Source organism: Microlunatus ginsengisoli, assembly GCF_039537205.1.
In the GTDB taxonomy this organism is placed as follows: domain Bacteria; phylum Actinomycetota; class Actinomycetes; order Propionibacteriales; family Propionibacteriaceae; genus Microlunatus; species Microlunatus ginsengisoli.
Genome location: NZ_BAABAB010000006.1, coordinates 173,014 through 285,084, shown reverse-complemented (window position 1 = coordinate 285,084; position 112,071 = coordinate 173,014). Strand labels below are relative to the sequence as shown.

At 70.3% G+C, this 112,071-nt stretch carries 101 protein-coding genes and 1 tRNA gene (1 of these 102 only partly in view); 46 read left to right on the top strand and 56 right to left on the bottom strand.

The features are described from left to right. Positions 1 to 230 precede the first annotated feature (230 nt). Positions 231 to 1,280 carry a TetR/AcrR family transcriptional regulator gene (locus tag ABD747_RS05125; protein WP_344802027.1) on the bottom strand — a complete coding sequence of 350 codons (1,050 nt, stop codon included), beginning with the start codon at positions 1,278 to 1,280 and terminating at the stop codon, positions 231 to 233. A 119-nt stretch (positions 1,281 to 1,399) separates the two neighbouring features. On the opposite strand from ABD747_RS05125, the gene ABD747_RS05120 reads away from it, so the two are divergent. Then, complete coding sequence (locus ABD747_RS05120; RefSeq protein ID WP_344802025.1) at positions 1,400 to 2,365, top strand: aldo/keto reductase; 966 nt, start codon at positions 1,400 to 1,402, stop codon at positions 2,363 to 2,365. Positions 2,366 to 2,543: 178 nt separating this feature from the next. On the opposite strand, the gene ABD747_RS05115 is transcribed toward ABD747_RS05120, so the two are convergent. Continuing rightward, the gene (locus tag ABD747_RS05115; RefSeq protein WP_344802023.1) at positions 2,544 to 3,236 is read right to left on the bottom strand and encodes an arsenate reductase/protein-tyrosine-phosphatase family protein; all 693 of its coding nucleotides are present in this window, start codon (positions 3,234 to 3,236) and stop codon (positions 2,544 to 2,546) included. Positions 3,237 to 3,274: 38 nt separating this feature from the next. Here ABD747_RS05115 and ABD747_RS05110 point away from each other — a divergent pair, with 38 nt between their 5' ends. Continuing rightward, the gene (locus ABD747_RS05110) at positions 3,275 to 4,033 is read left to right on the top strand and encodes an MIP/aquaporin family protein (RefSeq protein ID WP_344802021.1); all 759 of its coding nucleotides are present in this window, start codon (positions 3,275 to 3,277) and stop codon (positions 4,031 to 4,033) included. 4 nt (positions 4,034 to 4,037) lie between these two features. Then, positions 4,038 to 4,439, top strand: a complete 402-nt coding sequence (locus ABD747_RS05105; RefSeq protein ID WP_344802019.1) for an arsenate reductase ArsC — start codon at positions 4,038 to 4,040, stop codon at positions 4,437 to 4,439. 10 nt (positions 4,440 to 4,449) lie between these two features. Here ABD747_RS05105 and ABD747_RS05100 read toward each other — a convergent pair whose 3' ends face one another. Then, positions 4,450 to 5,787: an NAD(P)-binding domain-containing protein gene (locus ABD747_RS05100; RefSeq protein ID WP_344802017.1), complete on the bottom strand. Its 1,338-nt coding sequence runs from the start codon at positions 5,785 to 5,787 to the stop codon at positions 4,450 to 4,452. An 89-nt stretch (positions 5,788 to 5,876) separates the two neighbouring features. On the opposite strand from ABD747_RS05100, the gene ABD747_RS05095 reads away from it, so the two are divergent. Continuing rightward, on the top strand, positions 5,877 to 6,227 hold the full coding sequence (locus tag ABD747_RS05095) for an ArsR/SmtB family transcription factor (protein ID WP_344802015.1): 351 nt from the start codon (positions 5,877 to 5,879) through the stop codon (positions 6,225 to 6,227). Between the two features lie 5 nt (positions 6,228 to 6,232). After that, on the top strand, positions 6,233 to 6,775 hold the full coding sequence (locus tag ABD747_RS05090) for a DinB family protein (RefSeq protein ID WP_344802013.1): 543 nt from the start codon (positions 6,233 to 6,235) through the stop codon (positions 6,773 to 6,775). 117 nt (positions 6,776 to 6,892) lie between these two features. Here the strand turns inward: ABD747_RS05090 and ABD747_RS05085 are convergent, their stop codons facing one another. Both ABD747_RS05085 and ABD747_RS05080 read right to left on the bottom strand, forming a co-directional pair. Beyond that, a complete protein-coding gene (locus tag ABD747_RS05085; protein ID WP_344802011.1) occupies positions 6,893 to 8,170 on the bottom strand; it encodes an alpha-hydroxy acid oxidase in 1,278 nt (425 codons plus the stop codon). Positions 8,171 to 8,232: 62 nt separating this feature from the next. Beyond that, positions 8,233 to 9,963, bottom strand: a complete 1,731-nt coding sequence (locus ABD747_RS05080; protein ID WP_344802010.1) for an L-lactate permease — start codon at positions 9,961 to 9,963, stop codon at positions 8,233 to 8,235. Between the two features lie 104 nt (positions 9,964 to 10,067). Here ABD747_RS05080 and ABD747_RS05075 point away from each other — a divergent pair, with 104 nt between their 5' ends. The 3 genes from ABD747_RS05075 to ABD747_RS05065 all read left to right on the top strand — a co-directional run bounded on the left by ABD747_RS05075 (position 10,068) and on the right by ABD747_RS05065 (position 13,709). After that, the gene (locus tag ABD747_RS05075) at positions 10,068 to 10,823 is read left to right on the top strand and encodes a FadR/GntR family transcriptional regulator (protein WP_344802008.1); all 756 of its coding nucleotides are present in this window, start codon (positions 10,068 to 10,070) and stop codon (positions 10,821 to 10,823) included. 722 nt (positions 10,824 to 11,545) lie between these two features. After that, a complete protein-coding gene (locus ABD747_RS05070; protein ID WP_344802006.1) occupies positions 11,546 to 12,727 on the top strand; it encodes an acyltransferase in 1,182 nt (393 codons plus the stop codon). A gap of 1 nt (position 12,728) precedes the next feature. Further along, positions 12,729 to 13,709 carry an alpha/beta hydrolase gene (locus ABD747_RS05065; protein ID WP_344802004.1) on the top strand — a complete coding sequence of 327 codons (981 nt, stop codon included), beginning with the start codon at positions 12,729 to 12,731 and terminating at the stop codon, positions 13,707 to 13,709. Between the two features lie 153 nt (positions 13,710 to 13,862). On the opposite strand, the gene ABD747_RS05060 is transcribed toward ABD747_RS05065, so the two are convergent. Further along, positions 13,863 to 14,675 carry a thiamine pyrophosphate-dependent enzyme gene (locus ABD747_RS05060; RefSeq protein WP_344802003.1) on the bottom strand — a complete coding sequence of 271 codons (813 nt, stop codon included), beginning with the start codon at positions 14,673 to 14,675 and terminating at the stop codon, positions 13,863 to 13,865. 691 nt (positions 14,676 to 15,366) lie between these two features. On the opposite strand from ABD747_RS05060, the gene ABD747_RS05055 reads away from it, so the two are divergent. Both ABD747_RS05055 and ABD747_RS05050 read left to right on the top strand, forming a co-directional pair. Then, the gene (locus tag ABD747_RS05055) at positions 15,367 to 17,448 is read left to right on the top strand and encodes an SH3 domain-containing protein (RefSeq protein ID WP_344802002.1); all 2,082 of its coding nucleotides are present in this window, start codon (positions 15,367 to 15,369) and stop codon (positions 17,446 to 17,448) included. 4 nt (positions 17,449 to 17,452) lie between these two features. Continuing rightward, positions 17,453 to 17,749 carry a hypothetical protein gene (locus tag ABD747_RS05050; RefSeq protein ID WP_344802001.1) on the top strand — a complete coding sequence of 99 codons (297 nt, stop codon included), beginning with the start codon at positions 17,453 to 17,455 and terminating at the stop codon, positions 17,747 to 17,749. An 808-nt stretch (positions 17,750 to 18,557) separates the two neighbouring features. Here the strand turns inward: ABD747_RS05050 and ABD747_RS05045 are convergent. The 7 genes from ABD747_RS05045 to ABD747_RS05015 all read right to left on the bottom strand — a co-directional run bounded on the left by ABD747_RS05045 (position 18,558) and on the right by ABD747_RS05015 (position 23,769). Further along, positions 18,558 to 19,223, bottom strand: coding sequence for a DUF6320 domain-containing protein (locus ABD747_RS05045; RefSeq protein ID WP_344802000.1), 666 nt, complete (start codon positions 19,221 to 19,223; stop codon positions 18,558 to 18,560). After that, positions 19,220 to 20,686 (bottom strand): alcohol acetyltransferase, encoded by a 1,467-nt coding sequence (locus tag ABD747_RS05040; RefSeq protein WP_344801999.1) that lies wholly within the window; start codon positions 20,684 to 20,686, stop codon positions 19,220 to 19,222. Before ABD747_RS05040 ends, ABD747_RS05045 begins: the two co-directional genes overlap by 4 nt. A 156-nt stretch (positions 20,687 to 20,842) precedes the next feature. Then, on the bottom strand, positions 20,843 to 21,016 hold the full coding sequence (locus ABD747_RS05035; protein ID WP_344801998.1) for a hypothetical protein: 174 nt from the start codon (positions 21,014 to 21,016) through the stop codon (positions 20,843 to 20,845). 468 nt (positions 21,017 to 21,484) lie between these two features. Beyond that, a tRNA-Arg gene (locus ABD747_RS05030) sits at positions 21,485 to 21,557 on the bottom strand. Positions 21,558 to 21,727: 170 nt separating this feature from the next. Further along, complete coding sequence (trxA, locus tag ABD747_RS05025; RefSeq protein WP_344801997.1) at positions 21,728 to 22,102, bottom strand: thioredoxin; 375 nt, start codon at positions 22,100 to 22,102, stop codon at positions 21,728 to 21,730. Between the two features lie 134 nt (positions 22,103 to 22,236). Continuing rightward, the gene (locus ABD747_RS05020; protein ID WP_344801996.1) at positions 22,237 to 23,010 is read right to left on the bottom strand and encodes a class I SAM-dependent methyltransferase; all 774 of its coding nucleotides are present in this window, start codon (positions 23,008 to 23,010) and stop codon (positions 22,237 to 22,239) included. 60 nt (positions 23,011 to 23,070) lie between these two features. Continuing rightward, positions 23,071 to 23,769: a metal-dependent transcriptional regulator gene (locus ABD747_RS05015; RefSeq protein WP_344801995.1), complete on the bottom strand. Its 699-nt coding sequence runs from the start codon at positions 23,767 to 23,769 to the stop codon at positions 23,071 to 23,073. A gap of 218 nt (positions 23,770 to 23,987) precedes the next feature. Here ABD747_RS05015 and ABD747_RS05010 point away from each other — a divergent pair, with 218 nt between their 5' ends. After that, entirely contained in the window at positions 23,988 to 25,385 is a 1,398-nt protein-coding gene (locus ABD747_RS05010) for a cryptochrome/photolyase family protein (protein ID WP_344801994.1), read from the top strand. Between the two features lie 61 nt (positions 25,386 to 25,446). On the opposite strand, the gene nagA is transcribed toward ABD747_RS05010, so the two are convergent. From nagA to ABD747_RS04995, 3 genes are read right to left on the bottom strand one after another with little or no spacing between them, the layout of a single operon-like run. Continuing rightward, positions 25,447 to 26,610 (bottom strand): N-acetylglucosamine-6-phosphate deacetylase, encoded by a 1,164-nt coding sequence (nagA, locus tag ABD747_RS05005; RefSeq protein WP_344801993.1) that lies wholly within the window; start codon positions 26,608 to 26,610, stop codon positions 25,447 to 25,449. Continuing rightward, the gene (locus ABD747_RS05000) at positions 26,607 to 27,545 is read right to left on the bottom strand and encodes an ROK family protein (RefSeq protein ID WP_344801992.1); all 939 of its coding nucleotides are present in this window, start codon (positions 27,543 to 27,545) and stop codon (positions 26,607 to 26,609) included. The genes nagA and ABD747_RS05000 overlap by 4 nt, the downstream gene beginning before the upstream one ends. Further along, positions 27,542 to 28,435, bottom strand: coding sequence for an SIS domain-containing protein (locus tag ABD747_RS04995; protein ID WP_344801991.1), 894 nt, complete (start codon positions 28,433 to 28,435; stop codon positions 27,542 to 27,544). The genes ABD747_RS05000 and ABD747_RS04995 overlap by 4 nt, the downstream gene beginning before the upstream one ends. Before the next feature lie 149 nt (positions 28,436 to 28,584). On the opposite strand from ABD747_RS04995, the gene ABD747_RS04990 reads away from it, so the two are divergent. Both ABD747_RS04990 and ABD747_RS04985 read left to right on the top strand, forming a co-directional pair. Further along, positions 28,585 to 29,355 carry a DeoR/GlpR family DNA-binding transcription regulator gene (locus ABD747_RS04990; protein WP_344801990.1) on the top strand — a complete coding sequence of 257 codons (771 nt, stop codon included), beginning with the start codon at positions 28,585 to 28,587 and terminating at the stop codon, positions 29,353 to 29,355. A gap of 467 nt (positions 29,356 to 29,822) precedes the next feature. Beyond that, entirely contained in the window at positions 29,823 to 30,443 is a 621-nt protein-coding gene (locus ABD747_RS04985; RefSeq protein WP_344801989.1) for an acVLRF1 family peptidyl-tRNA hydrolase, read from the top strand. A 27-nt stretch (positions 30,444 to 30,470) separates the two neighbouring features. Here ABD747_RS04985 and pdxH read toward each other — a convergent pair whose 3' ends face one another. Further along, the gene (pdxH, locus tag ABD747_RS04980; RefSeq protein WP_344801988.1) at positions 30,471 to 31,118 is read right to left on the bottom strand and encodes a pyridoxamine 5'-phosphate oxidase; all 648 of its coding nucleotides are present in this window, start codon (positions 31,116 to 31,118) and stop codon (positions 30,471 to 30,473) included. A gap of 54 nt (positions 31,119 to 31,172) precedes the next feature. Then, positions 31,173 to 32,171 carry a hypothetical protein gene (locus ABD747_RS04975; protein ID WP_344801987.1) on the bottom strand — a complete coding sequence of 333 codons (999 nt, stop codon included), beginning with the start codon at positions 32,169 to 32,171 and terminating at the stop codon, positions 31,173 to 31,175. A gap of 164 nt (positions 32,172 to 32,335) precedes the next feature. Here ABD747_RS04975 and ABD747_RS04970 point away from each other — a divergent pair, with 164 nt between their 5' ends. After that, the gene (locus ABD747_RS04970) at positions 32,336 to 32,791 is read left to right on the top strand and encodes a DUF2231 domain-containing protein (RefSeq protein ID WP_344801986.1); all 456 of its coding nucleotides are present in this window, start codon (positions 32,336 to 32,338) and stop codon (positions 32,789 to 32,791) included. Positions 32,792 to 32,935: 144 nt separating this feature from the next. Beyond that, positions 32,936 to 33,595 carry a DUF7691 family protein gene (locus tag ABD747_RS04965; protein ID WP_344801985.1) on the top strand — a complete coding sequence of 220 codons (660 nt, stop codon included), beginning with the start codon at positions 32,936 to 32,938 and terminating at the stop codon, positions 33,593 to 33,595. Positions 33,596 to 33,922: 327 nt separating this feature from the next. Here the strand turns inward: ABD747_RS04965 and ABD747_RS04960 are convergent, their stop codons facing one another. Beyond that, the gene (locus tag ABD747_RS04960; protein ID WP_344801984.1) at positions 33,923 to 37,324 is read right to left on the bottom strand and encodes a pyruvate carboxylase; all 3,402 of its coding nucleotides are present in this window, start codon (positions 37,322 to 37,324) and stop codon (positions 33,923 to 33,925) included. A gap of 44 nt (positions 37,325 to 37,368) precedes the next feature. Then, a complete protein-coding gene (locus ABD747_RS04955; RefSeq protein ID WP_344801983.1) occupies positions 37,369 to 38,019 on the bottom strand; it encodes an SIMPL domain-containing protein in 651 nt (216 codons plus the stop codon). A gap of 150 nt (positions 38,020 to 38,169) precedes the next feature. On the opposite strand from ABD747_RS04955, the gene ABD747_RS04950 reads away from it, so the two are divergent. After that, a complete protein-coding gene (locus ABD747_RS04950) occupies positions 38,170 to 39,474 on the top strand; it encodes an ion channel protein (protein WP_344801982.1) in 1,305 nt (434 codons plus the stop codon). A gap of 160 nt (positions 39,475 to 39,634) precedes the next feature. Then, complete coding sequence (locus tag ABD747_RS04945) at positions 39,635 to 40,126, top strand: DUF1269 domain-containing protein (protein ID WP_344801981.1); 492 nt, start codon at positions 39,635 to 39,637, stop codon at positions 40,124 to 40,126. Here the strand turns inward: ABD747_RS04945 and ABD747_RS04940 are convergent. The 4 genes from ABD747_RS04940 to ABD747_RS04925 form a co-directional block, all read right to left on the bottom strand. Continuing rightward, positions 40,066 to 41,313 (bottom strand): MFS transporter, encoded by a 1,248-nt coding sequence (locus tag ABD747_RS04940; protein WP_344801980.1) that lies wholly within the window; start codon positions 41,311 to 41,313, stop codon positions 40,066 to 40,068. The genes ABD747_RS04945 and ABD747_RS04940 overlap by 61 nt on opposite strands. Before the next feature lie 89 nt (positions 41,314 to 41,402). Then, the gene (locus tag ABD747_RS04935) at positions 41,403 to 41,843 is read right to left on the bottom strand and encodes a MarR family winged helix-turn-helix transcriptional regulator (RefSeq protein ID WP_344801979.1); all 441 of its coding nucleotides are present in this window, start codon (positions 41,841 to 41,843) and stop codon (positions 41,403 to 41,405) included. An 80-nt stretch (positions 41,844 to 41,923) separates the two neighbouring features. Beyond that, complete coding sequence (locus ABD747_RS04930) at positions 41,924 to 42,691, bottom strand: glucose 1-dehydrogenase (RefSeq protein WP_344801978.1); 768 nt, start codon at positions 42,689 to 42,691, stop codon at positions 41,924 to 41,926. Between the two features lie 100 nt (positions 42,692 to 42,791). Continuing rightward, complete coding sequence (locus ABD747_RS04925; protein WP_344801977.1) at positions 42,792 to 43,328, bottom strand: cyclophilin-like fold protein; 537 nt, start codon at positions 43,326 to 43,328, stop codon at positions 42,792 to 42,794. A 102-nt stretch (positions 43,329 to 43,430) separates the two neighbouring features. Between ABD747_RS04925 and ABD747_RS04920 the strand changes: the two genes are divergently transcribed. Further along, positions 43,431 to 44,306, top strand: a complete 876-nt coding sequence (locus ABD747_RS04920) for a helix-turn-helix transcriptional regulator (RefSeq protein ID WP_344801976.1) — start codon at positions 43,431 to 43,433, stop codon at positions 44,304 to 44,306. Positions 44,307 to 44,398: 92 nt separating this feature from the next. Here ABD747_RS04920 and ABD747_RS04915 read toward each other — a convergent pair whose 3' ends face one another. From ABD747_RS04915 to ABD747_RS04900, 4 genes are all read right to left on the bottom strand, one after another. Then, positions 44,399 to 46,513: a hypothetical protein gene (locus tag ABD747_RS04915; protein ID WP_344801975.1), complete on the bottom strand. Its 2,115-nt coding sequence runs from the start codon at positions 46,511 to 46,513 to the stop codon at positions 44,399 to 44,401. A gap of 238 nt (positions 46,514 to 46,751) precedes the next feature. Next, complete coding sequence (locus ABD747_RS04910; protein ID WP_344801974.1) at positions 46,752 to 47,396, bottom strand: TMEM175 family protein; 645 nt, start codon at positions 47,394 to 47,396, stop codon at positions 46,752 to 46,754. Continuing rightward, entirely contained in the window at positions 47,393 to 48,031 is a 639-nt protein-coding gene (locus ABD747_RS04905; protein WP_344801973.1) for a hypothetical protein, read from the bottom strand. The genes ABD747_RS04910 and ABD747_RS04905 overlap by 4 nt, the downstream gene beginning before the upstream one ends. Positions 48,032 to 48,067: 36 nt before the next feature. Next, entirely contained in the window at positions 48,068 to 49,321 is a 1,254-nt protein-coding gene (locus tag ABD747_RS04900) for an alpha/beta hydrolase family protein (RefSeq protein ID WP_344801972.1), read from the bottom strand. A 144-nt stretch (positions 49,322 to 49,465) separates the two neighbouring features. Here ABD747_RS04900 and ABD747_RS04895 point away from each other — a divergent pair, with 144 nt between their 5' ends. The 6 genes from ABD747_RS04895 to ABD747_RS04870 all read left to right on the top strand — a co-directional run bounded on the left by ABD747_RS04895 (position 49,466) and on the right by ABD747_RS04870 (position 61,436). Beyond that, entirely contained in the window at positions 49,466 to 52,102 is a 2,637-nt protein-coding gene (locus ABD747_RS04895) for a helix-turn-helix transcriptional regulator (protein ID WP_344801971.1), read from the top strand. A gap of 69 nt (positions 52,103 to 52,171) precedes the next feature. Continuing rightward, entirely contained in the window at positions 52,172 to 57,634 is a 5,463-nt protein-coding gene (locus tag ABD747_RS04890; RefSeq protein WP_344801970.1) for a hypothetical protein, read from the top strand. Positions 57,635 to 57,742: 108 nt separating this feature from the next. Beyond that, positions 57,743 to 58,708, top strand: coding sequence for a hypothetical protein (locus ABD747_RS04885; RefSeq protein WP_344801969.1), 966 nt, complete (start codon positions 57,743 to 57,745; stop codon positions 58,706 to 58,708). A gap of 55 nt (positions 58,709 to 58,763) precedes the next feature. Next, a complete protein-coding gene (locus ABD747_RS04880; RefSeq protein WP_344801968.1) occupies positions 58,764 to 60,461 on the top strand; it encodes a glycoside hydrolase family 13 protein in 1,698 nt (565 codons plus the stop codon). 4 nt (positions 60,462 to 60,465) lie between these two features. Beyond that, a complete protein-coding gene (locus ABD747_RS04875) occupies positions 60,466 to 60,975 on the top strand; it encodes an O-acetyl-ADP-ribose deacetylase (protein WP_344801967.1) in 510 nt (169 codons plus the stop codon). A 44-nt stretch (positions 60,976 to 61,019) separates the two neighbouring features. After that, positions 61,020 to 61,436: a YccF domain-containing protein gene (locus ABD747_RS04870; RefSeq protein WP_425562483.1), complete on the top strand. Its 417-nt coding sequence runs from the start codon at positions 61,020 to 61,022 to the stop codon at positions 61,434 to 61,436. Between the two features lie 23 nt (positions 61,437 to 61,459). Here the strand turns inward: ABD747_RS04870 and ABD747_RS04865 are convergent, their stop codons facing one another. Further along, on the bottom strand, positions 61,460 to 61,975 hold the full coding sequence (locus tag ABD747_RS04865) for a DinB family protein (RefSeq protein WP_344801966.1): 516 nt from the start codon (positions 61,973 to 61,975) through the stop codon (positions 61,460 to 61,462). Between the two features lie 352 nt (positions 61,976 to 62,327). Between ABD747_RS04865 and ABD747_RS04860 the strand changes: the two genes are divergently transcribed. From ABD747_RS04860 to ABD747_RS04845, 4 genes are all read left to right on the top strand, one after another. Next, complete coding sequence (locus ABD747_RS04860) at positions 62,328 to 63,374, top strand: sigma-70 family RNA polymerase sigma factor (RefSeq protein ID WP_344801965.1); 1,047 nt, start codon at positions 62,328 to 62,330, stop codon at positions 63,372 to 63,374. 71 nt (positions 63,375 to 63,445) lie between these two features. Further along, complete coding sequence (locus ABD747_RS04855; RefSeq protein WP_425562482.1) at positions 63,446 to 64,240, top strand: transglutaminase-like domain-containing protein; 795 nt, start codon at positions 63,446 to 63,448, stop codon at positions 64,238 to 64,240. A 290-nt stretch (positions 64,241 to 64,530) separates the two neighbouring features. Then, positions 64,531 to 65,628, top strand: a complete 1,098-nt coding sequence (locus ABD747_RS04850) for an ABC transporter ATP-binding protein (RefSeq protein ID WP_344801963.1) — start codon at positions 64,531 to 64,533, stop codon at positions 65,626 to 65,628. A 513-nt stretch (positions 65,629 to 66,141) separates the two neighbouring features. Then, a complete protein-coding gene (locus ABD747_RS04845; RefSeq protein WP_344801962.1) occupies positions 66,142 to 67,539 on the top strand; it encodes a DUF4032 domain-containing protein in 1,398 nt (465 codons plus the stop codon). A gap of 77 nt (positions 67,540 to 67,616) precedes the next feature. Here the strand turns inward: ABD747_RS04845 and ABD747_RS04840 are convergent, their stop codons facing one another. Both ABD747_RS04840 and ABD747_RS04835 read right to left on the bottom strand, forming a co-directional pair. Beyond that, positions 67,617 to 68,381, bottom strand: coding sequence for an SDR family NAD(P)-dependent oxidoreductase (locus ABD747_RS04840; RefSeq protein ID WP_344801961.1), 765 nt, complete (start codon positions 68,379 to 68,381; stop codon positions 67,617 to 67,619). A 39-nt stretch (positions 68,382 to 68,420) separates the two neighbouring features. Beyond that, positions 68,421 to 69,563, bottom strand: a complete 1,143-nt coding sequence (locus ABD747_RS04835) for an acyl-CoA dehydrogenase family protein (RefSeq protein WP_344801960.1) — start codon at positions 69,561 to 69,563, stop codon at positions 68,421 to 68,423. An 84-nt stretch (positions 69,564 to 69,647) separates the two neighbouring features. Between ABD747_RS04835 and ABD747_RS04830 the strand changes: the two genes are divergently transcribed. The 6 genes from ABD747_RS04830 to ABD747_RS04805 all read left to right on the top strand — a co-directional run bounded on the left by ABD747_RS04830 (position 69,648) and on the right by ABD747_RS04805 (position 75,462). Further along, entirely contained in the window at positions 69,648 to 70,232 is a 585-nt protein-coding gene (locus ABD747_RS04830) for a TetR/AcrR family transcriptional regulator (protein WP_344801959.1), read from the top strand. A gap of 125 nt (positions 70,233 to 70,357) precedes the next feature. Further along, a complete protein-coding gene (locus tag ABD747_RS04825) occupies positions 70,358 to 70,804 on the top strand; it encodes a MarR family winged helix-turn-helix transcriptional regulator (RefSeq protein ID WP_344801958.1) in 447 nt (148 codons plus the stop codon). Positions 70,805 to 70,843: 39 nt separating this feature from the next. Further along, positions 70,844 to 72,265: a cysteine--tRNA ligase gene (cysS, locus tag ABD747_RS04820; RefSeq protein ID WP_344801957.1), complete on the top strand. Its 1,422-nt coding sequence runs from the start codon at positions 70,844 to 70,846 to the stop codon at positions 72,263 to 72,265. Beyond that, positions 72,265 to 73,233, top strand: a complete 969-nt coding sequence (gene rlmB / locus ABD747_RS04815) for a 23S rRNA (guanosine(2251)-2'-O)-methyltransferase RlmB (protein WP_344801956.1) — start codon at positions 72,265 to 72,267, stop codon at positions 73,231 to 73,233. Before cysS ends, rlmB begins: the two co-directional genes overlap by 1 nt. A 139-nt stretch (positions 73,234 to 73,372) precedes the next feature. Then, positions 73,373 to 74,857, top strand: coding sequence for a glycine hydroxymethyltransferase (locus ABD747_RS04810; RefSeq protein ID WP_344801955.1), 1,485 nt, complete (start codon positions 73,373 to 73,375; stop codon positions 74,855 to 74,857). Between the two features lie 227 nt (positions 74,858 to 75,084). Then, on the top strand, positions 75,085 to 75,462 hold the full coding sequence (locus ABD747_RS04805; protein ID WP_344801954.1) for a hypothetical protein: 378 nt from the start codon (positions 75,085 to 75,087) through the stop codon (positions 75,460 to 75,462). A 56-nt stretch (positions 75,463 to 75,518) separates the two neighbouring features. On the opposite strand, the gene ABD747_RS04800 is transcribed toward ABD747_RS04805, so the two are convergent. Beyond that, on the bottom strand, positions 75,519 to 77,249 hold the full coding sequence (locus ABD747_RS04800) for a DUF2207 family protein (RefSeq protein WP_344801953.1): 1,731 nt from the start codon (positions 77,247 to 77,249) through the stop codon (positions 75,519 to 75,521). A gap of 58 nt (positions 77,250 to 77,307) precedes the next feature. Here ABD747_RS04800 and ABD747_RS04795 point away from each other — a divergent pair, with 58 nt between their 5' ends. Both ABD747_RS04795 and ABD747_RS04790 read left to right on the top strand, forming a co-directional pair. Continuing rightward, positions 77,308 to 78,408, top strand: a complete 1,101-nt coding sequence (locus ABD747_RS04795) for a neutral zinc metallopeptidase (RefSeq protein ID WP_344801952.1) — start codon at positions 77,308 to 77,310, stop codon at positions 78,406 to 78,408. Then, on the top strand, positions 78,405 to 79,607 hold the full coding sequence (locus ABD747_RS04790; protein WP_344801951.1) for an AAA family ATPase: 1,203 nt from the start codon (positions 78,405 to 78,407) through the stop codon (positions 79,605 to 79,607). Before ABD747_RS04795 ends, ABD747_RS04790 begins: the two co-directional genes overlap by 4 nt. Before the next feature lie 176 nt (positions 79,608 to 79,783). On the opposite strand, the gene ispF is transcribed toward ABD747_RS04790, so the two are convergent. Together ispF and ABD747_RS04780 are read right to left on the bottom strand one after the other, a co-directional pair. Beyond that, positions 79,784 to 80,251 (bottom strand): 2-C-methyl-D-erythritol 2,4-cyclodiphosphate synthase, encoded by a 468-nt coding sequence (gene ispF, locus ABD747_RS04785; protein ID WP_344801950.1) that lies wholly within the window; start codon positions 80,249 to 80,251, stop codon positions 79,784 to 79,786. Positions 80,252 to 80,291: 40 nt separating this feature from the next. Beyond that, complete coding sequence (locus ABD747_RS04780; RefSeq protein ID WP_344801949.1) at positions 80,292 to 80,777, bottom strand: CarD family transcriptional regulator; 486 nt, start codon at positions 80,775 to 80,777, stop codon at positions 80,292 to 80,294. Positions 80,778 to 81,058: 281 nt separating this feature from the next. Here ABD747_RS04780 and ABD747_RS04775 point away from each other — a divergent pair, with 281 nt between their 5' ends. Beyond that, the gene (locus ABD747_RS04775) at positions 81,059 to 81,601 is read left to right on the top strand and encodes a hypothetical protein (protein WP_344801948.1); all 543 of its coding nucleotides are present in this window, start codon (positions 81,059 to 81,061) and stop codon (positions 81,599 to 81,601) included. Between the two features lie 20 nt (positions 81,602 to 81,621). Here the strand turns inward: ABD747_RS04775 and ABD747_RS04770 are convergent, their stop codons facing one another. From ABD747_RS04770 to ABD747_RS04755, 4 genes are all read right to left on the bottom strand, one after another. Then, positions 81,622 to 82,581, bottom strand: a complete 960-nt coding sequence (locus tag ABD747_RS04770) for a ribose-phosphate diphosphokinase (protein ID WP_344801947.1) — start codon at positions 82,579 to 82,581, stop codon at positions 81,622 to 81,624. A gap of 16 nt (positions 82,582 to 82,597) precedes the next feature. Next, complete coding sequence (locus ABD747_RS04765; RefSeq protein ID WP_344801946.1) at positions 82,598 to 83,659, bottom strand: hypothetical protein; 1,062 nt, start codon at positions 83,657 to 83,659, stop codon at positions 82,598 to 82,600. 136 nt (positions 83,660 to 83,795) lie between these two features. Next, entirely contained in the window at positions 83,796 to 84,473 is a 678-nt protein-coding gene (locus tag ABD747_RS04760) for a response regulator transcription factor (RefSeq protein ID WP_344801945.1), read from the bottom strand. After that, positions 84,470 to 85,705 (bottom strand): sensor histidine kinase, encoded by a 1,236-nt coding sequence (locus tag ABD747_RS04755; protein WP_344801944.1) that lies wholly within the window; start codon positions 85,703 to 85,705, stop codon positions 84,470 to 84,472. The genes ABD747_RS04760 and ABD747_RS04755 overlap by 4 nt, the downstream gene beginning before the upstream one ends. Before the next feature lie 202 nt (positions 85,706 to 85,907). On the opposite strand from ABD747_RS04755, the gene phoU reads away from it, so the two are divergent. Then, positions 85,908 to 86,573, top strand: coding sequence for a phosphate signaling complex protein PhoU (gene phoU / locus ABD747_RS04750; protein WP_344801943.1), 666 nt, complete (start codon positions 85,908 to 85,910; stop codon positions 86,571 to 86,573). Positions 86,574 to 86,839: 266 nt separating this feature from the next. Here phoU and ABD747_RS04745 read toward each other — a convergent pair whose 3' ends face one another. Continuing rightward, complete coding sequence (locus ABD747_RS04745) at positions 86,840 to 87,583, bottom strand: phosphoglyceromutase (RefSeq protein ID WP_344801942.1); 744 nt, start codon at positions 87,581 to 87,583, stop codon at positions 86,840 to 86,842. A gap of 90 nt (positions 87,584 to 87,673) precedes the next feature. Next, positions 87,674 to 88,174: a type III secretion system chaperone family protein gene (locus ABD747_RS04740; RefSeq protein WP_344801941.1), complete on the bottom strand. Its 501-nt coding sequence runs from the start codon at positions 88,172 to 88,174 to the stop codon at positions 87,674 to 87,676. 75 nt (positions 88,175 to 88,249) lie between these two features. Between ABD747_RS04740 and ABD747_RS04735 the strand changes: the two genes are divergently transcribed. Beyond that, positions 88,250 to 88,468 (top strand): DUF6458 family protein, encoded by a 219-nt coding sequence (locus tag ABD747_RS04735; protein WP_344801940.1) that lies wholly within the window; start codon positions 88,250 to 88,252, stop codon positions 88,466 to 88,468. A gap of 67 nt (positions 88,469 to 88,535) precedes the next feature. After that, positions 88,536 to 89,450 (top strand): aminoglycoside phosphotransferase family protein, encoded by a 915-nt coding sequence (locus tag ABD747_RS04730; protein WP_344801939.1) that lies wholly within the window; start codon positions 88,536 to 88,538, stop codon positions 89,448 to 89,450. 65 nt (positions 89,451 to 89,515) lie between these two features. On the opposite strand, the gene ABD747_RS04725 is transcribed toward ABD747_RS04730, so the two are convergent. Beyond that, positions 89,516 to 91,417, bottom strand: a complete 1,902-nt coding sequence (locus ABD747_RS04725; protein ID WP_344801938.1) for an alpha-amylase family protein — start codon at positions 91,415 to 91,417, stop codon at positions 89,516 to 89,518. Between the two features lie 111 nt (positions 91,418 to 91,528). Further along, entirely contained in the window at positions 91,529 to 92,674 is a 1,146-nt protein-coding gene (locus ABD747_RS04720; protein ID WP_344801937.1) for a GTPase family protein, read from the bottom strand. A gap of 331 nt (positions 92,675 to 93,005) precedes the next feature. On the opposite strand from ABD747_RS04720, the gene typA reads away from it, so the two are divergent. Further along, entirely contained in the window at positions 93,006 to 94,868 is a 1,863-nt protein-coding gene (gene typA / locus ABD747_RS04715; RefSeq protein ID WP_344801936.1) for a translational GTPase TypA, read from the top strand. A 359-nt stretch (positions 94,869 to 95,227) separates the two neighbouring features. Beyond that, positions 95,228 to 95,773: a L,D-transpeptidase gene (locus ABD747_RS04710; RefSeq protein WP_344801935.1), complete on the top strand. Its 546-nt coding sequence runs from the start codon at positions 95,228 to 95,230 to the stop codon at positions 95,771 to 95,773. Positions 95,774 to 95,888: 115 nt separating this feature from the next. On the opposite strand, the gene ABD747_RS04705 is transcribed toward ABD747_RS04710, so the two are convergent. The 7 genes from ABD747_RS04705 to ABD747_RS04675 all read right to left on the bottom strand — a co-directional run bounded on the left by ABD747_RS04705 (position 95,889) and on the right by ABD747_RS04675 (position 103,502). After that, positions 95,889 to 96,584: a hypothetical protein gene (locus tag ABD747_RS04705; RefSeq protein WP_344801934.1), complete on the bottom strand. Its 696-nt coding sequence runs from the start codon at positions 96,582 to 96,584 to the stop codon at positions 95,889 to 95,891. A 2-nt stretch (positions 96,585 to 96,586) separates the two neighbouring features. Continuing rightward, on the bottom strand, positions 96,587 to 96,991 hold the full coding sequence (locus tag ABD747_RS04700) for a helix-turn-helix domain-containing protein (RefSeq protein WP_344801933.1): 405 nt from the start codon (positions 96,989 to 96,991) through the stop codon (positions 96,587 to 96,589). Between the two features lie 99 nt (positions 96,992 to 97,090). After that, positions 97,091 to 99,601 carry a glycoside hydrolase family 65 protein gene (locus ABD747_RS04695; protein WP_344801932.1) on the bottom strand — a complete coding sequence of 837 codons (2,511 nt, stop codon included), beginning with the start codon at positions 99,599 to 99,601 and terminating at the stop codon, positions 97,091 to 97,093. Continuing rightward, entirely contained in the window at positions 99,598 to 100,314 is a 717-nt protein-coding gene (locus tag ABD747_RS04690; protein WP_425562481.1) for an HAD family hydrolase, read from the bottom strand. The genes ABD747_RS04695 and ABD747_RS04690 overlap by 4 nt, the downstream gene beginning before the upstream one ends. A 444-nt stretch (positions 100,315 to 100,758) precedes the next feature. Continuing rightward, complete coding sequence (locus tag ABD747_RS04685) at positions 100,759 to 101,748, bottom strand: asparaginase (protein WP_344801930.1); 990 nt, start codon at positions 101,746 to 101,748, stop codon at positions 100,759 to 100,761. A 110-nt stretch (positions 101,749 to 101,858) separates the two neighbouring features. Continuing rightward, entirely contained in the window at positions 101,859 to 102,812 is a 954-nt protein-coding gene (ygfZ, locus tag ABD747_RS04680) for a CAF17-like 4Fe-4S cluster assembly/insertion protein YgfZ (RefSeq protein WP_344802044.1), read from the bottom strand. Between the two features lie 195 nt (positions 102,813 to 103,007). Then, complete coding sequence (locus ABD747_RS04675) at positions 103,008 to 103,502, bottom strand: heme-binding beta-barrel domain-containing protein (protein ID WP_344801929.1); 495 nt, start codon at positions 103,500 to 103,502, stop codon at positions 103,008 to 103,010. A gap of 157 nt (positions 103,503 to 103,659) precedes the next feature. Here ABD747_RS04675 and ABD747_RS04670 point away from each other — a divergent pair, with 157 nt between their 5' ends. Beyond that, entirely contained in the window at positions 103,660 to 104,667 is a 1,008-nt protein-coding gene (locus ABD747_RS04670; protein ID WP_344801928.1) for a ketopantoate reductase family protein, read from the top strand. Positions 104,668 to 104,818: 151 nt separating this feature from the next. Beyond that, entirely contained in the window at positions 104,819 to 106,588 is a 1,770-nt protein-coding gene (locus ABD747_RS04665; RefSeq protein ID WP_344801927.1) for a S8 family serine peptidase, read from the top strand. Positions 106,589 to 106,598: 10 nt separating this feature from the next. On the opposite strand, the gene ABD747_RS04660 is transcribed toward ABD747_RS04665, so the two are convergent. The 3 genes from ABD747_RS04660 to ABD747_RS04650 are packed head-to-tail and all read right to left on the bottom strand — an operon-like array spanning position 106,599 to position 108,273. Then, positions 106,599 to 107,399 carry an SDR family NAD(P)-dependent oxidoreductase gene (locus ABD747_RS04660; RefSeq protein ID WP_344801926.1) on the bottom strand — a complete coding sequence of 267 codons (801 nt, stop codon included), beginning with the start codon at positions 107,397 to 107,399 and terminating at the stop codon, positions 106,599 to 106,601. Between the two features lie 35 nt (positions 107,400 to 107,434). Beyond that, positions 107,435 to 107,914, bottom strand: coding sequence for a GNAT family N-acetyltransferase (locus tag ABD747_RS04655; RefSeq protein WP_344801925.1), 480 nt, complete (start codon positions 107,912 to 107,914; stop codon positions 107,435 to 107,437). Continuing rightward, complete coding sequence (locus ABD747_RS04650; protein WP_344801924.1) at positions 107,914 to 108,273, bottom strand: DsrE family protein; 360 nt, start codon at positions 108,271 to 108,273, stop codon at positions 107,914 to 107,916. The genes ABD747_RS04655 and ABD747_RS04650 overlap by 1 nt, the downstream gene beginning before the upstream one ends. A gap of 300 nt (positions 108,274 to 108,573) precedes the next feature. Here ABD747_RS04650 and ABD747_RS04645 point away from each other — a divergent pair, with 300 nt between their 5' ends. Continuing rightward, positions 108,574 to 108,981: a Rid family hydrolase gene (locus tag ABD747_RS04645; protein ID WP_344801923.1), complete on the top strand. Its 408-nt coding sequence runs from the start codon at positions 108,574 to 108,576 to the stop codon at positions 108,979 to 108,981. Next, entirely contained in the window at positions 108,981 to 109,418 is a 438-nt protein-coding gene (gene dtd, locus ABD747_RS04640; protein WP_344801922.1) for a D-aminoacyl-tRNA deacylase, read from the top strand. The genes ABD747_RS04645 and dtd overlap by 1 nt, the downstream gene beginning before the upstream one ends. Positions 109,419 to 109,450: 32 nt before the next feature. Here dtd and ABD747_RS04635 read toward each other — a convergent pair whose 3' ends face one another. The 4 genes from ABD747_RS04635 to ABD747_RS04620 all read right to left on the bottom strand — a co-directional run. Continuing rightward, positions 109,451 to 110,389 (bottom strand): NADase-type glycan-binding domain-containing protein, encoded by a 939-nt coding sequence (locus ABD747_RS04635; RefSeq protein ID WP_344801921.1) that lies wholly within the window; start codon positions 110,387 to 110,389, stop codon positions 109,451 to 109,453. A gap of 100 nt (positions 110,390 to 110,489) precedes the next feature. Next, on the bottom strand, positions 110,490 to 110,786 hold the full coding sequence (locus tag ABD747_RS04630; RefSeq protein ID WP_344801920.1) for a DUF1416 domain-containing protein: 297 nt from the start codon (positions 110,784 to 110,786) through the stop codon (positions 110,490 to 110,492). A 42-nt stretch (positions 110,787 to 110,828) separates the two neighbouring features. After that, complete coding sequence (locus ABD747_RS04625) at positions 110,829 to 111,677, bottom strand: sulfurtransferase (protein WP_344801919.1); 849 nt, start codon at positions 111,675 to 111,677, stop codon at positions 110,829 to 110,831. A gap of 386 nt (positions 111,678 to 112,063) precedes the next feature. After that, positions 112,064 to 112,071, bottom strand: the end of a protein-coding gene (locus ABD747_RS04620; protein WP_344801918.1) for a MoaD/ThiS family protein. The gene runs 247 nt beyond the window's last position; the window shows 8 of its 255 coding nt (coding positions 248–255); the start codon falls outside the window, past its right edge — the gene reads right to left on this strand; it ends in the stop codon at positions 112,064 to 112,066.

The following is a 112,071-nucleotide window of genomic DNA, read 5'->3' as shown; positions in this document are numbered from 1 at the left end:
CACCGCCTCCCCCGCCCTGGACGCCTCTGGCAGCGCCTCCAACCCGGGATCCCCTGCACTTGCGCCGATCCCCTCCGGCCGATCACCGGTACTCGGGTAACTCGTCACGGCAACATCTCCTTTCCTGAGACGGCTGTCGGATACCCCCATGTTTACGCCGTAAACAGATCGATTCAGGAAGATGTACCCAGCCGGCGCGCGGGGACCCGATCCATGCCCGGCGCGGCGGATCACTGGCTCAGGTCGAGCTCCAGCCGATCCAGCAGTGTCTCCAAGGCGACCTCGAACTCCTCGGCACTGCGGTCCTCGCTGAGCAGATCCCGGAACCTGAGGATGGTGGTCGTCTCGCTCAGATCGAGACGTCCGTCGTCGTTGGGGATCTGGGCATGCCCTTCGTCCAGTGGCTCCTCGATCGGGGAGCTCTCCGCGCCCCGTTGAGCGACCTCCAACAGCAGGGTGCCGAGCAGAAAGCTCGTGAAGCCCCGGTACGCCCCGACGACTTGGCCCTCGGTCAGGCCGTGCCGGAGCAACGTGTCGAGGAAGTCCTCGACGAGTTCGAGGCTGCGCAGCGGCGGACGCAGCCAAGGCGCCGCAGGATGCCTGGTGGCGATCAGCGGAAACGCCCCGGGGTGGTCGGTGGCGATTGCGCGAATGCGATGAGCGAGAGCCTGCAGGTAGCCTTGCCAACTCTCCGTGAGTCGATGGTCCAGACTCTGGCGCACCCCGCCGAGCAACTTCGCGATCACGGCCTCCAACAAGTCCTCGCGGCCGGTCACGTACCGATAGAGCGCCATGGCCTCGACACCGAGATCTTGTCCCAAGCCGCGCATCGTCAGACCTTGCGCACCGCGGCGGTCGATGGAGCTGATCGCTGCCTGCACGATCAGGTCGCGACTGAGCCGGTCGGCCGAACCGGGCGCGTCCGGGTGGTGTCGGCCCGTCACGTCTCGTCCGCGTTCCACCATGCCAACGACCCCCTGGCTGTTGTGGTTCGACTCGGCCACTCCGCGATGCGGGAAACTGGAATGCAGTGAACCTAGCCATCCGCCGCCACGACGAAACGTGCGCAGGAAGCCAAGAGCCTGGTCATCTGGTGCGATCTCGATACCTATGTCCCCGAAACGGCACCTGGCCCGATCCTTCGTCGGCCGGCGCGCACCCTCATCCGGCGGTTGATCTCCGCGGGACCGTCTCGCGATCGAGCGTGCATCGGTCACGGCACGGGGTATCGGCTTGGGTACAGCTCGGCCGGTGGCATCAGCGCGGCGAACAGGGCGCAATTCTGATCGTGCCTGTCGGGGTCGCCGCATCACCGACGCACCGGCCGAGCGCTGTGTCGAGCATGCCCTCGCGGACGGGTACCCCAGAACGCCTCGCAGAGCAGTGAAAGGATTCACAGATGGAATACACACAACTCGGCCGAACTGGACTCCGAGTGTCGCGGCTCTGCCTCGGCACGATGAACTTCGGACCACAGACGTCGGAACAGGATGCACACGCCATCATGGATGCCGCCCACGAGGCGGGCATCAACTTCTTCGACACCGCGAACCGCTACGGCACCCAGCCTGGGGAGACCGAGACCATCCTCGGCAACTGGTTCTCCACAGGCGGGGGGCGGCGCGAGCGTACGGTGCTGGCCACCAAGCTCTACGGCGACATGGACGACTGGCCGAACAACGGCAGGTTGTCGGCCCTGAACATCCGTCGCGCGCTGGATGCGAGCCTGCGCCGGCTGCAGACCGACTACATCGATCTCTACCAGTTCCACCACATCGATCGGAACACCCCGTGGGATGAAATCTGGCAAGCGATCGAGGTCGCCATCCAGGCGGGCAAGATCTTGTACGTAGGCAGCAGCAACTTCGCCGGTTGGCACATCGCCGACGCACAGGCGGCCGCGGCCCGACGAAGCCTCACGGGTCTGGTGTCCGAGCAATCTCTCTACAACCTGCTGGTCCGCGAGATCGAGCTCGAAGTCGCACCCGCCGCGGAGCATTACGGCCTCGGGATCATCCCGTGGTCGCCGCTGCAGGGCGGACTGCTCGGTGGAGTGATCAAGAAGACCGAGGCCGGTGTCCGACGGCTCGAGGGGCGTGCGGCGCAGAGCCTCGAAGCTCATCGCGACGCGATCCAGGGATACGAGCAGCTGGCCGACGAGATCGGGACCCAGCCCGCCACACTCGGGCTCAGCTGGCTGTTGAGCCGCCCGGTCGTCACGGCGCCGATCATCGGGCCGCGGACCCGCGCGCAGCTGGACAGCGCGCTTCCGGCCGTCGAGTTGACGCTGAGCGATGATCACCTGCAGCGCCTGGACAAGCTCTTTCCCGGGCGCAAGACGGCTCCGGAAGACTACGCCTGGTGAGTGCGGGGCTGTGATCGATCCAGCCGGGTCGCGCGGTTCCCTGACTCACTGAATCGCCGGCCACAGCACGCCACGCGGCCCGCTGCACGCCGCCTCGAGCCGGTCGGACGTTCGTCCAGGGCCGGCGGCTGCGGCCCGCCGCGCGGTCACCGCCCGGACGGCCGTGCCGGGTGTCTGGTCAGGATCTGGTCAGCGTGGCGAGCCGGTGCAGGCGGTGATCGATGTCGACGATGGTCGCGTCGAACGCGGCGTCGGTGTCGACCCTGACCGGGTCGGGGATCGACCAGTGCAGCCGCGGCAGGGCGGGATCGAGCTCTTCGTGGGCGCTGTCGCAGACCACGATCACCAACTCCTCCCCGCCGAGCAGCCCGGCCAGCCCGGTCGGGCTGGCGTCGTCGAGCCGCAGACCGTGCCGGTGAGCGGCGGAGACCGCTCGGGGATGCACCGCGGGCCCGGGGTGCGTGCCGGCAGACGCGGCGGGGATCGGGCTGAGTTGCCCCCAGCGGGCGGCGGCCAGCTGGGACCGCGCCGAGTTCGCGGTGCACACGAACACGACCCGGGACGCGGACAGATCGACGCCGGCAGGCAGCCGGCCGGACAAGGCGGCGACCCAGACCGCCGGATTGTCCTCGCGAAGGCGGAGATAGCTGCGGCGCCGGTCCCCCTCCGACCGGACCCGGTCGATCACGCCAGCCTGCTCCAGCACCTGCAGATGATGCGCAAGGAGGTTGCTGCCGATCCCCAGCTCGCCGGCAAGACCGCCCGGCGACAGGTCGCCGGCCACCAGCCGGTCCACGACCGCCAGCCGTACGGGCTCGCCGAGCGCGGCGAACACCGCCGCTCGGGCTGCCGTCTCACCCGCGAAACTCAATTTGCCTCCATTGATATTGACTCAAGTATCGTTGAGGCATGTTGGAAGTCAAGGTGCCGTTGCGGCGTCGCCTGATCGCGGAGTTCTGCGGCTCCGGGCTGTTGGTGACCGTGGTCGTCGGGTCGGGCATCGCGGCCGAAGCCTTGTCCGCCGACGACGTCGGACTGCAGCTGCTCGAAAACAGCACCGCGACCGTGTTCGGCCTCGCGGTGCTGATCCTGATCTTCGGACCGGTGTCGGGCGGTCACTTCAACCCGGTCGTGTCCGCGGCGGACTGGCTGCTCGGCCGGCGCGCTGGCACCGGACTGAGCGGGGCCGAGGTCGCCGCCTACAGCACGGTGCAGGTCGTCGGCGCAGTGCTGGGCGCGGTGCTGGCGAACGTGATGTTCGACCTGCCGGCGATGCAGATCTCCGCCACCGACCGGGCCAGCGTGAGCCACGGGATCGGTGAGGTCGTCGCCACCGCGGGCCTGGTGCTGCTGATCATCGCCCTCGCCCGCTCGGGCCGGGCGGGACTGTCCGCCGCTGCGGTCGGCGCCTACATCGGCGCCGCCTACTGGTTCACCAGCTCCACCTCGTTCGCCAACCCTGCGGTCACGATCGGGCGCATCTTCTCCGACACCTTCGCCGGGATCGCGCCGTCTTCGGCACCGTTGTTCATCGCGGCCCAACTCATCGGCGCCGCCGCCGGGCTCGGGCTGGTGCTGCTGCTGTATCCCGACGCACCGCAGGCGGCGGATCGGGTCGTCGTGCCGCACCCCGCGACCACCACCACATCCACATCGAAGGAGACCTGAGACCATGCCCAAGCCGAGTGTGCTGTTCGTCTGCGTCCACAACGCCGGCCGATCACAGATGGCGGCCGCCTTTCTGGCCTATCTCTCCGCCGGTGCGGTGGAGGTCCGCTCGGCGGGGTCCGCGCCGGCCGACCAGGTGAACCCGGCCGCGGTCGCGGCGATGGCCGAGGTCGGCATCGACATCGCCGCCGAGCAGCCGAAGGTCCTGACCGACGCCGCCGTCCGGGCGTCCGACGTGGTGATCACCATGGGCTGCGGTGACACCTGCCCGTTCTATCCGGGGAAACGCTACGAGGACTGGGTGCTGGACGACCCGGCCGGCAAGGGTGTGGAGGCGGTCCGGCCGATCCGCGACGAGATCCGCCGCCGGGTCGAACTCCTGCTGGGCGAGCTCGTCCCCGCCTGACAGCGCGGGATCACGCTGAACGCACTCTCGTCTTCTTGCGCGTTGCGGAGCCGCCTTGCGGCGCCACCGTCAGCTCCACCGTCGCCCGAGACGGCCCGCAGCATCCGGCAGCCGTCGCGTCCGGGTCGTCGAACACCCCGGATCCGCCGCAGACACCGGTCTCCGGCAGAACCAGATCGATCCTGGCCGCCGCCTCGTGGTCGCCGGCCAGCTCGGCGGCAACGCTGCGGACCTGCTCGTATCCGGTCAGCGCCAAGAATGTCGGCGCCCGCCCGTAGGACTTCATCCCCACCAGAAAGAACCCCTGCTCCGGCTGCGCCAGCTCGCGGGCGCCGTGCGGACGAACCGACCCGCAGGAGTGGACGTTCGGATCGATCTCGGGTGCCAACTCGCGAGGCGCCTGCAGCACCGGATCCAGATCCAGCCGCAGTTCCGACACGAACGACAGATCGGGCCGGAACCCGGTCAGCACCACCACCAGATCGGCCCGATCCAGCCGGCGCCCGTCCTGCCCGACCAGCACCGCGCCGGCACCGTCCATCGTGATCTGATCGGTCCGGAATCCGGTCACCGGCCGAACCCGGCCGTCTTCGACCGCCGCCTTCGCGCGCAGACCCAACGCTCCCCGCTGCGGCAGCGCGTCAGACGCGCCACCGCCGACTGCGTCACCGACCTGGCCGCGACGCAGCACCCAGGTCACCCGGGCCCAGCCGGCCAGCTCGATCACCGCGGTCATCGCGGAGTGCCCACTGCCGACCACCACCACGTGGCCGCCGGCCAGCCCCGCCATCTCGGCCGGAGCCGGCGGTCGATAGGACACCAGGCCGAGCTCAACCGCTGCCGCCTCGCCGAGCGCAGGCAGACCGTCCGCGCCGGCCGGGCCCGGGATGGCCCAGGTGCCGGACGCATCGATCACCGCCCGGGCCTCCAGCCTGTACTCCCCAGCCGGACCGGCAACCGACACGGTGAACGGCTGGTTCTCCCGGCCCGCACTGACCAGCCGGTCCCGGCTCCGGCGAGATACCCCGACCACTCGCGCTTCGTACCGGACCCGACCAGCCAGCACCGCCGCCAGCGGTGCCAGGTAGCGCTCGACCCACTCCCCACCGGTCGGGTAACCACTGCTCGGCGCCGTCCACCCCGTCGGAGCCAGCAACCGGGCGGCCGCGCCGTCGACCAGCTCCGGCCACGGCGAGAACAACCGCACATGCGACCACTCCCGCACCGCTGCAGCCGGTCCAGCCCCGGCCTCCAAGACCAACGGCTCCAATCCCCGCTCCAGCAGATGCGCCGCCGCCGCCAGCCCTTGCGGCCCGGCACCGATCACGACCACCGGCAATCCACTCATCCCGCACCTCGCACTCATATTGATACTTATCGATATGAACTGTAGCCATCCATCGACAAAAGTCAATACGTTCGTGGCAGACTAGATCCATGACGACCCGAACCCTTCCCCTGGCCGACGACGTGGCCGTCTGCTGCTCCCCGGTCACCGGCGGCGTCCTGGACGACGACGTCGCTGCGCGGCTCGCGCAGATGTTCAAGGCACTCGGCGATTCGACCCGGGTGAAACTGGTGTCCCTGATCGCGGCCGCCGACGGCGCCGAGGCATGCGTCTGCGACCTTCTCGAACACGTCCAGCTCTCACAGCCGACCGTTTCCCACCACTTGAAACAACTGGTCGACGCCGGCCTCATCAGCCGCGAACAACGCGGCAAGTGGGCCTACTACAGCATCCAGAGCGAGACACTCGCCGGGCTGGCCGACGCCCTCAGGCCCCGCTGAGCACAGTGAATGGCACGAACCGCAGCACGATCGCGGCGGAACTGGCCGGCGTACCGGCTGACTTCCGCGACTTGATCGAACAGGCGTCGACTGCTGACCTGCACCGCCGCTCCGACGGCACCCGGTGGTCGAACAAGCAACTGCTGTTCCACATGGTGTTCGGATACCTGATCGTCCGAACTCTCATGCCACTGGTGCATCTTCTGGGCCGGTCGGGGTGGAGCCGCCGGTTCGCGGCTACCCTCGACGCCGCCCACCGTCCGTTCCATCTGATCAACTACCTCGGATCCGTCGGCGGCGGCCAACTGCTGCCGACAAGAACGATGGCGGCCCTCCTCGACCGAAGCTGCCGCGCGCTGACCGACCGGCTGACCAGCGAGACCGAACCCAGCCTCGCGCTGACCATGCACTTCCCGACCCGATGGGACCCCTACTTCCGCGACACCATGCGCGTGCTCGACGTCTACCACTACGGCACCGAGCACTACCGACACCACCGGCGCCAACTCAGCCTCCGGTCGACCACCGACAGCAGTCCGCAGCCCTAGCCGGCGAGTGGACCCTTGCGGGACCCGATCGCGCCCCGCCCCCGCGAGCGTGGCGGCAAATCGGGCCGCAGCCGCCGACCCGTGCCCGCAGCGCGGGTCCCGGCGGCGTGAGCGGGTTCAGACGCTCGCCCAGACGTCGGTCCGGGCCCGCGGCTGCAGCCGGGTCAGCTGGGTGACGTGGCCGGGTGTGAGCTCCTCGACCGAGGTGACCTGGAGCAGCTGCATGGTCCGGACCACCTCGTCGGCGAGAATGCCGATCGCCCGGTCGACGCCGTCGCGGCCGCCGGCCATCAGCCCGTAGAGATAGGCGCGGCCGATCAGGGTGAACCGGGCACCGAGGGCGAGCGCGGCGACGATGTCGGCACCGTGCATGATCCCGGTGTCGACGGCGACCTCGAGATCTGACCCGACCTCCCGGACGACTTCCGGAAGGAGCTGGAACGGCACCGGTGCCCGGTCGAGCTGACGGCCGCCGTGGTTGGACAAGACGATGCCGTCCACGCCGAGATCGGCCAGGCGCCGGGCGTCTTGCACGTTCTGCACGCCCTTGACCACCAGCTTGCCGGGCCACATCGCGCGGATCACGTCCAGGTCCGCGAACGAGATCGACGGATCCATCGCCGAGTTCAACAACTCTCCGACCGTGCCCCCGGTCGAGGTCAGCGAGGCGAACTCCAGTCCGGGCGTGGTGAGGAAGTCCCACCACCACCACGGTCGTGGCAGCGCATTCGCGATGGTGCCGGCCGTCAGTTGCGGCGGGATCGAGAACCCGTTCCGCTTGTCCCGCAGCCGCGCGCCCGCGACCGGCGTGTCGACGGTGAAGAAGAGGGTGTCGAAGCCGGCGCGCGCTGCCCGCTCGACCAGGGCGAAGGAGATCTCGCGCTGGCGCATGACGTACAGCTGGAACCAGTTGCGGCCGTACGGATTGGCCGCCTTGACGTCCTCGATCGAGGTCGTGCCGAGGGTGGAGAGAGTGAACGGGATGCCGGCGTCGCCGGCTGCGGAGGCGCCGGCCCGCTCGCCCTCGGTCTGCATCAGCCGGGTGAAGCCGGTCGGGGCGATGCCGAACGGCAGCGCGGAGCGCCCGCCGAACACCGTCACCGAGGGGTCGACGACGCTGACGTCGCGCAGGATCGACGGGTGGAACTCGACGTCCTCGAATGCCTGCCGGGCCCGGTGCAGCGAGATCTCGCCGTCCGCGGCGCCATCGGCGTAGTCGAAGGCCGCCTTGGGGGTCCGTCGCTTCGCGATCGTCCGCAGGTCCGCGATGGTCAGGGCGGAGGCCAGCCGCCGTTTCTTGGCCCGCAGCTCGGGCTTCTTGAACTTCACCAACTCCAATAGCTCGGCCGGCTTGGGCACCTGACGGGTGACGTAGCTCCGGGTCACGTCGGACATCGTCGTTCCTTTCGATTCGTGGGACGGTTCTGCTCGGCCCGGGAGAGCCGGGGTGCGGGCGGTCACGACGGGAGCATCCAAGACAGCACCGTCGACTGCAGGCCGACCAGCAGGCACAGCGCCAGCAGCATTCCGAGACTCCACCAGATCAACTTGCGGAAGATCTCGGACTCCCGGCCGACCAGGCCGACCGCGGTCGCGGCGATGGCCAGGTTCTGCGGGCTGATCATCTTGCCGACCACGCCGCCGGAGGTATTGGCCGCGACCAGCAGGGTGGGATCCAGACCGGCGCGGACGGCTGCGGTCTGCTGCAGGGTGGCGAACAGCGCGTTCGCGCTGGTGTCGGACCCGGTCACCGCGGTGCCGACCCAGCCCAGGATCGGCGAGAAGAAGGCGAACAGCGCCCCCGTGGCCGCAAGCGCGGCGCCGATGGTGATCGTCTGTCCGGACTGGTTCATGACGTACGCCAGCGCCAGCACGAGACCGACGGTGAGGATCGAGAACCTCAGCTTCCGTGCCGTCCGTCCCCACAAGACGGCGGCCTCGGTGAGCCGCACCCGGTAGACGAGCGCGACGATGACCCCGCAGAACACCAGCAGGGTGCCGGCGGAGGACAGCCAGGTGAACGTGTAGACCGTCGAGGTCGCGGCCTTGCCGCTTGCGGCGAGGACGTGACCGTCCAGGCCGGGCCACGGGAGCTTCATATCGGTGGAGGCGAGGAAGGTGCGCACCGGAGCCCACAGCTTGGCGACGGAGAACACCACGATGACCAGCAGATAGGGAAACAGCGCCAGCAGCACACGGCCGGCCGGCAGCTTCTGCACCGCGGTACCGGGCTGGTCGGCCAGCGCGACCACGGGGGCGCCGCCCGCCCCGGTCCGTCCGGGGCGCGCGCCGTTGCCGCCGGCACCCGCGGTGCCTGCGGAAGCCTGCTCGGGACCGCGCTCGCCGGCCACCCGCGCACGGGCGGCGGCGGTGCCCGTCGGGCGCCAGAATCGGAGCAGCACGACCGCCGATGCGATCCCGGCGAGCGAGGCGATGATGTCGGTGAGCTCCACCGAGATCCAGGTGGCGCTCACCCACTGGGTGACGGCGAAGGTGACGCCGACCACCACCGCGGCCGGCCAGGTCTCCCGGACACCGCGACGGCCGTCGGCGAGCAGCACCAAGAACAGCGGGACGAACACGGCCAGCAGCGGGGTCTGGTGTCCGACGTACGCACCGATCTCGCGGTAGTCGATGCCGGTCAGGTTGCCGGCGGTGATGATCGGGATGGCGATGGCGCCGAAGGCCACCGGTGCGGTGTTGGCCAGCAGCACGACAACGGCGGCGCGCATGGCGCTGAAGCCCACCGCCATCAGCATCACGCCGGTGATCGCCACCGGGGCGCCGAAGCCGGCCAGCGCCTCCAGCAGGCCGCCGAACCCGAAGGCGATGATGATCGCCTGGATCCGCGGATCGTCGGAGATCGAGTCGATCACCCGGCGCAGATCCTCGAACCGGCCGCTGCGCACCGTCAGCTCGTACAGCCAGATGGCGTTGAGCACGATGAACATGATCGGGAACAGTCCGAAGGCGAAGCCTTGGCTGGCGGAGAGCGCGACCAGAGGCACGGGCATCCCGTACACCACCGCAGCCACCACCCCGGCAACGACGAGGCCGGCCAGTCCGGCCCAATGCGCCTTCCAGCGCAGCAGACCGAGGGTCACGAACACGGTCAGCAGGGGTAGCGCGGCGACCAGGGCCGAGAGCCACAAGCCGCCGAGTGGGGCCAGCGGGGGTGTGTACATCATCCACCATCCTTGAACATCATTGTCTTAGAGGTCTGACCTTTTGGAGGACAGTAGAGGTGATGGTCTGGCTTGTCAACGCCGAGGGTTGGTGGAGATAGTGGGGGGTGTCATCGAATCAGACGCCCGACTGGCAGCCGCTGAAACGTTCCCGAGCGCACGAGATGGTGATCGACGCGATCGAGGAACAGATCATGGCCGGCCTGCTCCGGGTCGGCGACCCGCTCCCCCCCGAGCGCGAGCTCGCCGCCCGCCTCCAGGTCAGCAGGGCCGGCGTCCGGGAGGCGGTCCGGGTGCTGGAGAGCGATGGGATCCTCCGCTCGCAGCGCGGCGCGGGGCCCGAGGCGGGCACGTTCGTCTCCGCGCTTCCGCGCCAGGGGCTGACCCGGCTACTCCGCCTGCACGTGGCACTCGCGAACTTCCCGATGACCGACGTGGTCGACGCCCGGGTTGTGCTCGAGCGCTCCAGCGCCGAGCGGGCTGCCAGCAACGCGAGCACAGCGGCGCGCGCGGAGATGCGAGCGGCGCTGGCGCGGATGGACGCTCCGGAGGTGTCGCGCGAGGCGTTCAACGACGCAGACACCGACTTCCACATCGCGATCGCCGAGGCCGGTGGTAACGAACTGGTGGCCTCGCTGACCGCCGCCATCCGGGGGGCGCTGCGGATACCCATCCAGCAGGCGGTCCGCGCGGTCGAGCACTGGGACAGCCTGGCCGACAGGCTGCGGCAGGACCATCGCGGAATCCTGGACGCGATCGAGGCCGGCGACGGGCCGACCGCGGCACGACTCACCGAGGAGCACATCCGACGCTCGGCAACCGACCTTCCGGCTGGATTCGGCGGCGTAACCGAGCCCACCTGACAGCCGACCGCGGGCTGCGCCCTGCCCCGGGACGATCACCATGGCTTTGAATCGATTCGAGCGGGAATGGCCGCCGGACGCGCGTCGGTGCCGCAGTCCGCTGGTGATCACCGCCGGGCCCGTACTCCAGGAACTCGCCAGCGAGACCGGCCTCACCGCCACCTTGTTCAAACGCGTCGGCTGGCACCGCGTCGCTCTCGCGCGCGTCGACGGCACCCGACCCCTGCGCTACGAGATCCCGATCGGGGAACGACTCCCCCCTCCACCTCGGCGCCGGCAAAGTGCTCTGCTCGGCCATGAATACAGACGAACTACACGACTACCTGACCACCCAGCCCGACCTCACCCTCGCCGACGGCACGGCCCGCACCCACGCCGACTTCGAAAGCGAGCTCACCACCATCCGCGCGCGGTTACTCCACCGCAATAGGCGAACGCGTCCCCGGCATGGTCTCCGTCGCCGCCTTGATCCCCCTTGCCGACAAGTCAGCCCCGCCGCCGTTCAAGTCGCCGGTCCCACCGATCAAATCCCCGACGAACGCGTCGCAACCCTCGGCCTCGAAGTCCGGCGCGCCGCCTACGCGATCCCCCGACGGTGAGCCGCTGGTCGCGCCCCGCGCCCTCAGGACGTTCGTCGTGGGGCGGACGGTCATCTGCCCATGGCCGGCCAGGCAAGTCGCGCCTAGCCTTGAGCCGACGAGAGGCAGAGCTGTTCATCGACCATGCGCAGAATCGCCGAGGTTGCCCACACGGACCGCAACGACACACAGCGTCGGGCCGCCCGAGGGACGCGCGTCGTCGCGGTCGACAACCTCAAGGCGGTCCTGGTGGCGTGGGTGATCGGCTGCCACGCCCTGATGGGATACGCCGCGATCGGGGGCTGGCCGTACGACGAGGTCCAGGAGGGCACGCTTCCGCCCACGCTGGAGTACCTGCTGTCGGTGCTTCTCGGTCCGACCGCGCTGTTCGCGATGGGCACCTTCTTCTTCCTGTCCGGCCTGTTCGCGCCCCGGGCGGCGCAACGGTCCGGGCCGGCCGGTTACGCCCGCAGCCGGCTGATCAGACTCGGCATCCCGTGGGTGCTCTTCATGCTGGCGATCTGGCCGTTCTTCATGTGGCTCGCCTACCGCGCGGCAGGCCACGACATCTCCTACTGGCACGCGTTCCTGGGCCGTACGCCGTTCCTGGACTCCGGCCCGATCTGGTTCGTCCAGGTGCTGCTCTACATCTCGTTGGGGTACGCCCTCTGGTGCGGGCTCGGCTGGGCCGGCCGGCTGACTCCGCGGATCGTCCGCGGCCGCCACCTGGTGCTGACGGCGGCGGCCATTGCGGCCGTCTCGCTCCTGGTGCGGCTGGTCTACCCCGCGCGCAGCCAGCAGATCCTCGACCTGCACCTGTGGCAGTGGCCGCAGCTGATCGGCATGTTCGTTCTCGGCGCCATGGTGAGCGGCCAGGGCTGGGCCGAGCAGGTGCCGGATCGGATCGTGCGGCGGTGCTGGCTGGCGGTCGCGGTGACGCTGGTGGTTGCGCCGGTCGTGGTGGTGCTCGTCGGGATCACCAACTTCGTCCAGGCCGAGGCGACCTTCCTCGGCGGCTGGCGCTGGCAGGCGTTCGCGTTGGACCTGGTGGAGGCGTCGCTGGTCGTCGCGGGATCGATCGGGGTGCTGGCCCTGGCCCAGCGGCATCTCGGCTCGACTGCCGCCGTTCCGCGCGCGGCCGCGCGCGGGGCGTACGCGGCCTTCCTGCTCCAGGTGCCCGTGCTGCTGAGCCTGGAGATCGCGTTCCGGCCGCTGGCCGTGCCGATCGCGGTCAAGGGTGCGGCCGTCGCCGTGCTGGCGATCGTCGGCTCGTTCGGTCTGGCCTGGCTGCTGATCTCGCACACACCGCTGCGCCGGGTGCTGTGAGATGAGCGATCCGACCTCGGTCGGCGCCATCGCCTGGCGGCCGGACATCCTGACCGGCTTCGAGGCGGCCGACCTGCCGTTGCCGGAGGTCCGGCCGGTCGCCGGCGAGCCCGCCCACACCGAGCTGCTCGCGACCCTGGTCCGCCGGATCCCGGCGGCCCGGTCGCGGTCGGCGGTGCTCTACGTCCACGGCTGGAACGACTACTTCTTCCAGGCCCACCTAGCCGATCGGCTCTGTCAGCTGGGCTACGACTTCTTCGCCATCGACCTGCGGCGCTGCGGGCGCAGTCTGCGACCTGGACAGCTGCCGGGCTACGTCGACGACCTCGACGAGTACGATCGCGAGCTCGGCCTGGCCGCCGACGTGATCGGTGCCGACCACGACCGGCTGATCGTCTTCGGACATTCCACCGGAGGGCTGATCGGCTCACTCTGGGCCGCGAACCGCCCCGACAGGGTGGACGCGCTGATTCTCAACTCGCCGTGGCTGGATCTGCATCGACCGGCTGCGGTGGCCACCGCGACCAGCGTACTGGCCGGCGTGCTCGCCGTCGGCTCGCCGACCCGGCCGCTGCGGCTGCCCGACGTCGGCCTGTACGCGTGGAGCGTGCATCTCTCCCACGGCGGCGAGTGGGACTACGACCTCGGCCTGAAGACGTCGCCGGCGCCGCCGTTACGACCCGGCTGGCTGCGCGCGGTCCGGGCCGGACACGCCCGGGTCGCCGGCGGCCTCGAGCTCGCGGTTCCGGTGCTCGTCCTGCTGTCCGCGCGGCATGTGGTGACCCGACGCTGGCGCGAGGAGCTGCGCGCGGTCGACACGGTGATCGATGTCGACCACATCGCCCGGCGGGCGCTGGCGCTCGGCGACCATGTCACCGTCGTCCGGCTCGCCGGCGCCATGCACGACGTCGTGCTGTCCGCCGAGACGGTGCGGGAGCGGGCGTTCGCCGAGATCGCCCGCTGGTGTCGTGCCTACGGCTGAGGCCGCTCACGGGCGGCGGTACCACCACCGCCCCGACGCGGGCCAGAGATCGTCCGCCCTCAACAGGCAGCCGGCGGCCCCCGGCCTCGCCCTGGCTGCCAACAAGCGTTGGACAGACCCGCCAGGCTTGTCGTGCAGAGCTCGGCCTTCAACTCACCCGGTAGCGCTCTGGAGGCCGAGGCTGCGGGCGTATTCGGCGTAGGGGAAGTCGGGCAGCTGCTGGGAGGGCAAGAACTGCGGAGAACCGCCCATGGCCCGCAATTCCCAGGTGACCTGGTTCAGGTCGTCGTTGTGCAGCACCGCGACGACCAGCCGCGGGACGGCCCAGTCCTGCCAGTACTTGGCGATCGTGAGCAACTCGTTGATGCCGTTCATCTGCATGGCGCCGTCACCGACCAGCGCGTACGCGGGCCGGTCCGGATGGGCGAACTTGGCACCGATCGCGTACGGCACGCCGCAGCCCATGGTGGCCAGCGTGCCGGACAGCGTGCCACGCATCGCCCCGCGGATCTTGACGTGCCGGGCGTACCAGTTGGTGCCCGAGCCCGAGTCGGCGGTCAGCATCGCGTCGTCCGGCAGCCGCGGCGACAGCTCGGCGACGACCCGTTCCGGATTGATCGGGTCCGCACCGACCTCGGCCCGCCCATCCATCACCTCCCACCAGCGCGCGACGTTCTTCTCAACCGCGTCCCGCCAGGAGCGGTCCTCCTTCCGGGTCAGCCGTGGGATCAGCCGCTCGAGCGTTGCCGCTGCGTCTCCGACCAGGTTGACCTCGAACGGGTAGCGCAGCCCGACCATGGTGGGATCGTGGTCGATCTGCACCGCCCGGACGTCGGGCTTGTCTCCCTCGAAGCGGGGCAGGAACTGGGTGTAGGGGAAGTTCGAGCCGATCACCAGCAAGGTGTCGCAGCCGGTCATCAGTTCGTACGACGGCTGGGTTCCGAGCAGCCCGATCGAACCGGTCACCCACCCCAGCGCACTCGACGCATTCGCTCGAGCCGCCGGCGAACCCGGCGAGGACCTGCTGTCGCGCTCTAGCAGCGTGTTATAGGAGTCGCTTCACGTCTGCAAGGGATGCGGCATCGTTCGCCTGGTCACTCGCGATCGGCTTCCTCGGCCTCGCCGCCGCCGCCTTCGTCTGGCGACAGGCAAGCCAGCGCGCCGCCAACACCAGCGACTCGCTGGACGCCGGAAGCCATCCGCCCGACGGCACGCTGCCGCTCCAACTCGGGATCACCGTCAGTGGAGCCGGACTGCTCGCCCTGCTCTACACCCTGCGATGAACCACCGCGAGGCGCCGGGTCCGAGGACGGCCCTGCTCTCACCGCCGGCCCGGACCAGGCCGCGTCCTATTGAGGACATGGCCTAAAGCTGACACAAAAAATGCCGTGCGGGCCGCGAATCGACCACTACGCTGATCATGTCGCTCGGGACCCCCCGATCCCGAGCGTCAGAGACCCAAACCCCGGCACTGGGGTTGACGGGTCAGCCGGCCGCTGGACACTGGGCGAAGGGAAGTCCCCCGACCCTCCGCCGGCCAGCGGCAGCGATGAGAGCCGCGGCAATCTGAATCCCCCGACCAGGCTGCCGCGGCCCTCACCGTCGAGACGACTCCGAGCCCCTGAATCCACCCTCGGTAGAACCGTGAACCGCGGCAGTGTCCGCGTCGCTGGCATGTCGACTTTCGGCCATGTCCGATCCAGGGCACTCGCCCGCGGCACAAGGTCCCTCCACGATCGGAGGAAGCACACTGCCGATTCAAGGGGCGCGGCGGCCGGGTCACGTCACTCGCCGTAGCGCAAGATGGAAGAGGTCGGGTCGGCCTGCAGCGGCGCAATCGCGATCGGGCAGCGTTCGGGGCAGACTTGTCTGCCCCGGCCTCTTTCCGATGGGGAATGGATTATCCGCGCGGGCGTGGGATCGTCGAATGATGGCCGAGCAACGGGCGTACGTCCGCAGCGGGCCCCCGCGCCCGACCGACGTGGTCGACCGGTCGCGAGGCGTGAAGCCTCGCGTGGCCCCGCACCCCGACGCCGGCGATCCAGTGAACGGCCCGACCTCGGACTCCGACCTACTGTGGTTGCAGCGCACCGCCGGGAATCGCGCGACGGGTCGCCTGCTGCAGGGGGCCAGCCGGGCGACAACAGACGTGCCGGTGCAAAGAGGCCCGGGGGCGCCTGCACCGGCTGCAGGGGTGTCACCACCTTCTCCGGCGCCACCTCCGAGCTCGGCTTCGGCCGCTTCGAAGATCGCTTTCGTCCGTGAGGAGGGTCTGAATCTGCGGACCGGCGCGGACCAGTCGTCGAAGTCGTTGGCACAACTGGCGTTCGGAACGCGGGTACATGTGCTCGACGAGGAGGCGCTGCATCCGGGCTGGCAAAAGGTGACGACACCCGCGGCACAGGTCGGGTACCTCTACGCCCCTCGAGTGCATTTCCCGCCACCCGACCTGATCGCGCGCGACCCGGGCCTCACCATGATCAAAGTCCGTTCCGGGCAGACCTTCTGGGGACTGGTCAAGCAGCAGTACGGCATCCAGGGCAACGAGGGCAGCGCCGACCAGAACATCAACCACTTCATCAACGCGATCCGCGCCGTGAACAAGGGCGATGCTTTCATCGTCTCCACCGACTGGCTCGACGACATCGGCAACTGGTTGATCAGCGGCCGAGACGCGTCCGACACCCTGCTGAAGGCCGACTACGACCTGTGGATTCCCAGCTTCGGCGTCGCCGCCGCGATGGACGTCGGCAGCGGCACCGTCACCGGCGAGGTCACCCGCCTGGTGAAGAAGATCGAGCAGAAGATCGACGACTTCCGAGACGCCTGTTCGGCCGCGGTCAAGTACATGCCCGAGGCGATCCTCCGGCGCGCCGGCGACACCGCGCTGGGCCTGTTGACCGGACTGGTCGACTTCGCGATCGACGCCGCCAAGATCCTCGCCGTGAGCACCGCGGTCGGCGCGCTTCTCGGCGCGGTCTTCGGCGGCGGCGTCGGGGCCGTTCCGGGCGCCGAGATCGGGTTCGAGGTCGGTCTGCTGGTCCTCGAAGCATGGGGGCTGTACATGTTGGCCGAGGCGATCATCGGCATGGCGGGCAGCTTCTTCTCCGAGCTCGGCAGTTTCATCTCGCAGGTGTGGGATGCGAACGGTGACCCGAAGAAGATCGACAACGCGGCCAAGACGCTGGCCGAAGCGATCGGCATCTTCGTCAGCGCACTGCTGGTCGTCCTGGCCGCCTACCTGATGAAGGAGGGCATGGAGAAGTTCGCCAAGACGAAGTTCGCCGGAAAGCTCGGAAAATCCGAGATCGCCAAGTGGCTGGTCGATCGACAGAAGCTGACCACGACGAGGGAGAAGCTGAATCCCAAAGAGCCGGCAGGACCCAGGGGACAGCTCGAACCACCAAAGCCGGCAACGATTCCTGAACGGCTGCGGGAGTTCTTCAAGCGTCTCGGCGAGGAACCGAAAGCCAAGAACGCCGACGAAGCACTGGGCCAGGTGAACCGCACCCTGAACGCTGTCGAGGACGAGCTCAGCGGTGTCGTTCGCAAGGATCCGCCTCCCCCACCGAACATGCCGGACGGGCGGATGTACCCACCGCTGGCCGACAACATCGTGCGGAACGCCGATGGCAGTCTCACCGCTCGCACGCGTGGTCATACGATCCAGTGCGGCAGCGACGGCAGCATCACGATCACCAACCGAAAGACGGGAAACGTTGACTTCCACAAGCCCTGACCGGGTGACGGCGCTGGAAGCGCTGGCGGCCACATTGCGTCAACGCCACGACGGCGTCTCGACCGAGTTGTCCGTCCTCCCGTCGGGCGCGATCTTCCTCGACGTACGACGCAACAACCGGGCATGGGTTCTGGACTACTCCCCCACACACGACCAATTCGGGATCGACGAACTCGATGATCAAGAAGGCTTCACGACGTCGTACCGGTACACCGCGTCGCAGCTGGCCGAGGCGGCGCAGATCCTGACCGATCTCGTCACCGGCGTCACACCATCCAGCGGCAAGGCGGCGGACGACTAGGTGCAGCTCGACGTCAGGCAAGGCGCGAGTCACCTGCTCGAGAACCGCCAGGAACTGCTGTGGCGGTGCCGCTTCTTGCACAGCCCGTTCGCCTTCCCGTCGATCTCCTGATCAAACTCGCCCTCCAGGCCACCGCTGCATCGCACCCCGCACCCTGGTCGAGGGACGGATCGACCTGGCGGAACAATGGCCAGCCCGGACGCTTGGCCGCCTCCGCCGCCCGCGTGTACGCGATGGCACGGACGAGAGGTTTCATTCCGCGGCCCGAAGATCGTGGTCAGTTTGACCTTCGCCGATCCGGACCTCAGGGTCAGGGTGTTGATGCGTCGGGAGCCGTCGATGATCGTGACTCTCTCCCGGAGGCCCGGTTCGCCGGTGTCCGTGACCTTCACCCCGAGGGTCACGGTGGGTTTCGGCACCTTGCCGCTGAGATTCACCGCCGCTGGCTTCTTGGCCGCGGCGATCGTCTGGGCGGAGGTGGCGGTGCCGGTCCAGCAGTCCGGTTGGATCCCCGTCGGATCGACAGGCGGTGCCCGGCGTCGGCCGCAAAACGTCACGTGCCCCGGCGTCCGCGACTCGAACAGAAAGACTGAGCACCGGGTCGGACATCGACGCGTAGGACTTGCGGCGGTGCGGCTCGGCGACGAATCGTTCGGCAGTGGCGTCGGCCGGCCTGCGCAACTCGACCGCAGTCCATGCTTAGCTCATCGTTGACCAGACGCTGTCGGGGGTCGACGTCGACGTGATCATGTGCCACTCTGCCGCAACCACGAGGCGCGGGGAGTCGCCTCTCGATCATCGCCTGCTGTTACAGGTGCAAGCGTTTGGAGAGTTCGTGGCGCACGTCTGCACCACGGGTCAGTTGCATCAAGGCCAGCACGAGCAGGCTGACCGCGCCGCAGATGGCCGACGGTAGCTGGTTCGTCACCCAGCCCAACGCGAGGAATACGATCGGTGCCAGGCCTAGCAGGACCGTCAAACCGCTGTACAGGATGTGTTCGCCGACGTCGATCCGCATCACCTCGACGGTGATCAGCACGGCCACGATGGAGCAGGCGTTGACGATCGGTACCGCGTACGTCAGCGACCACGCGCGCCAGCCGGTGAGATAGTCCCAGTACACACAGATCAGGCCGGTCAGGACGACGAGGTACACGGTGCCCTTGGCGACGTTGCGGCGTTTCCGTACTGCCATCAGCACAACCAGCCACATCGTGATCACCCCTAGCCACACCGAACGAAGAGCGCCGATGCCGGCCAATCCTCGGCTGAAGAGCAGCTGGGCGGCGAAGGATGCCCCGATCACCGCGATCGACGTGAGGAACAACACCCTCAACACCCGCCGCCGGGAGAATCGGAGGGGCACCGCCGGTAACGGACTCGGAACCGTCGCACCTGCGACGGTGGCCGTACACAATGGACACCGGCTCCACGTGCCCTCGATGTCGATGGCGCACTCGGTGCAGCGCCTCATGGTCCGCCCTCGGCGAGCTCGGTCTCGGTTACTCGCGCCGCGGCGAGCGTCACAGCGACTCCGCTGCCGGTGAGGAGCCGAGCGAACTCCCTGATATGTCCGGTCTCGATAAACGGCGAGGTGAAGCTGATCGTGAGCAGCCCAGCGTGGGACATGGCACACAGCTGCGGTCGGACGGCGGAGACCTGGAACAGCATGCGCGCCACCCGTGACTCGGCCGGCTCGGGCAGCCTCGCCAAACCCAGATTCGAAACCGCGACGCTCAGGCCGCGGTTGCTCCGCCAGTTCACCAGCTTCAAGATCACGTCCTTGAGCGGTCGTGGCACGATCCTCAGCGCCGGCATCCGTTCGAAACGGATGAAGCGTCGCAGCTTCTTCTCCAGCGCTTCCGGTGTGGCCTTCGGGCGGAACTGGCTGTCGAGCTGCCTGCAGACTGAGCCGAGGTCGTCGGCACCCTTGCCGTACGTGTGTTCCACCCGAACGGTCGCGAAGAAGTTGCGCGCCGACGTCGAGGGAAAGAACTGGCGCAGATTCACCGGTACCGACGCCGCCAACGTGTAACTCGGGCCCAAGCCGTCCGACGATCGGCGAATGGACTCGAAGAACAAGGCGGTCAGAAACATCGTGGGCGAGACACTCTCGGCGCGCGCGAGGGCAAGCACCTCCGTGCTGGCCATGCTGAGCTCGACCGCCCGCGTCCGGTTGTCCGGGGTGCGGGTTCCCCTGACGCGGTGCACCTTCGTCGACGACCGTCGGGGCGGACGGCTGAGCCCCCTGGACGCATCAATTCCCCGATGAGGTGTGGAGGGGATGTGGTCCGCAACGGCCAGCGCGGCCGGCGCAGCGGCGCTGGTGAACGCCGCCTTGCCGGGCGAAGATGTGCGATCGCGGCGGCCGCGGAAGTAGTGCGCGAAGCTGTCGCCGGCCAGCTGATGCGTTAGCGGGGTTCCGTCGACGCCGGACCGGGTCCCGGCTGCGGCCCGGCCCAGATCGGGCTCTATCGGGCCGTCCCCGTCGGGACTCTGCAACGGAACCGTCTGCGCCAGGTCACCCAGCCGGGTGTAGGCGGCGACCAGGTCAGACAGGAACCACAGCGCACCAGTGCCGTCGGACAGCACATGGAAAACCTCAAGGATGATTCGCCGACGATGATGCATCACTCGGAACAACAGGCGGCGACGATCTGCCTGATAGATCCCGGCGCAGGTCGGCTGCTCCTCGGCGGTCACCCGTGGACGCAGGTCACTGTCTTGCAGGTAGTACCAGAACACCCCGCTCCGCAGCACCGCATGGTAAAGCCGATACCGGTCGTAGGTGGCGTCGAGGGCCAGCTGCAACCGCTCGCGATCGACGTCGTGATCCATCTCTGCGGCGAGCCGGAACACCTTCGGATCCGCGTCGCTCCGCGCGGCCAGGAAGATGTTGGAAGCGTTGTCGAGCCGTACCCAAGCTCGACGGGTCACCACAACCCCCTCAATGACCGGGCGGGCTTACCGGCGACCGGGTCACCGCGGAATCCGTTGACCACCTCGTTACCTTCGCCCATAAACCCAGAAAGTCGGGACACACCGACCTAAGCGACCTTAACTTGATGCGCGCAGACGATCCGGCAGCCCGCCTCAGATGAGCCCAAGGGACGTGGTGTGCGCGAGCGCGATCACATTGTCGCGCTCAGCCCGAGTCATCGCGCGGGTGTGGTCACGGGCTCGCTTCGGCACCTTCGCCTTCACAGCGCGGACCCTTCGTGCGGCATTGTCGGCCAGGACGTCATTGTCGACGGCGTACTCGAGCACGTTGCCGAGCAGGCTTTGGTCTGCTGGGCCGAGACAGTTCCGCGTGTGTCGGCGATGGCTTGCAGGAACAGCCGCAGACGCTGCCGGTCGTTGGCCTGCCCGAGCGTGAGATGGCGAAGTGCGGAGTCCGCGCTGGCGCCAGCTCGAAGAACTCCCCGACCGCTTCGGCGAGTGCATCGTCCGCGGCACGCCGCGTCCGAGCGAAACGCGTGAGCTCCGACCGTCGCGTCGACGCCACGCACATACGTGCGCGCCTTCCAGCGGAGCGCTTTCTGGGGGCGCGGCGCAGCCACCCAGCGACCCGCCGCGTTCTTCATCTGCGGGACCGTCGTTGCGTCGCCCGGTTCGCCCAGCTCCAGCTTCCGCACGGCCAGGACACTTACCGTCCTGTGGGAAGCGATGTGGGGAGTCGGGACCCTGACCCCGGCTGGCCCAGAGTCTATACAGCCTGATCAGTCGCTGTTTCGGCGCCCCCAGCAGGATTCGAACCTGCGACACGAGGTTTAGGAAACCTCTGCTCTATCCCCTGAGCTATGGGGGCCGGTGTCACAGGGTAGCGGCCCGGCGGCCGCGGCGGCGCATGCTTCCGGACAGCACAACGGGCCGCGTCGGCGGCTCTCCCCCGTGGGAGAGAGCAAATCGTCGACGCGGCCCGCGGCAATCACCCGGCTGGAACGTCTGCACGAAGGCGGCAGCTCGGGACGTACGGCCTCAGTGGCCGTGCTCCTCGTTCAGCTTCGCGACCTGCGCATGAACCTCCTCCATATCGAGGTCCTTCACCGCCTGGACGACCTGCTTGAGCGCGGCAGGCGGCAGGGCGCCGGCCTGGTTGAAGACGAGCACGCCCTCGCGGAAGGCCATCAGGGTCGGGATGCCCTCGATCTGGAGGGACTGGGACAGGCCCTGGTTTGCGTCGGTGTCCAGCTTCGCGAAGACGATGTCGGAGTTCTCCTCCGACGCCTTCTCATAGACCGGGGCGAATCGCTTGCACGGCCCGCACCAGTCGGCCCAGAAGTCGACGAGCACGATCTCGTTGTCGGTGATCGTCGACTCGAAGTCGTTCGCGTCGATGTTGATGGTCGCCATGGAAAAGTCTGCTCCTCGAAGTGGATGGCTACAGACCGCACAACAGCCTCCTCGCTCCGGCTATTCCCGAGCCTCATGCCGGGCGGGGGCCGACGATGCGCCGCACGGGTGCACCGCCGAAGCGCCGGTCACGGTCACTTGATGGCGACCACGCGCCGCATCGGGATGGCGACCTCGAACGCGCCACGGCGTTTGGCCCGGTCCTCCAACAGCTCGATCACCGACTCGACCCGGGACCAGCGGGTCTGGGGCAGATACAGCGCACGCATCATCAGCTCCGCGTCGGCCCGGTCGCGAACGGTGAAGTGATATCGCTCGCGGGCGTCCTCGACCCGGCGCAGCCCGTGGCTCTCGGCGATCTTGGTGAAACCGACGAGCTCGAGCGGTCCGGGGTACTGCGGCTTGGTCCGCAGCCTGGCGTTGATCCTGGTCAGCACCCGCAGGTCGCGCGGTCCGAGCGGCCGCAGAGCGGGAGCGATCGCGGCCAGCACGCCACCGGGCCGGAGGACCCGCGCACACTCCGCGACCACGGCGGTCAGCGGCGTCACCACGGCCAGCCCGATCGAGCTGGTGATCGCGTCCATGCTGCCGTCGGCGAACGGCAGCGACAGCCCGTCCGCCCGGATCCAGGGCCCCGGTCCACGCTGACCGGCCAGCGCCAGCTCCTCCGCGCTCAGGTCGACCCCGATGACGGTACGTCCGGGCTGCGCCAGCTCGCGCGACATCGGGCCCGAGCCGCACGCCAGATCGAGCACCAGGTTGGCATCGGCGGAAACGGCGCGAGCCAGCCAGCGGTACGGCGAGTGGTCACCACCCATCGACCGGGACAAGACGGCCTCGACCACGCCGGCACGGTCTCGGTGGAACTCGGCGAGGTAGCGTCGCCAGTTGACCTCGTCCTCGCTCACGGCACCATCATGCCCAACCGGCCGGCGATCGTGTGCAGGGGAAGGTCGGAGCGGCCAGGATCAGGCGAGCGTGACGAACAGATGCGTCGAGGCCTCGGCGTCGATCTCACAGACGGGCGAGTCGGGCGCGGCCAGGCGCACCCCCAGCCCGCCGACCTCGGCGCTGACCTCGACCCCGGGCTGGATGCCGGCCTCGCGGAGCGTGCCCATCATCGCGACGTCCTTCTGGATCTCCTCGCTCATCCGCTGGATGACGACCCGGATCGGCGTCCCGGGGTGCTCGCGGACGACCGCGTTGAGCTGCTCGTTGCCGTCGCGGAACTCCGCGGACCGGCCGCTGACGCCCAACTCGTCCAGCCCAGGGATCGGGTTGCCGTACGGGGACTCGGTCGGCGCGTTCAGCAGTACGACCAACCGGCGCTCGACGTCCTCGGAGATCACGTGCTCCCAGCGGCAGGCCTCGTCGTGGACCTTCTCCCAGTCCAGCCCGATCACGTCGATCAGCAGCCGTTCGGCGAGCCGGTGCTTCCGCATCACCCGGGTGGCCCGGGCCCGGCCCTCGTCGGTCAGCGCCAGGTGACGGTCGCCCTGGACGTGGACGAGGTTGTCGCGTTCCATCCGCGCCACGGTCTGGGACACGGTCGGCCCGCTTTGATGCAGCCGCTCCGCGATCCGGGCCCGGAGCGGGACGATGCCCTCCTCCTCCAGCTCGTAGATCGTGCGCAGGTACATCTCGGTGGTATCGATCAGGTCGCTCACGCCGGGTTCGTCTCCGCTCCTGCCATGCCGGGCCGGATCTGGCGACCGGCCGCCCCGGACGAGGCCGCGAACTGTGGGTACAGAACTGTCAGGGGCGATTGCAAGAGTAGTGGCTGCCGCCGGGCACCGGCGTGCCGACGCCAGCCGGCGCACCACGGCCCGGCTTCTCGGCACGGGGGTGCGCATCCGCGCGGCTTCGGCGAGTCGAAGGGAGAGTCATGACGGCCGATCAGTTGCCGGCGATCTGGTGGGTGCGGCGCGACCTGCGGCTGCGGGACAACCCCGCCCTGGCCGCGGCCGTGCACGACGGCTCCGCCGTGCTGCCGGTCTTCATCCTCGATCCTGCGCTGCTCGCGAAGGCGGGTCCGGTCCGCACCGCCTGGCTGCACGCGGCGTTGCAGGTCCTCGACGCCGACCTGCGCGAGCGCGGTGGACCGGGGCTCAGCATCCTCCGCGGCAAGCCCGAGACCGTGATCCCGCGGCTGGCCCGCGAGATCGGGGCCGGCGAGGTGCAGGTGAGCGCGGACTTCGCGCCGTACGGCCGGCGCCGGGACGAGCGCGTCCGGGATGCACTGGCCGGCCGGGACGTGCGGTTCGTGACGACCGGCTCACCGTACGGCGTGGCGCCGGGCACCCTGACCAACGCCTCCGGCGGCCCTTATCAGGTGTTCACGCCGTTCTTTCGCGCCTGGACCGATCGCGGCGTGCACTCCCCCGCCCCGTCGATCCGGCTCGCCGACGTCGACTGGCTGGCCGCCGAGCGGCGGATCTCGATCGAGGCCGACCCCGAGCTGGTGGCGATTGCCGGCGAGGAGGCCGCGACGCGGTGCTGGCACCGGTGGCTCGAGCGCAAACAAGGCGGCGTCACCGACTACGCCGATCTGCACGACGACCCGGGCGCCGACGCGACGTCGCACCTGTCGGTCGCCCTGCGATGGGGCCACCTGCACCCGCGGACGCTGCTGGCCGACCTCGCGGCCCGGCGCTCCAAAGGCTCGGCCGCACTGACCCGGCAGCTGGCGTGGCGGGACTTCTTCGCCGACGTGCTGTTCCACCGCCCGGACGCGGTGACCAGGCCGATCCGCCCCGAGTTCAACTCGATGCCGACCGACGAGCCCGATCGGAGCAAGCGCGCCGCGGGCCGGCTGGAGGCGTGGCAGCAGGGCCGCACGGGCTATCCGCTGGTCGACGCCGGCATGCGCCAGCTGCTCGTCGAGGGCTGGATGCACAACCGCGTGCGGATGGTCGTCGCGTCTTTCCTGGTGAAGGACCTGCACGTCGGCTGGTGGCACGGGGCCGAGTGGTTCATGGCCCGGCTCCGCGACGGCGACATCGCCCAGAATCAGTTGAACTGGCAGTGGGTGGCCGGCTGCGGAACGGACGCGGCGCCGTACTTCCGGGTCTTCAATCCGACCTCGCAGGCCAAGAAGTTCGATCCCGGCGGAACCTACATCCGGCGCTACGTCAGCGAGCTCGCCGACGTGCCCGACGAGCACGTGCACGAGCCCTGGCTGTCGCCGGTCGGCGTCCCGGATGGCTACCCGGAGCCCATCGTCGACCACGCCGAGGAACGGAAGGAGGCCCTCGATCGATACGAGCTCGTGAAGCGCGCCTGAGGCCGGCGACCGAGCGGTCGGCCGCTCGGCGGCAGCAGGCTCACAGCCAGCGGCAGCCGGCTCACAGCCAGGAACCGGCCCGCATCACCCGCTGCAGCCGGCCCGCGTCGTCGACCAGGCAGAAGTCGGCCCGTGCGCCCGGCCGGATCTCGCCGACGCCGTCCAGGCCCTGGCTGCGCGCGGGCGTGCCCGCGCCCATCCGGGCGGCGTCGGGGATGGCGACGCCGACCGCGACGACCTGCTCGAAGGCGGCGGCCATGGTGAGTGTCGAGCCGGCGATCGAGCCCAGACTGCCGTCCGGCTCGACCAGTCGCGCCTGGCCGTCGGTGACGGCGACGTCCAGCCCGCCGAGCTGGTAGTCGCCGTCGGCCACGCCGGCGGCGAGCATCGCGTCGGTGACCAGCGCGGCCCGCTCGGGACCGGCCACCTCGATCGCCATCGCGATCACGTCCGGGTGCAGGTGGAAGCCGTCGCAGATCAGCTCGACCGTCACCCGGTCGTCGGTCAGCAGCCGCGGCACCGGCCCCGGCTCGCGGTGATGGATCGGTCGCATCGCATTGAACAGGTGCGTCGCGACCGTCGCGCCCGCAGCCAGCGCCTCCCGCAGCATCAGCTCATCGGCGTCGCTGTGCCCGAACGCGACCGTGACGCCGGCCGCAACCAGCTGCTCGACGGCCGCCAGACCGCCGGACAGTTCGGGCGCGAGGGTGACCATTCGGATGTGTCCGCGACCGGCGTCGAGCAGCCGGGCGATCCCGTCGGAGGTCGGCGTCGCCAGCGTGTCGGGATCGTGGGCGCCACGGTGCAGCGGCGAGAGGTACGGCCCCTCCAGATGGATGCCGGCCAGCTCACCGGCCTCGACCAGCGGCACCAGGGCCGCGATCTGAGCCTCCAGCCGTTCCGGCCGGGCGCTGACCAGGCTGGCGTAGCTCGTCGTCGTCCCGTGTTTCCGGTGGAAGGCGATCGCCCGGCGGATCTCGTCCGGATCGGCGCTGGCCAGGTCGGCGCCACCGCCGCCGTGACAGTGGATGTCCACGAAACCGGGTACCAGCCAGCCGGCCAGCCGGTGCTCCGGACCGCCGTCGGCAGCCACGTCCCGCTCGTTCGTCGCCGCGGTCGGCTCGACGGCCACGACCTGTCCGTCGGCCACCAGCACCCGCGCGTCGTCGACCACGCCGTCGGGCGTGACCACCCGGTCGACGACCAGTCGCTGTTCCTGGCTCATCCTCGACCTGCTTCCTCGGGTCGCCCGACCCGGTCCCAGCCCAGCAGACCGGCACCGATCACACCCGCATCGGCGCCGAGTCCCGCCCGTACGATCCTCGGCTCCCGCTCGAACGTCACGCCGGCCCTGATCACCGCCGTCACGGGTGGGATCAGCAGATCGGCCGCGCCCGAGAGACCACCACCGAGCACCACCAGCCGCGGCCCGAGCAGCGTGTTGTAGCGGCCGAGGGCCTCGCCCAGCGCGGCGGCCGCCCGGGCGAACGTGTCCAGCGCGGCCCGGTAGCCGCGACGGGCCAGGTCCGCCACCTCGGCGGCGTTCTCCGCCGCGCCGCCGAGCCGGACGTACTCCCGGACGATGCCGGCGGCGGACGCGACCGTCTCCAGGCAACCCATGCGCCCGCAGGCGCACACCCGGCCGGACCCCTCGGCGACGGCCCAATGACCGATCTCGCCGGCGTAGCCGCCGGCCGCGAGCAGCCGCCCGTCGACCACGGGCGCCCCGGCGATGCCGGTCCCGAGCGCGACGAAGAGGAGATCGGTCTCGTTGGGCTGGTGCAGCCGCCACTCGGCCAGGCCCGCGGTTCGGACGTCGTGCCCGACCGCCCCCGGCAACCCGGTGAGCCGCTCCAGCCGGTCCCGGAGCGCGACGTCGAGCCACCCCAGGTTCGGCGCGGTCCGCACCAGGCCGGCGTCCGCGTCGACGATGCCCGGTGCGACCAGCCCGAATCCGCGGACGCCGTCCCGGCCGGCGGCCCGCTCGGCGATCACCTCCGCGAGGCCGTCGACCGACACTGCCTCGGCCGACCGCGGCGAGCTCACCCTGGTGACCTCACCGATCGTGCCGTCGGCGGCCGCCCAGGCGAGTTTGGTCAGGGTCCCGCCGATGTCGACCGCGAGCACGATCCCGGGCTCGTCGGGCGCGGCGACGCTCATCCGGGGAGGATGACCGAGCGGGTCAGACTGCGGGGCCGGTCCGGGTCGAGTCCGAGGTCGACGGCTCGCCGGACCGCCACCCGCTGGGCCAGCACCAGGTCCACCTGCGCGTCGAGGCCCTGATCGATGAAGCCGGCCCCGGTGGCGGCGACGTCCCCGGCCAGACCGTCGGGCGCCGGGCCGAACATCCACACCGCCCGACCGGGCTGGGCGATGGCGATGGGGCCGTGCCGGTAGTCGAACGCGGGGTAGGCCTCGGCCCAGCTGGAGGAGGACTCGCGGAACTTCAGGGCAGCCTCGTTGGCGATGCCGACGGTCCAACCGTGACCGAGGAAGGTGAGCTGGTCGACGTCGATCGCGGCGGCCGGCAGATCGGCGGCGAGCACCCGGTCGGCCTCGTCGGCGAGCGCGAGGACATCCTCGCCCCAGGCCGCGCGGAACAACGCCAGCGTGCTGGTCGCGAACCGGGTCTGGACGACGGAGCGCTCGTCGGCGAACGACAGGTCGATCACGGTATCGGCGGCGCCCGCGGCGGGCGTGGACAGATCCCCGAGCACGACCGTGGTCGGCACCCGGTTGCGGAGCCGGTCGAGCAGCTCGACCACCTCGGTGGTGGTGCCGGAGCGGGTCAGCGCGACCACCCGGTCGTACCGGCGATCCGGCATCTCGGACGCGGTGAAAGCGTCGGTCTCACCCCGACCGGCCGACTCGCGCAGGCCCGCCAGCGCCTGGCCGACGAACCACGACGTGCCGCAGCCGACGAACGCGACCCGTTCGCCGTCCTGCGGCAGGCCCTCGATCGGACCGCCGGCGAGCGCGGCGGCGCGGCGCCAGCAGTCGGGCTGGCTGGCGATCTCGGCTGAGACGTACGGCGTCGTCACGGGCGGCATGGACCTGGCGACCTCCTCCGAGGGCGTCCGGAGAGCCTGCCGGGCCGGCCCGGGGGCCGTCGAACGAGGCGGGTATCTCCGACATCGATTGTGAAAAGAATGCACTTTTAAGGCGTCAAACGAACAGATATGAACATATCATGCCGTGCATGACCCGTGCGGAACGTCTGGCCGCGATCCTCGAGCTGCTGGTCGGCGCGGGCCGGGTCGACGTCGACGAGGCCGCCGAGCAGTTCGGCGTCTCGACCGCGACGATCCGGCGAGATCTCGACCACCTGGCGGACCAGCAGCTGCTCTCTCGTACCCACGGCGGAGCGGTCCCGAACAGCACCAGCTACGACCTGCCGATGCGCTACAAGACGATCGGGCGGCACCCGGCCAAGGCGAAGATCGCGGAGCGAGCGGTGAGCATGCTGTGGCCGGGGTGCACGGTCGCGCTGAACGGTGGGACGACGACGGTGGAGGTCGCCCGGGCCATCGCCACCGCAGATGCGCTGCACAGCGGCGTGACCGTGGTGACCAACGCGTTGAACATCGCCACCGAGCTGACCGTGCGGCCGTTCATCAAGATCGTGGTCTGCGGCGGCGTGGCCCGGCCGCAGAGCTACGAGCTGGTCGGTTCGCTGGCCGGCGACACGATGAGCCAGCTGACCACCGACATCTGCTTCCTGGGCGCCGCCGGCGTCGACCCGCTCGGCGGGATCACCATTGCGGACGAGGCCGAGGCGCCGGTGAACCGGGTGATGGTCACCCAGGCCAAGCGGGCGTACGTCGTCGCCGATGCCTCCAAGCTCGGCGAGGTCGCCTTCTTCCGGATCTGCCAGCTGGCCGAGATCACCGGCGTGATCACCGACGCGGCCGCGGATCCGGCGCTGGTCGCCGCGATGCGCGACAGCGGGATCGAGGTCCTGCTCGCCTGAATGGACGGATCGGGGCGGCACGTCGCCCCCAGGTCCTGTCTTCGCGCGGGTTCGACCCACCTCGCGCGTGGAGCGAGTAGCGCGAAGGAGGTCGAACTCTCGCGGAGGTGCGCACCCGGACGCTGGCGCGGCTCGGGACGCACGGTGGGTGACGGAGTCGGGCCGGTCGGCGGGCGCGCCGAATAACCCCATTGACCTGCTTGAAGCGCCCGCATACCTTGGTGGCACACGGAAAGGAGGTGGTCCGAAGAATGAGTGACTTTGGGACATGTGAGGTGACGGCCAGCTAGGCCGCCCCGCGCCGTGAATCAACTGGTCGCGCGCGGCCGGCTAATCCACAGCCTGAACCCGAACCCGCGAGTGTCGGACTTGTCCTCCGGCCGTCGCAGCTCACCGATCCCGGTGGCGCGACGACAGCTCGCGGGTTTGTTCATGTCCGGGCCCGTTCGGAGGCAGGAGGCAGGCCGATGCGTACGGTCGCCGTCGACGCGAGCCGGCTGCAGCGATGGCTGTCCGGCTTCACCGAGCGTCACGGTCCCACCACGGCCTCGATCGCCACCGATCAGGTCGGGGTCAGCGCCGAGGACGGCGCGGAGGCCCGGATCTCGGTGCCGTTTCCGCCCCTGATCGGCGAGACGGTGGCCGACCTGATCGCGCACGTCGCCCGGGACCGCACGGTCGGAGCCCTGCTCGTCCGCCGCGGCGGGGTCGCCGTCGGCGTCTTCGAGGGCCGTCAGTTGGTCACCTCCAAGATCGAGACGCGGTACGTCCAGGGCCGGACCAAGGCCGGTGGCTGGTCCCAGCAGCGCTATGCCCGGCGACGCCAGAACCAGGCCCAGGAGCTGATTCAGATCGCGGCCGACCTGGCCGCGTCGCTGCTGCTCCCCCGGATCGGTGATCTGGACGCGCTGGCAACCGGTGGCGATCGCGCCGCCGTCGACTCGACCCTGGCCGATGCCCGGCTCGCCGCGCTGCGCGCCCACGCGACCCAGCGGTGCTATCCGGTCCCGGATCCGCGCCTGGCGGTGCTGCGCGACTTCCCGAACCAGTTCCTCGCCGTCGAGATCACGCTGAACGAGCTCGCCTGACGGCGCCGGCCCGAAGGCGGGTCTGGCTCAGGGGGCGAGCCGGGTGAGGGTCCAGCCCTCGCCCGCACGGCGATAGAGCAGCCGGTCGTGCATCCGGGACGGCTGGCCCTGCCAGAACTCGATCGAGTCGGCCACCACCCGGTAGCCGCCCCAGTTCGGCGGACAGGGCACATCGCGATCGGCGAAGCGCTCCTCCGCGTCGCGATAGCTCTGCGCCAGCGCCTCGGCCGAGGCGACCTCACTGGACTGCGCCGACGCCCAGGCGCCGAGCTGGGAGCCACGAGGACGCGTCGCGAAGTACGCCTCGGACTCCGCCCGCGCCACCAAACCGGCCACTCCCTCGACCCGCACCTGGCGCTGCAGGACGTACCACCCCAGGAGCAGCGCGACCGACGGATTCCCGGCCAGCTCGGCGCCCTTCCGCGAGTCGTAGTTGGTGAAGAACACGAAGCCGCGCTCGTCGGCCTCCTTCAACAGAACCGTCCGCGAGCTGGGTCGCCCGTCGGCCACCGTCGAGACCACCATGGCGGTCGGCTCGACCAACCGGCCGCCGTCCCGGGCGGCGAACGCGTCGGACAACCACGTGCCGAACAGGGTCAGCGGGTCCGCGGGCGCCTCCGACTCGACCAGGTGCCGGCCCGAGTAGTCGGTCCGCTCACTCGCCAGGTCCACCATGCCTCCAGTCTCTCGCCCGGCTGCACCGCTCCGGGCCCGGGGACGCGGACGTGATCAGGGGCGGCGGATCAGGAGGACCACGCCGCCGGCCACTACCGCGACCACGCCGGCGAGGCCCAGGGCGAGCAGCGTGCCCTGCCGGTTCGGGTTCGCACCGCCGCCGTCGACGTCAGTATCGGTATCCGTGCCGGCGTCGCCGTCGCCGGACCCGTCGGAACTCGCGCTCGGGCTGGCCGAGGCGTCCGGGGGCGCACTGGTCCCCTTCGGCACGTCCTCGCCCTTGCTCTTGGGAATGTCGACGACGTACATCTTCGACGGGTTGCCTTCGCTGCCGAGCATCAGCCGCTTGCCGTTCAGGCTCAGCGCGATCGTCTCGCCCTGCGGCTGCACCGGAGCGGCGGCGCTGCCGATGGTCTTGTACGTGATCGCGTCCAGCACGATCACCGAGACGTACGTCCGCAGCGCGATCCGCTTGTTGTCCGGCAGGAACACGCCGTCGGTGACGTACGCCGGTGCGCTGCCGACCTTCACCAGCCGGTTCAGCGCGCTCCGGGACGGCACCCCGGGCGCGGCGTAGATCGCCCCCTTCTTGCCCTTCGTCACGATGTAGAGCCGACCCGCGCCGTCGACCAGCAGGGTCTCGGCGTCGTGCGGGCCGTCGGGGTAGGCGAAGTCGTAGGACCGGTACTGCACCGTGCTGCCGTCGGTCGGCGGGTTGCTGAAGTAGTAGACCGTGACGAAATCGCGCTTCTCGGCGTTGTCGCCGATGTCGGCCACGTAGAGCCGGCGACCGTACCGGGCGAGCGACTCGACGTCGCTCGGGCTGGCCGCATAGCGGAAGCTGCCGGTGACCTCGCCGGAGTCGTTCAGCGCATACACCACGCCGCCGTCACCGGAGTCGTTCGCCGTCCACCAGCCGTCGTGAGAGTAGTTGCGGACCAGCCCCGAGGACTCCGTGATCCGGGAGTCCTTGATCGTGAAGGCCACCTCATCGGCGGCCCCCGCCAGAGCCGGCGCCCACAGCGTCGCGAGCAGGGCCAGCACGAGCGCCAAGCCCCCCCGTACGCTCCATCGCGCCCCAACCATCGTCCCTAGTGAACCTTTCCTTGTGCTGTCACGTGGGAGCGTACGCGACGACGGCCCGGACGACCGCAATTCAGCGATGCGGCGGCCGTGGTCACCACCCGATCACAGGGAAGGATGGTTGAGTTCAGGCCATGGAGATCCTCGGGTTACCGCTGCACCCGCTCATCGTCCATGCCACCGTCGTCATCGTTCCGCTGGCCGCGATCGGCGCGATCGCCATGTCCCTGATCAGGTGGGTCCGGGTCCGCTACGGCGAGCTCGTGCTGCTGGCCGCGATCGGCGCCCCGATCCTGACCTTCATCACCCAGCAGGCGGGCGAGGACCTGAGCAAGCGGTTCACCCAGCCGTCGCCCGCCCTGCAGGAGCACGAGGCTCTCGGCTCGACACTGATCTGGTGGACGATCGGGCTGCTGGTCGCGGTCGTGCTGGTCTATCTCGGCCAGCGGCTGATCGACAGGGAGAACGCGCGCGGACGGCTGGTGCTGACCATCGGCACCGTGCTGAGCCTCGTCTTCGGGATCGTCACGGTGGTCCAGTGCGTCCGGATCGGACACGCCGGCGCGACCGCGGTCTGGGCTGTCGGATGAGTTGAGCCCTCACCGGCTCCAGCGCACGACGGCGGTGACCAGCACGATCAGCAGCATCGCCGCGAGCACTCCGGACACGATCAGCCGTCGGGTCCGGGGATTCATGCGCTCAGAATAGGCGGAGGCTCGGCTACGGTTTGATTCATGGGCGAGCTCCGGCTGTACGCCATCGGCATCGACGAGGTGCGGGGCATGGTCGGCGCCGACGAGGGCTATGCGGCACAGCTGCGCGAGATCGCCCACCGCGCGCTCGCGCCGGAGCCGGTCGGGGCCCGCTCCGGCGGCCTGCTCTCCCGGCTGGGCCCGATTTTCCGCCGGGTACCGGCCAGCCCGGTCGTCTCGCCGACCGATCCCGAACCGCACGACGTCGAGGCCCTGCTCGCCGGGGCGTACGTCCCCCCGGACCGGGTCGGGGCGGCCTGGCGGGTGCTGGAGACGCTCGTCCAGGGCGTCGCCTGGGGCTCCACCAAGCTCGACCTGACCGGCGCAGAGATGGACGTCCTGGATTTCGCGCTCGCCCGCGGCGGGGTGTCCGCGGCGGTCGGCCTGCATCACCTGCTCAGCTCGACCACCAGCGTCGCGCTGCTTCCCGTCACCGGGCTCACCGTCGGCTGGCACCCGTTCGACAAGGCGCTGATGATGGCCAGCGCCTACCGCGGCGCGATGGCCGAGCTCGAGACCGCAGACCACCGGGAGCTGATCGCCGCCCTGGTGGTCTGGCTGGACGGCTTCGTACCGTGGGCCGAAGTAGCGCAGCAGCTGCGCCGCCCGGTCCCAGACCTGGTCGGCTTCTACGCCGGCTGAATTGCGCCGCGTCCCCTCGCCGCGTCCCCTCATCAGGCCACGCCCGCGCCTCGGGCGCCCGCCCCTACCCCTCCCCCGAAACTGTGCAGCTGTTGCACCGACACGCCGGCGACAACTGCAACAGCTGCACACTTTCCGGGCCCGGTGCCGGGTGCCGGGGTGCGGAGCCCGGGTGCGCTGAGGCATCGATCAGGTGCCCTGAGCTTGTCGAAGGGCGCGTGAGCGAGCCGAGTTGCCCTTCGACAGGCTCAGGGCACGTGATGAGCCGGCTCAGGGCACGTGATGAGCCGGCTCAGGGCACGTGACAAGCTGGACGCAGGCGGGTGACTAGCCGATGACCAGGACGAGGTCGCCGCCCTCGACCTGCTGGACGGAGCCGAGGGCGAGGCGCTGGACAGTGCCTGACTTCGTTGCGGTGATCGCGGCCTCCATCTTCATCGCCTCGATGGTCGCCACCGTTGCGCCCGCCTCCACGGTGTCTCCCTCGGCGACGCCGACCGACACGACACCGGCGAACGGCGCGGCGACGTGGCCCGGGTTGCCCGGATCGGCCTTCTCGGCGACCTTCACGTCGACCTTGATCGAGGTGTCGCGAACCCGAATCGGTCGGAGCTGACCGTTCAGGGTGCACATCACCGTGCGCATGCCACGCTCGTCCGGCGAGCCGATCGCCTCCAGCCCGAGGATCAGACTCACGCCGCGACCGAGCGGCACCATGTGCTCGTCGCCGGGTCGCAGGCCGTACAGGTAGTCCAGCGTGTCCAGCCGGCCGACCCGGCCGTAGGTCTCCCGGGCGGCGTTGAAGTCCTTCGTCGGCCCGGGGAACAGCAGCCGGTTGAGCGTCTCCTGCCGGTCCCGGCCCGGCTGGTCGAGCAGGTCGGAGTCCTCCCGCGACAACTCGGTCTCCCGCAGCCGGACGGTCCTCCCCTGCAGCGCCTTGCTCCGGAACGGCTCCGGCCAACCGCCGGGCGGGTCGCCCAGCTCGCCGCCCAGGAACCCGATCACCGAGTCCGGGATGTCGTAGTTCTGCGGGTTCTCGGCGAAGTCGTCCGGATCGGCCCCGACGGCGACCAGCTGCAGGGCCAGGTCGCCGACCACCTTCGACGACGGGGTGACCTTGGTCGGCCGGCCGAGGATCCGCGACGCCGCGGCGTACATCGCCTCGATCGCCTCGAACTTCTCCCCCAGCCCCAGGGCGATCGCCTGCTGGCGCAGGTTGGACAGCTGCCCGCCCGGGATCTCGTGGTCGTAGACCCGGCCGGTCGGCGAGGGCAGTCCCGACTCGAACGGCGCGTAGACCTTGCGGACCGCCTCCCAGTACGGCTCCAGGTCCATCACCGCGCGCAGGTCCAGGTTGGTCGAGCGCTCGGTGTTGGCCAGCGCCGCGACCAGCGCCGAGGCCGGCGGCTGCGAGGTGGTGGCCGCCATCGGCGCCGAGGCCACGTCGACCGCGTCCACGCCCGCGTCCACGGCGGCGAGCAGGGTGGCCAGCTGACCGCCGGCGGTGTCGTGGGTGTGCAGGTGCACCGGCAGGTCGAACCGCTCCCGCAGGGCGGACACCAGCTTGCGGGCCGCCGGCGGCCGGAGCAGGCCGGCCATGTCCTTGATCGCCAGGATGTGCGCCCCGGTCTCGACGATCTCCTCGGCCAGCCGCAGGTAGTAGTCCAGCGTGTAGAGCTTCTCGCCCGGGTCGTTCAGGTCGGCGGTGTAGCACAGCGCGACCTCGGCGATGGTGGTGCCGGTCTCCCGAACCGCCTCGATCGCCGGCCGCATCTGCTCGATGTCGTTCAGCGCGTCGAAGATCCGGAAGATGTCGATCCCGGTGTCCGCCGCCTCGGCGACGAACGACGTCGTCACCTTCGTCGGATAGGGCGTGTAACCGACCGTGTTCCGGCCGCGGAGCAGCATCTGCAGGCAGAGCCCCGGCATGTTGTAGCGCAGCGCCGCCAGCCGCTCCCACGGGTCCTCGTTGAGGAACCGCAGCGCGACGTCGTACGTCGCCCCGCCCCAGCACTCCACGCTGAACAGCTCCGGCAGCATCCGGCCGACGTACGGCGCGACCCGGAGCAGGTCCTTGGTCCGCACTCGGGTGGCGAGCAGCGACTGGTGCGCGTCGCGGAACGTGGTGTCGGTGACCTCGACATGGGTCCGCGCACGCAGGTCGGCGGCGAAGCCCTCCGGACCGAGCTCCAGCAGCCGCTGCCGGGAGCCGGACGGCGACGGCTGACCCAGGTCGACGCCGAGCGGTAGCTTGGCCTTCGGGTCGAGCAGGGTGGGCGCGGTGCCGTGCGGGTGGTTGACCGTGACCTCGGCCAGCCAGCGCAGCAGCCGGGTGCCGCGGTCGGCCGGCGCGTGCGTGGTCAGCAGCTCCGGGCGCTGCTCGATGAAGGCGGTGGACACGTCGCCCGCGATGAACTCCGGGTCTTCCAGCACCGCCTGCAGGAACGGGATGTTCGTACTCACGCCACGGATCCGGAACTCGGCGAGTGCCCGCCGGGCCCGGGCGACCGCCGCCGCGAACGTACGGCCGCGGCAGGTCAGCTTGACCAGCATCGAGTCGAAGTGGGCGCTGATCTCTACGCCGGTGTCGACCGTGCCGCCGTCCAACCGGACTCCCGCGCCGCCGGCCGAACGATAGGCGGTGATGGTGCCGGTGTCGGGCCGGAACCCGTTCGCCGGGTCCTCGGTGGTGATCCGGCACTGCAGCGCGGCGCCGTTGATCCGGACCCCCTCCTGCGACAGCCCGAGGTCGGCGAGGCTCTCGCCGCTGGCGATCCGCATCTGGGACTGCACCAGGTCGACATCGGTGATCTCTTCGGTGACCGTGTGCTCGACCTGGATCCGCGGGTTCATCTCGATGAACACGTGCTGGCCGGCCCGCTCGCCCTCGGTCTCGACCAGGAACTCCACGGTCCCAGCACACGAGTAGTCGATCGAGCGCGCGAAGGCCACCGCGTCGCGGCAGAGCGCCTCGCGCAGCTTGGGGTCGATGTTCGGCGCCGGGGCGATCTCGATCACCTTCTGGTGCCGGCGCTGCAGCGAGCAGTCCCGCTCGAACAGGTGCATCACGTTGCCTTGGGTGTCGGCCAGGATCTGCACCTCGATATGCCGCGGCCGGCCGACCGCCTGCTCGATGAAGACCGTCGGGTCGCCGAACGCGCCCTCGGCCTCTCGCATGGCCGCCTGCAGCGCCTCCGGCAGCGCGGCGGGCTCGTTCACCCGGCGCATGCCGCGGCCGCCGCCGCCGGCGACCGCCTTGACGAACACCGGGAAGCCGATCTCGGCGGCGCCGGCGACCAGCTCGTCGATGTTCGACGACGGCGGGGTGGACTTCAGCGTCGGGATGCCGGCCGCCTTGGCCGCCGCCAGCGCCCGGACCTTGTTGCCGGCCAGCTCCAGCACGTCCGGCGGCGGCCCGATAAACGTGATGCCGGCGTCGATGCAGGCCTGGGCCAGCTCCGGGTTCTCGCTCAGGAACCCGTAGCCGGGATAGATCGCGTCGGCACCGCAGCGCACCGCCGCGCGGACGATGCCCTGGACGTCCAGGTAGGCCCGGACCGGGTGCCCACGTTCACCGATCTCGTACGCCTCGTCGGCCTTGATCCGGTGCACGGCGTTGCGGTCCTCGTACGGATAGACCGCGACAGTCTGCGCACCCAGCTCGTAGGCAGCGCGAAACGCCCGGACCGCGATCTCTCCCCGGTTGGCGACCAAGACCTTGGCGAACATGCCCAGGAATCTAGCGGCTGATTGTTACCGCACCGAGACGACGGTCACTCGGCGAGAACCGGAGAGGTGATCGCGAACCGCAAGGTGACCTGACCGGAGACGCTCTGCGGCTGCGGCTCGAAGTCGAACGATGCCTCCGGGGGACCGCCCTTCGCGCTGGCGAACATCATCTCCCGGGCCATCGGGTGGCCCATCCCGGGCGCCTGGTCGGCGATCTCGAGCAGCTCGGTCACCCGCGCGCCGAACGCGGCGGCGTAGTCGTCGGCCCGGCGCCGCCCGTCGGCGATAGCTGCCAGCCGTACGTCCCGGTGGACGCCGCTGTCGGGTCGCAGCGACCACCAGGGTCCCCCGATCTCGGTGCCGGGAAGCGCCGACAGCGCCAGCACCAGGTCCGACAGCCGGGTGAAGTCGTGCACGACGACCTCCCGGCCGACCGAGCCGCGATATCCGGTGACCTTGGCGGCGTTGCGGTGGTCGGTGACCGGATGGATCCACAGCCCGGAGGTGCTCGATCGTTCGACCGCTGCGGCGAACCGGTCGACCACCTCGGCCAGCCGCTCGCTGCCGGACGCCAGCGCGCGGGCGACCTGGTCCGACGTCGGACCGGACGCGCTGACCGCTGCGGAGATCGTGGCCAGCTCGGGCGGCACCTGGCTCGTCGCCTCACCCCGCACGGTCACAACGGGTGAACTCATGGGTGACTCCTTCGGCTCGGGCACGAGGTAGGCGACAAGGTCGCCGTTGCGAGGCTAGCCTGCGCGTTGGGCTCGGACTCGCGGCGAACTCGGGCCGACCCGACCGGTGCAGACGACGGGCAGCCACCCGGTGGACGAAGGCGGACGAATGTGACCGAGCAGGCGGCGACGGCACCCGCGCCCATGCCCCTCAAACAACTGGCCATGCTGGCGATCCCGGCGCTGATCGTCGGGGTCGCGTCCGCGCTGATCCTCTGGCTGCTGAACACGGGCGCCGGCCTCCTGGAAGGCGTGCTCTGGACCTCCATCCCCTCCTCGCTGGGGCTGCCGGACGACTCGCGGCTGTGGACGTTCGTCGTGCTCACGGTGATCGGCGCGGCCGTCGGTCTGGTGGTCTGGCAGATCCCCGGCCACGCCGGTCACGACTCGGCGACCACCGAGCTGGTCGCGCCGCCGCTGCCGCTGAAGGTGATCCCCGGCCTGGCGCTCGCGGTGCTGCTCAGCCTCGCCGGCGGCGTCAGCCTCGGTCCGGAGAACCCGATCATCGCGATCAACGTCGCGATCAGTGTCGCGCTGCTCGGCAAGCTCTGGCCGAAGATCCCGCCGCGGCTGATCCTGATGCTCGCCGCAGCCGGGACGATCGGCGCACTGTTCGACACGCCGGTCGCCGCGGCCCTGATCTTCACCGGAATGGCCGCCAGCATCCCTGGTCCGGGCGCGCTCTTCGACAAGCTGTTCCTGCCGCTGGTGTCGGCCGGTGCCGGTGCGATCACGATGACCCTGCTCGGCCAGGAGTCCATGGCTTTCCCAGTGCCGCCGTACCCCCAGGCCCACGCGATCGACCTGCTGACCGGCACGATCATCGCCGCCGTCGCGGTGCTGCTCGGGCTCGCGGCCGCCGTCGCCCTGCCCAGGGTGCACACGCTGTTCCACCGGATGCGCAACCCCCTGATCTACACCACCATCGGTGGCCTGGTGCTCGGCCTGCTCGGCGCGATCGGCGGCCGGATCACCTTGTTCAAGGGGCTGAGCCAGACCGACCAGCTGCTGACGAATTACGCCCAGTACGGCTTCTGGACGCTGCTCTCGTTCGCCCTGATCAAGGTCGTCGCCCTGGTGATCAGCGCCAGCGCCGGCTTCCGCGGCGGCCGGATCTTCCCGGCCGTCTTCATCGGCGCGGCGCTCGGACTGGCCGCGCACGCCCTCGTACCGAGCATCCCGGTCGGCCTGGCGGTCGGCTGCGGCGCGTTCGGGGCCACCCTGGCGATCGCCCGCGACGGCTGGGTCGCGCTGTTCATCGGGGTCATCACGTCGGGCGGTATGACCATCCTGCCGATCCTGTGCATCGTCATCCTGCCGACCTGGCTGATGGTCTCCCGGGCGCCGCTGATGCTGGTCACCCACCCGGTCGACGGCCCGGCCGCCGAACCGGAACCGGCGGGCAAGGGCGCCTGAGTCGGCCCCGGGCCCAGTCAGCCCCCGGCCAAGTCACCTTCGGCCCAGTCATCCCCGGTTCGATCACCCCGGCCGGGTGAACCACCGGACGCCCTGGTGACGCCGCCGGTGCGCAGTGGCACGATCGGGCTGACACATCCGGTCCGAGAGGAGTTTGCTGGTGGCCACGTTGAGCGTCTGGAAGTTCACCAAGCCCGACGGCGCATCGCAGGCGTTGCGCACGATCAAGGATCTGAACAACGAGGGGCTGATCGTGCTCCAGGACGCGGCCTACGTCGAGTGGCCGGAGGGTGCGAAGAAGCCGAAGACCCATCAATTGACGGAGTTCGTCGGGCCGTACGCCCTGGGCGGCGCGTTCTGGGGATTCCTGTTCGGCCTGCTGTTCTTCATCCCGTTCCTCGGCCTGGCGATCGGCGCGGCGGCCGGCGCGGGTGCCGGTGCCCTGCGAGACGTGGGCATCGACGACGACTTCATCAAGAAGGTGAAGGCGTCGGTGACCCCGGGCACGTCGGCCCTGTTCCTGCTGACCTCCAGCGCGGTCCAGGACCGGGTCCGCGCCCGGTTCATCGGCGAGGAGCACCCCGAGCTGATCTACACCAACCTCTCGGAGGAGGAAGAGGGCAAGCTGCGGCACGCCTTCGGCGACGAGTAGATCTTCGGCAGCAGCCACGCGGCGGCGGCGAGCACACCGACCACGGTGAGCGCGCCGCCGCCGATCAGCGTCCAGCGCGGGCCGAGGGTCTGACCGATCCAGCCGATCACCGGCGCACCGATCGGCGTCCCGCCCATCATCACCATCATGTACAGCGCCATCACCCGGCCGCGGAGCAGCTGCGGCGCGCCCATCTGGACCGACGCATTGCAGGCGGTCATGGTGAGCAGAGCGGCCAGCCCGAGCGCCGGCAGCGACGCCGCATACCAGCCGTACGTCGGCATCAGCCCGGAGACGACCTCGAGCAGGCCGAACGTGGTGGCGGCGACCACGACGAACCGGGCCGACGGCCGCGACGTCCGGCGAGCGGCGAGCAGGGCACCGGTCAGCGAGCCGACGGCCATGAACGTGCCGAGGATGCCGTACTGCTCGGCGCCGCGGTGGAACTCCTGCTGGGCCATCAGGGCCGAGGTCAGCTGGAAGTTCATCCCGAATGTGCCGACCGAGAACGCGATCAGCAAGACGAGGAGTATCTCCGGCTGCCGACGGACGTAGGACAGCGCTTCGCGGATCTGACGCTTGGCCCGGGATGCCCGCGGTGGCGGTTGCAGCAGCCGACCGTCCATCATCACCAACGCGAGGATGAACGCCGCGTACGTCACCGAGTTCGACAGGATCGACCAGCCGGAGCCGAAGGCCGCGATCACCAGGCCGGCCAGCGCAGGGCCGATGATCCGGCCGGCGTTGAAGGTCGCCGAGTTGAGGGCGATCGCGTTCGGCAGCAGCGGGCCGCCGACCACCTCGGAGACGAAGCTCTGCCGCGCCGGGTTGTCGAACGCAGTGCCGACGCCGAACAGGAACGCGACGACGTACACCTGCCAGATCTGGGCCACACCGGTGACCGCCAGCACGCCGAGCAGGGCCGACATCAGCGCCAGCCAGAGCTGGGTGAGCTTCAGCACGGAGCGCTTCGGGAAGCGGTCGGCGACCAGTCCCCCGATCGGCGACAACAACAGCATCGGGAGGAACTGGAGGGCGGTCGTGATGCCGACGGCGACGCCGGAGCCGTGGGACAGCTCCAGCACGAACCAGTCCTGCGCGACTCGCTGCATCCAGGTGCCGATGTTGGAGACGAACGCGCCGGCCATCCAGATCCGGTAGTTGCGCACCGCCAGCGCGGCGAACATCCGAGATCGTGGCCGCTGCGGAGGAGGCGCGGCGGCCTCACCCCGAGGGCGTACGTCTTCTGCCGTCAGCCGGTCGTGGGAATCGAGACTCACGCGTTCCGCACGCGTTCCAGGATCAGGACGGCCCGGCGCAGGACGTCCAGGTCGCTCTCGTCCAGGCCCTCCATCTGTCGCGCAAGCCACTCGTCGCGGCGCCGCCGGTTCGCCAGCAGGATCTCGCGACCGGCGTCGGTGAGCGCGACGACGCACTGCCGGCGGTCACGCTCGGACGGCTTGCGAACCGCCATCCCGCGCTCCTCCAGCGCGTTCACGATCCGGGTCATCGACGGCGGCTGGATCCGCTCCAGCGCCGCGAGCTCCCCCATCAGCTGGTCACCGTGGTTGAGCAGGCTGGACATCGCGGACAGCTGGCTGCCGGTGAGATCGAGGTCGTCCGCCCGCATCTGACGCAACCGTCGAGCCAACCGCAGCGTCGTCGTCCGCAGGGCACTCGCCAGCCCCGGCGTGCTCGTCAGATCGTGCGTCTCCACGTGATCCAGGGTATTACTTCGCAATGCTAAATACAACTGCTAAGCAGTTCGGCTGGTGACCGCCGGCGCCCGACAAGCACTCAGACGGTCTGCCCGCCGTCGACGATCAGAGCGTGCCCGACGGCGAACGACGCTTCGGCGGAGCAGAGCCAGAGCACGGCGTCGGCGATCTCTTCGACCCGACCGAGCCGGCCGATGGGCTCCTGGTCGAGGATGGCCCGGTGTCCTTCCGGCGTGCCGCCGAAGACGCGCTCGATCATCCGGGTGTCGATGATGCCCGGGCAGATGGCGTTGATCCGGATGCCCGAGCTTGCGTAGTCGAGGGCGGCGCACTTGGTCGCGCCGATGATGCCGAACTTGGCCGCACCGTACGCGGCCCCGCCGCGGAAGCCCTTCACGCCGGCGCCGGAGGAGGTGTTGACGATCGCGCCGCCGCCGCGTTGCAGCAGCAGCGGGATCTCGTGCCGCATGGACAGATAGACGCCGCGCAGGTTCACGGCGATGACATCGTCCCAGTGGTCTTCCGCGATGTCGGCCAGCGGGCCGGTGCGCTGCTCGATGCCCGCGTTGTTGAAGGCGATGTCCAGGCCGCCGAACACCTCCACGGCGACCGCGAGGGCCGCCACCAGGTCTTCTGCCCGGGTGACGTCACAGCGCACACCGACGACCTGGGCGCCGGTGCTCTCGACCAGGCGAACCGTCTCGGCGTTGGCGGCATCGTCGAGGTCGGCGACGACCAGGCATGCGCCCTCGCGCGCGAAGGCGATGGCGGTGGCTCGGCCGATCCCGCCGCCGGCGCCGGTGACGAAGGCGATCTTGTCGGTGAAGCGGTGGCGTTCGTCGGTCATCTGGTCTCCTGGGGTTGTGGGCTGTGATCGGTCGAGGTTCACCATGCCGTGCTGCTCCGAGTATCGAGCGACCCGGGACGGTCATCGCGGCACCGCCCGGTCAGCTGCCGGCGTGGTCGCCTGGGTAGATGCGGAGTCGGATCCGCTGACCCGCGGCCGCCACAGCGCCGAGGTCGCTGTTGATCGTGCCGAGCGGGACGAGGCCGTCAGGCACCGACTGGCCGAGGTCGCAGTAGAAGACCGCGAACGTCTGCGACCTCGGTCCGTAGTAAACCCCGGCCACGGCAGGACGGGTCACCAGCGATCCGTCGGTCGACCCGAGCGGAACCGGCAGCCGGCCGGACTTCGCCTGACCCATCGGATCCCTCAGGTCCAGCGTCAGCGGCAGCAGCGCGGCGAACGCCCTGGCGGTCGGGTTGTCGGCGAGCGTGGCCGGCACCACCTGGTCGTCGAAGCGCAGCACGATCTGACGCGACGACGAGCCGGCCACGCCGGAATCAGAACTCGCCGCGTCCTGTGCCACTCCCGGCACCCCGACCGCGCATCCCGACCCCGCGGCCACGGTGACCAGGCCGACGACGGCCGCCGCGCCTCTCGCCCGCCAGCCGGCTGCGACCCTTCGATCGATCACTGTCATGAGCCCAGACAACCGGCTGGAGCCGAGGCAGAGAAGTCACCGACCATGGGTGTGCTGTCAGTACATCGCTGACCGCGGACCCGCCGTCGTAGTGTCACGGCCATGGACAACCGCGCGGCCGTTCGCGAGTTCCTCACCTCACGCCGCGCCAAGATCAGTCCCGAACAGGCCGGCCTGCCGAGCACCGGTCGGCGTCGTGTGCCGGGTCTGCGACGCAGCGAGGTCGCCCAGTTGGCCGGGATGAGTGTGGAGTACTACGCCCAGCTCGAGCGCGGAGCCCTGGCCGGTGTCTCGGCGGGTGTCCTGGACTCGGTGGCCCGCGCCCTGCAGCTCGACGACGCCGAGCGGGCCCACCTCCTCCGCCTCGCCCACGAGGCCGACGGCTCCAGCCGGATCGTCCGCCGGCCCTCCGCACCACAGTGGAGCGTGCGGCCGGCGTTGCAATGGGTGCTGGACTCGATCACCTCCCCCGCCGCCGTCGGGAACGACCGTCTCGATCTGCTGGCCACCAACCACCTCGGCCGCGCCATGTACGCCGACATGCTGCTGGACCCGGCCTCGCCGCCGAACTTCGCCCGCTACACCTTCCTCGACCACTCCGCGCGCCGGTTCTATCCGAACTGGGACGTCGCAGCCGACATGACCGTCGCCAACCTCCGCACCGCCGCCGGCAAGGACCCCCACGACAAGCGACTCCACGAGCTCGTCGGTGAGCTCTCCACCCGGAGCGAGGAATTCCGGCGGCGCTGGAACGCCCACGATGTCCGCACCCACGGCGCCGGCATCAAGTACTTCCGCCACCACATCGCCGGCGACCTGGAACTCAGCTACGAAACCATGGATCTCCGCGCCGAGCCCGGTCTCGCCCTGACGGTCTATTCCGCCGCGCCCGGCTCACCGACCGCGCAGGCCCTGGCCCTCCTCGCCTCCTGGGCAGCCACCGAACAGCAGGCCGACCGGCAGCCGCACGGCCGCTGATCCTCGGCTGGACGACTTCACGTCGAGCGAGGTCGACAGCCCGCGTTGGTCTCGGCTCGTCGCTGAGCGGCGCACGACCGACAGTGCCGGCATTACCACCAGACCCACATGGTCCAGGGTTCTTTGGCGAGTGCCGCGGCCCGGCTCTCGAACACCATGATGTTGACCGGGCGACCACGGTCCAGGAACCGGGACAGGCGCGGGCCGAGGTCGGGAATGCCCAGGGTCGTGGCCTGATCGGGGCTGAGGGCGAACCGGGTGTGGCCGTCGCGCACGGGTATGCCCGCCGCGCGCGCCTTCCCGGCCAGAGTCGGGCTGATCACGGCAAGGTCGATATCGCTCAAGCGACCGTCGTCGAAGGGCTTCCCCGACGAGGCACCGCGGACCGTGACAGCACTGCCCTGGATACCCAGTTCGGCGTCTCGGACGGCTCGCACCTCCAGATATGCCTTGCCGCTCCAGCCGAAGTAGACGAATTGTTGCCGTCGAGGGAATCCGAGCGGATATCCGCGCGCAGCGACGTCGGCCGGCGTGAGCGGCGAGCCCGCAGGGGCCCCGGTCGCCGAGACCTTCCCGCGAGGTGCTCCCTTCGCCGCCGCGGCGGCTCGCGTCGTCGGCGCGCCCTTGGCCGGCGACGTGGCCACACCCGCGTCGATGATCGCCTCCTCGGCGAGTCGGGCGGCGCCGGCGGCATCGCCTGCCTTGGCAGCACTCTTCGCGTCCGCGATCTCCTTCGCGACCGTCGGGTCGGTCGAGCCCGAGCCGACCACCTCGTCGAGGTCAGGGCACCGCTGCACCGGGCAGATCTCGATCCGGTTCTCGGTGACGTGGATCTCCTTCTCGCCACCGGCGACCGACTTTTTGGCCTTGCTGGCGATCGGCGGGCTGACGCTGCCGCGGTCTCCGCCGGAGGCGGCCTTTTCCTCGGCATACTGGAGCTCGGCCAGCAGCGTGTCGGCCTCGTCCTCCACCGCCCGCGCCAGCTTGGCCTGGTCGCCGCCCAGTTTCGCCGTCGCTCGTGCCGATCGCCAGCCGTCGGCCGCCGGTCCGAGCTTCGCCCGGACGAGCCGCAGGCCGTCGACACCCAGCCGCGCCCAGCCGTAGTAGCCGGCGAGCCGATTTGCGGTGTCCATCGCATCCAGCAGGTGCGGCCCGGCGTCGGGAAAGGTGTCGACGATCCAGTCCCGATGGTCGTTGACGACCATGGCGCCGGCCTGGATGCCGAACTGGACCCGGTCGGCCCAGACCAGGGCCCGCGCGCCCCAGAGGTACGCCTTCGAGACCTCGCCGGCCAGGACTCGCTCCTGCAGGCCCTCCAACGAACCGCCGCCCAGGCCGCCCAGCCCCACCGTCAGGCCGAGCATGAAGGCCGACTTGGCAGTGCCCAGCGTCCGCTCCTTGATCTGATTCGAGTAGTCGATCAACGCCAACGCCGGCACGTCGTAGATCGGATGGTCCTCGACGTCGAACAGGTGCACGGCGACCATCAGATTGGGATCCAGCTCGATTCCGTTGCTGAGCTGGGACCAGGAGGGCAGGGTCGCCAAGTCCGCCTTGAACATGTCGTACTGCGTCACCACCACCGAGTTGTAGTGCAGACCGATCTTGCCGTTCGTCTGGAGCTCGGCGGTGAACGTCGCCGACGCCAGTCGGGTGACGCCGATGTTCCGGATGGGAAAGATCATGCGGCGGTCCATGCCCGCGACGAACTCGGCCTGGGAGACTCGTCCCATCCGGTAGGAGATGATCTTGTTCGCCTGCTCGCGTTCGAACTTCGACACGTCACCGGTGATCATCGCGTCGTAGAAGACATCGAGCATCGCTCGACCCTCACTCGACAAGCCGATCACGCTGACGGGAACCGGGAGCCTGTTCACCACGTCTGCGGTGACGTTGTCCTCGATCGCCGACGGCAGCGCGGCAATCACAGCGCGGACGAACGCGTACTCCTTGACCGGTGCGGCCAGACGAGCCACCAGCGCGTCGGCGATGCCGTCGACATCCCACACGATCCCCGCGCGGTACGGAGCGAGGAAAGCCCGGGCCTGTGCGCGAAGGGGATCGATGGGGACCGGGGTGGGCTCGGGCGACAGCCGCTGCAGCTGCCTGTCCTCATCGAGGTCCACCTCTCCGTCGCGTGCGCCACAACGCTGCGCGACCAGCCGACAGACGGCGGCGTTGCCCGCCGATCGCTGCAACACCAGCACGCTCGCCCATCGATCGGGCTGAGGGCTGCGGTCACGAATGTGACCCGTGCCGCCAGGAACGGTACGAACAGGACTCGGGACCTTCGGGACGAGACCGCCCACGACTCGAGGATAGATCCGCTATGTGTCCGATCCTGAGGGACGAAAGTGCAGACATCGCTGCCCGAACGCACCCCGCGACCTCGATCGCGCGGGCCGCAGTCGTCCCCACCGCCCGGGTCGTGCGCGGTCCGGGGCGTCATCGGCTCGAGGACCGCGAGGTCCGGGAGACCAGTCGCGAGGCGATGGTGGAGGCCGGCCAGATCAGCAGCCAGCAGAGCTTGCCGCCGTCGGCGCTGACCAAAGCGATCGGGATCGACGCCGCGAAGACCACGGGCGTCACGAGTCCGACGAGCGTGTGCCGGCGCAGTGCGGCCGCGCTGTCGGCCTCGAACAGCTCCGGGTTGCGTCCCAGGTAGGTCCACATCAGCGCGAAGGCGGTGCCGGTGAACGCGACCGAGGCGGCGTAGAACACGGTGCCGGCGGTGCCGCTGTGCGTGCCGAGCACTGATGTCGGGAACGGCAGGAACGCGACGCAGGCGAGCACCACGAGATTGATCTTGAGCAGCCGGTCGTCGACCGTTCGGACTCGGCTGAACCAGGCGTGGTGGGACAGCCAATAGAGCCCGATCACGGTGAAGCCGACGGCAAAGACGACGATCTGAGGGGTCGCGGAGCGGAGCTGCTCAGCCAGGCGCTCGGGATCGAGGTCGAGATCGGTCAGTGGCAGCACCAGCAGCGTGATCGCGATGGCGAACACGGCGTCGCTGAACGACATCACCCGGCCTGGTGTGTAGCGGCGTGCGCCGGACCGGGCAGGGGTCCGCGCGGCGACCTCGCTCACCGCCGTGGCTCCGGCGGTCGGACCGCCTCGGGCGAGGACCCGCGCCGCTGCTCGGCGTCGTGATCATCGCCGGCCAATCGCTGGGTGTATCGCAGCCCGGCGACGACGAGGACGCAGGGCACGGCCCAGCTCAGGCCGAGGCGCAGCAGGGTGCCGACCTGGTCACCGCTCGCCGCGACGAGCAGCCCGTAGGCCAGCCGGCTCAGTCCGATCCCGGTCACCACGCCGGCCCAGGCGAGGCTGATCTTGGTGTTGATCGCCTTGAACTCCGGGCTGCCCCAGTGCTCCCGGGGCACGACCGCACGCGCGTACTGCTCGGTGAAGGGCACCGTGCCGACCGAGACGAGCATCATCAGTCCGATCAGCAGTGCGGCGACCGCGCTGCCGAAGACGTCGACGAACCAGCGTCCGGTCGGACCACCGAGGAGGGCCACGGCCGCGAGGCCGCCGAAGGTGACCACACTCGCGGCGGTGATCAGCTTGACGCCGTTCCGCAGCCCGGCGATCAAGATCAGCAGCGCGAGCACGGCGGAGGCCAGCGCGGCCCAGCCCACCAGCGGCGGTCCGAGGAGGTAGCCGCCGGCGGTGAACAGCACCAGCGGGGAGAAAGCCAGGACGAGGTTCTTCGGATTCATCGGGAATGCCTTGTCGGTCGAAGGTGAGGAGAGGTGTCAGGCTCGCGACTCGGCGAGCTGGCCGGCGAAGAAGTCGCCCATCCGGAGATCCACGAGGTGGCGCGCCATCGGCTCGCAGTGGGCGTTCGCGCCCTCGGCCGCGGTGAACCGGAGCAGCACCTTCGAGCAGGTCAAGGCGTCGTACAGCTCCTGCGGCTGGCCCGGGAAGAACTGCTCGTCGTCCGGATCGGTGATCAACATCGGGGTGCTGATCTTGTCGACCACACCGTCGAGGGTGTAGCGGTTCACCTCGGTGAACAGGTCGAACGGGTCGGTCAGGCCGTACGGCTTCGCGCGGAACGCGATGGTGCGCTCCATCTCCGGCGTCGCCGGGGCTGACATCGCCCGGTTGAACGTCGCCCGGTCACCGGCCCGGAGCGCGGCCAGCAGCTGCGGCGGCAGGTTGCGGTTCCAGGCCCGGGCCACGTCGGTCACCCCGCCGTCGACCACCGCGGCCACGAACCGGTGCTCGAAGGCGAGCGCCCGGGGCAGCCAGTAGCCGCCCTGGCTGATCGCGTACGCCAGCAGCGCGTCGGCGTCCACGTCGGCACGCGCCACCAGCAGGTCGACGACCGGGGTGAGGACGGCCTCCCAGTCGTGCCGGAATGGGACGTCACGCTCGAACAGCATGCTCTGCTGGCCCGGGCCGTCGAAGACGAACACGTTCCAGCCGCGCTCCAGCGCGCCCTTGATCACGTACGCCCACAGTCCGGCCAGCGATCCGTCGCTGCCGTTGGTCACGACGACGGTCGGCCGGGCTGCGCCGGTGGCGTCCGGACGGAACAGGTAGCCGGGCATCGAGTCGCCCTCGTACGGAACGGCGATCGGCAGGTGCCGCCCCTCGGAGCTGGCCACGAACCGGTCCCAGCACTCCCGGTGCAGCCGGAAGGTCGGCAGCAGGACGGAGTCGTCCGGCATCCCGTCAACGAACGCGAGCGCCTGGTCGTACGCCTCCGAGGCGGCGAGGAAGAACGCGGCCGCGCTGAACTCCGAGCCCGCCCGGCTGCTGGCCAGTCCCTGCTCGCGCAGCGTGTCGGCGGTGTCGGACCAGGCCCGGTACCAGCCCACGGCGTCGCCGTCGGGGATCCGGTCCAGGGTGGCCAGCGCGAGCCCGATGTCGATCACGCCCTGGGCGGCGTGGCCGAGCATGGTCTTCGCGTTGTAGTCGAAGTCGTCGGCGGTGAAGAACCGGCGCGAGACCGGCTGAGCGATCGTCGTACCGGCTGTACGGGGAACGGTGGTTGTCGTCATGTCACCAGCGTGGCGGTGGGACGCGCGAGCCCACCTGCGCAAAATGCCCAGTCTTCACCACGCGACCGCCTCGGCGGCTCCCGATCCGGGCTCTGCGAGAATCGATCACCGTCGAACCTGTCGAGCTTGCGAAGGGCGCCGGCTGTGTGGTGGAGACCGGATCAACTGGATCTCGTCGAGACGGCACTGGCCACGTCCGCGGCCGGCGTGCCGACCCTGCTGTCGATCGAGGGCGATCCCGGCCAGGGCAAGACGTCCCTGGTGCGGGAGGTCCGAGAGCGCGCGGCCGGTCGTCAGCTGCTGACGGCTGACGGCGTGGAGAGCCTGGTCGGCGTCCCCTACGCGACCATCGCGCACTGGCCGCTCCCTGCGCCGATCGAGCCCGATACGGCGCCGTTCCAGGCAGCACAGCAGGTTCGCCGTCTGGTGGACCGGCTCGCCCTGGTCGGTCCGGTCGTGATCTGCCTCGACGATCTGCAGTGGTGCGACGCCGAGACGGTGGAGACCCTCGGCTGGGTCATCGGCCGGGCCGCGGGTGACCGGCTGCTGGTCGCCGCCGCGTCGCGGCCGCTGCACGCACCCGCGCACCCGACCTGGCGGCGGCTGCTGCTCGACGAACGCACGGTCCGGATCCGGTTGACCGGTCTGCAGCCGACCGAAGGCCGCCGGCTGGTCGAGCAGGCATCACCGGGACTGGAACCCGGCCTGGCGGCACGGCTGCTCGAGCACACCGGGGGCAATCCGCTGTATCTGAAGGCGCTGCTCGCCGAGCACGATCCGGGCGAGCTCCGCGTCATGGACGATCTGCCGGCTCCGGACGACGTCGCGCTCGGCGTGGCAGGACGGCTCGACGAGCTGCCGGCCGATACCGCCGATCTGGTGACCGCGGTATCGGTGCTCGGCGACGGCTGGGTGCCGGTCCGGTTGGCGGCCGGGCTCGGCGGGGTCGAGAGTCCGCTGTCGGCGGCCGAGCCGGGCATCGAGGCCGGTCTGCTGGAGCTGCGACGCTCCGAGCTCGGACCGCAGCTGCGCACGGTTCACGCCGTGATCGCCGCCGCGGTGCGGGCGGTGCTGCCGCCGGATCGGCGCCGGCAGCTCCACCTGCGCGCGGCAGAACTGGTCGAGGACCGGAGCGCAGCCCTGCAGCAGCGGATTGCCGCCGCGGATCAGTACGACGACGTCCTGGCCACCGACCTGGCCGCGTACGCCGCCGAGCTGCATGGGCGCGGCACCTACCGGGAGGCCGGCCGCTTCCTGCGCTGGTCGAGTGCGTCGACGAGCGACGCTGCGCGCCGCCAGGCCCGTTGGCTGGACAGCGTGTTCGAGTACGTCCTGGCCCGGGACGACGAGACCGTCAGCGCGATCCTGGCCGAGGTCGAGCAGGCCTCCGATCCGGTCCGCAGGGCCCTGGTGACGGCCGGCCTGGCCATCGTCGTCCGGCGCTGGCTCGATGCCCGCCGCATCCTCGAGGCCGTCGAACCGGCCGATCTGGATCGCACCGACGGGCTCTCGCGCTACCGCCTCGTCGTCCTTCGGGGCTGGTCCCGGATCACCACCGGGGCTCCGATCGGCGAGGCACTGCCGGACCTGACCTGGGCCCGCGACGCCTCGCCGGCCGACCCGGCCATGTACAGCTATCTGATCTTCGGTCTGGGCATGGCCCGCGCGGCCTCCGAAGCCAGATCGGGCTGGCGGCCCGCGGACACCTCCGAGCCGAGGTCGGCCACACCAGCCGCCGACAGCGCCCGGCTGGCGTGGCGGGGACTCGTCTACACCGTCGGCGGGCGGTTCGACGAGGGCGCCGACATCCTGGCCGAGATCGCCCGCCGGATCCGGGACGGCCGGGCCGGCCTCAGTGACGGCATCGTCCACGCCTGTCTCGGCTACGCCTCCTGGATGCGCGGGGACTGGGCCGCGGCCCGGCGCAACCTCGCCCTGGCCGTGGAGTCGCGGTTCGGGCTGCACCCGATGGCGGCCGCGTACGCGCCGCTGCTGGACGTCGCTCGAAACGATCTCGACGCGACGGCGGCGACCTTGCGCGCGGCGCGCGGGGCGGTCCGGGACGCACCGTGGTCCCAGGCCGTCGGTGCCGTCGGGACCGCAGAGGTGATCGTCGGCCGGCTCACCGGCGGACCGGCCGGCGCCGCGTCCGCGGTGGCGGAACTCCGTGCCGTCGTCGGCGACGCCGTCGACGACCCGGGCATCTCGCCGGTCTGGGCCGTCCATCTCTGCCTGAGCAAGATCTGGTCCGGCCAGCCCGACTACGTCGAGACGATCCGGTCCCGGTGGGACTTCGACGCCAGCGGCCTGGTCTGGGCCCGGCCCGTGATCGACTGGCTCACCGGTCTCGCGGCCGAGCAGCGGCACGACCTCGAGCAAGCTCGGCGCTCGTTGAGCAGCGCCGCCGCAGCCGGCGGGATGGACTCGATGCCGTTCCACCGCGCCCTGGTCAGCGACGACCTGGCCCGGGTGAACGGCGCCCTGGGCTACGGCGCCGCCGCGAAGGAGGCCCGACAGGATGCCGCCGATCGTTTCGGCCGGCTGGGCCTGATCCGGGACGACCAGTCCGCCGCCGGTCCCGAGGCGGACGTCTTGGCCCCGTTGTCGGACCGGGAGCGCGATGTCGTCGGGCTCCTCGTCGAGGGGCTCAGCTACGCCCAGATCGCGCGGGAACTGTTCATCACCCGGCACACGGTGGGCTATCACCTGTCCAACGCGTACGCCAAGACCAACACCACCAGCCGTCACCAGCTGGTCGAGCTGATCCGCAGCGCCGGCTGACCACCGGCCGTACCGCACTAGTCATTTTGCGCAGGCCCAGGCCGGACGACCGACGTCACGCTGTTGGGCATGACGTCGACAGCCCCCATCGGTCGCACCCGCACGCAACACCTCGCCGCACGGGGCGCCGGGATCGCCTTCGTCCTCGGCCTGACCCTGGTCCTGGGAACGGTCAGCCCGGCGTCCAGCCAGCCCCCGGCCGGTCCGCCCGCGAACCTGAAGGCGATCACCGCGATGGACTCGCGTCGCTCGGAGATCCGGCACGAGGCGGACCCCGGATCCACGTCAGGCAAGGCGAAGGTGTGGACCAACGTCAAGGCGCTGGCCGCCGCGGCGAGCGTGGGTACGCCGACCCAGAACATGGGCAACCCGGCCGACAAGACCGTGCTGCAGTCGGACAAGGTCTCGATCGCGGCGACCACCGACACCGCCGACGGCACGAGCAGCACGAATGTCACCACCCAGCAGGCAACGGCGCTGAACGAGGCGATGTCGGCCGTCGACACCACCAAGACCACCGCTGCAGAGCCGGAGGGCGGCCGGGCGCTGATCGACCACCAGTACCCGAGCCACGGCGGACGGTTCGTCAACGGCAAGGCCGACAGCACGCTCGCGTTCCGGGAGTCGCTGGCGGGCAGCGACGGACTGTGGCAGCTGGGCACGACGAACCAGACCGCCGAGCAGTACGGCATGGGCAGCCCGGCCGGCGCTCCGGCCGTCGGCACCACGTACGTGATCACCCAGGGCCAGACGGCGATCACCAACACCTCGACCGCCGGCAACGCCGCGCTGGGCGCCTCGCCGGCTTCGACCGCCGTCGGCTCGGCGCCGAACGACAGCCAGCAGTGGGCCGTCGTCGACGCCGGGAACGGCCTGGTCCAGCTGGTCAGCCGGGCCGACGGGCTCTGCCTGACCCACCAGGGGCCGGACTCCCAGTACACGGCGACGATCGACGCCTGCAGCAGCGACGCCAGCCGGCAGTGGCTGGTCCTGGACGACGGCGGCCTGCTCATCCTGCCGCCCACCGGGCGCGTCCAGGTCGCCTCCGCGCTGGGCAGCGCCAGCGGCTCGGGGAACCCGGGCAAGCTCGTGCCCACGTCGCAGGCCGGGTTTCCGCAGACCTGGCAGTTCCGCCCGATCGACGAGCCGGGCGGCTCGGTGCCCACCTGGTCGGTGCCCCGGACCGGCGGCGACACGGCCGGCAACATCAGCGCCCCGTACGACATGAGCGTCGGCGACCTGGACGGCGTGGTCAGCACCGACGGGCTGTACCACGACGAGGCGGTCGTCGCCTACACCGACTCCGACGACCGGTGGGCGCTGCGCGTCGTCGACTACAACGCGAACACGTCCCACCTGCTGGTGACCGCTCCCGATCCGTCGATCGACTTCAGCAAGAACGGCTGGATGGAAGGAAGCACCTGGTATCCCGGATCGGTCTTCGCCCAGATCGGCGACTTCGACGGTGACGGTCGCAACGAGATCCTGGCCGGCTATCAGGATTCCGGGGGACAGTACCGGCTGAGCTTCTGGCGCTACACCGCCGGCGACGACGGCAGCCGGAGCCTCACCCTGGCGGTGAACAAGGACGACTGCGCCCAGTGCGACGGCATCCCGTTCGACGGGATCGGCGACGCCCCGACCCTGGTCGCCGGCTACAACACGGTCGCGGTCGGCGACTTCGACGGCGACGGTGCCACCGACCTGGCCGTCGCGTACGCCACCAGCGCGAAGGGCAACCTGGACAGCACCGAGCAGGTCCCCAACCTGGGCATCGTCACGTTCACGGGCGCGCTCACCATCCGCAGCGTCGAGGTGACCCCGACCGGGATCGCGAAGAACACCTACCTGCCGCAGGCGGTCCAGGGTGACCTGACCAGGACCGGCAGCGGGCTGCGGCTGCAGGCGGGCGTGTTCAGCATGGACGCCAGCCAGGGGTACGGCTACCAGCGTCGCGAGCTCGCGATGGGATGGGTCGCCGGCTACTTCAAGGGCGAGAACAACTGGGACGACGGTCAAGGCAACTGGGACGTGTACGGCCGCCAGCCCCAGTTCCAGCTGTACGCGGTGAACGACGCCGACTGTCCCAGCGACAGCACACACCAGGTCTGCACCGACACCACGCCGCTCTCCACCGAGCAGCCGGACCTGGCAAGCCCGTTCCCGACGTCGGAGTGGACCTACGACCTGGTCCGGCACGGCCAGCCGCAGCCGGACGTCTCCCCGATGGCGATGGAGGCCGGCGCGTACGGCGGCTCCGGTGACGCCGACCCGCCGGTGTGGGGACTCTGGTTCGCGCGCTGGTCGCCGAACAAGAACCTCGGCGACTCCACCTCCCGGATGGCCTATCAGGTCGCCACCAGCTGGGTGGTGCCGTGGCAGTCCGCCACCGCGCCCGACACGGTGGTCACCACCGACAGCCACGCCACCGCGACCAGCACCCCGGTGTCCTACGGGGTCACGGCGTACGACCGGTTCGGCGACTCGGTCTACCTCGGTTCGCCGGTGCTGTTCGACGTCGACAACTCCCGGAGCCTGGACATGCTGGCGGCGGAGCCGCCCAAGCACGCCGACTACCTGAACGGCGCGATGTCCAAGGCGGCGCTGTCCAGCGGCTACTACCTGACCACGACCTCGAAGTCCGGCACCGAGTGGACGAACTCGGTCAGCAACCAGAACACCTACAGCAACGGCGGCTCCACCGAGGATTCGGTGAAGGGCACCCTGGCCGCCGGGCTCGGGCCGTTCGACGAGAAGAGCTCGCTGGAATTGAAGCAGTCGTTCAAGAAGGCCTGGACCGGCTCGCACACGACGTCGACCGACATCAGCGGCAGCAAGTCCATGGCGATCACCTCCAACGCCGTCGACGACGACGTCATCTGGTCCTCCCTGCACGACTACCAGGTGTACCGCTATCCGGTGCTCGGCAACCTGGCCGGCGGTACCAGCTGCAACGGCAGCCCCTGCAACCCGTACTACGAGGTCACCATCCCGGGCTCGACGACGTACATGTCGCAGACCGGACTCAGTGATGCCGACTACAGCCCGTCCTGGCAGAACAACAACGCGCTGAGCTATCCCGTGGTCGACGCCAACGGCGTGCTGCCGCTGCCCGACGCGGGCGCGTACAGCTATGTCGACGGCTCCGGCAACACCCAGACCACGGACACACCGCTCTACGACGAGGCGAACCAGCTCGGCGGGGCCACCACCAGCGTCACGCTGAGTCTCGGCTCGAGCACGGGTGGGTCGACCACGACCACCAGTGGCCGCAACTGGGACACCGACACCCAGATCGGCGCCTCTGCGTCGCTGACCTTCGGGATCCCGAAGGTCGACGGCGGCACCCTCGACTTCTCCACCACCAACGGCTTCGAGGCGAGCCGGACGTTCCTGAACACCACGGTTGCCACGAACAAGACGACCAGTGGCACCGAGTTCGTGCTGAACACGGCCGAAATCCCTGCGTCCCAAGGGTTCGAGGTCGGGTCGGCGGTGTACTACTCCGCCGCCGGCACGCCGAAGGTGGTGCACGGGGTGAACCTGACCAACACCGCGTACGGCACCTACTTCACCTCCGCCAACACCTACGGCACCGACTCCGATGTCGCGTTGAACCTGCCGGGCCGGATCTCGATCGAGGCCGACAGCGACGACAACGTGCAGGTGCCGTACCTGTCGACGAGCGACGAGCGGCAGCTGATCCGCGGCTTCCAGACCCTGCAGGTCGACGACTCCAACGACCTGCTGCCCACGGCCGGCTCGCCGTTCGGCGTCAACCCGACCTCCGGTACCCGGGTGCAGTTCCGGCTGCCGGTGTCCAACCTCAGCCTGGTGGCCATGCCGTCGGCCACCACCGCACTCTTCTTCGCCGTCCCGGTCAACGGGCTGAACAACGCCGTCACCGGCACCCCGCTGACCATCGGCACGGTCGCCGTCCCGGCGCTCGGCGCCCAGGCCTCGACGACGATCACGTCGCCGATCTGGACCGCCCCGAAGGTCACGGATGCCCAGCAGTACCGGATCTTCGTCATCCTGGACGGGAAGGGAACCATGCCCGAGATCCACCCGTTCGCCGGAACAGTCTGCGCGGGCGACGTCCTCGACCCGGACGATCCGGCCGACGCGCTCTACGACCTCACCTCGACCGACCCGACGGCCCCCGACCCGACCGGTTGCGGGCAGAACAACCAGGGCTACGGCCTGCTGACGGTCAACCCGGTCGCGCTCTCCGGCGAGGTCGGCAGCCCGGACAAGCCGGCCGACGTCACCCTCGACGGCGCCGGCCTGCTGGACGGGAACAAGGCGCACGTGAAGCTCGGGACGAGCTCCCCGGTCCCGGTGGTGCCGCTGAACGCCAATCTGCGCGGACTCGTCTACACCAAGGCCGATCGTCACTCCGCCGACAACCAGCCGGTGATCGTCTACGACGGCAAGCCCGCCGACGGCAAGATCATCTACACCGGCCGGATGCACGGGGTCTCAGCCGACTCCGGTGGGGTGATGCCCTTCACCTGGAAGCCGACCGAACCCGGCCTGCACGAACTGCACACGGTGATCCTCGGCAGCCAGACCGCCGGGCAGGACGACGAGCAGATCTTCCGGGTCTGGGTCGACAGCAAGCCGCTGGTCAAGCCGTTCGCCGTCACCGCCTCGGTGGACCAGCCGGCGATCGAGGCGGGTGGGTCGGCGACCATCTCCGGGAAGGTCGGCCCGGCCCTCGACAAGGCCGAGGACCGCGACGTCGAGCTCCAGGTCCGACGTGGCGACGGCTGGGCGCCGGTGCTGGAGAAGAACACCGCGGCCGACGGCAGCTACAGCTTCACCGTGCCCGAACCCACAGCTGGGACGTACGTCTACCGGGTCAAGAAGAACGCGGCCGGCCGGCGCTCGGCCGCCTACTCACCGGAGCTCACCGTGACGGTGCTGAAGGGCTTCGTGGTCACCGCCAAGGTCGGTCCTCCCGCGATCGACCTGGGACAGGCGACCAGGATCAGCGGGACCGTCGTGCCGGTACAGGCCTCGGCCGCCGATCGGACGGTGCAGCTGCAGGTCAGGTCCGGCTCGACCTGGAGCAGGGTGGCGGACGGAAGCACCACGGCCACCGGGACGTACGCCTTCAGCGTCAGGCCCAGGGCCCAGGGCAGCTACGCCTACCGGGTGCTGAAGCTCGGCACCGGCCAGCTGAAAGCCGCGTCTTCCCCGACGGTGACGGTCGAGGTCACCCAGCAGTTCACCGTGACGGCGAAGGCCGCGCCGACCAAGATCACGATCGGCAGGAAGGCCACGATCAGCGGGACGGTGACACCCAGGCTCGCCTCAGCGGTGGACCGGGGCGTGCAGCTCGAGCTGAAGACGGGCTCGTCCTGGAAGAAGTTGTCGACCGAGCACACCTCGGCCGGTGGCACGTACAGCTTCACCGTCAAGCCGACCAGGAAGGGCAACTACAGCTATCGCGTCGTCAAGACCGCCGCCGCGGGCAAGCGGGCCGCCGCCTCCCCCATCGTCAAGATCACCGTTCGCCCGCGGTAGCACGGTCGGGCGCGCCACCCTGGCCGGCTCGGCAGATTGCGCTGCCATTCGCACGAAGAGTTCGGGTAGGTGACATCCTGTCCGGACCACCGACGACCAGGAGACGACGTGACGAAGAAGTCCCGGATGTTCCGCCGAGCCGCGGCCGTGCTGGCCGCGGCAGCCGTAGCAGCGACGCTCGGCGTGCAGCCGGCGCAGGCCATCAGCACGAACAAGGACAAGAAGTTCCTCGTCGTGTACAACAACAACATCGAGAATCTGGCCGGCTGCGACGGGAACTACGCCAAGTTCATCGCCTACCTGAAGAAGCAGAAGAAGAGCCCGGACATCTTCGCCGTCCAGCAGATCTCCAACGCCAAGCAGCTGGCGACGTTCACCAAGCGCCTGTCCGACGAGTTGCCGGGCAGCTACAAGGGGATCATCGCGGTGTCCAACCCGGGGTCCATGGGCTACACGTCGGGTTGCAAGGTGAAGAAGAACCAGCAGACGAACGCGATCATCTATCGAACCGGCCGACTCACCCCCGAGAAGACGGTGAAGTGGCGCTCACTTGCTCCCTACCACTACGCCGATGGTCCGTGTCAGGAGCTGTACGGCAGCTACAAGTCCAGTCAGGATCGGGTCGTCAACGTGGCGGTTCGGTTCCACGACAACGTGGCCGGCAAGGACGTGACGGTCGCCGCGGTCCACTGGCCGACGAACACCTGGAGCGGCCCGCGCTGTGCCGCGCAGAACATGAGGGCGACCAATAGCGTGGTCGAGAAGCTCGGTGGCAAGGTCAAGATCGTCGCCGGAGACATGAACGCGAGGAAGGGCGAGGCCGGTTGGTGGACGAAGGCGCGCACGACCTACAAGTACCGCGATGTGGTGTGGGACAGTGCGTGCGCACCCAAGACGAAGACGAAGAAGGCGAACACCTGTCCGGATTCGACGTCGACCAACGGCGATCGGCGGATCGACTACCTGCTGACCAAGGGTGGCCACACAACGACGAACGTCGCGACGATCAGCAACGCCGCGGTCGGCGGGAAGTACTCCGGGCACCAGGCGCTGAGGGCGTACGTGAAGTACTGATCGGCGCCCGCAAGTACTGATCGGCACCCGGGCGGTGGGGCACTAACCTGAGCCCGTGCCGACCAGTGACGAGCCGACCAGTGACGAGCCGACCAGCGCCCCCGACACCGACCAGGCCGCTCCCTGGTGGCGGACGGCGGTGGTCTATCAGATCTATCCGCGAAGCTTCGCCGACTCCGACGGCGACGGCATCGGCGATTTGCCGGGGATCACGTCCCGGGTGCCGTATCTGTCCTCGCTCGGGGTGGACGCGGTCTGGCTCTGCCCGTTCTATCCCTCGGCGCTGGCCGACGGCGGCTACGACGTCGACGACTACCGCGACGTCGATCCGCGGCTCGGCACGCTAGCCGACTTCGACGACCTGGTGACCGCGCTGCACGCCGCCGACATCAAGATCCTGGTCGACGTGGTGCCGAACCACACGTCCGACCGGCACGCCTGGTTCGTCGAGGCCCTGGCCTCGCCGGCCGGATCGGCGGCCCGCAACCGCTACATCTTTCGCGACGGGCTCGGCCCCGACCAGGACCGTCCGCCGAACGACTGGGAGTCGCTGTTCGGAGGCTCTGCCTGGGAGCCGGTCGGCGACGGCCAGTACTACCTGCACATGTTCGCCGCCGAGCAACCAGACCTGAACTGGCACGACGACTCGGTCCGGGCCGACTTCCGGGCGACCCTGCGGTTCTGGGCCGACCGCGGGGTGGACGGCTTCCGGGTGGACGTGGCGCACGGTTTGATCAAGGACCTGAACGAGCCGTACCGGCCGTGGAGCGAGATCTCGGAGGTGATCAGGCCGGACGGGTCGCATCCGCTCTGGGATCGGGAGGACCTGCCCGAGGTCTATCGGGAGTGGCGAGCGGTCTTCGACGAGTACGTCCCCCCGCGGATCGCCGTCGCCGAGGCATCGGTGCACCCGACCCGGCGTTCGCGCTATGCGGCGTCGGACGGGCTGGGGATGGCCTTCAATTTCGAGATGCAGGACGCCGACTGGTTGCCGTCGGACTACCGCCGCGTGATCGACTCCGGCCTCGGCGACCTGTCCCGCGGCGAGACGCCGACCTGGCTGCTCGGCTGCCACGATTCACCGCGGGTCGCGACCCGCTACGGGCTAGCCCGAAACCCGGGCCGCAACTCGCAGCAGACCGCTCGGGACTGGCTGCTCACCGACGGCCGGCTGCCCGAACTCGATCGGGCTCTGGGCGAGCGGCGGGCCCGGGCCGCGGTGTTGATCTTGCTCGCCCTGCCCGGCTCGACGTACGTCTTCCAGGGTGAGGAACTGGGCCTGCACGAGGTAGGAGACCTGCCGTCGGCCGCGCTGCAGGACCCGATGGCGCAGCGTTCCGGCGGCAAGGAGAAGGGCCGCGACGGCTGCCGTGTACCGCTGCCGTGGACCCCCGACGGTCCGTCGTACGGCTTCGGTCCGGGACCAGCGAACCTGCCGCAGCCGGCTTGGTTCGCCGACTACTCCGTCGCGAGCGAGTCCGAGCGTGCCGACTCGACCCTGTCGCTGTACCGGGCGGCCCTCGCCCTGCGCCGGGTGCTCGCGACCGGGGACGAGTTCGGCTGGCTTGATTCCGGCTGGCTCGATTCCGGCGACGACGTCCTTGCCTTCCGGCGACCCGGTGGCTGGGTCAGCGTGACCAACTTCGGCGGGCAACCGGTCGGTCTCCCGGACGGGCAGCTGCTCCTCGCCAGCGGCGCGCTGCCGGACGGCCGGCTGCCGAGCGACACGACCGCGTGGTTCCGCGTACCGTGACGAGATGACCGAGATCACCTTCGTCACCGCAGACATCACCGAGGTCGACGTCGACGCGGTCGTCAACGCGGCCAACTCCACCCTGCTCGGTGGCGGCGGGGTCGACGGCGCGATCCATCGCAAGGGCGGGCCGGAGATCCTGGCCGCCTGCAAGGAGCTCCGGGCGACCGACTACCCGGACGGCCTGCCGGCCGGCCAGGCGGTCGCGACCACAGCCGGACGCCTCCCGGCCCGCTGGGTGATCCATACGGTCGGACCGACGTGGGCGAAGACGATCGACAAATCGGACGTGCTGGCGTCCTGCTATCGCGAGTCCCCCCGCGTGGCCGACGAGCTCGGCGCCCGCACGGTCGCGTTCCCGGCCATCTCGACCGGCGTCTACCGGTGGCCGATGGACGACGCGGCTCGGATCGCCGTCGGCACGGTCGAGGCCACCTGGACCCGGGTGCAGGAGGTGCGGTTCGTGCTGTTCAACCAGGACGCGTACCAGACCTTCCGCGCGGCGCACAGCTAGCGGCGCGCGGCGCGATCTCCTGGCCGGGCCAGGGAGACCCCGCATTGTCCGCCGCCGCGTCCGGGTCGATCATGGGCACCGTGCGGACGCTGCTCAACATCATCTGGTTCATCTTCTCCGGCTTCTGGCTGTGGCTCGCCTACATGCTCGCCGGGGTGATCTGCTGTGTCCTGATCGTCACGATCCCGTGGGGGATCGCGTCGTTCCGGATCGCCAACTACGTGGCCTGGCCGTTCGGCCGCGAGGTGGTCGAGAAGCCGACGGCGGGCTGCTGGTCGCTGATCGGCAACATCATCTGGTTCATCGTCGCGGGCTGGTGGCTGGCCGTCGCCCACGTCACCACAGCCATCGCGCTCTGCCTGACGATCATCGGCATCCCGATGGCGATCGCCAACCTCAAGCTCATCCCGGTGACGCTGCTGCCGCTGGGCAAGGAGATCGTCACCAAGCCTCGCGGCTGAGCGAACCGGTTCGGACGCGGGGTTCAGCCGCGACCCTCGTCGAGCACGAGCCACTGCCGCCCGTCGATCAGCTCACGGGCGGCGTCGAGGTGCCCGGCATGACAGGCGACCTCGCTGATCATGTGCAGCAGGATCTCCTCCAGGTCCGCCAGCCGCCAGTCGCCGAACAAGCCGTCCGGCCACCAGCGCGGCGGCGCGTCCAGCGGTGTCGAGCCGATGATCTCGTCCGATCGGCGGATCGCCCGGCGATAGTCCCCGAGCACCTCCTCCACCGGCTCTCCGGGTCCGACGTACCAGGTGTCGGGCCGGCCGGCGAAGAACGAGATCGCGGTCGGCTCGGCCCCGACCACGGCGTGGAACCAGAACCGCTCCTCATCCAGGGTGAGGTGCCGGATCAGCCCCAGCACTGTCCATCCGGACGGCAGCACAGGTCGTCGCATCGCTTCGGCGTCCAGGCCGGCCACGATGCCGAGGGCATGATCGCGCTGCGCGCTCAGCTGGCCCAGTAGCCGGTCGCGGAGCTTTTCGGCCGCCGTCATCGTTCTTCTCCTGTGCCGAGGGTCGGCCGTAACTGCGGCGTCACGCGGATGTCACGGCGTGTCGCCATCGTTGGGCCGTAGCCGCGGCTACAGACTGGATCCAGGCCTGGAAGCCGACGAAGCGGCCCCGTCGAGCTCGGGTCCAGCCCGAGACCCTGCCGGGTATGAGCCGGCAGGGTCTTTCGCACCCGGCCGCCCGTCGATCGAGCATCTGCGGAGCCCCACCGCGAGTGCGGCCGTGCGTCTGCGGGCCGGTGGTCGTTCGTCGTCGCGGTCATGGCGGTTCTCCTCCGGAGGTCGTCGAGCGTCGTCGTCGGAGGTGACCTTCCGCTCGGGGGCAGAATCATCGGTGATGAATCCCGAGACCCGGCCCGATCACGACTCCGGTCCCGAACCCGACGATCTCGCGGGCGCTCAGCAGGGCGACGCCGAGGCGTTCGACCGGCTCGTGGCCCCGCTGCGACCCGCCCTGCACGCGCACTGCTATCGCATGCTGGGCTCCGCGCACGACGCCGACGACGCCCTGCAGGAGGCGCTGCTGCGCGCCTGGCGCAAGATCGCCGGGTTCGAGGGCCGCAGCTCGCTGCGCAGCTGGCTGTACTCGGTCGCGACCCGCTGCTGTCTGGACCAGCTGGCCGGCCGCCGGCGTCGCGCGCTGCCGATGGACCTGTCGCCGGCCAGCGAGCGGGTGGTGACCAACGACGTACCGCTGTCCGAGGTCAGCTGGCTCGGTCCGTATCCGGACCGGCTGCTGGAGGATCCCGCGACCCGGGTCGAGGAGCGAGCCGGCATCGAGCTCGCGTTCGTGGCCGCGCTGCAGCACCTGCCGGGCAACCAGCGGGCCGCGCTGGTGCTGTTCGACGTGGTGGGCTTCAACGCCGCCGAGATCGCCACGATCATGGACACGTCGGTGGCATCGGTGAACAGCAGCCTGCAGCGGGCGCGCGCCGCGGTTGCGGCGCGGATCCCGGCCCGATCCCAGCAGGAGACCCTGGACGACCTGGGCGACGGGCGCCGGCGGGCCGTCGTCGCCGCGTACGCTCGCGCGTTGGAGCGGGGTGACATCGAGGCACTGATCGGCCTGCTGACCGCCGACGTGACCTGGTCGATGCCGCCGCTGCCGCACTGGTACGCCGGCCTCGGCTCGGTGCGGGAGTTCGCGCGCCGGGTGCCGATGACCTGTGGCGCGTGGCGCCACCGGCCGACCAGCGCCAACGGGCAGCCCGCGGTCGCCTGCTATCTGCGTCCGGCCGGCGAGGACGGTTATCGCGGCTGGGCGATCAACGTGCTCACCCTGCGCGACGAGCGGATCGCCGCGATCACGTCGTTCATCGGGGAGGACCAGTTCCGGTTGCTCGGCCTGCCGGTCGAGCTGCCGCCGGTCGCCGCCGGTCGCTGAGCCTTTCTCGAACTGTCCAGGTTCACGGCGGCGTAACCCGCGCGGAGGCTTCGGCTGTAAACATGTGCGGCGTGAAACGTACTGTCACCTGCTCGATCGACCTGGGCCTCACCGGGCCCGCCCGGCTTGTCTACAGCGTCGCCGTCGCCGCCGGCATCCCGCTCGCCGACGAGTCCTTCACTCTCACCGTCGACGGCGCACCGGTCTTGCCGACCGAGATCACCGACGTCCACGGCACCCGGCTGCACACCGCGTACGTCGACGGCAGCACCGCGAGCATGCGCTACGAGGCGGTGGTCGACGGCATCGACGCGGTGCCGGTGGTCGGCGACGCCGACGACATCGTCTATCTGCGACCGAGCCGCTATTGCGAGTCCGACTCACTCGCGCCGACCGCCGCCAGCGAGTTCACCGGGCTGTCGGGACTGGACCTGCTCCAGGCGGTGATCAGCTGGGTGAACGACAAGCTGACCTACGTCACCGGCTCCAGCCTGCCGACCGACGGTGCGGTTCGGACCCTGCTGGCCCGGCAGGGCGTCTGCCGCGACTTCGCGCACCTGTCGATTGCCCTCCTCCGGGCGCTGAACGTGCCGGCTCGGCTGGCTGCCGTCTATGCCCCCGGGCTCAGCCCGATGGAGTTCCACGCCGTCGCCGAGGCACTGGTCGACGGCCAGTGGTGGGTGGTGGACGCGACCCAGCTGGCGCCGCGTCAGAGCCTGCTGCGCGTGGCCACCGGCCGCGACGCCGCCGACACGGCCTTCCTCACCAACTTCGGCGCGGCCACCCAGCTGAACGGTCTCGAGGTGACCGCGGTGGTCGACGACTTCGCCCTCGACGACACGACGAAGCTGACCCAGCTGCGCTGACCCCCGAACCGGAAACTGTGCAGATCTCGCAGCGACACGCTGATCCGACCTGCGACAGCAGCACAGTTTCCGGCCGGGGTGGGTGGGTGGAGGAGGGCGTACCGGCGGCCGGCGAGACGAAAATCGCCGCCCGACACCGTTGTCTTCGAAGGTGACACGTGTTAGGTTATTTCTGGGTGAAGTCATAGCCGGCCCGCTTGTCGTCACAAGGGTCGCCGTGAAATTCTTTGCCCTGTTATTTCCACTACGGATCGTCGGGCACGTACCTGCCCGTGGAAAGGAAGTGTGGCGTGGCCACAGTCAGTTTCAAGGACGCGACTCGCGTCTACCCGGGGGCAGATCACCCCTCCGTCGACAAGCTGAATCTCGACATCGGCGACGGTGAGTTCATGGTCCTGGTCGGGCCGTCCGGTTGCGGCAAGTCCACCTCGCTCCGCATGCTCGCGGGCCTGGAGGAGGTCAACGCCGGCAGCATCTTGATCGGAGACCGGGACGTCACCGACCTCCCGCCGAAGGATCGCGATATCGCGATGGTGTTCCAGAACTACGCCCTGTATCCCCACATGACCGTGGGCGACAACATGGGCTTCGCGCTGAAGATGGCCGGCGTACCCAAGGCCGAGCGTCAGCAGCGCGTGCAAGAGGCCGCCCACCTGCTCGGCCTGGAGGACTTCCTCAACCGCAAGCCGAAGGCGCTCTCCGGTGGCCAGCGGCAGCGTGTCGCCATGGGTCGCGCGATCGTCCGTTCGCCCCAGGTCTTCTTGATGGACGAGCCGCTGTCCAACCTGGACGCCAAGCTCCGGGTTTCCACCCGCACCCAGATCGCCGCGCTGCAGACCCGGCTCGGCGTCACCACCGTCTACGTCACCCACGACCAGGTCGAGGCCATGACGATGGGCGACCGGGTCGCGGTGATGAAGGCCGGCATCCTGCAGCAGGTCGACAGCCCGCTGTCGCTGTACGACAAGCCGCGCAACCTCTTCGTCGCCGGCTTCATCGGCTCTCCGGCCATGAACCTGATGGAGGGCACGATCGTCGACGGTGGCGCGAAGCTGGGCGACTACGTCGTCCCGGTCCCGCGCGAGACCCTGGCGAAGGCCGAGGGCGAGAAGACCGTCATGCTCGGCATCCGGCCGGAGAACTTCCAGCTGGGCACCGGTGAAGAGGGCGTTCCGATCGACGTGGCGGTGACCGAGGAGCTCGGCGCGGACGCGTACGTGTATGGCACGCTGTCCGGCATCTCCGAGGACGAGCAGCTGACCGCTCAGCAGATCGTCGGCCGCATCTCGTCGCGGACGCCTCCGCAGCGCGGCTCCTCGATCCGCCTGACGATCGACCCGGGCCACGTGCACGTGTTCTCGCAGAAGTCGGGCGACCGCATCTCCTGATCAGCGAGCTCGACACCGATCCACGCAAGACCCCGGCCCTCGGGCCGGGGTCTTCGCGCGTTCCGGACTCCCCTCGCCCCTCCGGCACCTCGGATCCCTTGGGGCTACTCGGATCCCCTGGGGCACTTCGGATCCCCTGGGGTGACTCGGATCCCGTGTAACGGATCCGAACCGCTCCAAGGGATCCGAAGCTGCCCGGGGGCCGGGAGGCGGTTGCCGGGCCGGGGAGTGGGATGCCCAGGCCGGCTGCGAGGTTCTCCGGGGGTAGCTGCGCCATTCGGATCCGTTAGGACGGTTCGGATCCCGTACAGCGGATCCGAACTGCCCCAGGGGATCCGAACCGCATTAGGGGATCCGAACCGCACCAGGGGATCCGAACCGCACCAGGGGATCCGACCTGCACTACGGATCCGGATCGAACCCCGGGAGTCCGACGCTGTGCGGGCCGGAGGTGGTGTTCGTCACCTGGTCGCGGGCTGCCGGGGGACGTACGTCTGCTGGCAAGATGGTCGGGTGCCCCGGTTCCTCTCAGCGCAGACCGACACCAGGCTGATCACGCTCCCGTGGAGCGTCCCGCTGGCCGACTGGCCCGCCGAGAGCCTGGTCGCGCTCCCCCGCGGCATCTCCCGGCACGTGGTCCGGTTCGTCCGGGTCGGCCGCGAGGTGTACGCCCTCAAGGAGGTGCTCGAGCATCTCGCCATTCACGAGTACCGGACGCTGCGCGACCTGACTCGGCTGGACACCCCCTCGGTCGAGGCACAGGGCGTGGTCACCGAGCGGTACGACTCTGCCGGCAATCCGCTCGACCCGATCTTGATCACCAGGCATCTCCAGTTCTCGCTGCCCTATCGGTCCCTGTTCAGCCGCGGCGTACGCCAGGACACCGTGAACCGGCTGGTCGACGCGATGGTGGTGCTGCTGGCGCGGCTGCACCTGATCGGGTTCCTGTGGGGCGACGTGTCGCTGTCGAACACCTTGTTCCGGCGCGACGCGGGTGCCTTCGCCGCCTATCTCGTCGACGCCGAGACCGGCGAGCTGCACGACCAGCTCAGCGACGGCCAGCGCGAGCACGATCTGACCATCGCCCGGACCAACCTGTTCGGCGAGTTCTGCGACCTGGAGGCCGGCGGGCTGCTGGACGACGCCCTGGACCCGCTGGTGCTGGTCGAGACGATCGAGAGCCGCTACCGCGAGCTATGGGCCGAGCTGACCGGGGTCGAGGAGTTCGACGGCACCGAGATGCACCGGATCGAGAGCCGGGTCCGCCGGCTGAACGCGCTGGGTTTCGATGTCGCCGAACTCGACATCACCACCGACTTCGACGGCTCGACCATCCGGATCCAGCCGAAGGTCGTCGACGCCGGGCACCACTCGCGCCGGTTGATCCGGCTGACCGGATTGGACACCGAGGAGAACCAGGCGCGCCGGTTGCTCAACGACCTGGACTCCTACCGCGCCCGGACCGACCAGCAGAACGCCGACGAGGCGATCGTGGCCCACCAGTGGCTGACTGATCGGTTCGAGCCGGTGGTGACCATGGTGCCCGGCGATCTCCGCGGCAAGCTGGAGCCTGCCGAGCTCTATCACGAGGTGCTCGAGCACCGCTGGTTCCTCAGCGAGGACGCCGGCAAGGAGATTCCGGTCGAGGAAGCGGCGTCGAGCTACATGCGCGAGGTGCTCGCCAAGTTGCCGGACGAGCAGATCGCGCTGGCCAGCGAGACCACGATGCTCGGTCTGGCGAACCCGTTCGACCCGTCCCAGGGATTCGCCGACGACGACTACGTGAAGCCGTACGACCCGTGGGAGGACGACGCCTCCGAAGAGGCGGCAGAAGAGGCGCCTCAGGCTGCCGCGTTCCTCGACATCGCCGCGCTGCGCAATCGGAAGTCCAAGGGCGACCTGCCGACCTAGCCGTCTCCATCACACGCCGAGTTGTCAGGTTCTCAGCGAGCTATAGCTCGCTGAGAACCTGACAACTCGCTGGGATTTCAGCGCGGAGGCATCCGGAGGGCACCGTCGAGCCGGATGGTCTCGCCGTTGAGCAGCGGGTTGGCGACGATCTGCTCGACCAGCTGCGCGTACTCCGACGGCCGGCCGAGCCGCGGCGGATGCGGCACCAGCGCCTCCAGGCTGACCCGGGCCTGCTCGGGCAGGCCGGCCATCATCGGGGTCTCCATCACGCCCGGCGCGATGGTCATCACCCGGATCGCCTTGTCGGCCAGATCGCGCGCAGCGGTCAGCGTGAGGGCGGCGATCCCGCCCTTGCTGGCCGCGTACGCCGCCTGCCCGATCTGTCCGTCGAACGCGGCCACGCTCGCGGTCATCACGATCACCCCGCGGTCACCGTCGCTCGGCTCGTTCGCGGCCATCGCGACGGCGGCCAGCCGGAGCACGTTGAACGTACCGATCAGGTTGACCTCGATCACCCGACGGAAGTCCTCCAGCGGCAGCACGCCGCGCTTGGAGATGATCCGCCCGGGGGTCCCGATGCCGGCGCAGTTCACCACCACCCGCAGCGGTCCCAACCCGGCCGCGGTGTCCACCGCGGCCTGCACCTGCTCCTCGTCGCGTACGTCCGCGGGCGCGAACACCGCCCCGGCACCGAGTTCGGCCGTCAGGTCCGCCCCGGGCGCGGTCGGCAGATCGACGATCACCAGCTTCGCGCCGGTGCGCGCGAGCGCACGGGCGCTCGCCGCCCCGAGCCCCGAGGCACCGCCGGTGACCAGGACGACATCGGCCGAGGTGAGTTGCATGTCCTTCTTCTCTTCCTTCGGGGCCGGGGGCGGCCGGGCTCAGCGCAGCAGCTGGCGAGCGATCACCAGCCGCTGGATCTGGTTGGTGCCCTCGAAGATCTGGGTGACCTTCGCCTCGCGCATGTAGCGCTCGACGGGGAAGTCCCGGGTGTAGCCGTAGCCGCCGAACACCTGCACCGCGTCGGTCGTGACCTTCATCGCCGTATCCGTGGCGATCAACTTGGCCACCGCGGCGTCGCGGGTGAACGGCCGGCCGGCATCGCGCTTGCGAGCCGCCATCAGATAGGTCGCCCGGGCCGTGTCGACCGCCGCCGCCATCTCCGCCAGCAGGAACTGGATGCCCTGGAACTCCGCGATCGCGCTGCCGAACTGCTCGCGCTCCTTCGCATACGCCACGGCGGCATCCAACGCCGCCTGGGCGAGCCCGGTGGCGCAGGCCGCGATCCCCAGCCGGCCGGAGTCGAGCGCCGACAGGGCGATCCGCATCCCCTCGCCCTCCGCACCGATCCGGGCCTCGGCGTCCAGCGCCACGGCGTCGAGATACATGGCGGTGGTGGGCGAGGAGGTGAGGCCCATCTTGTGCTCCGGCTCGCCGAAAGTCAGCCCGGGCGCGCCGGCGGTGACGTGGAAGCAGGAGATGCCGTACGTCCGGTCGGGGCCGGTGCGCGCGAACGTGGTGTAGAAATCGGCCTCGCCACCGTTGGTGATCCAGGCCTTGGCGCCGTGCAGCGCATAACCGTCGGCACCGGACTTGGCCCGGGTGGTCATCGACGTGATGTCGGAACCGGCCTGCGCCTCCGACAGCGCGTATCCGCCGAGCAGCCGGCCGCCGATCATCTCCGGCAGATAGGTCCGGCGCTGCTCCTCGGTGCCGTAGCGCGACATCGCGTAGCAGGTCATGGTGTGCACCGAGACCCCGACGCCGACCGCCATCCAGGCGGCGGCGACCTCCTCCAGGGCCTGCAGGTAGACCTCGTACGGCTGACCGAGGCCTCCGTATTCCTCCGGGTAGGACATCCCGAGCAGACCCGCGTCGCCCAACAGCCGATAGACGTCTCGGGAGAACCGACCGGCGGCCTCGGCGTCGGCCGCCCGCGGAGCGAGCTCGGACTGGGCGATCTCGCGCATCAGATCGACCAGCTCGGCACCCTCGTCGGTGGGGAGAACCCGATCGACACTCATTCCGCGAAACCTCCTGCCCGGCTGGTGAGACACCGCTCGGTCAACGATTCAAATCGGTACTGTCAAGAGTACGCTAGTACCGCTATGAAGTCCACGGTGATCATGGGATCGCTGACCCGCCGGCAGTCCGGCCTCCGCGACGCGCTGGTCGATCTCTTTCTGGCCAAGGGATTCCTGCAATTCACCCTCGACGACATCGCTGCCGAGCTGTCCTGTTCCAAGCGGACCCTGTATGCGCTGGCGGAGAGCAAGGAGCAGTTGGCGGTGCTGGCCGTCCGCGAGTTCTTCCGCCGGTCCACCGACCAGGTCGAGGCCGCGATCGCCCGCACCCGCGCCCACGGCCGCAGGTTGACCGGCTATCTCGAGGCGGTCGCCGCCGCGCTCGCGCCTGCCAGCCGGGCCTTCACCGATGACGTCGCCAACTTCCCGCCGGCCCGCGAGATCTACGAGCGGAACACCGAGGCGGCCGCGCGCCGGGTTCGCGAGCTGATCGACGAGGGCTGCCGCGAGGGCGCCTTCCGCACCGTCGACAGCACGTTCGTGGCCGAGGTCGTGACCGCATCGATGCGGCGGATCACCTCCGGCGAGCTGACCGCGGCCACGGGCCTGAACGACGCCCAGGCCTATCGCGAGCTGGCGAAGCTGACCCTCGCGGCCGTCCGCCGCTGAATCGCACCGATCGGGCCCGAGCCCGTCGACAGGCTCAGGGCACACCACCGATCTGGCCCGAGCCCGTCGACAGGCTCAGGGCACAGATCCGTCGCGGCCGGGCGGGGAACCACTAGGCTGGCGCGATGAGCCAGGATCTGCACGATCTGGGTGAGTCGTTGATCAGCACGGCCGCCCGCGTCGTGCGCTGGGCACCCAAGGGCGAGAGCGACCTGAGCCTGTCGGCCGCCAGGATCTTGGCGCGGCTGTCCGACAAGGGATCGCAGCGGATCTCCGACCTCGCCGCGGCCGAGAAGAGCTCACAACCGACGATCACGAATCACGTCAAGCGGCTGGAGTCGGCCGGCCTGGTCGGCCGGACGGCCGACCCGACCGACGCGCGGGCGTGGATGATCGACCTGACCCCACGCGGGCACCAGCGGCTGGCCGAGCTGCGCTCGACCATGGGCACCAACGTCGAGCCCTACATCGCTCAGCTCGACGAGGACGAGCGGGCGGCACTGGCCCGAGGGCTCGCGGTGATGCGCCGGCTGATGACGCTGCCGGCCCCGGAGAACGACCAGGCTCGCTGAGCGACCGAGCCGCCGCCGACGTTTGGATAGGCTTCAGCGGTGACCTTCCGGCTGTACGACACCGCGACGCGGAGTGTGCGTGACTTCGTTCCCGTCGAACCCGGGAAGGCCTCGATCTATCACTGCGGGTTGACCGTCCAGTCAGCGCCGCACGTCGGTCACATCCGGGCCGAGGTCGTCTACGACGTGCTGCGCCGCTGGCTCGCCCACCTCGGCTACGACGTCTTGTCGATCGCCAACGTCACCGACATCGACGACAAGATCCTGGCCAAGGCGGCCGAGGCCGGCGTGCCCTGGTTCGTGCACGCGTACCGGTTCGAGCGCGAGCTGCACGACGCGTACGCGGCCCTGGGCTGCGAGCCCCCCAGCTACGAGCCGCGGGCGACCGGGCACGTGCCCGAGATGCTGGAGCTGATCGAGATCTTGATCGACCGCGGCCACGCCTACTTGGCACCGGACGGATCCGGCGACGTGTACTTCGACGTGAAGTCCTGGTCGGCGTACGGCAGCCTGTCCGGACAGCGGGTGGACGAGATGGAACCCGCCGCGGACGCCGATCCCCGCGGCAAGCGCGACCCGCGGGACTTCGCGCTGTGGAAGGGGCACAAGCCGGAGGAGCCGGAAAGCGCCTCCTGGCCCACGCCGTGGGGTCGAGGCCGGCCGGGCTGGCACCTGGAGTGCTCCGCGATGGCGGGCAAGTATCTCGGCGACGAGTTCGACATCCACGGCGGCGGACTCGACCTACGCTTCCCCCACCACGAGAACGAGCTGGCCCAGTCAACCGCGGCCGGAAGGGCGTTCGCGCGCTACTGGATGCACAACGCCTGGGTCACCGCGGCCGGGGAGAAGATGAGCAAGTCGCTCGGCAACGGCGCGCTCGTCTCGGAGGTGACCAAGCGATATCCGGCCAGGGCGGTGCGCTTCTATCTGGCGGCGCCGCACTACCGCTCGGCGATCGAGTTCTCCGACGACTCGCTGGCCGAGGCGACCGCGGCGCTGGATCGGATCGACAGCTTCGTCGGCCGCGCCGTGGACGCGGTCGGCGACGCGCCGGACTGGCTGCCGGACGCGTTCGGCGCCGCCATGAACGACGACCTGGGCACGCCGGCCGCGGTCGCGGTGCTGTATGCGGCGGTCAAGGAGGGCAACCGGGCACTGGAGGCAGGCGACGTCGACGACGTCGCGACGCAGCTCGGCGCCGTCCGCGGCATGCTCGGCGTGCTCGGCCTCGACGATCGCGACCCGATCTGGGCCCGCGGCGGCGGTGCGGACCGGCAGCTGGCCGAGGCCGTCGACGGCCTGATCTCGGAGCTGTTGAAGCAGCGGGCCGACGCCCGGGCCCGCAAGGACTACGCCGCCGCCGACGCGATCCGGGCATCGCTGGCGCAGCTCGGCGTCGAGATCGCAGACACCCCGCAGGGCCCGAAGTGGTCGCTGCGGACCGACAGGTCGGAGGCCTGATGGCCGGGAACAGCCAGCGCCAGGGCGCGGTCCGCAAGCGCGGCAAGGGGAACACCGCCGGCTCCGGCGGCCGCGTCCGTCGCGGGCTGGAGGGCAAGGGACCGACGCCGAAGGCCGAGGACCGGCCGTACCATCCGGCACACAAATCGAAACGAGCCGCCGCCAAGAAGGGCGCGCCGGCGCGCTCGTCCACCGGCCGTGGTGGCGGCACCCGGACCGGGCGGCCGGGCACCGGGCCGGAGTGGGTGGCCGGCCGAAACCCCGTGCTGGAGGCGATGACCGCCGGCGTTCCGATCAAGACCGCGTACGTCGCCGAGGGAGCCGAGCGCGACGACCGGCTCCGCGACATCCTCAAGCTGGCGGCCGAGGGACGTACGCCGCTGCTCGAGGTGACCCGGGCCGAGCTGGACCGGATGACTGGCGGGGCGGTGCACCAGGGGGTGGCGCTGCGACTGGAGGACTACGAGTACGCCCACCCCGACGATCTGCTGGCCGCGGCCCTCGCCGCCGACGGCGAGCCGCTGATCGTGGCCCTCGACTCGGTTACCGACCCGCGCAACCTGGGCGCGATCATCCGCTCGGCAGCGGCGTTCGGGGCGCACGGCGTCCTGATCCCGGAACGGCGTTCGGCCGGGATGACAGCCGCCGCGTGGAAGACCTCGGCCGGAGCGGCCGCCCGGCTGCCGGTGGCCCGGGCCACGAACCTCAACCGGACCCTGACGTCGTACGCCGACGCCGGCCTGTTCCTGGTGGGTCTGGACGGGCGCAGCGACGTCGACATCGCCGACCTGGCCGAGGCGTCGGGTCCGTTGGTGCTGGTGGTCGGCAGCGAGGGGGCCGGCCTGTCGCGGTTGGTCCGGGAGCGCTGCGACACCCTGGCGGCGATTCCGATGGCCGGCGAGGTCGAGTCCCTGAACGCCGGCGTCGCCGCCGGCATCGCGCTGTACGAGATCGCCCGCCGCCGCTGAGCCGGCCTGTTTGACGCGTTTCTGCCGCTCGATCGCCATTCCGGGCCCGATTCGGGCTCTCGGAGCATTCGAGTGGCGGATTCGCGTCACCGATTGAAACCCAGTGGGCCGGAAGCCGGGCGCGGGTAACATCTGGCCGGTGACCGACACCCTCGCGCAGTCCGATCTCCCTCAGGCCGCTCCCGCCGTCGACTACTCCGCCACCGCCTCCGAGGCCTACCGCGCCGCGCTCAGCGTGATCGAGTCGGTCGAGCCGCGGATCGCCGACGCCACCCGGGCCGAGCTGGCCGACCAGCGCGCCTCGCTGAAGCTGATCGCCTCGGAGAACTACGCCTCGCCGGCCGTGCTGCTCACCATGGGCACCTGGCTGTCGGACAAGTACGCCGAGGGGACGGTCGGTCACCGCTTCTACGCCGGCTGCCAGAACATCGACACCGTCGAGTCGCTCGCGGCCGAGCACGCCCGTGAACTGTTCGGTGCGGAGTACGCATACGCCCAGCCGCACTCCGGCATCGACGCGAACCTGGTCGCGTTCTGGTCGATCCTGGCCCACCGGGTCGAGTCGCCCGAGCTGGCCGAGCTCGGCGCGAAGAACGTGAACGACCTGACCGAGGAGCAGTGGGAGGTCCTCCGGCACAAGTTCGGCAACCAGCGCGCGCTGGGGATGTCGCTCGACGCCGGCGGCCACCTGACCCACGGCTTCCGGCCGAACATCTCCGGGAAGATGTTCCACCAGCGCAGCTACGGGACCGACCCGACGACCCAGCTACTGGACTACGACCAGGTCGCCGCCGCGGCCCGGGAGTTCAAGCCGCTGATCCTGATCGCCGGTTACTCGGCGTATCCGCGGCGGATCGACTTCGCGAAGATGCGCGAGATCGCCGACGAGGTGGGCGCCACCCTGATGGTCGACATGGCGCACTTCGCCGGCCTGGTCGCCGGCAAGGTGTTCACCGGCAACGAGGACCCGGTGCCGCACGCGCACATCGTCACCTCCACCACGCACAAGTCGCTGCGCGGCCCGCGCGGCGGCCTGGTGCTGGCCACTGAGGAGTACGCGCCGAGTGTCGATCGCGGCTGCCCGTTGGTCCTCGGCGGTCCGCTCGGCCACGTGATGGCGGCCAAGGCGGTCGCCCTGGCGGAGGCACGCACGCCGGCCTTCCGGACGTACGCCGAGGCGGTCGCCGACAACGCCCAGACGCTGGCCGAGGGTCTGAAGAAGCGCGGCGCGAAGCTGGTCACCGACGGCACCGACAACCACCTCGTGCTGATCGACGTGTCCGGCTTCGGACTCACCGGTCGGCAGGCCGAGTCGGCGCTGCTGGACTCCGGCATCGTCACCAACCGGAACGCGGTGCCGAACGACCCGAACGGCGCCTGGTACACCTCCGGCGTCCGGATCGGCACGCCGGCGCTGACCACCCGCGGCTTCGGGGCGGCCGAGTTCGACCGGGTGGCGGACCTGATCGTCGGCGTGCTCAAGGGCACGACCCCGGTGACCGCGAGCACCGGCCAGCCGGGCAAGGCGAAGTACACCCTCGCCGACGGGCTGGCCGACGCCACCAAGTCCGCTGCAGCCGAGCTGCTCGACGCCAACCCCCTCTACCCCGGCCTCCAGCTCTAGGCCGGGCCGCCTGCTCGGCGCCGGCCGTCCCTCTGTCACGGCCGGCTCCGCGCACGTCCTCCGGAAACTGTGCAGCTGTTGCACGCGGCACCGGCGTGTCGCTGCAACAGCCGCACAGTTTCGCGGAGGGAGTACGAGCGCGGTTGCCCGGGGCGGCAGCGCGGACGGTCAGCCGCGGCCGGGCGTCACAGCCGGCTCATAGCCGCGGCCTATCTACCCTGATTCGCATGCCCGTGGCCACTGTCCAGGTCTCTCGCCCGTCGCGCACCGCCCGGCGGCTGGCTGCCCTGCTCGCCGCGGGAGCTCTCGCGGCCGGGCTCGGGGCCTGCTCGGCCGATGCGGCGAACACCGAGGACGCGTACCGGCTGGGCTGCCCGGCGCTGGACGCCGCCATCTCCGGCAGCGGCACCGCCAAGGACGCGACCATCAAGGGGCTGGAGACCATCCGCGACTCGGGCCAGTTGGACCCGCAGCCGCAGGCGTGGCTTGAGACCGCGATCAAGGGGCTGCGGGCGTCGAGTCCGAAGGATCTGCCGCCCGACGCCCGCAGGACGCTCGTCCAGGGCTGCGCCGACCACGGTCACCCGCTGCAGAACCTCAGCTGACCCGCCCCCAGTTCGGCCGGAGAGGCCTCGACCGACTCGGCGCCCGACCGGGACGATCAGCGGGCGAACAGCAGGCCGGACACGGTGGTGATGAAGTTGCGGAGGGAGTCCGGCAGGTCCCGTAGGTGCCAGTCGGCCGGACCGTGATACCAGGTCAGGTCGGTCGAGTCCGCGTCCGCGTCGTCGTCCGCCGCCACCAGCGCGTCCAGCCAGCGGTCGGCACCGCCGAGCACCACCGCGTACGGCAGCACCTCCGAGATCTCCCGCAACTCGGCCCCGGGCGGCATCTGATCGGTCGGGTGACTCATCAGGTCCGACCGCAGGGCGCCGAGCCCGGCCAGCAGCGCGGCACCCTTCGGCGTCCGCGACGGCATCTCCTGCGCGACGAACATCAGCCCGAGGGCCAGCGCGATCAGCGCGATCCCGACCAGGCCGAACTCGGTCAGCAACGCGAGCAGCGCGGTGATCACGACCGCCGCGGCGATCCCGATCAACCCCAGCCGCGTCCAGCGACTGCGGGTCGAGTCCGGCCGCCGCTCGTACCAGCCGTGGCCGACCATCTCGTCGTACAGCTTGTCCTGGATGGCCCCGATCGAGTCCTGGACCCGGCCGGCGAGCTCGGAGACCCGGACGATGCCGCCGACCGGCGCGATGGTGTCCAGCAACAGCTGCTCGTACGACTGCAGCGCGTCCGGTCCGGCGAGCCGGGTGAGCTCCCAGTCCGTCCGGGCGTACGCCGAGGCCCTGGGCAGCTCGGTGATCAGCAGGTGTCCGCGGACGGCCAGGTCGAGCAGCGACGCGGTCACGTCGATCGGGTCGACCCGCTCGTCGACCAGGGTGCCGATCTCGCCCGGTCGCACCTCGCCGACCACGCGGAACTCGGTCTGGCCGGCGCCGACCGGGACGAACTGGCCCGCTCGGGCCGGCTCGCCGGCGGTGGCGTCGCGGCCGGCCTGGCGATGCATGGCCAGCAGGCCGAGCCCACCCAGCACCAGCAGCCCGAGGGCGATCCCGAGCGGCAGCGGCTTGGCCGAGAAGGCTCGGCCGACCGTCCACAGTTCCTTGATCTGCTCGTTCGCCGGCACCGCACCGGGCGCGAAGCCGATGTCGACCGCGACGATCTGTCCCTCGCCGAGCGGCCCGTCGCGGAACGTCGGCAGCGGCACCTCGCCGGTCCCGCCGGTGGCGACCCGGCAGGGCACCGGCGAGTTCGGGCTGCCGGCATTGCACTCGAGATAGTTGAACGCCGCCGGCAGCCGGACCGTGCCGGTGAACTCGTTCACCTGGGCGCTCAACCCTTGGAGCAGGGGCCACTGCAGCGCCGTACCCGAGTCGATGGTCCGGACCGCTCCGGTGACGGTGTAGGACATCGACACGACGTTCGCCCCGCCGGTGGCGACGGTGACGGTGCGGAAGCGGTCGTGGTCGCTCTGCGTCGGGGCGACCGTCTGCCCGCCGATCGAGGCGGTCACGTCCGACAGCTGCATCACGTACTGCCGCTGCCCGACGATGTTCTGGCGCAGCTCGAACGTCTGGGACACGTTCGCCGGGGCGGTCCCGGCGAAGGTGATGGTCTGCTGGACGCGCAGCGCGCCGTCGGCCGCCAGCTCCGCCTTGGCGTCGAACACCGACGCCGTACCCTCGGCAGCGGCCGGCAGGCTCAGCGGCCCGATCAGCAGCGCCGCCGCGGCGGCCAGCATCGCCAGGATGGTGAACGCCCCGGTCCGTCGGACTCGAACGCGCCGGTGCGCCGTGGCGGCGCGGCTGGGTGAAGTCGTGTCGGCCACGGGCACAAGCCTCCCATACCGGGTCGGCCCGCCCCGGCTCTCTATTAGGGTTTGGCAGGTGACGGCGCAGCAGTGGGGAAGCGGCGGTTGGTCCAACCGGCCACCGGCGTACGGCCCCACGCCGCAGCCGGGCATGGCGACGTACGCCCCGCAAGCCTTCGGGCGACCGCCGATGGGCGCCGGCTTCGGCGGCGCCCAGCCCGGGCTGCCGCAGTACGGTCCGGCGCCGCAAATGCCGGGGCCGCCTCGACGCAACCCGCTGAGGACCGTGCTGCTCGGCATGATCGGGCTGTGTCTGCTCGCGATCGCCGGTCTGGTGATCACCAACCTCGCCACGGGCGCCGGCAGCGAGGTCAGCTACCAGAACGACAACTTCAAGGTGCCGCCGCCGGACACCTCGCCGCCGCCGATCCCCCAGCCGAAGACCGAGGCCGAGGCCGAGGCGTTCCTCACCGCGAACCCGTTCTACGACCAGACCACCCCGGCCCCGGTGCGCTGCAACAGTCGCCCGATCAACGTCGCCACTGCCAGCGACAAGCAGCTCGCCGCACACTTCGACGGCTTGATGGAGTGCCTGATCCGGGTCTGGCAGCCGCCGGTCACCAAGGCCGGCTTCCAGATCGTCCGGCCGAGCGTGACCATCTACGGCGACGAGATCACCACCAAGTGCGGCACCAGCGACGTGAACGCGTTCTATTGCAGCGCCGATCAGCAGGTCTACTTCAGCAACCAGCTGCCGAAGTACGTCACCATCGTCGCCGAGGACAAGTGGGCCGCGGACGTGGTGATGGCGCACGAGTTCGGCCACGCGCTGCAGGGCCGAACGGGGATCTTGATCTCCTCGGCCGCCCTTGGTCAGCTGTCCGGCGAGAAGTCCACCGAGCTGCTGTTCAGCCGCCGGTCGGAGACCCAGGCCGACTGCTTCTCGGGCATGTTCATGCGGTCGGTGTCGGTCTCGCTCGGCATCCAGCAGTCCGACGTCGCCGGCATCCTGGCGACCTACAAGGCGGTCGGCGACGACACGCTGACCGGCAACCCGAAGGTCGAGGCCAGCCACGGGCTGGCCCGCAGCCGGGTCTATTGGGGCAATACCGGGCTGGGCACCAGCGACGTCGGCAAGTGCAACACGTTCAGCGCCCCGGCGAGCCAGGTCCGTTGACGTCCGGCCGGCCGATGGCCGAGCGCCGGCTGCCCGTGCTGTGGCTGACCGGTCCGCCGGGGGCCGGCAAGTCCACGCTGGGCTGGGAGCTGTTCGACCGGCTCGCCCGCGACGTCCGGGTGGGGTACGTCGACCTCGACCAGGTGGGCATGTGCTACGCGACGCCGACTCCGGACAGCTGGGCGCCCGAACCTCGCGGGGACTACGGCCGGCACCGGCTGCAGGCCCGGAATCTCAACGACCTGCTGCCGGTGTTCGCGGCGGCCGGCGCCGCCGGCGTCGTCGTGTCGGGCGTCGTCGACGCACGGCGCGGGATCGACGTGGAGTTGCTGCCCGCGGCCGCGTTGACCAGCCTGCGGCTCCGGGTCGATCCCGCGGAGCTGGCCCGGCGGCTGCGCGCCCGCGCCCGACCGGACGACGACGTCGAGCACGTGCTCCGCTACGCCGCCCAGCTGGACGGGCTGCCCGGCGCGGTGCTGGACACGACCGGCACCACGGTCGAGCAGGCCGTGGAGCTGGTCCGCCAGCACAGCGGTGATTGGCCCTTCGCGGCCAAGGCCGGCCCGGTCGAGTTCGCCGGCGACGCCGCGCTGCCGTTGTCCGGCCGAGCAGCCTCGACCGCGGGTCCGGTGCTGTGGCTGTGCGGTGCCACCGGGGTCGGCAAGTCCACGGTCGGCTGGCAGCTGTACGAGCAGATCCGCAGCCTCGGCGTACGCTGCGCGTTCGTCGATCTGCAGCAGATCGGCTTCCTCCGGCCGACCGGCGAGGACGATGCCGGGAACCATGGACTGACGGCGCGCAACCTCGCCGCCGTCTGGGCCAACTTCCGGGCCGACGGCGCGCGGGGCCTGTTGGTCGTCGGGTCGCTCGACTCGGCCGAGACGCGGGCCCGCTACGCCGCGGCCATGCCGGAGGCGTCGATCGCCGTGTGCCGGCTGCACGCGGGCCCCGACCGGTTCGCCGAGCGGGTCGCCCTGCGCGGGCGGGGTCTCGGACCGCCGATCGCCGGGGACGCGTTGGCCGGACAGCCGGCCGATGTGCTGCACGAGGTCGCCGTACGAGCCACTGCCGAGGCGGCGGCGCAGCAGCGGGCGGCGCTGGGCGACGTCTGGATCGACACCGATCGGTCCTCTCCCCGCGAGGCGGCTCGCGAGATCCTGCGCCGCACCGACTGGCTCGGCCTGGCCCACCGCCTCTGAACACCCTCCCCCGGCTCTCCCGGCCCCCGGATCGCCAGGATCTCGGATCCCCTGCGCGAGTTCGGATCCCGTACGCGAACTCGGATCCTCTGTGCGAGTTCGGATCCGATACACGGGATCCGAGGACGTACAGGGGATCCGAGTTCACCCTGGGGCGAGACAGCCGGCGGGAGGGGTCAGTGCAGCAGTGCGGTGGCGATCGCGGCGATGCCCTCGCCGCGGCCGGTCAGCCCGAGCCCGTCGGTGGTGGTCGCCGACACCGTGACCGGGGCGCCGACCGCGGCGGACAGCACGCGCTCGGCCTCGGCCCGGCGGGGACCCAACCGGGGCCGGTTGCCGATCACCTGCACCGCGACGTTGCCGATCTCGAACCCAGCGGCCCGGACCCGCCGGGCGGTCTCGGTCAGGAAGGCGGTCCCGGGCGCACCGGCCCACTCCGGCTCGCTGGTCCCGAAGTTGCTGCCGAGGTCACCCAGCCCGGCGGCGCTCAGCAGGGCGTCGCACGCGGCATGGGCCGCCACGTCGCCGTCGGAGTGCCCGACCGGCCCGACCGGCTCCTGGACGAACTCGAGCCCGGCCACCGTCATCGGGTGACCGGGCTCCAGTCGATGGACATCGGTGCCGATCCCGACCCGTACGTTCACTGCGGCAGCGAACGCGTGCCGGGGTTCGGCGGGTGCGGGCTCAGGAGGCGAGAACCTCGTCCAGCAAGATCTCCGCCTTGTCCTCCTCGACCCGCTCCGCGAGGGCGAGCTCGGAGACGAGGATCTGACGCGCCTTGGCCAGCATCCGCTTCTCACCGGCGGACAGGCCACGCTCACGCTCGCGACGCCAGAGATCGCGAACGACCTCGGCGACCTTCATCACGTTCCCGGAGTGCAGCTTCTCCAGGTTTGCCTTGTAGCGACGCGACCAGTTGGTCGGCTCCTCGGTGTGCGGTGCCCGCAGCACGTTGAACACCCGCTCCAGACCGTCGGCGTCGACGACGTCACGGACGCCGACGAGGTCGAGGTTGCAGGCCGGGACGCGCACAACGAGATCGGTCTGGCCCACGATCCGCAAGACCAGATAGATCTTGTCTTCACCCTTGATCTGACGAGTTTCGATGTCCTCGATGACAGCGGCCCCATGATTGGGGTAGACCACCGTTTCGCCGACTGTGAAGGTCATATTGTTTTGTACCCCTTTCGCGGTCTCCTAGTTTAGCACGCTCTCAGGGACACCCCTGGCGCCGTTTGTGCTAGCCAGAGGCCATAACCAGGGTCCCGCACGGCTTGACAAACGCCCCCAGAGTATGCGTCGGCTGTGACCCCGCCACGATTCCCGCGGCACCGGGCACGGGCATCTGCACGGAGCGGAGCCGACTCGCTAGGCTCATCCCTGACCGTCTCGCACCGACCCTCGTCGATGCGGGGCGCGGCAATCCGGCAGACAGCAAGGGAGTCGACATCGTGGCTGTGATCTCGCGTCGCAACCGCCGTACCGGACGTCGTTGGCTGGCCCCCGGGCTGGCACTGACGTTCGTGCTGGGCCTCGTGCTGTCCGCCTGCGGCTTCAACGCCCAGACGAACCTGCCGTACACCCCGGCGGACGGGGTCAACCTCGACGTCGGCTCGGTGCACGTGCGCAACCTGATGATCCTCAGCCGCACCGACGGCGAGGGCTTCCTGAGCGCCAGCATGTCCTCGCCGGACCAGGACGCGCTCGTCGGCGCCTCCGGCACGGTGATCAAGCCCGACGGGTCCAACGGCGGCGAACTGACATTCACCTTCCCGAAGCCGGTGGCGCTCGCCAACGGCACGGCGGTCGTGCTCACCGACTCCCCGGCCTTCGTGACCGTCAAGGGCGAGGGCCTGACCCCGGGCAACACCGTCGATCTGACCCTCGAGTTCAGCTCCGCCGGCCAGTCCACCCTGCAGGTCCCGGTCGTCGACGCGAACCACCCGGCCTACGTCACCGTCAGCCCGTCGCCGTCGGCGTCGTCCAGCAGCTGAGCCGATCGAGCGGGCGTGACCTAGCCGTAGGTCTCCTCGCTGCTGAACAGGCTGCTCACCGACTCGCCCAGATTCGTCCGCCGGACCGCCTCGGCGAACAGCGGCGCGACCGAGCGCACGACGATGTTGGGCAGCTGCTTCTCCGGCGGCAGCGGCACGGTGTCGGTGGTCACGATCTCGGCGATATCGGGTTCCTGCTTGAGCCGCTCGATCGCCGGGCCGGTGAACAGTCCGTGGGTGCAGGCGAGGCTGACCTCCCCCACCCCCTCCTCGCGCAGCTTGCGCAGCAGCTCGATGATCGAGCCGGCCGTGGCGATCTCGTCGTCCAGCACGATCACGTCCCGGCCGGCGACGTCACCCACGATCCGGTCGATGACCACCCGATCGTCGGCGAGCCGCTGCTTCGCACCGACCGCCACGGGCACGCCCAGCATCCGAGCCATGTGATTGGCCATCTTCGCGTTGCCCAGGTCGGGCGAGACGACCACCGTCTTGCTCAGGTCCCGGCCGCGGAAGTGACCGGCCAGCTCGTTCACCGCGTTCAGGTGGTCGACCGGGACCGAGAAGAAGCCGTGCACCTGGGGCGAGTGCAGGTCCATCGTGAGCACCCGGGTGGCGCCGGCCTCGGACAACATGTCCGCGACCAGCCGGCCGCCGATGGAGATCCGGGGCGCGTCCTTCTTGTCCGAGCGTGCGTACGCGTAGTGCGGGATGACCGCGGTGATGTGCGCCGCGGTCGCGCCCCGGGCGGCGTCCAGCATCAGCAGCAGCTCGAACAGGTTGTCCTGCACCGGCGGCACCAGCGGCTGGACGATGTAGACGTCGCGCTGGCGGCAGTTCGCACGGAGCTGGACCTGAAGGCAGTCGTTGCTGAACCGGGTGGTCCGGGAATGGCTCAGCTCGACGCCGAGGATCCGGCACATCTCCTCGGCGAACGCCGGATGAGCAGTGCCTGAGAAGACGGTGATCTCGCCGGTCACGCGGACACTGTAGTCGTCAGTCGCGGCCCGCGGGATGCGTACGTCCGGGCGGGACGCGGAGCGTCTGCGGGGCGCCGTCGTCGCCGGTCAGCCCGTAGCCGCCGGTCAGTCTCCCGCCCGGCTCGATCAGCGGCTCGACCAGTGCCACCAGCTCGGGATCGGGCTTGCCGAGCAGGACACCCGCCGCGGCGCGGCGCGCGATCCCGGCCATCAGATCGGCGAGCTGGACCCGCGCATCCAGGGCGGAGTCCACCCGGACCAGCGCCAGCCGGGTGCCGGGACGGTCCGCCCGCAACCCGGCGGCGAGCTGGTCGATCCGGCCGGGCGTCAGCACCGACTGCTCGTCATGCACGACCCGCAGCTCGCCACCCGGCGGCGCCCAGTGCAGGGCCGCGCGGGCCACGGCCGGGATCAGCGGCTCCAGCAGCGGCCGGGGCCAGGCTCGAGACCGGGCGCGGTCGCCCAGCCGGCCGATCGCCCGCTCGGCGTCCAGCAGATCCAGCACCGTCCGGGCGGTTGCCGGGGCCGGCCGGTGCCGGAGGTCGTCCAGGGCCTCGCCGAACCGCTCGAGGGCGTACGGCGACGTGTGCCGGCCGCCGAGCCGCAGCACGTCCGCGCCCCGGCGGAGGAACCGTCGCCAACCCGGCTCGCCGAACCAGATCGGCCCACCGGCCGCCAGGGTGGCGACCATCGTGCGGACCGGTTCGCAGCGCCCGGGCAGGTCCAGTGCCGACGGGGCATCGTCGTCGAGCAGCACCTCCAGGATCCGCGCCAGCAGGAACCGCCGGGTATCGGTGAGCTGGACGTACGCCCGGTCGGGCAGGCCGGCGAGCGGATCGAGCAGCCGGCGCAGCGTCGGGCGCGCCCGCGGACGGAACAGGCGCTGCGCCTTGAGCTCGCCGGTGGTGGAGCCGGTTTCGGCCCGGACCCGGGCCACCAGGTCGTCGGCGGCGGCGGGCTCGACCAGCAGGCTCGCGTGGCAGAAGACGGTGCCGTGTTCGGCCAGGCTGGTGCCGGTGAACCCGGACTCGTCACAGGCGATCTCGAGCGGCGCCAGCGGCCGTTCGGTGCCGGGCATGGCGGACCCTCCCGCGTCGGTCTCGCGTCAGTGCTGCCCTGTCACGGTCTGCAGCATGCCGACCTCGCGGTCGGGATGACGGCCAGGCTACCCACCGGCCGAGGCCGGGGCCCCTGGTTTTCGACGCCGCAGTGGCTCAGCCGTCGAACTTGTAGCCCAGGCCGCGCACCGTGACCAGATGGGTCGGCTGGGCCGGGTCGGCCTCGATCTTGGTGCGCAACCGCTTGATGTGGACGTCGAGGGTCTTGGTGTCGCCGACGTAGTCGGCTCCCCAGATCCGGTCGATCAGCTGGCCGCGGGTCATCACCCGGCCGGCGTTGCGGAGCAGCATCTCCAACAGCTCGAACTCCTTCAGCGCCAGCTGGACCCGGCGGCCGTCGACGCTCACCTCGTGCCGCTCGACGTCCATCCGGACGCCGTCGGCCTCGATCACGTCCGGCACCAGCTCCGTGTCCTGGCCGCGACGCAGCACGGCTCGGATCCGGGCCACCAGCTCACGGTGGCTGAACGGCTTGGTCACGTAGTCGTCGGCGCCGAGCTCGAGCCCGACCACCTTGTCCACCTCCGAGTCGCGCGCGGTGACCATGATCACCGGCACCGAGCCGCGCAGCCGCAGCTGGCGGCAGACCTCATTGCCGCTGAGCCCGGGCATCATCACGTCGAGCAGCACGATGTCGGCGCCGACCCGGTCGTACTCAGCGAGACCGGCGGCACCGTCGGCCGCCTGGACCACCTCGAAGCCTTCCCTGCCGAGCATGTAGGCCAACGCGTCGCGGTAGGAATCCTCGTCCTCCACGACCAGCACGCGGGTCATCCGATGAGCTCCTGATGATCATGATCCTCGTTCCGGCGCTCCGGCCGAGGCTCGTCGTTCGGGGCAGAGTCCGGGCCGCCGCTGGTCGCGGCCCCGGCGCCCAGCTGGGCGGGAAGTCGGAGGGTGAAGGTGGATCCCCGGCCCGGCTGGCTCCAGACCGAGACCTCGCCGCCGTGCGCGGCCGCGATGTGCGACACGATCGACAGTCCGAGGCCGGTGCCACCGTTGGCGCGGCTGCGGGCGTAGTCGACCCGATAGAACCGTTCGAAGATCCGGGCGTGCTCGGCCGACGGGATCCCGATGCCGTTGTCGGAGACGGTGATCTCGACGTAGTCGTCGTCGGCCCGGCTGTCGACGTGCGCGGCGACGGTCACCCGGGCACCGGAGTCGGAGTAGACGACGGCGTTCTCGACCAGGTTGCCGACCGCGACCGCGAGCTGACGCGCGCTGCCGAGCACCCGGCAGCCGGGCGTGCCGGCGATCGCGAGAGAGACGTTGTTGCGGTCCGCGTCCACCCGGCTCCGGTCGACCGCCTCGGCCAGCACCTCGTCGACCTCGACGACCTCGGGCCTGGTCAGCGGATTGTCCGACTGCAGCCGGGACAGCTCGATGATCTGGCTGACCAGATCCGCCAGCCGGGCGGACTCGATCCCCATCCTGGCCGCGAAGCGGCGAACGGCCTGCGGGTCCTCGGCGGCGTCCTCGACGGCCTCCGCGAGCAGTCCGATCGCCCCGATCGGCGTCTTCAGCTCGTGGCTGGTGTTCGCGATGAAGTCCCGTCTGGTCTCCTCCACCCGCCGGGCGGTGGTCTGGTCGTCGGCGAGCAGGACGATCAGGTCGTCGTCCAGGGGCGCGACCCGCAGCACGAGGTACGTCGTCGCCGCCCGCGGCCCGCGGCGCAGCTCGAGGTCCTGCGTTCGGGGGTGCCGCTGCCGACGTACGTCCCGGACCAGGTCAAGCAGCTCCGGCACCAGGATCCGCGAACCGCGGACCAGGCCGAGGTGGCGGGCCGCCTCGGTGCTCGTCAACACCTCGTCGTGCGGTCCGACCACGACGCCCGCCGAGCCGTGCATGGCGAGCACCTCGGCAACGCCCTCGGGCACCGACGGCTCGGGCTGGGCGAACGGGTCGTCCACCTCGCTCGGCGTCGGACGCCGACGGGCCACCAGGGCACCGACCACCACGCCGACGGCAAGCGCCGCGATCAGCAGCACGATGGTCGTGGCGTCCACAGTGGTGATCCTAGGTGGCGCCGCGGACCGGTTCGACCAGCTCGGGGGTCGCGCACGCGCGATCCGAGCCGAGGTGTTCGATACTTGTTCACGTCGCGTTCATCGAGCCCATGGCCCCGGCCCGCACACCCGACCTAGGGTTGACTCGGCCCCGGGCCGGAAACGGGCCCGGACGTGAACCAGCGAGGACAGGATCTGATCGATGCGTGAGCTCTATCGGGAGCAGTTGGACGATGTCCTGCTCGACCTCGCCCAGATGGCCCAGGAGGTGTCGACCGCGGTTCGCTCGGCGACCACCGCGCTACTCGAGTCCGACCTGCACCTCGCCGAGCAGGTGATCTCGGCCGACGATCAGCTCGATCTGAAGCAGTCCGACATCGAGCGGCGGGCGTTCGACCTGCTGGCCCTGCAGGCACCGGTGGCCGGCGAGCTGCGGATCATCGTGGCCAGCCTGCGGATGGTCGCCGAGCTCGAGCGGATGGGCGACCTCGCCGCGCACATCGCCAAGATCGCCCGGCTGCGCTATCCCGAGTCCGCCGTGCCCGAAACGCTCCGGCCGAGCTTCGTCCGGATGGGCGACGTCGCCGAGAAGATGGTGATCGCCGCCGGCCAGACCCTGCACGATCGCAACGTGCAGAGTGCGGAAGAGCTGCGCGACCGCGACCAGGAGATGGACGAGCTGCGCCGGACCCAGTTCCGGGTGCTGCTCGGTGACGACTGGCCGTACGGGGTCGAGGCCGCCGTCGACGTCGCCCTGCTGGGCCGCTACTACGAGCGGATCGCCGACCATGCCGCCTCGATGGCCCGCCGGATCATCTACGTCGTCACCGGCGAGTTCCCCGAGCACGAGTACTGGCCCCAGCCCTGACGCTGCCCGACCCCGGGCGCGCGCCTGTCGCGCGCGCTGTCGGCACCGGTCTGACCCGGCCTGGACGGGTGCCCCGCCCCACCACCCGGCACTTCCCCGCCACTCCCGAGGCATCTTCGCTCGCTTTGACCCCAGTTCGCGCGTGAAGGTTCACGCGCGAAGTGGGTCGAAACCGCGCGAAGTGGGTCGAAACCGCGCGAAGACGCACGATCTGCCGGGGCGAGCGGTCGGCGCGGCCCCGGCAGATCGGCGTGCGCGGGGAACCGCTACTTCTTGCCCTGGTTCTTGACCGCCTCGATGGACGCGGCGGCAGCCTCGGGGTCGAGGTAGGCGGCCGGTCCGGTCGGCTTCATGTCCTCGTCCAGGTCGTAGTGCAGCGGGATGCCGGTCGGGATGTTCAGCCCGACCACCGCGTCGTCGCTCATCTGGTCGAGGTGCTTGACGATCGCCCGGAGCGAGTTGCCGTGGGCGGCGATCAGCGTCACCTTGCTCGCCCGCAGGTCGGGCACGATCTGGTCGTACCAATACGGCAGCGCCCGCTCCAGCACGTCCTTCAGGCACTCGGTGCGCGGGCGGATCTCGCTCGGTACTCCCGCGTACCGGGGGTCGGAGAAGTTGTCGAACTCACTGCCGGCGTCGATCGGCGGCGGCGGGGTGTCGTACGAGCGGCGCCAGATCATGAACTGCTCCTCGCCGAACTCGGCGAGCGTGGCGGCCTTGTCCTTGCCCTGCAGGGCACCGTAGTGGCGCTCGTTCAGCCGCCACGAGCGCTTGGTCTCGATCCAGTGCCGGTCACACGCGCCGAGCGCGATCTGGGCGGTGTTGATGGCGCGCCGCAGCACCGAGGTATGGACGACGTCGGGCAGCAGACCGCTCTCGGCGAGCAGTTCCCCACCGCGCTTCGCCTCGGCCGCCCCCTTCTCGTTGACGTCCACGTCCACCCAGCCGGTGAACAGATTCTTGGCGTTCCACTGGCTCTCGCCGTGCCGCAACAGGATCAAGGTCGACATGCGGCTGAGCCTAGTGGTCCCGCGTTACGCGCGCTCGTCGGTCCGAACCGCGTCACCGCACCGAGGCCGTTCACGATTTCGTCCGCGAGATCAGGCCGGGCCTGGGTCCAGATGAGTGAACGCGGCCAGGTTGGCGGTGGACTCACCGCGGGATCGGCGCCAGACCCACTCACGCCGGATGCTCTCGGCGAAGCCGAGCTCGAGGATGGTGTTGAAGCTGTCGTCGGAGGTCTCGGCCACGGCGCCGAGCAGCCGGTCGACCTCCGCCGGCGTCACCGACGACAGCGACACCCGCCCGGCCAGATAGATGTCGCCGAGCGAGTCGAGACAGAACGAGACGCCGTACAGCTTCAGGTTCTTCTCCAGGCACCAGCGATAGACGCCCGCCTCGTTCTCGTCGGGTCGCCGCGCGACGAAGGCCCGCAGCCCGAGGCCGTACGTCCCCACCTCCAGCGCGCACTCGGTGCTCAGCTTCCGCGTGCCCGGCAGCGACACCGAGAACAAGCCCGGCCGCTGCTCCGACCACGGCAGGTCCAGCTCCGTCAGCATCGCGCGGACCACCGCCGCCGCCTGCTCGCCCGCCCGGTCCATGGCTCGCGAGCCTAGTCCGGCCGGTTTGAGGTCCGACCGGCGCGGATATCGACCAAGCGGAGAGAGGAGTCGTGAATGGGTATCGGGCTCGGTGTCTTGCTGATCGTGGTCGGATTGATCCTGCTGTTCGCGCTGAACGTGAACATCCCGTACGTCAGCGACGACGTGCTCGGGATCATCCTGATCGTCGGTGGCGTGCTGGTGATCGTGCTGGCCCTGGTGTTGAACGCCCAGCGGCGCCGCAGCACCCACGTCCAGGAGACGCACTACGACGGGCCGCCGCCCGCCGCCTGACGCCTCGACCGGTCGCCTCGACCGCTGGACGGACGGCGCGGGTGGCGCCGACGCATAGGGTTCCGAGGTGGCCGATCTCCCCTCAGCGCTGCGGACGAGCGGTGCGGGACGGCCGACCTGGGCTGCCTGGCTGACCCGGGCACCCCGGCTGCTCGACGATCTGATCGGAGATTGGCGTCTCGGCGTGGACGGGCCGCCACGCGCAGGCAGTTGCGCCGTGGTCGTGCCGGTCCGGGCCGAAGACGGCCGCGCCGGCGTGCTGAAGCTCAGCTGGCCGCACTGGGAGGCCGAGACCGAGCACCTTGCCCTGCGCGCGTGGCAGGGCGACGGCGCCGTTCAGCTGTGGCGGGCGGATCCGCGCCGGTTCGCGTTGCTGCTCGAACGCGCCGACCTCGATCGCGACCTGAATCAGGAGCCGGTGCTCGACGCCTGCGAGGTGGTCGCCGGGCTCTACCGCCGGCTGCATCGAGCGCCGCTGCCGCAGACCCGCCGGCTCAGCGAGCTCTGCCGGGAGTGGGCGGAGCGGCTGACCCTGTTGTCGAGAACCAACCTGGTCCCCCGCCGGTTCGTCGGTCAGGCCGAGCGGCTGCTGCGGGATTTCGCCGACGATCCGGCCACCGACCGGGCCCTGATCCATACCGATCTGCACTATGCGAACGTGCTGGCCGCCGACCGGGAGCCGTGGTTGGCGATCGACCCCAAGCCGCTGGCGGGCGACCCGGCCTACGAGGTGGCCCCGCTGCTGTGGAACCGGTGGGACGAGGTGCTGGCCGCCGCGTCACCGCGGCAGGCGTTGCTCGCCCGGCTGTACGCGGTCGTCGACGCCGCCGGCCTGGACGAGGACCGGGTGCGCGACTGGGTGGTCGTCCGCGAGGTCTGCAACGTGCTCTGGGCGCACGAGGACCAGCTCCACGCGGGCACCCCGGTCCGGCCCGACGCGGTTACCACCGCGACGACCATCCTCAAGGCCGTTCAGCGCTGAACCGGCCGAACGGGCCCGAACGGGCCTGAACGGGAACTGCACCGAACGGACGTGCGCCGGACGCCTCAGGTCTGCTGGATGAACCACCGGGTCTGGTAGCCGTCCAACGAGAGCGGCCCGTCGGTCAACGGGGTGTCCTCGGTCAGCGCGTCCCAGGCCCAGTTGCCCACCGGGATCACCCAGCGGGCCAGCTCCTGCCGATCGGGTGTCATGTTGTAGACGCCGACGAGGGTCTGCACCGGGTGCCGTCGGATGAACACCAGCACACCCGGGTTCACCGGGTCGACGATCTCGGTCTCCACCGACGCGTGCAGGCTCGGCAGCGACGACCGGACGGCGATGCTGTGCCGTAGCCCGTGCCAGATCCGGTGCTCCAGCGTGCCGTCGACGTGCCGGAGCTCGGCGACGTCCCAGGGCATTCGCGGCCGGTGGATCCAACGGTTGTCGTCGGCCTTCGCCGGGTCGTCGACGAAGTCGTAGTCGTTGCGCAGCGCGAGCTCGTCGCCCATCCAGATCAGCGGCAGACCACCGAAGCCGAGCATCAGGTTGTGGGCCAGCTGCAGCCGCTTCACCGCGAGGTCGAGGTGGGCCTCGTCGTCGCCGGACAGGGCTGCCTCGATCCCGGCCAGCGACGCCGCCGTGCCGCTGATCCGGCGGTCGCCGGTCGCCAGGTTCTCCTGGAACACCACGCCCCGCGCGTCGCTCATCGGATAGAGCCCGGCATAGAACTCCGACAGGAACCGCCGGTGCTCGAAGCCGTTCAGCCCGACCGAGGCCGCGTCGCCGTCGTCGATCGCCCAGCCGATGTCGTCGTGGCAGCGCAGGTACGTCGCCCAGGCCGCCGTCGTCGGCTTCGCCGGGAAACGGTTCATGGCCGAACAGAACAGGCGGGTGTCCTTGGCCGCGAGCGCCGACCAGATCTGCACCATCAGCGAGTTCTGGTAGGCCAGGTCCGACACCTTTCCGGTGTGCCGGCCGACCCCGAGATAGGGCACCAGGTCGGTCGGTCCGACGATCGCCTCCGCCTTGAAGATCAGCGCCGGCGCCGCGATCCGGGCCACGGTCCGCAGCGCCTGGGTGATCGAGTGCACCTCCGGCTGGTTCTGGCAGGAGGTCCCCATCCGCTTGAAGATGAACGCGATCGCGTCCAGCCGCAGGCACTCCACGCCCAGGTTCGCCAGCCAGCAGATCAGGTCGGCGAACTCGTAGAACACCTCCGGGTTGTGCCAGTTGAGGTCCCACTGCCATTCGTTGAACGTGGTCCAGACCCAGGCCTGCGCGTCGTGGTTCCAGGTGAAGTTCCCCGGGGCGAAGTCGGGGAAGACCTCGGGCAGGGACTTCTCGTACTGATCCGGCAGCTCGCGGTCGGCGAAGAGGTGGAAGAAGCCGCGGTAGTAGTCGTCGCCGTCGCGCGCCAGCTCTGCCCAGCGGTGTTCGTACGCGACGTGGTTCAGCACCAGGTCGAGGGTGAGCGAGATACCGCGGCGACGCAGCCCGGTTGCCAGATCACGCAGGTCCTCGATGTTGCCCAGGTCGTCGCGGACCGCGCGGTAGTCCATCACCGCGTAGCCGCCGTCGCTCGGCCCGGGCCGCGGTCGGAGCAGGGGCAGCAGGTGTAGGTAAGTGACGCCCAGGTCGGACAGGTAGTCGATCTTCTCCCCGACCCCGCGCAGGTCGCCGGCGAACAGATCGGTGTAGGTCGCATAGCCGAGCATCTGCTGGTGCTGGAACCAATGCGGATCGGCATGTCGCTGCAGGTCGAGCAGGCGCAGTTCGGGCGGGCGCTGCCGGAAGTTCTCGGCCGCGATCCGGATCAGGCGGTGCGCCATCTCCACGGCGTGACCCGGGTAGGCCCCGGTCAGCCCGGCAAGCAGATCGGGCCAGTAACGACGCAACCGCGTCTCGAACACGACTTGATCATGGGGCGGCTGATCGGAGAGCAGGTCGCCGACGTCTGGAGTGGTCATCGCCAGTCAACCTATTGCCCCGGCCACGGCGCTGCCAGGGGATCGTCCCGGATGATAAGACCCTGTGACCAGGCGAGACGAGACTGCCCGGTGGGCGCCTCGCCACGGCGTTCAGCGGGTCGAAACCGAGTCCTTCGGCTTGCGACCCAGCCGTTTCTTGAACTCGTCCAGGAATGCGTCCCGCAGCTGGTCGTTGTCCAGGGCCCCGTCGATCCCGCCGAGCTTGCCGGCATGCACCTGCTGGCAAACCTTGAGCCACGCCTCGCCCATCGCAAAGGTGAACGTAGTTGCGACGCCGGCCCCGATCGCCCCGCCGACGATCGTGCCGGCGCCGGGCACCATCTTCAGCAGACCGGTGAAGGTGGCCCGGCCGATCTGGGTGGCGGCGGTGGTGGAGACGATCGCCATCAGCGCCGCCTTGTCGAACTTGATCTTGTAGAGCTGCGCGATCCGGGCCATCATGCCGAGCTGGATCGGGACCAGCAAGGTGGCGTCGGAGAACGGGATCGGGGTGGCGGCCGCCGCGCCCGCGCTGGTCACCGCGATCCCGATCAGCCGGTGGGCCTCTTTCGCCTTCCGCTCCAGATCGATCTCTTGCGCCGCGATGAGGGCTCCGTGGACGCCTTCGGGCGCGACGCGAAAGGTGGCATCGAGAACCTCGCTCAGGCCGTACGCGCTCTGGCCGTGGAACTCGTCCGGCTTCGCGTACGTCATGAAGACCCGATCGCCCACGATCGGCAGCCGGCGGGCCGTGATCTGTTCGGCCAGCATCACCGCGTCCGGGTGGAACCGGCCGTCGGGGCTGCGCGGCACCTGGGTGAGGACCAGGATCACCGGCAGCCCCAGCTCGCTCAGCCGGCGGACGAAGTCGGCTTCGGTGTCCTCGAACCGGCGGTCCATCCCGCGCACGCAATACCAGGCGACGTGGATCTGCTCGCTCTGCGGCAGCTTGCGGGAGTTCTTGATCACCTCGTTGAGGTCGGTCAGGATCTCCTTGCTGTTCTTGCCGATCTCGACGCCCTGGGTGTCGACGATGCCGAGGTGCCCGATCCGGTCGAGATAGAGATGGCTGCCACGGGTGACCGGCTCGCCGATCCCAGTCCGGGCGACCTCCTCGCCGAAGATCGCGTTGATCAGGGTGGACTTGCCGACCCCGGTCTTGCCGAAGATCGCCAGGTTGAACCGGCCGAGTGCGCTCGCCTGCTTGTCGAACTCGGTGCGGAAGCTGTCCTTGAGCCAGTCGTTCGCGCCTGCCACCCGCGTCTCCTGCCGGTCGGTAATGCGTTCCAGGGTACGAAGCACCCAAGTCCATGCCGGCTGCCCCGCCGCGACCGCTCGCCGCTCGTCTACCCCATACCCCCGGCGCCTGCCTCACACCCCTGGCTCCCGCCTCACACCCCCGGCTCCCGCCTCACACACCCCCGGTAGACGGTGTGGCGCGGCAGCCAGCGGTGTGAAGCGGCGGCACGAGGCCGCGGGTCGAGGCAGCCGGCCGGTCTGGACCGGGGCCCGGTCGCGCGAGATTCGGGCCCGCCGCGCGGCCTCCGATAGACTCGTTCGGTTGCCCGCCCGCTGGAAAGAGTTCCTGATGCCCACCCGTACCGACCTCCGCAACGTCGCCATCGTGGCGCACGTCGACCACGGCAAGACGACGCTGGTCGACGCGATGCTGTGGCAGTCGGGCGCGTTCCGGGTCGGCCAGGACGTCGAGAAGCGGGTGATGGACTCGATGGACCTGGAGCGGGAGAAGGGCATCACCATCCTCGCCAAGAACACCGCGGTGAGGCACCGGGCGGCCGACGGCAGCGATGTCACCATCAACATCATCGACACCCCCGGCCACGCCGACTTCGGCGGTGAGGTCGAGCGCGGGCTGGAGATGGTCGACGGCGTGCTCCTGCTGGTCGACGCCTCCGAGGGCCCGCTGCCGCAGACCCGGTTCGTGCTCCGCAAGGCGCTGGCGAAGCAGCTGCCGATCGTGCTGGTCATCAACAAGGTGGACCGGCACGACGCGCGGATCGCCGAGGTGGTCGAGGAGACCTACGAGCTGTTCCTCGACCTGCTCGAGGACGACGAGACCCACGTGCTGGACTTCCCGGTGGTGTACGCGTCGGCCAAGGCCGGCCGCGCGACGCTGACCGCGCCCGACAACGGTACGCAGCCGGACAGCCCGGACCTGGAGCCGCTGTTCGCGACCATCCTGGACGCCATCCCGGCGCCGACGTACACCGAGGGCGCGGTGCTGCAGGCCCACGTGACGAACCTGGACGCCTCGCCCTATCTCGGCCGGCTCGCGCTGTGCCGGGTCGTCGAGGGCACGCTGACCCGCAACCAGGCCGTCGCCTGGTGCCGGGCCGATGGGTCGGTCCGCACGGTCAAGCTGTCCGAGCTGCTGATGACCGACGCGCTGGAGCGGGTGCCGGCCGACAGCGCCGGTCCGGGCGACATCGTGGCCATCGCCGGCATCCCCGACATCACCATCGGCGAGACGCTCTCCGACCCGAACGACCCGAAACCGCTGCCGTTGATCACGGTCGACGAGCCGTCGATCTCGATGACGATCGGCATCAACACCTCTCCGCTGGCCGGCCAGTCCGGCAAGAACCTGACCGCCCGGCTGCTGAAGAACCGGCTCGACAGCGAGCTGGTCGGCAACGTCTCGATCCGGGTGCTGCCGACCGAACGACCCGACACCTGGGAGGTGCAGGGCCGCGGCGAGCTGCAGCTCGCCATCCTGGTCGAGATGATGCGCCGCGAGTCGTTCGAGCTCACCGTCGGCAAGCCGCAGGTGGTGACCCGGGAGATCGACGGCAAGGTGCACGAGCCGGTCGAGCGGCTGACGATCGACGCCCCGGAGGACTTCGTCGGCGTGGTCACCCAGCTGCTCGGGCTGCGCCGCGGCCGGCTGGAGCAGATGGTGAACCACGGCACCGGCTGGGTCCGGATGGAATACCTGGTGCCGGCCCGCGGGCTGATCGGCTTCCGGACCGAGTTCCTCACCGAGACCCGCGGCACCGGGCTGATGCACCACGTGTTCGAGGCGTACGAGCCCTGGCACGGCGAGCTGCGGACCCGGCCGACCGGGTCCCTGGTGGCCGACCGGAAGGGTGCGGTGAGCTCGTACGCCCTGTTCAACCTGCAGGAGCGCGGCACGCTGTTCGTGGGCCCGGGCACGGACGTGTACGAGGGCATGATCGTCGGCGAGAACGCGCGCAGCGACGACATGGACGTCAATCCGACCCGGGAGAAGAAGCTGACCAACGTCCGCTCCTCCACCGGCGACGAGCTGGAGCGGCTGATCCCGCCGAAGCTGATGAGCCTGGAGCAGGCGCTGGAGTTCTGCCGCTCCGACGAGTGCATCGAGGTAACGCCGGCCGCGGTCCGGATCCGCAAGGTCGTGCTCTCCGGCACCGAGCGCGCCCGGACCAGGGCGCGCGCCAAGAACGCCTGAGCCGCTCGCTCGCAAATCCCTCGCTTCGGAACGCCGAGCCCGTGTCCACCCGACCCGGCCAACGCTCCGCCGTCGACGGTCCGGGCTCACGCCGCACCCCGGAGGTCGACTCCGCACCCTGTGCGCAGGGTGCGGAGTCGACCGGCACGGTGCGGAGTGGGCTCGGCCGGATGGTGAATCGACCCGACGGGCCGGAGGGCGTACGCGGCCTGTCCGGAGCGCCCAGTCGGTGAACTTTCGAAATAGTGCTGGTAAGTGGCCCCATCGCGGGTCAGAATGATCCGGTCCGCGCGCACCCGATGCCACTTCCCCACAGCCGGTGATCGCGAACGGCCGTCGTTCTCGCGTGGGGAGAGACCATGAAGCACCTGATCCGCATCCTGCTCGGCACCGCTGTGGGCCTCGGCCTGATCAGTGCGGCGCTGGTGAGTGAACCGCTGGCCCCGCCGGCGGCGGCCGCCCCGATCGCCTCGACCGGCACGTACCAGGAGGGCACGGCGACCGTCACCGCCGCGGCCTCGAAGGTGAAGCTGCCGAAGCGCTGCAAGACCAAGGGGCGCGTGTTGTGCATCAGCAAGTCCAAGCGCAAGCTGTACTTCGTCCAGAACGGCAAGATCCGCAAGACCGTCAGCGCCCGCTTCGGCTGCTACCGCACGCCGACCCGCAACGGCACGTTCCACGTCTTCCGGAAGAACCGGCACTGGGTGTCGACGATCTACCACAGCCCGATGCCGTACTCGATGTTCTTCAGCGGCGGCCAGGCGGTGCACTACTCCAGCGACTTCGCCCGGCGCGGCTACTACGGCTGTAGCCACGGCTGCGTCAACATCCGCAGCTGGAGCGGGATCGCCTGGATCTACAAGCGGATCCGGGTGGGCGACAAGGTCGTCGTCTACCGCGGCTGAGCCCGACTCCGCCGGCCGAGCCCGGCCGGGAGACGAACAACTGCCCGCTCCCCGGCGTTCCGGAGAGCGGGCAGCTGTTTCATATCAACCTGGGATCTTCTCCCCCCCAGGATGGTCAGCTGGCCTTGGCGGCAGCCGACGTCTTCTTGGCCGCGCGGGTGGCGGCGGCCTTCTTGGCAGCGGCCTTGCGGGCGGCGGCCTTCTCCGCGGCGACGGCGTCCTCGGCGGCCCTCGTCGCCTGGGCCTTCGCGCTGGCCTTCGGGGTCACGGTCTCGGTCGCGGTCTTGCCGGTCACCTTCTTGCGGGCGACGGTGACGGACTCCTGGACGGCCTCGAATGCCGGGTCGATCCGCTCGGCCACGTCGGCGGCCACGTCCTCGGCCTGCTTCTCGGCCTTGGCGGAGAACGCCTTGACCGTCACGATCGCACCGTCCACGACACGCTTGCCGCGACCGGCGAGGTCACCGTAGCCGCTGGCGGCCTCGGCGTAGTACGCCTTCAGCTGCTCCTGCGCCTCGACGAGCCTGGACTTGGTCGTCTCCGGCAGGCCCTTCACGGTCTCCGGGAGCGCCTTGACCTGCTCCGGCAGGGACTTGACGAACTTGCTGAACTCCTCGGCGCGGGCCTTCGAGCTGTTCTCGAACTCACCCTGCCGGGCCTGGACCTTGTCGCGGGTCGCGATCAGGGTGGTCTTGGCCTGCACGGCGAAGCTGTCGGCCAGCCCGGCCACCGCGTAGAGCGGGGCGAAGTCGGACTCGAGGGCGGCCTTGCGGGCCTGGGCGGGGGTCTGCTTGCGGGTGGTGGTGCTCATTTCTACTCCTCTGTGGTGGCGGTATCGGGGGTGGTGGACTCTCGCGCGTTCTCGTGCACGAACGAGGTGTAGACGTCGATCAGCACGCGCTTCTGCCGCTCGTTGATCGCGGCATCGGCGAGCACGGCCATCTCGACGGTCGTCGCCTGGTGATCGCGGGGATCGAGGATCCCGGCCTGGACGTACAGCGTCTCCGCCGAGATCCGCAACGCCTTGGCCAGCTGCTGCAGCACCTCGGCCGACGGCTTGCGCAGACCCCTTTCGATCTGGCTCAGGTAGGGATTCGAGACCCCGGCCTGCTCGGCGAGCTGCCGGATCGTGACGCCGGCCGCCTTGCGCTGGTTGGCGATGTACTCGCCCAGCGTGCCGAGCTGCTCTCCGAGCTTCGGTGCCTTGATCCCTGCCATGTATCTAGTGTGCTTGCAAAAGTTAGCAGATGCAAGCCAGAGCTAGCGTGAGGCGGGTCACACACCCGAACGGAGCAGGCAGAGTTCCGGCGCAGCTGCTCAGCGACGCCCGGTGGCCGGCTGCGGCACGCTGGCCGTGATCAAGGTCCCGTCGGGCCGCCGCTCGCCGGTCTGCAGCGTCGGCACGCCCACGATCTCGGGGCCCTGACCGTCGAGCGGAACGGTGACCAGTTCCCCGGGAGGGACGGTGACCTGCTCGCCGCGGACCGCGACCCGCACCTCGGCGCCGTCCTCGATCAAGAAGCTGATCGCGTCCGCCGTCACCTCGACCCGCACCCGGCTGCCCCGCAAGGTGATCTTGAACTCCAGCTTCGGCCAGCTCGCCGGCAGCCGCGGATCGAAGGTGATCGCGCCGTTGTAGTCGCGCATCCCGCCGAAGCCGTAGACCAGCGCGGTCCAGACCCCGCCGGTGGACGCGACGTGCACCCCGTCGCTGGTGTTGCCGTGGAAGTCGGCCAGGTCGACGAACAGCGAGCTGTAGAAGTAGCGCAGGGCGAGGTCGCGATAGCCCACCTCGGCGGCGATGATCGACTGGACCACGCCCGACAGGGTCGAGTCGCCGGTGGTGATCGGGTCGTAGTACTCGAAGTCGGCGCGCTTCTGCTCCAGGCTGAAATGGTCGCCCTGCAGGAACAGCGCGAGCACTACGTCCGCCTGCTTCAGCACCTGGAACCGATAGATCACCAGCGGGTGGTAGTGCAGCAGCAGCGGGCGCTTGTCGGCCGGCGTGTTCTTCAGATCCCACATCTCGCGGTCGAGGAAGTGGGAGTCCTGCGGGTTGATGCCGGTGGCCTTGTCGTACGGGATAGCCATCGCGTCCGCCGCGGCCGCCCATTCGTCCGGCTCGCTCGGATCGAGGTCCAGCCGGTGCACCATCCGCTCGTACGCCCGCGGCGCGTTCTCGGCCAGCCCGCGCACGACCACGGCTGCTTGGGCCAGGTTGAACCGGGCCATCACATTGGTGAACAGGTTGTCGTTGACGACGGTGGTGTATTCGTCCGGCCCGGTGACGCCGTGGATGTGGAACGTCCGCTGGCCGTCGCCGTCGCCGCCGTCGCGCCAGAAGCCGAGATCGGCCCACATCCGGGCGGTCTCGACCAGGATGTCCACCCCCTCGCGCTGCATCAGATCCACGTCGCCGGTGGCATCGACGTACTTGCACAGGGCGTACGAGACGTCGGCGTCGATGTGGTACTGCGCGGTGCCGGCCGCGTAGTAGGCCGACGCCTCCTCGCCGTTGATGGTCCGCCACGGGAACAGCGCGCCGCTCTGGGCCAGGTCCGCCGCGCGCCGGCGGGCCGCATCCAGCATGTTGTAGCGGAACCGCAGCGCGCTGCGGGCCATCGCCGGCGAGGTGTAGATCAGGAACGGGAGCAGGTAGACCTCGGTGTCCCAGAAGTAGTGACCGCCGTAGCCGGAGCCGGTCACGCCCTTGGCTGGCACCCCGGACTGCTCGGCCCGGGCCGCGGCCTGGGCGATCTGGTAGAGGTTCCACCGGATCGCCTGCTGCACCGCCGGCTGGTCGTGCACGACCACGTCGGCGCGTGCCCAGTACGCGTCCAGCCAGGCGCGCTGATCGGCGAACTGGCCGTCGACCCCCTGCTCCCGGACCCGGTCCAGCGTGCGCCGGCAGCGATCGACCAGTTCCCGGACCGGAACGCCGCGGGAGGAGTGGTAGGAGACCACCTTGGTGATCTTGATCGGCTTGCCCGGCTCCGCGTCGACCCGGTAGACCTTCTTGCCGGTGTCCTCGTCGGCGTGCACGAGGTCGGAGTACTCGCACTCGGTCTCGATGTCGTGATCGGCGCCGACCGCGATGGTCATCTTCGAGTTCGTGCAGCGATAGCCCAAGATCATCCGGCGGTCGCTGGCCCAGTGCGTCTGCGGCTCCAGCACCCGGCTCTCGAACGACTCCGCCTTGCGCGGGTCGACGCCCTCCCCCATCGCCGCGGCCCGGACGTGGTATTCGTCCTTGCCGTCCTGCCGGTTCAGCATCTGCGAGGACACCACCACCGGTGCCGGGTCGTCCAGCATGGTGATCTCGATGGTCATGATCGCCAGGTGCCGCTGGGTGAAGGAGACCATCCGGCTGGACCGGACCTGGACCCGCTTGCCGGCAGGGGTGCGCCAGATCACGTCGCGGTGCAGCACGCCCTCGCGGAAGTCGAGCCGGCGTTCGTACGTCTCCAGGTCGGCCACCGACAGCAGCATCGGCTCGTCGTCGATGTAGAGCTTCATCGTCTTGTTGTCGGGGACGTTGACGATGGTCTGGCCGACCCTGGCGAAGCCGAATGCCTCCTCCGCGTGCCGGATCGGCCAGGTTTCGTGGAAGCCGTTCACGAAGGTGCCGTGGAAGTGGGTCTCCCGGCCCTCCTCGACGTTGCCGCGCATGCCGAGATAGCCGTTGCCGACCGCGAACAAGGTCTCGGTGATGCCCAGGTCCGCGGTCGAGTAGTCAGCCTCGATCAGGGCCCACTCGTCGACCGGGAAGCGGGCGCGGTCCAGCGGATCGGACGCGGTGGTGGGCTCGTCACCCGAGCTGCCCCTCATGCCGGCACCACCTGAGCAAGGTCTCGGACCACCAGGTCGGCCCCTGCGGCCTGCAGCCGATCGGCCCCGACGCCCCGGTCGACCCCGATCACCAAGCCGAAGTCGCCGGCCTGGCCCGCCTCCACCCCCGACAGTGCGTCCTCGACCACGACCGACCGCTCGATGCTCGCACCCAGCTGGCGGGCGGCGTAGACGAACGTGTCGGGCGCCGGCTTGCCGGGCAGCCGGTGCGCGGCGGCGACGGTGCCGTCGACGACCACGGTAAAGCGATCGGCCAGCCCGGATGCGGCGAGCACCGCCGGGGCGTTGCGGGAGGAGGACACCACGGCCACCTTGGTGCCGCGATCGGCGAGATGGTCGAGCAGCGCGACCGAGCCCGGATAGGGCTCGACGCCCTCGGACTCCAGCACCGACGCGAACTCCTCGTTCTTCCGGTTGCCGAGGCCGCACACCGTCTCCGCGGTCGGCGGATCGGTCGGGTCACCCTCGGGCAGGGTGATGTCGCGGGAGGCGAGCATCGACCGGACGCCGTCGTAGCGCGGCTTGCCGTCGATGTAGTCGAAGTAGTCGCTTTCGGCGTAGGGCGCCGCCTCCGGGTGCTCGTTCAGGTAGGAGCTGAACAGCTGGGCCCAGGCCCGCATGTGTACGTCCGCCGTCGGGGTCAGCACGCCGTCCAGGTCGAACAGCACCGCGTCGTAGTCGTCCCAATCCACGACAGACAAGCCTAGGGGTTCGCACCGGGTGCTCCCGACCCGAAGAAGCCCTGTCGACCGCCGCGCGGGTAAACCTTTGGTTACGTCTGGGCGGTCACCCTCCCGGTTCCGACGGCCACCTCGGCTAACCCGCGCTCGACCCGCCGACGCTCCCCCCGGTCGCCCCGCCGACACTCCCCGCGTCGCCCTCCGGCCGGAAACTGTGCGCGTCTTGCAGCGACACGCCGACGCAGAGTGCAACAGCTGCACAGTTTCCGGTGGAGGTGGGCGGTGAGCGGGGCCGTGAGTGGGCGGCGCCGGGTCAGCGGAGCGCGGTCAGCGGCGCCGGGTCAGCGGCGCCCGGTGAGCGGCGCCGGGTCAGCGGCGCCCGGTGAGCGGCGCCCGGGTCAGCGGCGCCCGGGTCAGCGGCGCCCGGGTCAGCGGAGCGGGGTCAGCGGAGCGGGGTCAGCGGAGCGGGTCGAGGGCGCCCGGACGGACCGCGATCGCGCCGACCGGCTCGCCGTGACCCAGCACCGGCGCGCTCGCCTGGGCGTCCAGGGTCGGGTGCTCGAGCCCGAGCGCGAGCAGGACGGCGGCGGTCAGCACCGGCCGGGCGCGCGGGGTCCCGTCGCCGACCTTGACCGCGATCCCGCGGCCGTCGGCCAGGCCGACCGCCTGCACTCCCTCCGCGCCCGCCTTGGTGACCAGGCCCGGGATCGCCCGATGGAGGTCGTACTCGTCCCGGTGGGTGCCGGACGTCATCTCCGGGTGGGCGCGGATCGCGTCGGCGACCCGCCGCTCGTCGCCGCCGGCGGCCGCCGCGATCCGGCCGAACGAGCGGGCCAGCGCGACCAGCGAGATCGCGAACGCGGGAGCGCCGCAGCCGTCCACGGCCACCCGGTCGGGCCGTTCGCCGGACACCTCGGCGATGACGTCGCGGGCCGCCAGCTGGACCGGATGGGCCGGGTCGCGATAGTCGTCCAGGCTCCACCCGTTGCTCATCGCGGTGGCGAGCATCCCGGCGTGTTTGCCCGAGCAGTTCATCGCGATCGGCGTCTTGACCCCGACCCGCCGGCAGTAGTCGACCCGCGCCTCGTCGTCGACCGGCCAGTCGGGTGGGGTCTGCAGCGCGTCCTCGGTGAGGCCCGCAGACGCCAGGATGCGGCGCGAACCGTCGAGGTGGATGTCCTCGCCGGAGTGCGACGCCGCGACCAGTGCGAGCAGGTCGTCCGGGAGGTCGAGTCCCTGGCCGACCATGGAGACCGCCTGCAGCGGCTTGAGCGCACTCCGCGGATACATCGGCGCGTCGACGGCACCGATCCCGGCGATCAGCGACCCGTCCGCACCGGTGACCGCGACCCGGGCATGGTGGACGCTCTCCACCAGCCCGTTCCTGACCACCTCGACGACGATCGGGTCGAGGGCAAACGGCGTCGGGCTGATCGGGGCGGTCACCCTCGCGACTCTAGTGGGACCCCGACCACCCTGATTTCGTCCCGCTGTTTCGCGCCAGCCCCCGCGATCCGGCGGGTGCGCGGCCACTGGAGGGACGAAATCAGGGAAGTTCAGCGCAGCGGGCGGACGTGCAGTCCGACCTCGGGGTCGACCAACGTCTCCTGGGCGGCCGCGATGCCGTCCGCGACGAGGGTCGCCTCGGCCGGGACCGTGCGCTTGACCAGCCCGAGCGCGATCGGACCCAGCTCGTGGTGCCGGGCCGAGCCGCCGACGAAGCCGACCGCACGCCCGTCCAGCTCCAGGTCTGCGCCGCGGACCGGCAGCGCGTCGGCGCTCCCGTCGAGGTGCAGCAACACCAGCCGGCGGGGCGGCCGGCCGAGCGTGTGCACCCGGGCGACGGTCTCCTGGCCGCGATAGCAGCCCTTGTCCAGGTGCACGGCCACGCCGAGCACCCCGATCTCGTTCGGGATGGTCCGGTGGTCCGTGTCGACCCCGATCCGCGGCACCCCGGCGGCGATCCGGCGCGCCTCGTACGCCCAGGTGCCGGCCCGCGGCCGGTCCGCCAGGAACCGCTCCAGCTCTCCGCGCGGCACGAACGTCTCGTGCCCGCCGAGCGAGTCCAGCCCGGCCCGGGTCACCGCGCGCTCATCGGAGGGGGTGCCCGGCTGCCAGACGACTGCGTACTCGCTGGTCCGGTCGGTCACCTGGACCCGCATCATGAACCGCATCGAGTCCAGCCAGCCGGCAGCGGCCGCCGCGGCGCCCGGCTCGGTATGCACCCAGAACGTCTCGCCGTCGTCCACGCCGTAGAGAGCGTGCTCGATGTGGCCCTGCGGCGAGAGGACGTACGCCGTCGTACCGGTGTGCGGCGGCAGCGCGGTCAGGTGCTGGGTGGTCAGCGAGTGCAGCCAGCCGAGCCGGTCCGGCCCGCTGACGGCGAGCACCCCGCGATGGGAGAGGTCCACCGCGCCCTCGCCGGCCTCGAGCCGGCGCTGCTCGCGGACCGGATCCCCGAAGTGCCACGGGACGCCCGCATCGATGCCATCCGCCACCATCACAGCCATACTCACCTCAGCAATCTCGGACGCCGTCTTCTTCCGCCCCCGGCCCGGAAACTGTGCCGGTCTCGCACCGACATGCCGGCGCCGACTGCAACAACCGCACAGTTTCGCGGGCGGGAGGCCGGGTGGGGGCGGCGTGCGACCGGGCGGACGAGGCTCAGACGCGGGGCTCAGACGCGGGGGTTCAGACGCGGGGGTTCAGACGCGGCGGAGGCGGGCCCACTGGTGGTTCTGCAGCGGGTGGCCCTCCGCGGCCTTGTCGAACGTCCAGAGCAGATCGCCCTCGACGTTGCCGTAGAGCCGCTGCCCGGCCGTGTACTCCGGTGCGCTCGCGGTCCGCATCACCACGTCGGTGGTCAGTTCGATCCGGGCGCCGGTGATCTTGCCGTACCAGACCTCGGCGTAGCCGGCCGGCTGGGACAGCACCACCTCGACCGTGCCGTCCGCCTTCGGCAGCCAGAAACCGGTCTCCATCCCCAGCGGGGCGAGCGGGCGGCCGTCGCCGTCGACGGTGAACGTCTGGGAGAGATAGTGCAGATAGTTGCCGCCGTTCTGGGAGAAGTCGACCTGCTGGCCGAAGTCGGCGTCCTCGGTGTCTGGATAGGTCGACTTGCCCGAACCCTCCCACCGACCCAGCAGCCAGGCGACCCCCATCACATCGGGGTGCAGGTTCTCCGGGATCTCGAACGGCATCGGCTCACATCCTCTCGGCGCCGGCGCGGACCACGATCACGATCACCGCCGCGATCGCCAGCACGCCGAGCAGGGCGATGCCGGCGACCAGAAGCAGGGGAAAGACCGACATGACCGCCAGTCTAGGAGGCGCCCGGCTGCGTCTAGGGTCGAACGCGTGGCGCGATATGTGGTGATCGGGGCCGGCGCGGTCGGCGGCGGCATCGGCGGCACCCTGCAGCAGGCCGGGGTCGACGCGGTGCTGGTCGCTCGGGGCGAGCACCTGGCGGCGCTGCGGGCCGACGGCCTGGAGATCGTCACGCCGGAGGCTACGACCCGGGTCGCGGTGACCGCGATCGGCGGACCGGACGAGGTGTCGCTCGAGGCGGACGACGTGTTGGTGCTGACCACGAAGACCCAGCAGGCCGAGGCGGCCCTGGTCCAATGGGCCGACGCGCCCGTGGCCGGTGGCGGAACGGCCAGCGAGCGGCTGCCGCTCGTGACGGCGCTCAACGGGGTGGCCAGCGAGGCCTTGGCGCTGCGCTACTTCGCCCGCGTCTACGGCGCCTGCGTCTGGATGTGGGCGAACTTCACCCGGCCGGGCCGGGTGATCCTCAGCGGCTCGCCGACCCGCGGGCTGTTCCACCTCGGCCGGGTCCCGGCGGCCTCGACCGACGACGCCGACGTGGCGCTGCTGGACCGGATCCGGAGCGACTGGGCGCCGGCGGCGCTGGACGTCCGGGTGCCGGACGACGTGATGCCGTGGAAGCACCGCAAGCTGCTCACCAATCTCGGCAACGCCCATCAGGCGCTGGTCGGGGACGTCCGCGGAACCGGCGAGCTGGTCCGCGCGGCGGTGGCGGAGGGCCGGGCAGTGCTGGAGCACGCCGGCATCGCGGTGACCCCGGACGAGGTCGAGGCCGAGGCCCGCAAGGCGTACGCGATCGTCGACCTGTCCGACCGGGAGGGATTCCTGGGCGGCTCGACGTACCAGTCGCTGGTCCGCGGCACCGGCGACGTCGAGACCGACTATCTCAACGGCGAGATCGTGCTGGTGGCCCGGCAGCTCGGGATCGAGGCACCGATCAACGCCCGGCTCGCCTCCCTGGTCCGGCAGGCGGTCCGCCGCGGCGATTCGGCCCCGCGGATGTCGCTGGAGGAGTTGCGCCGCCGGCTCGACTCCTGACCCCGGATGATTACGATCCGGCAACGGATGATACGGGCTAGGTGGATGAAGGCCTGCTCACCTATGGTTAGCCGCGCCGACTGACGATGTCCGAGCGCTCGGGGACCAGCCGCTCGAGTCACCGGCGTATCTCAGGGGGTTTCGGTCGGTCATGAGCCGTCGTGTTCTTCGTTCGCTCGGCGTGATTGCCGCCACAGCTCTCGTCGCGACCATTGCCGGGCCGTTGGCGCCGGCCGAGGCCGCGACCACCGCGCGTTACATCGTCACTACCACCAACGCCGGCGAGACAGTCCAGGCAGTTAATGCACTGGCCAACACGAAGGCGAAGGTCAAGCGCCAGTATCGGCACGTCATGCAGGGATTCAGCGCCGAACTGACCGACGCACAGGTGCGTCAGCTAAGAGCCGATCCCGGCGTCGAATCGGTCGTGCCGAATACCGCCGTCCACGCCATCAGTCCGGTCCGTGCAGCCGGCCAGCAGACATCGGCCACCTGGGGCCTCGACCGAATCGACCAACGCACGGTTACCCGTGACGGCAAGTATGGCTACGATCTGACCGGTGCCGGCGTGACGGCGTACGTCATCGATACCGGCATCAGGATGGACCACAGCGAGTTCCAGGGCCGAGCCGTCAGCGGGCACGACTTCGTGGATAACGACGACGACGCGTCGGACTGCCCGTCGAACTATCTCGACGACCCTGACAACGACAAAATCAGCCATGGGACCCACGTCGCCGCCACAATCGGCGGAGCAACCTACGGCGTGGCCAAGCAGGTGTCGCTCGTCTCGCTGCGCGTGCTGAATTGCAGCGGCGGCGGCGACGTGGACACCGTGGTCGCCGCTCTGGAGTGGGTGGCCGCGCACAAGTCAGGGCCGTCAGTCGTCAACATGAGCCTGGGCGGCGATGCCAACGAGGCGCTCGACAAAGCCGTGGCCGGGATCATCGCGAAGGGCGTTCCGGTGACGGTCGCGGCTGGCAACTCCGCGGAGAACGCATGCGGCGCTTCACCCGCCCGGGTGCCTGCGGCGCTGACCGTGGGAGCGACCGACCGGAACGATCACTATGCTGACTTCACCAATTGGGGCTCCTGCCTCGACCTGTTTGCGCCGGGTGTGGACATCGTCTCGGCAGGCACGCTCACGACGACTGCATCGCTGACGTTGAGCGGCACCTCGATGGCATCCCCGCACGTCGCTGGGGCCGTTGCACGGTATTTGCAGGCCTATCCCAAGGCGACCCCCGCTCAGGTGAGCTCGGCGATCATCGGCGAGGCAACCACGGGTGTAGTCAACGATGACGAGTCGCCAAACCGGTTGCTCTTCACCGCATACGCCACACAGCCGACGAACGTCACGAGCAGCCGGAGCGACAAGTCCAAGACAGTCACCGTGCACTGGTCAGCGCCGATCAGCGACGGCGGCTACCCGGTGACCGGCTACCAGCTGGTCCGCTCCGGCAAGGACGCAGCGGGACACGCGAGCGCCACCGCGAACGTCGGCGCCGGCGTCCGCTCGTACACGTTCGGCAAGCTCAAGGCGGGGACGACGTACACGATCACCGTCCGGGCACGCAACGCTCGTGCGCTGGGCGTCCCGTCCACCACCAAGCAGACCATCACCGCGGTGCCGGGCGCACCCAAGATCACCTCGGCCAAGTCCGGCTCGACCAAGGACAAGAAGCGGTCGATCTCGGTCAGGTGGTCCAAGCCCACGTCGGGGGGACCGGTGAAGACCTACGTGATCAGCGTGACCCGGAACAGCACCGGCTCGGTCAAGGCGGTGACCATGTCCTCCCGGGCTCGTGCCGTCACGATCTCCGGCCTGAAGAACAAGAAGGCCTACACCGTGCGAGTGAAGGCGGCCAACGACTCCGGCGGCACCACCGCTAAGTGGAACAAGTCGGTCAAGGCCCGCTGAGGCCGCACCGCTACTGCGGCGGCAGGTCGGCCAGCAGCCGACGAAAGGCACCGACCGACAACCCGCCGTCGACCGGAAGCGCCACCCCGGTGATCCAGGACGCGTCGGCCGACGCCAGGAACGCGATGGCCGACGCGACGTCCTCCGGCTCGCCGACCCGGCCCAGCGGATAGAGCCCGCGCAGCCGGTCGGCTCCGCCGGGTTGGCTGTCCCAGACCCGGGTGCGGACGGTGCCCGGCGCGACCAGATTCACCCGTACGCCACGCGGGCCCCAGTCGGCCGCCAGATTCGTGACCAGCGAGACCAGGGCCGCCTTGGCGGCCGAGTAGGTCTCGTCGCCGAACGGCAGCAGCCCGTTCACCGAGCCGACCACCACCACGCCGGCGGCGCGCTCGCTGCGGGCCAGCACCGGCAGCGCCGCGCGGCAGCAGCGGACAACCGAGGTCAGGTTCAGGTCCAGCAACGCCGACCAGTCCGCGTCCGCGGTCTCGGTGAAGGCTGGCACCGGCCGAGCGCCGCCCGCCACACAGACGAGCGTGTCCAGTGCGCCGAAGATGTCCACCGTGGCCGCGACGGCGGCGTCGACCGAGCCGGTGTCGCCGACGTCGCAGCTCAGTCCGATCGCACGGCCCCCGTCGCCGTCGATCTCGGCGACCACCCGGTCGGCCGCCGCCCGGTCCAGATCGGCCACCGCGACCGCGGCGCCGTCGGCCGCGAGCCGGCGCGCCGTGGCCCGGCCGATGCCGTGCGCCGCGCCGGTGACCAGGGCGACCCGCGCGGACCCATCCGACCACGAACTCTCGGCGCTCATCCGACCTACCCTATGACCGGCCTACCCACGACCGATCAGAGCGGACGTTCGAGCACGGCACATGCGGTGACGTACGTCCGACCGCCGGCCACCGGCCAGCTCTCGATCGTGCTCCCGACCTCTGCATAGCCGAGCCGGCGGTAGAGCGCGAGCGCGCGCGGGTTGTCGTGCTCGACGGTCAGCCGAGCGGTCCGGCAGCCGCGGTCGCGGGCCCGCTGCTCCAGCGCGCCGATCAGCCGGCGGCCGATGCCGAGCGACTGCAGCGTCTCGTGCACGGCCAGCATCCAGAGCAGTCCGACACCGCACTGGCGAGCCAGGTCGAGCCCGCCCATGGCCACCAGCCGGCCGTTCGGCAGGGCGCCGACCAGCAGCACGACCTCGCCGGCGTAGCTGCGGCCGAGCTGGCCGGCGACCTCCGTCAGATGGGTGTCTCCCCCCGACCAGGACAGGTCGGCCAGGTCCTCGGGCGCCAGGTCGCGGAAGGCGACGAACCGATCGAGGTCGGTTGCCGGCATCAGTAGATCAGCGCCTGCACGCCGTCGGTGAGCGCGGCCTCGACGAACTGGGCGGCGCCGGCGATGACGGTGCCCTCGACCAGGTCGTTCGCGGACAGCGCTCGACGGGCCGCGCACTGGCTGCACACCCGGATCGACCCGCCGGCGCGCACCGTCTCGACCAGATCGGCGACCGGAGTCGCGTGCGGCAGCGCCAGGTCGGGCTGCCGCCCCGGCACCGCGAACCAGACGGCGTCGCCGGTCAGCCAGACCGCGACCTCGGCGCCGGCCGCCAGGCCCATCGCCGCCACGGTCCAGCCCTGGTTGGCCCGCTCGGGCGCCTCGGCGCCGCACGTGATCTTGACCAGCAACGCTCGCATCGCTCGCCTCTCCTCCTCGACAAGTGCTCGCGGACCACAACTCTGCCAGCCCGAGAGTCGCTGTCCGCGGGCTCTCCGGTTCCTCCGGTGCGGCGCGGCCGACGGGTGCGGCGGGGATGGCCGACGACGGATGCTCCCTCACCGGGTGGAGATGATCATGCTGAGCGGCGAGCGGGAGGCTCGACGGCCACGAGGGAGCAACGCTCGTCGGATCGGGTCGGATCTGGTCGGATGGGGTCGAATCGGCCCGGGTGCGCAGAACGCCTCGCCGCTGCGCGCACCAGCCGACAGAATGGACCGGTGATCGTTCGAGTGGGCGGCGCGGCGCCGTACGAGACGCGCTACGGCTACAGCCGGGTGGTGATCGCCGGTGACCGGGCGCTGACGGCCGGGACGACCGCGCTCGGGCCGGTCGGTGTGCTCCACCCGGGTGATGCGTACGCCCAGGCCAGGTCCGCCTTCGGCATTGCCCTGGACGCCTTGGCCGGCGCCGGCGTGCCGGCCGACCGGGTCGTGCGGACCCGGATGTACGTTGTCGATCCGAGCCACGCCGACGCGGTCTCCCGCGCGCACGGCGAGGTGTTCGGCACGATCCGGCCGGTGGCCACGCTGGTGGTGGTGGCCGCCCTGCTCGATCCGGCCATGCTGGTCGAGGTCGAGCTCGAGGCGTACGTCGGCGAGCGGTCCGCGCCGGCGGGCGCGTCCTGATGCGGGCGGTGCTGCAACGGGTGAGCTCGGCCTCGGTCACCGTCGACGACCGGGTGGTCGGGGCGATCGACCGGCCTGGACTGCTCGTCCTGCTCGGCGTCACCCACGACGACAGCGCCGCGATCGCCGCCAAGCTGGCGGAGAAGATCTGGACCTTGCGGATCCTGGCCGGCGAGCAGTCCTGCGAGCAGCTGGCCGCGCCGCTGCTGGTGGTCAGCCAGTTCACCCTCTATGCCGACACCCGGAAGGGCCGGCGGCCGTCCTGGAGCGCGGCGGCCCCCCGCCCGGTCAGCGAGCCGCTGGTGGAGGCATTCGTGGCCGCGCTACGCGCGATGGGTGCGGAGGTGGCGACCGGAGAGTTCGGCGCCATGATGCAGGTCGCGCTGGTCAACGACGGTCCGGTCACGCTGGTGCTCGACACGTCCCAGCTGTCCTGAGCCGCTCCGCCCCGGGTGGAACGCCCGAGCGATCAGCCGAAGGTGACGCCCGAGATCAGCACCGCGTCGCGGCTCTTCGCCGAGGAGCCGGGCGGCGTGCTCGCTTCGACGGTGAGCTTCACCGTCGCCCCGGTCAGCGACGGGACCGCCACGGTCTGCATCTTCTGGACCTCGTCGGAGAGCTTCTGCGTGATCACCGTGCCGTCGTCGAAGGTCCAGGTCACGCGGGTGATCCGCCGGTATTCGGGATAGCGCTTCGCGCCGCTCTTCGGGTCGGTCTTCACGTAGCCGTTGATCAGGCCCACCTTGGTGAAGGTGGCACCGGCCGGGAACGTGAACGTCAGGCCGTGACCGACGCCGTTCCCGTCGCAGCGCCAGGCGGTGCTCGCGTGGGTATCGAGCACGTTCGCCGCGTCGTAGCTCACCCGGTTGCCGGCGTCGTCGGTGGCCGGCGGCGCCGTGCAGTCCGCGCTCACCCCGTTCGCGACCGGCTTGACCGCCGGTTTGCTCGAGGTGGCGCTGGTCGACGGCGGCCGGCTGGATGGGTCGAGGGCGACGTTTCGATCCGGCGAGCGGAGCACGAAGGCGACCACCACACCGGCCGCGATCGCGGCCAGCAGGACGGCGCCCACCACGACCCCGACCACCACGCCGCGCCGTCGCGGCGGCTCGGGCTCGGGGACGTACGCGGGCGGCGGCTGATACGGCGGGGACGCCGGATAGGCCGGCTGCGGCGGCGGCACCAGGGTCGGTTGAGGTGGCGGCACCGGCTGCGGCGGTGGGACCGCCTGTGGCGGCGGGCTCGGCGGTGGCGGCGTCGGGGTCACCGGGGGCGGCGTCTCGACCGTGGGCGGCACCAGCGGCGGTGCGTCCTCGGTGGGCGCCATCTCGCCGCGCCGATACAGCCAGCTGAACGGGTCGTCTCCGGACCCGCCGCCAGCCGGCGGCTTCGGTGGACCAGCGGCGCTCATCCACCCCACTGTAGAACCAGCGCCCGCGCGGCCCCACCCCCCGCAGTTGTCAGCATGTCAGCACGCTCGGGCGTGTTGACATGCTGACAACTCGCGGTGTTCAGGCGAGTTCGATGTCGAGCTCGACCACCTTGCCGCGGGCGGCCTCGACCGAGCGGTCGACGCTGGCGCCCGGAGCGAGGGTGCGCAGCGTCCACGACCCGTCGCCGGCGAAGAACCGGAAGTGGCCCGTCGCCGAGGTGGGCACCTCGGCGGTGAACTCGCCGGTCGAGTCGAGCAGCCGGACGTACGCGCTCGAGACCGGTTCGCCGCCGCGCAGCACGCGGCCCTGGATGACTGCTTCCTTGGTGACATCGATGCCCTGAACGCTCAGACCACCGGTAGTTGCACCGCACATGATGACTCCTTGTTGCTGTGGGGGATCCCCGGGGAGGAGGGCTCAGGCCTCGCCGGGCTCGTCGCCGATCGCGACCGGCACGCCGACCAGCGAGCCGTACTCGGTCCAGGACCCGTCGTAGTTCTTCACGTTCGGCCGGTCGAGGATCTCGTGCAGCACGAACCAGGTGTGCGCGCTGCGCTCGCCGATCCGGCAGTAGGCGATGATGTCGTTGTCCCAGTTGAGGCCGGCCTCGCTGTAGAGCGTGGTCAGGTCGTCGTCGGCCTTGAACGTGCCGTCGTCGTTGGCCGCCTTGCTCCACGGCACGCTGATCGCCGTCGGCACGTGGCCGCCGCGCTGGGCCTGCTCCTGCGGCAGGTGGGCCGGGGCGAGCAGCCGGCCGGCGTACTCGTCGGGGCTGCGGACGTCGACCAGCGCCTGCGCGCCGATCGAGGCGATCACCTCGTCGCGGAAGGCGCGGATGGCCAGATCGGGCTCCTGGGCGGTGTAGCTGGTGGCCGGCCGGGTCACGGTCTCGCTGCTCAGCGGGCGCGCGTCCAGCTCCCACTTCTTGCGGCCGCCGTCGAGCAGCAGCGCGTTCTCGTGGCCGTACAGCTTGAAGTACCAGTACGCGTACGCCGCGAACCAGTTGTTGTTGCCGCCGTACAGCACGACGGTGTCGTCGTTGCCGACGCCACGCTCGGAGAGCAGCTTCTCGAACTGCTCCTTGTTGACGAAGTCGCGGCGGATCGGGTCCTGGAGGTCCTTCTTCCAGTCCAGCTTGATCGCGCCCTCGATGTGTCCGCCGTCGTAGGCGGTGGTGTCTTCGTCGACCTCCACGAGAACCACGTTCTCGTCGGCGGCGTGCTCGGCGACCCAGTCGGCGTCGACCAGTACGTCTTGCCTGCTCATGCGGTGCTGTCTCCTGTGGGTGACGGGCCCGGCCGTGGTCGGCGCAAGCCCTGATGGGATGAGGGTTGGGCTCCGGCGTCACACCGGCGCTTCGCGGCACCAGCCGGTGTCGTCCGCCGATGTCGGCGGGTGACCCCGGCGCGGCCCGCTTCGGGCGCGGCGGACGCCACTACATTCGCGACGACAGACACAACGACGAGCGCATCCGGCCGTGGTCCACAGCCAGGCAGCGGGTGAGCGGAGCCCACCGATCCGTCGCGATCACGGGTGACACCCTAGGCCGCAACCTGATCGTCACAAAGCGCCCGTCTCACTTTGTGATAATCCCGTCCACGATGCGAGACGCTCGCGGTGAGGTTCGGCACACCCGCGGCCGCGGCGCGGCGTCAGCCGC

Excerpts from the sequence above, each read along its gene's own strand:
- ABD747_RS05120 (WP_344802025.1), top strand. The coding sequence starts at position 1,400 with ATGGAATACACACAACTCGGCCGAACTGGACTCCGAGTGTCGCGGCTC.
- ABD747_RS05110 (WP_344802021.1), top strand. The coding sequence starts at position 3,275 with ATGTTGGAAGTCAAGGTGCCGTTGCGGCGTCGCCTGATCGCGGAGTTC.
- ABD747_RS05105 (WP_344802019.1), top strand. The coding sequence starts at position 4,038 with ATGCCCAAGCCGAGTGTGCTGTTCGTCTGCGTCCACAACGCCGGCCGA.
- ABD747_RS05100 (WP_344802017.1), bottom strand. The coding sequence starts at position 5,787 with ATGAGTGGATTGCCGGTGGTCGTGATCGGTGCCGGGCCGCAAGGGCTG.
- ABD747_RS05095 (WP_344802015.1), top strand. The coding sequence starts at position 5,877 with ATGACGACCCGAACCCTTCCCCTGGCCGACGACGTGGCCGTCTGCTGC.
- ABD747_RS05085 (WP_344802011.1), bottom strand. The coding sequence starts at position 8,170 with ATGTCCGACGTGACCCGGAGCTACGTCACCCGTCAGGTGCCCAAGCCG.
- ABD747_RS05080 (WP_344802010.1), bottom strand. The coding sequence starts at position 9,963 with ATGATGTACACACCCCCGCTGGCCCCACTCGGCGGCTTGTGGCTCTCG.
- ABD747_RS05070 (WP_344802006.1), top strand. The coding sequence starts at position 11,546 with ATGCGCAGAATCGCCGAGGTTGCCCACACGGACCGCAACGACACACAG.
- ABD747_RS05065 (WP_344802004.1), top strand. The coding sequence starts at position 12,729 with ATGAGCGATCCGACCTCGGTCGGCGCCATCGCCTGGCGGCCGGACATC.
- ABD747_RS05045 (WP_344802000.1), bottom strand. The coding sequence starts at position 19,223 with ATGAGGCGCTGCACCGAGTGCGCCATCGACATCGAGGGCACGTGGAGC.
- trxA (WP_344801997.1), bottom strand. The coding sequence starts at position 22,102 with ATGGCGACCATCAACATCGACGCGAACGACTTCGAGTCGACGATCACC.
- ABD747_RS05010 (WP_344801994.1), top strand. The coding sequence starts at position 23,988 with ATGACGGCCGATCAGTTGCCGGCGATCTGGTGGGTGCGGCGCGACCTG.
- nagA (WP_344801993.1), bottom strand. The coding sequence starts at position 26,610 with ATGAGCCAGGAACAGCGACTGGTCGTCGACCGGGTGGTCACGCCCGAC.
- ABD747_RS05000 (WP_344801992.1), bottom strand. The coding sequence starts at position 27,545 with ATGAGCGTCGCCGCGCCCGACGAGCCCGGGATCGTGCTCGCGGTCGAC.
- ABD747_RS04995 (WP_344801991.1), bottom strand. The coding sequence starts at position 28,435 with ATGCCGCCCGTGACGACGCCGTACGTCTCAGCCGAGATCGCCAGCCAG.
- ABD747_RS04990 (WP_344801990.1), top strand. The coding sequence starts at position 28,585 with ATGACCCGTGCGGAACGTCTGGCCGCGATCCTCGAGCTGCTGGTCGGC.
- ABD747_RS04985 (WP_344801989.1), top strand. The coding sequence starts at position 29,823 with ATGCGTACGGTCGCCGTCGACGCGAGCCGGCTGCAGCGATGGCTGTCC.
- pdxH (WP_344801988.1), bottom strand. The coding sequence starts at position 31,118 with ATGGTGGACCTGGCGAGTGAGCGGACCGACTACTCGGGCCGGCACCTG.
- ABD747_RS04970 (WP_344801986.1), top strand. The coding sequence starts at position 32,336 with ATGGAGATCCTCGGGTTACCGCTGCACCCGCTCATCGTCCATGCCACC.
- ABD747_RS04965 (WP_344801985.1), top strand. The coding sequence starts at position 32,936 with ATGGGCGAGCTCCGGCTGTACGCCATCGGCATCGACGAGGTGCGGGGC.
- ABD747_RS04960 (WP_344801984.1), bottom strand. The coding sequence starts at position 37,324 with ATGTTCGCCAAGGTCTTGGTCGCCAACCGGGGAGAGATCGCGGTCCGG.
- ABD747_RS04955 (WP_344801983.1), bottom strand. The coding sequence starts at position 38,019 with ATGAGTTCACCCGTTGTGACCGTGCGGGGTGAGGCGACGAGCCAGGTG.
- ABD747_RS04940 (WP_344801980.1), bottom strand. The coding sequence starts at position 41,313 with ATGTTCGCCGCGCTGGCGGTGCGCAACTACCGGATCTGGATGGCCGGC.
- ABD747_RS04930 (WP_344801978.1), bottom strand. The coding sequence starts at position 42,691 with ATGACCGACGAACGCCACCGCTTCACCGACAAGATCGCCTTCGTCACC.
- ABD747_RS04925 (WP_344801977.1), bottom strand. The coding sequence starts at position 43,328 with ATGACAGTGATCGATCGAAGGGTCGCAGCCGGCTGGCGGGCGAGAGGC.
- ABD747_RS04920 (WP_344801976.1), top strand. The coding sequence starts at position 43,431 with ATGGACAACCGCGCGGCCGTTCGCGAGTTCCTCACCTCACGCCGCGCC.
- ABD747_RS04905 (WP_344801973.1), bottom strand. The coding sequence starts at position 48,031 with ATGAATCCGAAGAACCTCGTCCTGGCTTTCTCCCCGCTGGTGCTGTTC.
- ABD747_RS04900 (WP_344801972.1), bottom strand. The coding sequence starts at position 49,321 with ATGACGACAACCACCGTTCCCCGTACAGCCGGTACGACGATCGCTCAG.
- ABD747_RS04890 (WP_344801970.1), top strand. The coding sequence starts at position 52,172 with ATGACGTCGACAGCCCCCATCGGTCGCACCCGCACGCAACACCTCGCC.
- ABD747_RS04875 (WP_344801967.1), top strand. The coding sequence starts at position 60,466 with ATGACCGAGATCACCTTCGTCACCGCAGACATCACCGAGGTCGACGTC.
- ABD747_RS04865 (WP_344801966.1), bottom strand. The coding sequence starts at position 61,975 with ATGACGGCGGCCGAAAAGCTCCGCGACCGGCTACTGGGCCAGCTGAGC.
- ABD747_RS04860 (WP_344801965.1), top strand. The coding sequence starts at position 62,328 with ATGAATCCCGAGACCCGGCCCGATCACGACTCCGGTCCCGAACCCGAC.
- ABD747_RS04840 (WP_344801961.1), bottom strand. The coding sequence starts at position 68,381 with ATGCAACTCACCTCGGCCGATGTCGTCCTGGTCACCGGCGGTGCCTCG.
- ABD747_RS04835 (WP_344801960.1), bottom strand. The coding sequence starts at position 69,563 with ATGAGTGTCGATCGGGTTCTCCCCACCGACGAGGGTGCCGAGCTGGTC.
- ABD747_RS04830 (WP_344801959.1), top strand. The coding sequence starts at position 69,648 with ATGAAGTCCACGGTGATCATGGGATCGCTGACCCGCCGGCAGTCCGGC.
- ABD747_RS04825 (WP_344801958.1), top strand. The coding sequence starts at position 70,358 with ATGAGCCAGGATCTGCACGATCTGGGTGAGTCGTTGATCAGCACGGCC.
- rlmB (WP_344801956.1), top strand. The coding sequence starts at position 72,265 with ATGGCCGGGAACAGCCAGCGCCAGGGCGCGGTCCGCAAGCGCGGCAAG.
- ABD747_RS04805 (WP_344801954.1), top strand. The coding sequence starts at position 75,085 with ATGCCCGTGGCCACTGTCCAGGTCTCTCGCCCGTCGCGCACCGCCCGG.
- ABD747_RS04780 (WP_344801949.1), bottom strand. The coding sequence starts at position 80,777 with ATGACCTTCACAGTCGGCGAAACGGTGGTCTACCCCAATCATGGGGCC.
- ABD747_RS04765 (WP_344801946.1), bottom strand. The coding sequence starts at position 83,659 with ATGCCCGGCACCGAACGGCCGCTGGCGCCGCTCGAGATCGCCTGTGAC.
- ABD747_RS04760 (WP_344801945.1), bottom strand. The coding sequence starts at position 84,473 with ATGACCCGCGTGCTGGTCGTGGAGGACGAGGATTCCTACCGCGACGCG.
- phoU (WP_344801943.1), top strand. The coding sequence starts at position 85,908 with ATGCGTGAGCTCTATCGGGAGCAGTTGGACGATGTCCTGCTCGACCTC.
- ABD747_RS04745 (WP_344801942.1), bottom strand. The coding sequence starts at position 87,583 with ATGTCGACCTTGATCCTGTTGCGGCACGGCGAGAGCCAGTGGAACGCC.
- ABD747_RS04740 (WP_344801941.1), bottom strand. The coding sequence starts at position 88,174 with ATGGACCGGGCGGGCGAGCAGGCGGCGGCGGTGGTCCGCGCGATGCTG.
- ABD747_RS04735 (WP_344801940.1), top strand. The coding sequence starts at position 88,250 with ATGGGTATCGGGCTCGGTGTCTTGCTGATCGTGGTCGGATTGATCCTG.
- ABD747_RS04725 (WP_344801938.1), bottom strand. The coding sequence starts at position 91,417 with ATGACCACTCCAGACGTCGGCGACCTGCTCTCCGATCAGCCGCCCCAT.
- typA (WP_344801936.1), top strand. The coding sequence starts at position 93,006 with ATGCCCACCCGTACCGACCTCCGCAACGTCGCCATCGTGGCGCACGTC.
- ABD747_RS04710 (WP_344801935.1), top strand. The coding sequence starts at position 95,228 with ATGAAGCACCTGATCCGCATCCTGCTCGGCACCGCTGTGGGCCTCGGC.
- ABD747_RS04705 (WP_344801934.1), bottom strand. The coding sequence starts at position 96,584 with ATGAGCACCACCACCCGCAAGCAGACCCCCGCCCAGGCCCGCAAGGCC.
- ABD747_RS04700 (WP_344801933.1), bottom strand. The coding sequence starts at position 96,991 with ATGGCAGGGATCAAGGCACCGAAGCTCGGAGAGCAGCTCGGCACGCTG.
- ABD747_RS04695 (WP_344801932.1), bottom strand. The coding sequence starts at position 99,601 with ATGAGGGGCAGCTCGGGTGACGAGCCCACCACCGCGTCCGATCCGCTG.
- ygfZ (WP_344802044.1), bottom strand. The coding sequence starts at position 102,812 with ATGGCTGTGATGGTGGCGGATGGCATCGATGCGGGCGTCCCGTGGCAC.
- ABD747_RS04675 (WP_344801929.1), bottom strand. The coding sequence starts at position 103,502 with ATGCCGTTCGAGATCCCGGAGAACCTGCACCCCGATGTGATGGGGGTC.
- ABD747_RS04665 (WP_344801927.1), top strand. The coding sequence starts at position 104,819 with ATGAGCCGTCGTGTTCTTCGTTCGCTCGGCGTGATTGCCGCCACAGCT.
- ABD747_RS04660 (WP_344801926.1), bottom strand. The coding sequence starts at position 107,399 with ATGAGCGCCGAGAGTTCGTGGTCGGATGGGTCCGCGCGGGTCGCCCTG.
- ABD747_RS04655 (WP_344801925.1), bottom strand. The coding sequence starts at position 107,914 with ATGCCGGCAACCGACCTCGATCGGTTCGTCGCCTTCCGCGACCTGGCG.
- ABD747_RS04650 (WP_344801924.1), bottom strand. The coding sequence starts at position 108,273 with ATGCGAGCGTTGCTGGTCAAGATCACGTGCGGCGCCGAGGCGCCCGAG.
- dtd (WP_344801922.1), top strand. The coding sequence starts at position 108,981 with ATGCGGGCGGTGCTGCAACGGGTGAGCTCGGCCTCGGTCACCGTCGAC.
- ABD747_RS04635 (WP_344801921.1), bottom strand. The coding sequence starts at position 110,389 with ATGAGCGCCGCTGGTCCACCGAAGCCGCCGGCTGGCGGCGGGTCCGGA.
- ABD747_RS04630 (WP_344801920.1), bottom strand. The coding sequence starts at position 110,786 with ATGTGCGGTGCAACTACCGGTGGTCTGAGCGTTCAGGGCATCGATGTC.
- ABD747_RS04625 (WP_344801919.1), bottom strand. The coding sequence starts at position 111,677 with ATGAGCAGGCAAGACGTACTGGTCGACGCCGACTGGGTCGCCGAGCAC.